General features: G+C 71.7%; 81 protein-coding genes and 8 pseudogenes. 49 read left to right on the forward strand and 40 right to left on the reverse strand.

Translation table 11 applies throughout. The annotated features are described in order from the left end of the window. Positions 1-92: 92 nt before the first annotated feature. Positions 93-1,193: an alpha/beta hydrolase gene (locus EFK10_RS26565; RefSeq protein WP_127358195.1), complete on the reverse strand. Its 1,101-nt coding sequence runs from the start codon at positions 1,191-1,193 to the stop codon at positions 93-95. Positions 1,194-1,351: 158 nt separating this feature from the next. Between EFK10_RS26565 and EFK10_RS26570 the strand changes: the two genes are divergently transcribed. Continuing rightward, positions 1,352-1,810: a hypothetical protein gene (locus EFK10_RS26570; RefSeq protein ID WP_127358196.1), complete on the forward strand. Its 459-nt coding sequence runs from the start codon at positions 1,352-1,354 to the stop codon at positions 1,808-1,810. A 30-nt stretch (positions 1,811-1,840) separates the two neighbouring features. Here EFK10_RS26570 and EFK10_RS26575 read toward each other — a convergent pair whose 3' ends face one another. Next, positions 1,841-2,434 carry a TetR/AcrR family transcriptional regulator gene (locus tag EFK10_RS26575; protein WP_407647145.1) on the reverse strand — a complete coding sequence of 198 codons (594 nt, stop codon included), beginning with the start codon at positions 2,432-2,434 and terminating at the stop codon, positions 1,841-1,843. A gap of 99 nt (positions 2,435-2,533) precedes the next feature. Here EFK10_RS26575 and EFK10_RS26580 point away from each other — a divergent pair, with 99 nt between their 5' ends. Both EFK10_RS26580 and EFK10_RS26590 read left to right on the forward strand, forming a co-directional pair. Further along, the gene (locus EFK10_RS26580; RefSeq protein WP_127358197.1) at positions 2,534-3,355 is read left to right on the forward strand and encodes an SDR family oxidoreductase; all 822 of its coding nucleotides are present in this window, start codon (positions 2,534-2,536) and stop codon (positions 3,353-3,355) included. Positions 3,356-3,684: 329 nt separating this feature from the next. Further along, complete coding sequence (locus EFK10_RS26590; RefSeq protein ID WP_240677471.1) at positions 3,685-4,899, forward strand: glycosyltransferase family 39 protein; 1,215 nt, start codon at positions 3,685-3,687, stop codon at positions 4,897-4,899. A gap of 43 nt (positions 4,900-4,942) precedes the next feature. Here the strand turns inward: EFK10_RS26590 and EFK10_RS26595 are convergent, their stop codons facing one another. Beyond that, a complete protein-coding gene (locus tag EFK10_RS26595) occupies positions 4,943-5,152 on the reverse strand; it encodes a hypothetical protein (protein WP_127358198.1) in 210 nt (69 codons plus the stop codon). Between the two features lie 146 nt (positions 5,153-5,298). Between EFK10_RS26595 and EFK10_RS47785 the strand changes: the two genes are divergently transcribed. After that, entirely contained in the window at positions 5,299-6,789 is a 1,491-nt protein-coding gene (locus EFK10_RS47785; RefSeq protein ID WP_240677472.1) for a hypothetical protein, read from the forward strand. Positions 6,790-7,017: 228 nt separating this feature from the next. Here EFK10_RS47785 and EFK10_RS26605 read toward each other — a convergent pair whose 3' ends face one another. The 3 genes from EFK10_RS26605 to EFK10_RS26615 all read right to left on the reverse strand — a co-directional run bounded on the left by EFK10_RS26605 (position 7,018) and on the right by EFK10_RS26615 (position 11,887). Further along, on the reverse strand, positions 7,018-9,123 hold the full coding sequence (locus tag EFK10_RS26605) for an acyltransferase family protein (protein WP_127358199.1): 2,106 nt from the start codon (positions 9,121-9,123) through the stop codon (positions 7,018-7,020). A gap of 135 nt (positions 9,124-9,258) precedes the next feature. Beyond that, a complete protein-coding gene (locus tag EFK10_RS26610; RefSeq protein ID WP_127358200.1) occupies positions 9,259-9,696 on the reverse strand; it encodes a DUF7919 family protein in 438 nt (145 codons plus the stop codon). 61 nt (positions 9,697-9,757) lie between these two features. Next, entirely contained in the window at positions 9,758-11,887 is a 2,130-nt protein-coding gene (locus tag EFK10_RS26615) for a phage holin family protein (protein WP_127358201.1), read from the reverse strand. Positions 11,888-12,006: 119 nt separating this feature from the next. On the opposite strand from EFK10_RS26615, the gene EFK10_RS26620 reads away from it, so the two are divergent. Both EFK10_RS26620 and EFK10_RS26625 read left to right on the forward strand, forming a co-directional pair. Then, positions 12,007-12,813, forward strand: coding sequence for an MBL fold metallo-hydrolase (locus tag EFK10_RS26620; protein WP_127358202.1), 807 nt, complete (start codon positions 12,007-12,009; stop codon positions 12,811-12,813). After that, on the forward strand, positions 12,810-13,448 hold the full coding sequence (locus tag EFK10_RS26625) for a DedA family protein (RefSeq protein WP_407647147.1): 639 nt from the start codon (positions 12,810-12,812) through the stop codon (positions 13,446-13,448). The genes EFK10_RS26620 and EFK10_RS26625 overlap by 4 nt, the downstream gene beginning before the upstream one ends. On the opposite strand, the gene EFK10_RS26630 is transcribed toward EFK10_RS26625, so the two are convergent. The 3 genes and pseudogenes from EFK10_RS26630 to EFK10_RS26640 all read right to left on the reverse strand — a co-directional run bounded on the left by EFK10_RS26630 (position 13,426) and on the right by EFK10_RS26640 (position 15,876). Further along, positions 13,426-14,550 (reverse strand): aminotransferase class I/II-fold pyridoxal phosphate-dependent enzyme, encoded by a 1,125-nt coding sequence (locus EFK10_RS26630; protein ID WP_240677473.1) that lies wholly within the window; start codon positions 14,548-14,550, stop codon positions 13,426-13,428. The two genes, EFK10_RS26625 and EFK10_RS26630, sit on opposite strands and share 23 nt — an antisense overlap. Positions 14,551-14,720: 170 nt before the next feature. Further along, positions 14,721-15,501 (reverse strand): annotated as a pseudogene (locus EFK10_RS26635) (SigB/SigF/SigG family RNA polymerase sigma factor). A gap of 141 nt (positions 15,502-15,642) precedes the next feature. Continuing rightward, the gene (locus EFK10_RS26640; RefSeq protein ID WP_127358204.1) at positions 15,643-15,876 is read right to left on the reverse strand and encodes a DUF6158 family protein; all 234 of its coding nucleotides are present in this window, start codon (positions 15,874-15,876) and stop codon (positions 15,643-15,645) included. Positions 15,877-16,015: 139 nt separating this feature from the next. Between EFK10_RS26640 and EFK10_RS26645 the strand changes: the two are divergent. The 3 genes and pseudogenes from EFK10_RS26645 to EFK10_RS26655 form a co-directional block, all read left to right on the forward strand. Further along, positions 16,016-16,288: pseudogene (locus EFK10_RS26645) on the forward strand (DUF2795 domain-containing protein); the annotation flags it as partial. Between the two features lie 72 nt (positions 16,289-16,360). Then, positions 16,361-16,756 (forward strand): CBS domain-containing protein, encoded by a 396-nt coding sequence (locus EFK10_RS26650; RefSeq protein ID WP_127358260.1) that lies wholly within the window; start codon positions 16,361-16,363, stop codon positions 16,754-16,756. Between the two features lie 88 nt (positions 16,757-16,844). Beyond that, entirely contained in the window at positions 16,845-18,329 is a 1,485-nt protein-coding gene (locus EFK10_RS26655) for a bifunctional phosphatase PAP2/diacylglycerol kinase family protein (protein ID WP_127358205.1), read from the forward strand. Between the two features lie 14 nt (positions 18,330-18,343). Here EFK10_RS26655 and EFK10_RS26660 read toward each other — a convergent pair whose 3' ends face one another. After that, the gene (locus EFK10_RS26660) at positions 18,344-18,754 is read right to left on the reverse strand and encodes an SseB family protein (protein WP_127358206.1); all 411 of its coding nucleotides are present in this window, start codon (positions 18,752-18,754) and stop codon (positions 18,344-18,346) included. 364 nt (positions 18,755-19,118) lie between these two features. Between EFK10_RS26660 and fes the strand changes: the two genes are divergently transcribed. Genes fes through EFK10_RS26675 form a run of 3 tightly spaced genes read left to right on the forward strand, consistent with a single transcriptional unit; the run spans position 19,119 to position 20,849 of the window. Then, positions 19,119-20,351 carry an enterochelin esterase gene (fes, locus tag EFK10_RS26665; protein ID WP_322973410.1) on the forward strand — a complete coding sequence of 411 codons (1,233 nt, stop codon included), beginning with the start codon at positions 19,119-19,121 and terminating at the stop codon, positions 20,349-20,351. Positions 20,352-20,361: 10 nt separating this feature from the next. Beyond that, positions 20,362-20,637, forward strand: coding sequence for a maleylpyruvate isomerase N-terminal domain-containing protein (locus EFK10_RS26670; RefSeq protein WP_407647148.1), 276 nt, complete (start codon positions 20,362-20,364; stop codon positions 20,635-20,637). Continuing rightward, positions 20,634-20,849, forward strand: a complete 216-nt coding sequence (locus EFK10_RS26675) for a hypothetical protein (RefSeq protein ID WP_127358208.1) — start codon at positions 20,634-20,636, stop codon at positions 20,847-20,849. The genes EFK10_RS26670 and EFK10_RS26675 overlap by 4 nt, the downstream gene beginning before the upstream one ends. A 10-nt stretch (positions 20,850-20,859) precedes the next feature. Here EFK10_RS26675 and EFK10_RS26680 read toward each other — a convergent pair whose 3' ends face one another. Next, a complete protein-coding gene (locus EFK10_RS26680) occupies positions 20,860-21,837 on the reverse strand; it encodes a pyridoxal-phosphate dependent enzyme (RefSeq protein ID WP_240677474.1) in 978 nt (325 codons plus the stop codon). Positions 21,838-21,984: 147 nt separating this feature from the next. On the opposite strand from EFK10_RS26680, the gene EFK10_RS26685 reads away from it, so the two are divergent. Further along, positions 21,985-23,214: an acyltransferase family protein gene (locus EFK10_RS26685; protein ID WP_127358210.1), complete on the forward strand. Its 1,230-nt coding sequence runs from the start codon at positions 21,985-21,987 to the stop codon at positions 23,212-23,214. On the opposite strand, the gene EFK10_RS26690 is transcribed toward EFK10_RS26685, so the two are convergent. From EFK10_RS26690 to EFK10_RS26715, 6 genes and pseudogenes are all read right to left on the reverse strand, one after another. Continuing rightward, on the reverse strand, positions 23,211-23,786 hold the full coding sequence (locus EFK10_RS26690) for a TetR/AcrR family transcriptional regulator (protein ID WP_127358211.1): 576 nt from the start codon (positions 23,784-23,786) through the stop codon (positions 23,211-23,213). The genes EFK10_RS26685 and EFK10_RS26690 overlap by 4 nt on opposite strands. 76 nt (positions 23,787-23,862) lie before the next feature. Further along, a pseudogene (locus EFK10_RS26695) lies at positions 23,863-24,427 on the reverse strand (ABC transporter ATP-binding protein); the annotation flags it as partial. Positions 24,428-24,443: 16 nt separating this feature from the next. Then, the gene (locus tag EFK10_RS52265; RefSeq protein WP_127358262.1) at positions 24,444-25,073 is read right to left on the reverse strand and encodes a 4'-phosphopantetheinyl transferase family protein; all 630 of its coding nucleotides are present in this window, start codon (positions 25,071-25,073) and stop codon (positions 24,444-24,446) included. A gap of 217 nt (positions 25,074-25,290) precedes the next feature. After that, a pseudogene (locus EFK10_RS26705) lies at positions 25,291-25,479 on the reverse strand (L,D-transpeptidase family protein); the annotation flags it as partial. Then, positions 25,443-25,916 carry an Ig-like domain-containing protein gene (locus EFK10_RS26710; RefSeq protein WP_127358212.1) on the reverse strand — a complete coding sequence of 158 codons (474 nt, stop codon included), beginning with the start codon at positions 25,914-25,916 and terminating at the stop codon, positions 25,443-25,445. The gene EFK10_RS26710 and the pseudogene EFK10_RS26705, both read right to left, overlap by 37 nt. Then, a complete protein-coding gene (locus EFK10_RS26715) occupies positions 25,913-27,325 on the reverse strand; it encodes a glycosyltransferase family 87 protein (RefSeq protein WP_240677476.1) in 1,413 nt (470 codons plus the stop codon). Before EFK10_RS26715 ends, EFK10_RS26710 begins: the two co-directional genes overlap by 4 nt. Positions 27,326-27,542: 217 nt before the next feature. On the opposite strand from EFK10_RS26715, the pseudogene EFK10_RS26720 reads away from it, so the two are divergent. After that, positions 27,543-27,761 (forward strand): annotated as a pseudogene (locus EFK10_RS26720) (GNAT family N-acetyltransferase); the annotation flags it as partial. Between the two features lie 52 nt (positions 27,762-27,813). Here the strand turns inward: EFK10_RS26720 and EFK10_RS26725 are convergent. From EFK10_RS26725 to EFK10_RS26735, 3 genes are read right to left on the reverse strand one after another with little or no spacing between them, the layout of a single operon-like run. Further along, the gene (locus EFK10_RS26725) at positions 27,814-28,467 is read right to left on the reverse strand and encodes a methyltransferase domain-containing protein (protein ID WP_127358215.1); all 654 of its coding nucleotides are present in this window, start codon (positions 28,465-28,467) and stop codon (positions 27,814-27,816) included. Beyond that, on the reverse strand, positions 28,464-29,084 hold the full coding sequence (locus EFK10_RS26730) for a TIGR04282 family arsenosugar biosynthesis glycosyltransferase (protein WP_127358263.1): 621 nt from the start codon (positions 29,082-29,084) through the stop codon (positions 28,464-28,466). The genes EFK10_RS26725 and EFK10_RS26730 overlap by 4 nt, the downstream gene beginning before the upstream one ends. Next, positions 29,081-29,743, reverse strand: a complete 663-nt coding sequence (locus tag EFK10_RS26735) for a glycosyltransferase family 2 protein (protein ID WP_164836154.1) — start codon at positions 29,741-29,743, stop codon at positions 29,081-29,083. Before EFK10_RS26735 ends, EFK10_RS26730 begins: the two co-directional genes overlap by 4 nt. Before the next feature lie 145 nt (positions 29,744-29,888). Here EFK10_RS26735 and EFK10_RS26740 point away from each other — a divergent pair, with 145 nt between their 5' ends. The 3 genes from EFK10_RS26740 to EFK10_RS26750 are packed head-to-tail and all read left to right on the forward strand — an operon-like array spanning position 29,889 to position 33,088. Beyond that, positions 29,889-30,659: a response regulator transcription factor gene (locus EFK10_RS26740; protein ID WP_127358217.1), complete on the forward strand. Its 771-nt coding sequence runs from the start codon at positions 29,889-29,891 to the stop codon at positions 30,657-30,659. Beyond that, entirely contained in the window at positions 30,652-31,761 is a 1,110-nt protein-coding gene (locus EFK10_RS26745) for a sensor histidine kinase (RefSeq protein WP_127358218.1), read from the forward strand. The genes EFK10_RS26740 and EFK10_RS26745 overlap by 8 nt, the downstream gene beginning before the upstream one ends. A gap of 43 nt (positions 31,762-31,804) precedes the next feature. Continuing rightward, positions 31,805-33,088 (forward strand): GNAT family N-acetyltransferase, encoded by a 1,284-nt coding sequence (locus EFK10_RS26750; protein WP_127358219.1) that lies wholly within the window; start codon positions 31,805-31,807, stop codon positions 33,086-33,088. A gap of 10 nt (positions 33,089-33,098) precedes the next feature. Here the strand turns inward: EFK10_RS26750 and EFK10_RS26755 are convergent, their stop codons facing one another. The 6 genes and pseudogenes from EFK10_RS26755 to EFK10_RS50900 all read right to left on the reverse strand — a co-directional run. Next, entirely contained in the window at positions 33,099-34,082 is a 984-nt protein-coding gene (locus tag EFK10_RS26755) for an NAD-dependent epimerase/dehydratase family protein (protein ID WP_127358220.1), read from the reverse strand. Positions 34,083-34,135: 53 nt separating this feature from the next. Continuing rightward, complete coding sequence (locus tag EFK10_RS26760) at positions 34,136-35,077, reverse strand: S66 peptidase family protein (protein WP_127358221.1); 942 nt, start codon at positions 35,075-35,077, stop codon at positions 34,136-34,138. Continuing rightward, positions 35,074-37,065, reverse strand: a complete 1,992-nt coding sequence (locus EFK10_RS26765) for a S9 family peptidase (RefSeq protein ID WP_127358222.1) — start codon at positions 37,063-37,065, stop codon at positions 35,074-35,076. The genes EFK10_RS26760 and EFK10_RS26765 overlap by 4 nt, the downstream gene beginning before the upstream one ends. Then, on the reverse strand, positions 37,062-38,384 hold the full coding sequence (locus tag EFK10_RS26770; protein WP_127358223.1) for a M20/M25/M40 family metallo-hydrolase: 1,323 nt from the start codon (positions 38,382-38,384) through the stop codon (positions 37,062-37,064). The genes EFK10_RS26765 and EFK10_RS26770 overlap by 4 nt, the downstream gene beginning before the upstream one ends. Then, entirely contained in the window at positions 38,377-39,210 is an 834-nt protein-coding gene (locus tag EFK10_RS26775) for a M55 family metallopeptidase (protein WP_127358224.1), read from the reverse strand. Before EFK10_RS26775 ends, EFK10_RS26770 begins: the two co-directional genes overlap by 8 nt. Before the next feature lie 174 nt (positions 39,211-39,384). Next, positions 39,385-39,666: pseudogene (locus EFK10_RS50900) on the reverse strand (PAS domain-containing protein); the annotation flags it as partial. 202 nt (positions 39,667-39,868) lie between these two features. Here EFK10_RS50900 and EFK10_RS26785 point away from each other — a divergent pair. Together EFK10_RS26785 and EFK10_RS26790 are read left to right on the forward strand one after the other, a co-directional pair. Beyond that, entirely contained in the window at positions 39,869-41,479 is a 1,611-nt protein-coding gene (locus EFK10_RS26785) for an MFS transporter (protein WP_240677478.1), read from the forward strand. Positions 41,480-41,533: 54 nt separating this feature from the next. Beyond that, positions 41,534-42,250 carry a Clp protease N-terminal domain-containing protein gene (locus EFK10_RS26790; protein ID WP_127358225.1) on the forward strand — a complete coding sequence of 239 codons (717 nt, stop codon included), beginning with the start codon at positions 41,534-41,536 and terminating at the stop codon, positions 42,248-42,250. Here EFK10_RS26790 and EFK10_RS26795 read toward each other — a convergent pair. From EFK10_RS26795 to EFK10_RS26805, 3 genes are all read right to left on the reverse strand, one after another. Next, the gene (locus EFK10_RS26795) at positions 42,168-42,866 is read right to left on the reverse strand and encodes a phosphotransferase family protein (RefSeq protein ID WP_322973411.1); all 699 of its coding nucleotides are present in this window, start codon (positions 42,864-42,866) and stop codon (positions 42,168-42,170) included. The two genes, EFK10_RS26790 and EFK10_RS26795, sit on opposite strands and share 83 nt — an antisense overlap. Positions 42,867-43,223: 357 nt before the next feature. Then, complete coding sequence (locus EFK10_RS26800; protein WP_127358265.1) at positions 43,224-45,572, reverse strand: MFS transporter; 2,349 nt, start codon at positions 45,570-45,572, stop codon at positions 43,224-43,226. Between the two features lie 131 nt (positions 45,573-45,703). Next, the gene (locus EFK10_RS26805) at positions 45,704-46,156 is read right to left on the reverse strand and encodes an SRPBCC family protein (RefSeq protein WP_127358226.1); all 453 of its coding nucleotides are present in this window, start codon (positions 46,154-46,156) and stop codon (positions 45,704-45,706) included. Positions 46,157-46,270: 114 nt separating this feature from the next. Here EFK10_RS26805 and EFK10_RS26810 point away from each other — a divergent pair, with 114 nt between their 5' ends. Continuing rightward, positions 46,271-47,311, forward strand: coding sequence for an Rv2578c family radical SAM protein (locus tag EFK10_RS26810; protein ID WP_127358227.1), 1,041 nt, complete (start codon positions 46,271-46,273; stop codon positions 47,309-47,311). Here EFK10_RS26810 and EFK10_RS26815 read toward each other — a convergent pair whose 3' ends face one another. Beyond that, positions 47,312-48,070: an ArsR/SmtB family transcription factor gene (locus EFK10_RS26815; RefSeq protein ID WP_127358228.1), complete on the reverse strand. Its 759-nt coding sequence runs from the start codon at positions 48,068-48,070 to the stop codon at positions 47,312-47,314. A 180-nt stretch (positions 48,071-48,250) separates the two neighbouring features. Between EFK10_RS26815 and EFK10_RS26820 the strand changes: the two genes are divergently transcribed. The 10 genes and pseudogenes from EFK10_RS26820 to EFK10_RS26865 all read left to right on the forward strand — a co-directional run bounded on the left by EFK10_RS26820 (position 48,251) and on the right by EFK10_RS26865 (position 55,933). Next, on the forward strand, positions 48,251-48,832 hold the full coding sequence (locus tag EFK10_RS26820; RefSeq protein WP_240677479.1) for a CGNR zinc finger domain-containing protein: 582 nt from the start codon (positions 48,251-48,253) through the stop codon (positions 48,830-48,832). Positions 48,833-48,841: 9 nt separating this feature from the next. Then, positions 48,842-49,378, forward strand: a complete 537-nt coding sequence (locus EFK10_RS26825) for a GNAT family N-acetyltransferase (protein ID WP_240677480.1) — start codon at positions 48,842-48,844, stop codon at positions 49,376-49,378. Positions 49,379-49,422: 44 nt separating this feature from the next. After that, positions 49,423-50,041: pseudogene (locus tag EFK10_RS26830) on the forward strand (transposase); the annotation flags it as partial. Between the two features lie 582 nt (positions 50,042-50,623). Beyond that, positions 50,624-50,962 (forward strand): NAD(P)-binding domain-containing protein, encoded by a 339-nt coding sequence (locus tag EFK10_RS26835; protein WP_240677481.1) that lies wholly within the window; start codon positions 50,624-50,626, stop codon positions 50,960-50,962. Positions 50,963-51,068: 106 nt separating this feature from the next. Beyond that, positions 51,069-51,215 carry a hypothetical protein gene (locus tag EFK10_RS52790; protein WP_206305598.1) on the forward strand — a complete coding sequence of 49 codons (147 nt, stop codon included), beginning with the start codon at positions 51,069-51,071 and terminating at the stop codon, positions 51,213-51,215. A 105-nt stretch (positions 51,216-51,320) separates the two neighbouring features. After that, positions 51,321-52,565, forward strand: coding sequence for an amino acid ABC transporter substrate-binding protein (locus EFK10_RS26845; protein WP_127358229.1), 1,245 nt, complete (start codon positions 51,321-51,323; stop codon positions 52,563-52,565). A gap of 5 nt (positions 52,566-52,570) precedes the next feature. Next, positions 52,571-53,449 carry a branched-chain amino acid ABC transporter permease gene (locus tag EFK10_RS26850; protein WP_127358230.1) on the forward strand — a complete coding sequence of 293 codons (879 nt, stop codon included), beginning with the start codon at positions 52,571-52,573 and terminating at the stop codon, positions 53,447-53,449. Further along, positions 53,446-54,477: a branched-chain amino acid ABC transporter permease gene (locus EFK10_RS26855; RefSeq protein WP_127358231.1), complete on the forward strand. Its 1,032-nt coding sequence runs from the start codon at positions 53,446-53,448 to the stop codon at positions 54,475-54,477. The genes EFK10_RS26850 and EFK10_RS26855 overlap by 4 nt, the downstream gene beginning before the upstream one ends. Beyond that, positions 54,474-55,208, forward strand: a complete 735-nt coding sequence (locus tag EFK10_RS26860) for an ABC transporter ATP-binding protein (RefSeq protein WP_127358232.1) — start codon at positions 54,474-54,476, stop codon at positions 55,206-55,208. Before EFK10_RS26855 ends, EFK10_RS26860 begins: the two co-directional genes overlap by 4 nt. Before the next feature lie 2 nt (positions 55,209-55,210). After that, entirely contained in the window at positions 55,211-55,933 is a 723-nt protein-coding gene (locus EFK10_RS26865) for an ABC transporter ATP-binding protein (RefSeq protein ID WP_127358233.1), read from the forward strand. Between the two features lie 491 nt (positions 55,934-56,424). Here EFK10_RS26865 and EFK10_RS26870 read toward each other — a convergent pair whose 3' ends face one another. Further along, positions 56,425-56,919, reverse strand: coding sequence for a HEAT repeat domain-containing protein (locus EFK10_RS26870; RefSeq protein ID WP_127358234.1), 495 nt, complete (start codon positions 56,917-56,919; stop codon positions 56,425-56,427). 318 nt (positions 56,920-57,237) lie between these two features. Here EFK10_RS26870 and EFK10_RS26875 point away from each other — a divergent pair, with 318 nt between their 5' ends. The 8 genes from EFK10_RS26875 (at position 57,238) to pssA (ending at position 67,380) form a co-directional block, all read left to right on the forward strand. After that, positions 57,238-59,040, forward strand: a complete 1,803-nt coding sequence (locus EFK10_RS26875) for a 3-hydroxyacyl-CoA dehydrogenase family protein (RefSeq protein WP_127358235.1) — start codon at positions 57,238-57,240, stop codon at positions 59,038-59,040. A gap of 205 nt (positions 59,041-59,245) precedes the next feature. Then, the gene (locus tag EFK10_RS26880; RefSeq protein ID WP_127358236.1) at positions 59,246-60,013 is read left to right on the forward strand and encodes a TetR/AcrR family transcriptional regulator; all 768 of its coding nucleotides are present in this window, start codon (positions 59,246-59,248) and stop codon (positions 60,011-60,013) included. 567 nt (positions 60,014-60,580) lie between these two features. Beyond that, on the forward strand, positions 60,581-61,918 hold the full coding sequence (gene ccrA / locus EFK10_RS26885; protein WP_127358237.1) for a crotonyl-CoA carboxylase/reductase: 1,338 nt from the start codon (positions 60,581-60,583) through the stop codon (positions 61,916-61,918). A gap of 18 nt (positions 61,919-61,936) precedes the next feature. Beyond that, on the forward strand, positions 61,937-63,970 hold the full coding sequence (locus tag EFK10_RS26890) for a protein meaA (protein ID WP_127358238.1): 2,034 nt from the start codon (positions 61,937-61,939) through the stop codon (positions 63,968-63,970). 5 nt (positions 63,971-63,975) lie between these two features. Continuing rightward, entirely contained in the window at positions 63,976-64,479 is a 504-nt protein-coding gene (locus EFK10_RS26895) for a MaoC family dehydratase (protein ID WP_127358239.1), read from the forward strand. Between the two features lie 15 nt (positions 64,480-64,494). Further along, on the forward strand, positions 64,495-65,715 hold the full coding sequence (locus EFK10_RS26900; RefSeq protein WP_127358240.1) for an acyl-CoA dehydrogenase family protein: 1,221 nt from the start codon (positions 64,495-64,497) through the stop codon (positions 65,713-65,715). 170 nt (positions 65,716-65,885) lie between these two features. Next, entirely contained in the window at positions 65,886-66,533 is a 648-nt protein-coding gene (locus tag EFK10_RS26905; protein WP_127358241.1) for a phosphatidylserine decarboxylase, read from the forward strand. Then, positions 66,520-67,380, forward strand: a complete 861-nt coding sequence (pssA, locus tag EFK10_RS26910; RefSeq protein ID WP_127358242.1) for a CDP-diacylglycerol--serine O-phosphatidyltransferase — start codon at positions 66,520-66,522, stop codon at positions 67,378-67,380. Before EFK10_RS26905 ends, pssA begins: the two co-directional genes overlap by 14 nt. Positions 67,381-67,668: 288 nt before the next feature. Here pssA and EFK10_RS26915 read toward each other — a convergent pair whose 3' ends face one another. Further along, a complete protein-coding gene (locus EFK10_RS26915; RefSeq protein ID WP_240677483.1) occupies positions 67,669-68,787 on the reverse strand; it encodes a glycerate kinase in 1,119 nt (372 codons plus the stop codon). 106 nt (positions 68,788-68,893) lie between these two features. Between EFK10_RS26915 and EFK10_RS26920 the strand changes: the two genes are divergently transcribed. From EFK10_RS26920 to EFK10_RS26950, 7 genes are read left to right on the forward strand one after another with little or no spacing between them, the layout of a single operon-like run. Continuing rightward, positions 68,894-69,250 carry a CU044_2847 family protein gene (locus EFK10_RS26920; RefSeq protein ID WP_127358243.1) on the forward strand — a complete coding sequence of 119 codons (357 nt, stop codon included), beginning with the start codon at positions 68,894-68,896 and terminating at the stop codon, positions 69,248-69,250. A 3-nt stretch (positions 69,251-69,253) separates the two neighbouring features. Continuing rightward, on the forward strand, positions 69,254-71,476 hold the full coding sequence (locus tag EFK10_RS26925; protein ID WP_127358244.1) for a VMAP-C domain-containing protein: 2,223 nt from the start codon (positions 69,254-69,256) through the stop codon (positions 71,474-71,476). Further along, entirely contained in the window at positions 71,473-72,441 is a 969-nt protein-coding gene (locus tag EFK10_RS26930; protein WP_127358245.1) for an AAA family ATPase, read from the forward strand. The genes EFK10_RS26925 and EFK10_RS26930 overlap by 4 nt, the downstream gene beginning before the upstream one ends. Before the next feature lie 5 nt (positions 72,442-72,446). Next, a complete protein-coding gene (locus tag EFK10_RS26935) occupies positions 72,447-75,884 on the forward strand; it encodes an SAV_2336 N-terminal domain-related protein (protein WP_127358246.1) in 3,438 nt (1,145 codons plus the stop codon). Beyond that, positions 75,881-76,930: an ADP-ribosylglycohydrolase family protein gene (locus tag EFK10_RS26940; RefSeq protein WP_127358247.1), complete on the forward strand. Its 1,050-nt coding sequence runs from the start codon at positions 75,881-75,883 to the stop codon at positions 76,928-76,930. Before EFK10_RS26935 ends, EFK10_RS26940 begins: the two co-directional genes overlap by 4 nt. Positions 76,931-76,941: 11 nt before the next feature. Beyond that, on the forward strand, positions 76,942-77,934 hold the full coding sequence (locus EFK10_RS26945; protein ID WP_127358248.1) for a ketopantoate reductase family protein: 993 nt from the start codon (positions 76,942-76,944) through the stop codon (positions 77,932-77,934). After that, positions 77,931-78,467, forward strand: coding sequence for an NUDIX domain-containing protein (locus EFK10_RS26950; RefSeq protein WP_127358249.1), 537 nt, complete (start codon positions 77,931-77,933; stop codon positions 78,465-78,467). The genes EFK10_RS26945 and EFK10_RS26950 overlap by 4 nt, the downstream gene beginning before the upstream one ends. Here EFK10_RS26950 and EFK10_RS26955 read toward each other — a convergent pair. From EFK10_RS26955 to EFK10_RS47795, 3 genes are all read right to left on the reverse strand, one after another. Beyond that, positions 78,448-78,645, reverse strand: a complete 198-nt coding sequence (locus EFK10_RS26955; RefSeq protein WP_127358250.1) for a hypothetical protein — start codon at positions 78,643-78,645, stop codon at positions 78,448-78,450. The genes EFK10_RS26950 and EFK10_RS26955 overlap by 20 nt on opposite strands. Before the next feature lie 16 nt (positions 78,646-78,661). Further along, complete coding sequence (locus tag EFK10_RS26960; protein WP_127358251.1) at positions 78,662-79,006, reverse strand: hypothetical protein; 345 nt, start codon at positions 79,004-79,006, stop codon at positions 78,662-78,664. Between the two features lie 112 nt (positions 79,007-79,118). Further along, positions 79,119-79,319: a hypothetical protein gene (locus tag EFK10_RS47795; protein ID WP_164836155.1), complete on the reverse strand. Its 201-nt coding sequence runs from the start codon at positions 79,317-79,319 to the stop codon at positions 79,119-79,121. Positions 79,320-79,559: 240 nt separating this feature from the next. On the opposite strand from EFK10_RS47795, the gene EFK10_RS26970 reads away from it, so the two are divergent. The 4 genes and pseudogenes from EFK10_RS26970 to EFK10_RS26985 form a co-directional block, all read left to right on the forward strand. Continuing rightward, positions 79,560-81,344 carry a gamma-glutamyltransferase family protein gene (locus EFK10_RS26970; RefSeq protein ID WP_127358252.1) on the forward strand — a complete coding sequence of 595 codons (1,785 nt, stop codon included), beginning with the start codon at positions 79,560-79,562 and terminating at the stop codon, positions 81,342-81,344. Positions 81,345-81,468: 124 nt separating this feature from the next. Continuing rightward, complete coding sequence (locus EFK10_RS26975) at positions 81,469-81,849, forward strand: STAS domain-containing protein (protein ID WP_127358253.1); 381 nt, start codon at positions 81,469-81,471, stop codon at positions 81,847-81,849. Between the two features lie 23 nt (positions 81,850-81,872). Next, positions 81,873-82,697, forward strand: a complete 825-nt coding sequence (locus EFK10_RS26980) for a nucleotidyltransferase domain-containing protein (protein WP_240677484.1) — start codon at positions 81,873-81,875, stop codon at positions 82,695-82,697. A 26-nt stretch (positions 82,698-82,723) separates the two neighbouring features. Next, positions 82,724-83,190, forward strand: a pseudogene (locus EFK10_RS26985) (Sir2 family NAD-dependent protein deacetylase); the annotation flags it as partial. Positions 83,191-83,320: 130 nt separating this feature from the next. Here EFK10_RS26985 and EFK10_RS26990 read toward each other — a convergent pair. The 5 genes from EFK10_RS26990 to EFK10_RS27005 form a co-directional block, all read right to left on the reverse strand. Beyond that, positions 83,321-84,304 (reverse strand): aldo/keto reductase, encoded by a 984-nt coding sequence (locus tag EFK10_RS26990; RefSeq protein WP_127358254.1) that lies wholly within the window; start codon positions 84,302-84,304, stop codon positions 83,321-83,323. A gap of 107 nt (positions 84,305-84,411) precedes the next feature. Further along, a complete protein-coding gene (locus tag EFK10_RS47800) occupies positions 84,412-84,564 on the reverse strand; it encodes a hypothetical protein (protein ID WP_164836156.1) in 153 nt (50 codons plus the stop codon). A 24-nt stretch (positions 84,565-84,588) separates the two neighbouring features. Beyond that, a complete protein-coding gene (locus tag EFK10_RS26995) occupies positions 84,589-86,013 on the reverse strand; it encodes a phytoene desaturase family protein (RefSeq protein WP_127358255.1) in 1,425 nt (474 codons plus the stop codon). Then, on the reverse strand, positions 86,010-86,840 hold the full coding sequence (locus EFK10_RS27000) for an inositol monophosphatase family protein (protein ID WP_127358256.1): 831 nt from the start codon (positions 86,838-86,840) through the stop codon (positions 86,010-86,012). Before EFK10_RS27000 ends, EFK10_RS26995 begins: the two co-directional genes overlap by 4 nt. Before the next feature lie 60 nt (positions 86,841-86,900). After that, positions 86,901-87,203: cytosine permease (locus EFK10_RS27005; RefSeq protein ID WP_206305599.1), on the reverse strand; the 303-nt coding region annotated here is incomplete at its 5' end.

An 87,203-nucleotide genomic window follows, 5' to 3' on the forward strand; every position in this document is an offset into this window, starting at 1 on the left:
GCGCGCTGGTCGTCGGTCATCGTCAAAGGCGGAGCGATTCGGTACACACCTCAGCATAACAAACTACTGACAGTCATTTGAGAGTCACTACACTAGGGGACCGCCGGCGGCATCTGCCCGGCGATCCACCGCAGCGCGGTGGGCAGCATCGCCCGCCAGACACGGGTGTTGTGGCCGCCGCGCGTCAGCGTGAGCAGCCGGCTCGCCTCCGGGTCGCGCAGCTCGCTGAGCAGCGCCCGCGCGGCGTAGACCGTGTTGCCGTCCTGTTCGCTGCCTGCCATGAGGAGGGCGATGCCGGGCTGGCGCTTGGCGTCCCGCAGTTCGAGGTACGGATTGTTGGCGCGGGCCAGCGCCGGGTGACGGGTCACCAGCTGGGCGACCGGGGCGTTGTAGCCCGAAAGGCTGACGGCGGCGTGCAGCGTGTGGGGGTGGTGGAGCACGAGGTTGACCGCGCAGTAGGCGCCGGCCGAGTAGCCCATCACGGCCCAGTGCGCGGCGTCGGGGGCGACCCGGAAGTTCTGCTTCACCGCCTCCGGCACATCCACGCCGAGCCACGTCGAGGTGCGGCTGCCGTGCGGAAGGTCCGCGCACCCGGGGTCGACGTTGCCGAGGACGTTCATCTTCGGGGCCACGAGGATCATCGGCCGGACCTGGTGGGCCCGGATGAGCGCCGTCAGCTCCCGCTGCACCCCCATCGCCCCGAACCATGCCCGTGGCGTCCCGGGATACCCCGGCAACAGCTCCACCACCGGGAACGCCGTCCGCCGGTACGCCGGTTCGTAGTATTGCGGCGGCAGCCACACATCGACCTCCCCGGTGATGTGCGAGCGCGGCCCCGTCACCGTGGTGCGCAACACCCCGTTCTGCAGGGGTGTGAACCGCACCCGCCGTACGTCGGCGGCCACCGCGCCGCCCGCCACCTGCGGGCCTCTCCGTCCTGTCGCGAGGTGGACCTGGCCGTTGCCGCCGCCGAGCAGGTCCGTCCACGAGTCGTACAGCCCGTAGGTGTTGTTCACCCACACCAGAACCGTGAGCACCGCGGTCGCCTGACAGGCCATCGCCATGACCGCCCTGGCCACCACCCGCACCGGCAGCGGCCCCGGCACCCGGTTCCAGCCCACCACCAGCCCGGCCAGCGCGGCCACGACCAACCCGATCGTCATCCAGAAGAACGCCGTCCCCGTAAGACTCATGACACGCCTCTCCGGCATCCTGGCGTCCCGCCCCGTCCCGTTGCGTGTGCGCGGACACCCTTCGATCCAAGAGATGATGATTCCGCCCCCGGGGTTTCAGACAGAACTCCCCTCACTCCTTCGGCGCGTTGTCAGTGGCCGGTGCGATGATCTGTCGCGTGGGTGTTCTCTACGGCTATTACGCCGCCGCCGATGACCGCGACGCCGTCAGAGCAGTCGTCCGGGCCGATGACCAGCCCGTCGGGACGGGCTTCGACCAGTTCGTGATCAAGGGCATCGACCCGGCAGTCGAGTTGCTGCCCGCCGAAGCACTGATCACCGGCCGGGACCATGACGAGGTCACCGCGGATCCGCGGCGTTGCGCGCTCATCGGGATGGTCGGCGACGGCGAAGTGGTGGCGGTGTCGCTCACCGACACCTTCCGGGACGAGTTGGCCGGCTTCGACAGGACCATGCTGAATGATGTCGCGGTCGGGTGGGCCCGTTCTCCCCAGGCCTTCTACGGGACGCCGGACCCGGATCCGTACATCCTGGCGGACTTCCTGACCGACCTGGCCGGTCTCGCAACCCGCGCCCGCACCGAAGGTCACCGGCTGTACTGCTGGATCTGCCCCTGACGGGCCAACTCGGTCCGGGGCCGGTGCGCGTCAGGTCAGGGTGTCGAGCCAGCGGGTGAGGCGGGCTCCCTCGCGGGTCATGATCTCCGGGTCGCGCAGGGCGTTGGAGAGCAGGGACATGCCCTGGTAGGCGCCGACGAGTGTCAGGGCGAGTCCTTCGGGGTCGGCCAGGCCCATCCGGCGGTACTGCTGTTCCACCCAGGCCAGCAGCCGGCGGATGACATGGCCAACCGCGGGGTCGAGGCCGCCGTCGGTTCGCTTGCCGAGTTCGACGGCGAGGGTGCCTGCGGGGCAGCCGTAGCGGGCCGCGGTGTCGCGCTGGCCGACCCACGCCTCCACGAGGCCCTTGAGGCGTTCGCGCGGGTCGGGGAGCTGGTCGAGCCGGTCAGTGAGGGCCTTCAGGTGGGTGGTGTGCTCGGAGAGGGCGGCCTCGACCAGCTCGTCCTTGGTCTTGAAGTAGTAGTACACGTTGCCCACCGGGACATCGGCGGCGCGGGCGATGTCGGCGATGGTCGTGCGCTCCACGCCCTGCTCGTACAGGACCTGGGCCGCGGCGGCCATCAGCCGCTCCCGCTTACCGGCGGCCCTTCCCGTACGGGCGGGGGAATCCGTTGAGTTAGTCACCCGACTAACTATAGACAACCGGCGACCAGTCCGTGCTAGCGTCTGATTCAGAGGAGTTAGTCAGCCAACTAACTCATTTCTCGGAGTGGGGAGATCGACATGATCGTGGTGACGGGTGCGACCGGGAACGTCGGGCGGGCGCTGGTGCGGATGCTCGCCGAGGCTCAGGTGCCGGCGACGGCCGTGGCCCGGCACATCACCGAGGCCGACGTGCCGCCAGGGGTGCGGGCGGTGGCCGCCGACCTGGCCGATCCGGGCGGTCTGCGGGGCGCTTTCGCGGCGGCGGAGGCGCTGTTCCTGCTGGTGGCGGGCGAGGACCCGAACGGCATCCTGGACGTGGCGAGGACCGCCGGGATCCGCAAGGTGGTGCTGCTGTCCTCGCAGGGCGCCGGGACCCGCCCGGAGGCGTACCGGCACCCGGGCCAGTTCGAGGCGGCCGTGCGGGGGTCCGGGCTGGGCTGGACGATCCTGCGGTCGGGCGGGATCGCCACCAACGCCTTCGCCTGGGCCGAGTCGATCCGCACGGGACGGGAGGCCGCAGCGCCGTTCGGCGACGTCGGCCTGCCCTTCATCGACCCCGATGATGTGGCCGCGGTCGCCGCCGCCGTCCTGCGCAAGGACGCTCACCTGGGCGCCACCTACACCCTGACCGGCCCCGCACCGACCACCCCGCGCGAGCGGGCCACGGCGATCGCGGCGGCGCTGGGCGAATCGGTGCGCTTCACCGAACAGTCCCGCGAGGAGGCCCACAAACTGATGGCGCAGTTCATGCCGCTGCCCGTGGTCGAGGGCACCCTCGCCATCCTGGGCGAACCGACCGAGGACGAACAGCAGGTCAGCCCCGACGTCGAACACGTCCTGGGCCGGGCGCCCGGCAGCTTCGCCGCCTGGGCGGAGCGCAACGTCGGGGCCTTCCGCTGAGCACGCCGGTCGAGGACTTCCTCGCCGAGCCGCACGTGGCCACCCTGACCACCTCGCGTCCCGACGGCTCGCCACACGTCGTCGTGGTGCGCTTCACCTGGGACGCCCAGGCGGGGCTGGCCCGTGCGGACAGGCTCGGCCTTCGCCTCCCGTAACTGCCGCCCGCGGGCCGGAGGCCAGGGCCATCCGGAAGCATGAACGGCGCGACCATACGCCCCCACCGGATGCGGCCCGCCCCGCCGTCGAATCCCACGACGTGAGGAACTTCCAGCTGGTGGAACCCCGTGCCCCACCATTCCCTCTTGTAAGGCGAACAGGAGGAATTCGGCATGGACGACAGCCCCCAGGGGGTCATCGGCACAGCCACGCGGCAGCTCGTGTCGCCGCCGCAGCCCGCCGCGCCGCCCCGGGTGTGGTGGTGGCGTGCCGAGCTGAGGCGGGCAGCGCCCGCGCTGGCGTTGTTCGCCGCCGTGCGGCTGACGGGGGTGGTCATGGTGGCCATCTGGTCGCTGCACCTCCACCGGCATCCGCGTAACGTGCTCGGCCTGGAATGGGACGGCGGGTGGTACTGGCACATCGCCCGGTACGGCTACGGCACGATCGTCCACACCCCGGGCAGCAGCCGCGTCTACAACGACCTGGCCTTCTTTCCTCTTTACCCGGGGCTGGTGCGCACCGTGAGCACGGTGCTGCCGATCGGCCCGGTCAACGCGGCGCTCGTCGTCTCGTGGGTCGCCGCCGCCTTGGCCGCCTGGGGTGTGTACGCGATCGGCGAGCTGCTGCACGGACGACGGGTCGGCATCGCGCTCGTGGCACTGTGGGCGCTGCTGCCGCACGCCGTCGTCCTGACGATGGCGTACACCGAGTCCCTGATGACGGCCTTCGCCGCCTGGGCGCTCTACGCCGCTCTGACCCACCGCTGGCTGACCGCCGGGACCCTGGCCGCGCTGGCCGGGCTGTGCCGCCCCAACGGCGTCGCGGCGGGGGCCGCCGTCTCCGCGGCCGCCGCCGCCTACCTCTGGCAGCGCCATCGCGTCGGCGAGCCCACCGTCCCGCGCGCCTGGGGGGCAGTTCTACTCGCCCCCGCCGGGTGGGTCGGCTATGTCGCCTGGGTGGGATTCAAGACGCACAGCCCCGCCGGCTACTTCCAGGTGCAGAGCCGATGGGGCTCGAAGTTCGACTTCGGCCACTACACCCTTTTCATGCTCAAGCACCTGATCACCGGCCACGACACCCTGGTCGTCTATCTGACCGCCGGAATCGCCATGGGCTCCGTCCTGCTGTTTCTCCTGGGCATCCTGGACCGGCAGCCGGTGGCGCTCATCGTGTACTCCGCGTTCCTCATCACGATGGCCCTCGGCGGCGCCCACTTCTTCACGAGCAGACCGCGGCTCCTGCTGCCCGCCTTCCCTCTCCTGCTCCCACTCGCCCTCGCCCTGGCCCGCGCCCGCCCGCGCACCGTCGCCGTCCTGCTCACCGGCCTGGCCGGGTTCTCCTTCTTCTACGGCACCTACCTGCTGACCGTTTCCCGGCACCCCCTGTGACGGCTTGTAGCTCCCTGCGCCCTGGATCCTGAAGCGGGTCCGGCTACCAGGCGTCCGGGCCGCCGCCGCGCCATTCGATGAGCTCGGGGTCGGTGAGGGTCGAGTCGTCGGCTTCGAGTCCGGCGCGGCGGAGGAACTCCACCAGGTCGGCGACGCCTCGCGCGGTACCGACACGCTCGCCCCGTACGGCCACCCGGCGGTGTCCGTTGAGCGCCGGATACACGATCACGGGCGGGGGCGCGTCGGGGTTCATGGGGCCAGCCTTGCGGGCCGTCGGCGATGCCGCAATGGCAGGGGTCCACCGGATGCCGCGCGCGAGTGGCCGGGGGTGGCGGGCGCTGCGAGCGTTTGGGGGGGTGCCGGGTCGCCGGCGCCGGTGCGCGGTGAGGAGGGGCCAGGGTGTCCGATCACCTATTCGACCGAACGAGGCCCGCCGCACCGCGCACCCGGGCGGCGGGCGAGCGGGTGCCGCGTGCCCTGCCCTGGCTCGCCGGGGTGAGCGTGGCCTACATCCTGGTCCAGCTCGCGCTGGTGGTGCCGGGGTCGGGGCTGGGCTGGGACGAGACGGTGTACACGAGCCAGGTCAGCGGTTCGGTCCCGGCGGCCTTCTTCAGCGCGCCGCGTGCCCGGGGCATCACGTTCCTGGCCGCGCCGGTGGCCGAGCTGACAGGATCGACGCTTGCCCTGCGCGTGTGGATGGCGCTGCTGTCCGGGGTGGGGCTGTTCGTCGCGCTGTGGGTGTGGCGGAAGCTGCTGCCGGTACGGGTGCTGGCGCTGGCCGGGGGGCTGTTCGTGGGGCTGTGGATCACCCTCTACTACGGGCCGCAGGTGATGCCCAATCTGTGGGACGCGTACGGCGTGCTGGTGGCCGTCGGCTGCTTCCTGCGGGCGGTGCGGGACCGGGCCGACCGAGCTGCCGTGGTGGGCCTGGCGGCGGGGGTCGCGGTGGCCGGGCTGATGCGGCCGCCGGACGCGGCGTGGCTGGCGATGCCGCTGGTGGGTGCCGCGCTGTTGGTCCGGGAGTGGCGGCGGCCCGCGCTGCTGGCCGTGGTGGCGGTGGGCTTGGTGCTGGGGTGCGGGGAGTGGGTCGTCGAGGCGTTCGTACGGTATGGGGGGCTGGCGGAGCGGCTGCGGCTGGGTAGCGACATCCAGGGCGGCATGGGCCGGCACTTCGCCGTGGACGATCAGATCCGGGCGCTGGACGGGCGGGCGCTGTGCCGCCCGTGCGACATTCCGTGGCGGCACCGGATCACGTCCGTATGGTTCTTCGCCCTGCCGGTGGTTGCGGTGGCCGGCGTGGTGGCGGCGCAGCGGGCCGGGCGCCGGGCCACGGCGCTGCTGCCGCTGGTGGTGGCGGCGTTCCTGGCGGTGCCGTACCTGTTCCTCATCGACTACGCGGCGCCGCGGTTCCTGCTGCCCGCGTACGCCCTGCTGGCGCTGCCGGTGGCGGACTGCCTGTGGTGGGTCGTCACCGGTCCCGGCGGCCGGCTGCGACTGGTGGCGGCGACGCTCGTCGCGGTCGCCCTGTGCGGGCACCTGGCCGTCCAGTTCCGCGTGCTGACGCACATCGTCCACAACAACCGGGTGCAGCGCGCCGCGAACGACTCCATCGCCGACCGCCTACGGGAGGCCGGGGTGCGGCCGCCCTGCATGATCACTGGTGACTCATCGGTCCTGATCGCCTTCTACGCCGGCTGCGCCTCCCGGGCGATGGGTGGCGCCGACGCCAGCATCACTCCGGCGGGCGTCCGGGCCGTGGCCGGTGACAAGCCGGTGGCCATCCTGCTGAGGGAGGGCCAGCAGCCTCCTGCCTTCGCCCGTCAGTGGCGGGTTGTGCAGCTGCGTGACGGCGTTTCGTTCCGGGGCTACCGCGCCTACGTCTCGACCTAGCCAGTGGCTCGTGGCGCAACCTGGACCGGCTCGCGACGTGCCCCCAGGCACCGCACCTCGCTGCGTTGTCGCATCACCCGAGTACACCCAGTACGAGAGCGATCTCCCCCAGCCTTCGGCCGGTGGGGGTCCCCCCGGCCGAAGGCTGGGGGACCCCCACCGCCTTGCGATGCACGGCACCAGACGCCGCTCGTTACCCGGCCAAGGTTGCGCGACGAGCCACTGGCCTCAGTGCGTCAGGTCCGTACCGAAGAGTGCGGACAGCCGCTGGCCGAGAACGGGAGCGATGGCTTCGGCATACGACTCGGCCATGTGGCTGTTGTCGCGATAGGCCACAGTGTTTCCCACCACCACAGGACAGTTGCCCGCAGGGCTGCACAGCCAGGGCACGGGGTCGATCACCGAAGCGTGGGCCAAGGTTGCCGCGTTCCTGGTCGCGGTCCTCCGGGACGCGTCCTGGATCGCCTTGGACGCCTGATTCGCACAGCTCTTGAGCTTCAGCGGATGCGCGGCCGCACAGTCGACCGCGTCCACCTTCGGCCACGGAGTGTCGAGGAGAGCGGCCACCCGGGTGCCGGAAGTCCCGAGCCTCTGGAAAGTGTTCCGGAATCCGTCCGTCCAGCCCTGAAGGGAATTCTTCATCGGCTGTGCGGGGGTGCCGGCCTCCGAGGACGAGACGATCACCAGGGCGGGGTGGAGCCCATTGATCTTGGCAATCGCCTTGTTACGCCAGGTGTCACAGGATGTGTACGGATTGCCGTTTCTAATGATGGTCACCGCGGCCGTTTTGCAGGATGCCTTTGTCAGCGATACGAGTTTCCAACCGCGCTCCAGCGCGAGCCGGTTCATCGCCGGAAACCACTGAGCCGCGTGGGAATCACCGAAGAGCACCACGGTCTTTTTCGAGGAGGTGTCTCCGTAGACACAGGGGGGCGTTTGTGTGCTCACGTAGTTCAGATGGCATCCGTCCTGATAGACCGCGGACTTTATGGCCTTGATCTTGTCGAGTGACGGCGTGAGGTTTCTCGGCAGGCGCGTTGGGGACGTTTTCAGGAGTTCCGTCAACCGCGCCTGCGGATCCGGCGCGGCGGTGAGGGTTGCTTTCAGCCCGGCCGCGGACCCGCCGGTGTTGACCGACGGGGGAAAGGCCGCCGCGACCAGGGCGATGGACGCGGCCCCTGCCGAGAGAGCGAGACCGAGCCACAGCGCCCGGCCGGGCCGGTCCAGCCGGTTGCGGAATGCCTTGTGGAAGCGCACCGGATTCTCGACCAGGCGGAGCGTCACCCACGCCAACGGCAGCGCGGCCGCGCTGAGCAGAAGGGCGAGCGGAAGGCTGTTGGGCATCTTCAAGGCCATCGGTCCAATGATCAGAAGTGGCCAGTGCCACAGGTACCAGCCGTACGACAACCCGCCGAGCCACACCGCCGGTCGCCTCGCCAGCAGCAGTCCCGCGCCCAGTGGAGCGGGTGCACAGCCGCCGGCCAGCACCAGCCCTGCGCCCACAACCGGCAGCACCGCGTCATACCCGGGGAAAGGCGTGTTCGGGCCGAAGACGAGCGCCGACAGCACGATGCAGAGTAGCCCGATCCACGTCATCGGCGCCGCGATCCTCGGTGACAGCCGCTCCAGCCGGGCCACGGACAGCGCCAGCAGCGAACCGACGCCGAGCTCCCAGATACGGGTCTGCGAGCCGAAGTATGCCCAGGGCGCCGAGGTCTGCGTCGTCGACACGCTCAGCCCGAACGACACCAGGCAGAGCACCACCAGCGGCGCCGCCAGAAACCCGCGCCGCCGCGCCACCTTCCAGCTGAGGAGAAGGAGCACCGGCCACACCAGATAGAACTGCTCCTCGACGGCCAGCGACCAGAAGTGCTGGAACGGTGAGGGCGGGCTCCCCTGTGCGAGATAGTCCGTGCCATTGATCGCCAGCCGGAAGTTCACGGCGTACAGCGCGCTGCTGAGCGCGTCGCCCGCGTACTCGGTGAAGCGAATCTTCGAAAGGAACAGCCAGGCGCCGCCAAGTGTGGTGACGATCACAAGTGTTGAGGCGGGCAGCAGGCGCAGGGCCCGGCGGGCGTAGAACTTCCGGATCGAGATGCCGTCTGAGGCGGATATCTCACGCAGCAACAGCGAGGTGATGAGAAAACCCGAGATCACGAAGAAGACGTCGACCCCGACATAACCACCGCTGAGCAGGCTCACCCCCGCGTGGGAGAAAACAACCAGCGAGACCGCCAGGGCGCGAAGCCCTTGAATGTCCAGCCGAAGCGTGTGTTGTGCGGCATTTCCTTCGCGCGGCGAGTTGCTGAGCCCGGCAGGCGCCGCGCTCAGCATCGACGGGCCCGAGCGCCAGTGGTTGAAGTCGTCACGGAATGGAAGACGGGCTGAATCAGTGAGGGTTCACCGTGCCATGGTGAGAGTTGGTTAAGGGCCGCCTACCGCTACGCCGCGCCGCCCGCCGCCCGCCGCTCAGAGCGAGTGCGCCACGACCCGGCCCGCCATGACGGCCTCGACGAAGGCGGCGGGCGGGGCGTAGCGGTGGGCGGTGACGTAGTGCACGACCAGGTCGGGGGCGATCAGCCAGGTGCCGGGGGCGGCTGAGCGGAGGCGCAACTCCCCGTGGCCGACCAGGATTTCCTCACCATGGCGGGAGACCTTGACCGGGTAGGGGCGGCCGCCGGTGCCGAAGAGCCGGCGGGGGCAGAGCAGGCAGCCGTGCCAGCTGCTGGTGACGGCGCTGCGGTGGTCGCGGGTGAGGGCGAAGAGGCGGTCGGCGAAGGCGCCGTCGGGGTCGGCGGTGGGGTGGTCGTGGGCGGGGTGGAGCCAGCCGACGCAGGAGGCGGAGATGCCGGGAGGAATGGTTTCGGTGAAGTAGCCGTACGGACTCAGGTCCTCGTAGTACGCCATCGCCGGCCTCCCCGCGCGCCCCGTTTGCGGCGCCCAGCGTCCACGCAGGCGCGGTGGCAGGTCAATAACCCATTCGGGCCTTGCTGCGGCCGGGCGTCCGCGCGTCATCCGTATGGACCGTACGGCTGCTGCCGTGGTCGCTGTGCCGCAGCCACCCCCGGAGCACCGCGTGCACCGCCTCGGCGCCCACCAGGCGCTCCTCGGGGCCCTCGAGTGCGTACGGGTGCATCAGGAAGGCGCGGCTCTGGTCGCCGCCGAGGCCGCCGTGTGAGCCGACCTGCTCCTCGAAGGCGTGGACGGCGCCAGTGGCCGGGTCGCACGCGGAGTTGACCATGATGTCGGCGGCGTGCGGGAAGTCGGCGGTGCGCCGCACCGCGGCGGCGGCGCCGGCGCCGGCGCCGAAGGGGGTTAGCGGGTCGGTGCCGGTGACGCGGCCGGTGTCGAGCTCGTGCTCGCCGCCGCCGGGGCCCAGGACGAGGGGGCCGCGCAGTTCGCTGCGTACGAGGACGAAGCCGACGCCCCGATGCTCCGCCAGGGTGCGCAGCAGGGCGGGATGGCGGCGGTCGATGTCCTCGCGGGTGGCCCGGCCGGGGATGTCAGGGAAGCTGATCAGGCCGAGGTTCCCGGAGGCCAGCACCACCGGGTCCGACACCGGTCCCGCGCACTCGGCCTCCTCCTCCGCCCGCCACTTGTGCTCCGGGCGCCGTAGCGCCGCCCGCGCCGCCGTACGGGCTTCGGCGCCGCTCGCCGTATGCCTCGCGCGGCGCGACACCGGCAGCCCGCAGCCCGCGCGGACCAGGTCCTTGAGGCGGAGGCCGTACGCGCCGGAGAAGGTCTCGCCGTGGCTCTGCCCGTGGTCGGACAGCAGCACGATGCGGTACGGGCGGGGGGCGTAGCGCGAGGCGTCGGCGATCAGGCGGATCATGCGGTCCAGGCGGGTCAGCACGCGCATCGCGTCGGCGCTGCGCGGCCCGGAGTGGTGCGCCACCTCGTCGTACGCGACCAGGTCGGCGTAGACGGCGTTGCGGCCGGCCAGCATGTCGCCGATCACGGCGGCCACGGCGACGTCCCGTTCGATGACGGTCGCGAAGGCGCGGGCGAGGGGGTAGAGCCCGCCGCGCTTCACGCGGGGACGGTCGCGGCGCACGAAGCGCGATGTCGTCGACTCGGCGATCTCGCGGGCCCCCTCGGCCAGGAAGGAGGCGGCGGTGCGGACGGCGTTGGCCGGGTCGGAGAAGTACGCGAAGTAGCCGGTGCGCGAGCGCGTCAGCCGGCCGCGCCCGGACACCGACATCACGAGCGCGAGCTGCTCCGCGCCGCCGCTGAACAGATTCCCCCGGCTCGCCCCGCCGCCGGCCAGCAGTCCCCGGTCCCCGGTGCGGGCCACGGCCCGGCGCTCCAGTTCGGCGGCGCTGGACGGACGGTTGCAGACGATCAGCTGCCCGGTTTCCTTCTCGTACCAGCGGAAGGCCGGCACGTCCTCGTTCGTCCCGTGCAGGATGCCGAGCTGGCTGGCGCCGGTCTGGCTGCTCCAGTCCGTACGCCACGGTACGAGGCGGTGGCTGGAGTCCAGCCACTCGGCGACCGTCTCCATGGCGGCCGGGCGGGCGCGGCCCTTGCAGTGCGTCGGGCGCACCGCCTCGCGCAGCACGTCGTGGCCGACCCCGTCGAGCTGGAGGAACACGATCCCGGGCGGTGGCGGCGGGCTGACGTCGGCCGCCACCCTGCGGCTCCCCCGGCGCCCGGCCAGTCGGGCCAGCCTGCGGCCGTACGCCTCGTCGTCGCGCATGGCGAGCGTGGTGCTGGTCGCCGACGAGGTCGCCGACATCGCGGCGGCGATGAGCACGGCTGTCACCGGGGTCACGTCGCCCCGCCACTCCGGCGCGATGCGCAGCGCGATCAGTAGCAGCGAACCGTTCAGGAAGAACACCAGGCCGCCGAGGACCAGGGCCGGCACCAGGAGCAGCGCCCGGACCAGCACCGGCCACACCAGCGCGCTCAGCAGTCCGAACGCGCCGGCGCCGACGGCCGCGGTGACCGCGATCCGCGTCGGGCTGTCGCCGCTCGCCGACTGGATCCTGAAGTCCGGCAGGATCCCCGCCAGCACGGCCATCGTCGCCGTCGCCACCGCCCACACGGCCAGTACGCGGCCGATCGTGCGGCCCACTGACCGCCACCGACGCAAGTTCATGCCTCCAGCCTGGCCTATTTTCCGCCGCGCCGTGGGCCGGGGGCTTCGCGCATGGTTTCGGGTGGCTGCGGGGGTAGGGGAGGAACACCCGGCAGCGGCCCCGGGGCATAGGCTCGGCGATGAAGCGAGGAGGCGGTGTGGTCAGCGAGGCGGCGGTCGGCGTCACCTGGTGGGGACATGCGACGGTGACCGTGAGGGACTCGGGGGTCCGGGTGCTGACCGATCCGCTGTTCGCGCCGCGGTTGGCGCACTTGCGGCGGCGCGGGGGGCCGGTGCCGCCGATGGCCGCCCTCGCGGCGGATGTGGTGGTCGTATCGCATCTGCACGCGGACCACCTGCACGTGGGCTCGCTGGCTCGGCTCGCGGACGGCACCCGCGTGCTCGTGCCGCGCGGCGCGCACGACGCGGTGCCGGCGCTGCGGCGACTGCGGCGGCTGGACGTGGTCGAGGTGGGCCCAGGCGACGAGGTGAAGGCGGGCCCGCTGACCGTACGGGCGGTGCCGGCGGCGCACGACGGGCGGCGGTTGCCGTTCGGGCCCCGGCGGAGCCCGGCGCTGGGATACGTGATCGAGGGTGAGGCCAGGACGTACTTCGCGGGGGACACCGGTCTGTTCGACGCGATGGCGGAGGCCGTCGGGCCGGTCGACGCGGCGCTGCTGCCGGTGGGCGGCTGGGGGCCGTTCCTGGGCTCCGGGCATCTGGACGCGGGGCGGGCGGCGCAGGCGCTGGCACAGCTGGGGGCGCGGGCGGCGGTGCCGATCCACTACGGGACGTACTGGCCGATCGGAATGGACGGCGTGCGGCCGCATGAATTCCATTCCCCGGGTGACGAGTTCGTACGGATCGCGGCCGGGCTCGCCCCGGAGGCTCACGTGCACAGGCTCGACCACGGCGAGAGCGTGGAGCTGGGAGGGGCCGCCCTGTGATCGCCTTTCTGGCGGAGCAGACCTCGACCTCCGCCGACTCCACCCAGCAGGTGGTCGGCTATCCGACGCTCTTCTTCCTGGTGGCCCTCGGCTCGCTGGTGCCCGTCGTGCCGACCGGTGCGCTGGTGAGCGGCGCGGCGGTGGTGGCGTTCCACCGCCAGGACGCGCCGGTCGCGCTTGCGCTGGTGTTCGGGACGGCGGCGCTGGCCGCGTTCATCGGCGACATGGCGCTGTACTGGCTCGGCCACCGGGGCGTGCACTCCAAGAACGGCTCGCGGTGGCTGAAACGGCTGCAGGACCGCGCCGAGCCGGGCCGACTCGAAGCCGCCCAGCACAAGCTGGAGGAGCACGGCGTCACGGTGCTGGTCCTGTCCCGGCTCGTGCCCGCCGGGCGGATCCCGGTGATGCTGGCCTGCCTGCTGTCCGAACTGCCGCCGCGCCGCTTCGCCCGCGGTGACATCCCGGCCTGCCTGGCCTGGGCCGCGGCCTACCAGCTGATCGGCGTCCTCGGCGGCTCGCTCTTCCCCGAGCCCTGGGAAGGCGTCGTCGTCGCGGTCGTCCTGACCCTCGCCGTCACCGCAGCCCCGCAGGCCTGGAAGTGGCTGGTCACCGTCACCCGTCCGACAACGCGCTGAGCGCCTCCCCCAACTCCCGCAGCGCCGCCGCGACATGCGGCACCGCCGACGGGTCTTCGGCGCGCAGGGCCGCCCGTCGCTGCTCCTCACCGGCGCCGCACAGCGGGCCGACGTCGATCCGTACCCGGGGCGCCGACTGGTCGTCACCGAACCGGTGGCCGCCGAGCACCGGCCGCCCGAGCCGCCGGGTCAGCCACTCCTCGACGCCGGCCGCGTCCCGCTCGGTGCGCAGCGACGCCAGGTCCGCGTACAGCTGGAAACCGCACTCCGGCGGCCGGCACAGCGCGCCCGACCCCGTCACCGCCTCGTGCGCGGCCGCGCCCAGCGCCGCGTGCAGCCGCTTCGCCGCGTCCGTGTACGCCCGTACGTCCTCCGGCTCGCCCAGCGCGTACGCGGCTGCCCACGCGACCGGTTCCGGCAGCGCGACGACGGCCGCCAACGCCTCCGTACGCAGTCGAGCGCCCTCGTCGGTCGAGGGGAAGCGGGCGATGGCGGTGGGCCAGGCCTGCGGCACGAGGGAGGCGCCGAGGTCGGTGAGCACGACGGTGCGGTCGGGGAGGATCTCGGCGGGGCTCAGCAGCACGACTCCGTGCCGGACGGTGTCGCTGTACGTCTCGTCGGAGACCAGCAGCAGCCCCGCCTCGGCGGCCGCCTCGCACACCTCGTGCAGCGGCTCGGGCGGCGTGACCGTGCCCGTCGGGTCGTCGGCGGCGGACAGCACGAGAGCCCGCGGGTCCGCGCCCTCCTCCCTGGCCCGCCGGACCGCCTCCAGCAGCGCGAACGGGTCCGGGGCCCCGCCGCCCTCCGCCGGGGTCTGCACGCGCAGCGTCCGGCGCCCCAGCATCCGGCCCGGCACGGTGTGCCATGCGGCGGCCGGCCGGGCCAGGACCACGGCGTCCCCGCCGATCGCGGTGAGCACCGCGAGCAGCAGCGCCTCCCCGCCGGCCGCGGCGGCGGTCTGCGAGGGGTCCGTGTGCAGGCCCCGGCGCTGCCAGTACGTCGCCGCTGCCGCGGTGATGTCCTCGGTACCGGCCGGCGCCGCCAGGTGCGGGGCCCAGTACGGCGGCGTCGGCAGGCCTGGGTCGGGCCATGCAGCCAGCATCCGCGCTCCTTCTTTTTTGAGGCGAGTTGCCGCCGCTGCGCTTGTGGGGGTCCCCCCGGCCGAAGGCTGGGGGAGTACCCCCATTTCGACAGCGGCCGCTCCGCTTTGGCTCACTCGCCCCGTGGGCACCGGTTCCGACCAGCCTTGCACCGGCGCGCGCCCGGGGCACTTCAGGCTTCGGACAGGGCCTGCGCGCGGAGGGCCGCACAGGTGCGACTGATGAGGCGGGAGACGTGCATCTGGGAGATGCCCATGATCTCGGCGATCTGGCTCTGCGTCATGTCGTCGAAGAACCGCAGGTAGAGGATCTGCTGCTCGCGCTCGGGGAGGACGCGCAGGCAGGGCGCAATGGAGACATGGTCGACGACCGTGTCGAGGCTGGGGTCGGCGTGGCCGAGGGTGTCGAGGAGGGCCTGGCCGGCGGCGCCGGGGAGTTCGGCGTCGAGGGACATGGTGGCGTAGCTGTCGAGGGCTTCCATGCCCGCGTTGACCTCGTCCTCGGTCATGCCGCTGCGTTCGGCGATCTCGGCGACGGTGGGGCAGGCTGCGTCCGCCGAGAGTGTGGGTGAGCTCCTGACGGGCGGCGCGGACACGGTTGCGCAGTTCCTTGACGCGCCGGGGCACGTGCATGGCCCACAGGTGGTCGCGGAAGTGCCGTTTGACCTCGCCGACGACCGTGGGGACGGCGAAGCTTTCGAAGGCGGTGCCGCGCTCGGGGTCGTAACGGCCGACGGCCTTGACCAGGCCGAGGGCGGCGACCTGACGGAGGTCCTCGGCGCTCTCGCCGCGGTTGCGGAAGCGGCCGGCGAGGCGTTCCGCCACGGGGATCCAGGCGGTGACGACCTCCTGCCGGAGGGCGTCCTTCTCGGGGCCGTCGGGGAGTCGGGCGATGCGCCGGAAGGCCTCCGCGGTGTCCGGTGCATCGTCGTGCGGATGTGGGCGTGTTGTCATCTCCGTCTGCGCCTCCTGCGGAATGGGGGCGTCCGGACAGGTTGGCGGGGGCGTCGGGGTCGCGCGGCTCGGGGGCCCTCTCGTCGACGGGGAAGATCCGCTGTGCGTTCATACGCTGCGGCTACTCGGAAGGGCGTCGCGCTAACTGCGCTCCCGGGCGCCCTCACGCGTTCTTCCCGCGAGCACGTCGCGGTGGGGGTGACGGCGGAGGTACTCGGCCTCCAGCGCGGTCATGCGCGTGGTGTGGGCCTCCAGGGCCGAGGGCGAGCCGTGGAGAAGGGTCTCGTGCCGGGTGCGGTGGACCGTTTCCAGCTCGTGCAGGAGTTGCCGTTCGTCCAGGTCAACGGGGTCGACGCCGCCGTCATTGGGGCTCATGGGCTGCGCATACCCCAGAGGGGCGGATTCATCCCCCGCCACCGGGTTAGGCGAAGGACGACCGAGAACCCGAAAGCTGAAGGGAGGAGTCATCGTGCAGCGAGGCAGTAACCGTCTCAGCGTCCACAAGGACGAGGAGATGAAGCACGAACTGGAGGGCCTGCTGCGCTCCGGACATCCCACCCGGACCGAGGAGTGGTACGACCCGGAGCCGGCGGCCGACGACGACCCGGGGGTGGCGGGCGGCCCGGAAGGGGCCCAGCTGAACATCGAGCTGGCGCGGCACCTGACCCGCAAGACCTTCCCGGCCAAGCGCAACACGCTGGAGCGGGTGCTGGAGGGCAACCACGCGCCGGATCCGGTGATCGATGCCGTGAGCCGGCTTCCTGACGGCGACCACAAGTACCGGAACGTCCAGGAGATCGTCACGGCCCTGGAAGCCGTTAGGAGGCGAAAGCCCGTGGCAGAGCTGGTGAAGGACGTCATGACAGCCGGGGTCGCCGCGGTGCGGCCGCAGGCGTCGTTGGTGGAGGTCGCGACGTTGATGCGTGACCAGGACATCGGCGATGTGCTGGTCGCCGAGGGCGACCGGGTGGTCGGGGTGGTCACCGACCGGGACATCGCGGTGCGGGCGGTCGCCGACGGGGTCGACCCGCACTCGGTGAGCGCGGCCTCCGTGGCCAGCGGCGATCCGGTGACGGTGACCCCCAGGGACACGGTGGGCGAAGCCGTCACGCTGATGCGGGAGCACGCGGTGCGCCGCCTGCCCGTCATCGAGGACGGCCGGCCGGTCGGCATCGTCAGCCTCGGCGATCTCGCGGAGGAGCGGGACCCGAACTCGGCGCTCGCAGACATCAGCCGGGCGCAGCCCGACAGGTGAGCCGAACGTGTGACGTGGGCGGGTGAGACCCGCCATGCGGCCCCGGTTCCGACACGTGAACGGGCCTCATGCGGGTACCCGCACCCGCATGAGGCAGAAATTCAGTAGCTGGGACCGGACGCTGTTCCATCAGGTCGCCACCCGGCAGTGGCCGGCCGCCGAGCGGGTGCTGCCGAGGCTGAGCCGCAGGGCCAACCACGGACTGCTGTGGTTCGGCGTCGCGGCCGGCATCGCGGCGGTGGGCGGCCGGCCGGGGCGGCGGGCGGCTCTGCGCGGGGTGGGGTCGCTGGCGCTGGCGTCGGCCACGGTGAACACCATCGGCAAGGGGGCCGTGCGCCGGTCCCGGCCGCTGCTGGACGCGGTGCCGGTGATGCGGCAGCTGCGCCACCAGCCGGTCACCACGTCGTTCCCGTCCGGGCACGCGGCGTCGGCGGCCGCCTTTGCCGTGGGCGTGGCGCTGGAGTCACGGCGGTGGGGGGCGGTGGTGGCGCCGGTGGCCTGGTCGGTGGCTTTTTCGCGGATCTATACGGGCGTCCACTACCCCAGTGACGTGGTGATCGGCACGGCGATCGGCGCGGGCGCGGCCCTGGCCGTACGCGGTGTCGTGCCGACCCGCCGGGATCTCGCGGTGCCTGCGCGGCCGCGCGCGGACGCGCCCGCGCTCCCCGAGGGGCGTGGGCTCTTTGTCGTCGTCAACGAGGCGTCCGGGCCGCCGGCACTGCTGGTCACGCCCACCGAACGGCTCAAGGGCGCCCTGCCGCAGGCACAGGTGACCGAGCGTACGGAGGACGACGACCTGGCCGAGCTGCTGGAGAAGGCGGCTCAACGGGCCGTCGAGCAGGGCGGGGCACTGGGCATCCACGGCGGTGACGGCAGCATCAACCTCGCGGCGACGATCGCGCTCCGGCACGGCGTACCGCTGGTGGCCTTCCCCGGCGGTACGTACAACCACTTCGCCCGGGACCTGGGCATCGAGACCGTGGACGACGCGGCTCGGGCGGTCGAGGAGGGCAGCGCGGCCGCCGTCGACATCGCCCGCTTCACCTCGCAGGACTCGGGGAACGCCGAGCCGGTGCCGTTCCTCAACACCTTCAGCATCGGCGCCTACCCAGAGCTGGTGCGCTACCGCGAACGCTGGGCCCGCCGCACCGGCAGCTGGCCCGCCGGGATCCTGGCGGCCCTGCACGTCCTGCGGACCTCGCAGCCGATCGACGTCGTCATCAACGGGCACCGTCGCCCGGTATGGCTGCTCTTCGCCGGGAACTGCGCCTACCGCGGCGTGGGCCTGGCCCCCGTCCGGCGCCAGAACCTCGCGGACGGCCTGCTCGACGTGCGGATCGTGGACGGTGGCCCCTTCGCCCGTACGCGGCTGATCGCCGCCGCCATGACCGGCGGCCTGGCGAACTCACCGGTCTACTCGGCCGCTCTGCTGCGGCGGCTTCGGGTCAGCGGAATGGCCGCGGGCGCGCACCTCGCCTATGACGGCGAGGTGGCGCCCGCACCCACCGAACTGGTCCTCGACAAGGTCAACGAGGCCCTGACCGTGTACCGACCGGCCACCGACGCGACCTGATCCGACCGGCCGGGCTACTGACTGGACAGGCCCGCCAGCGCCCGGACGCCCTCGCCACCGATGGTGAGGGTGTCCGGCGAGCCGGCGTCGATGGACAGCGTCAGCTCGTCCGAGGGCCAGCTGCTGCTGAGCACCGCGAGCGGCACGATGCGGTAGCTCTGCGTGGTGGGCAGCGCCTGGGTCAGCCGTACCTCGTCGGTGAAGACCGGGACCAGCTTCGTGCCGTCCTCCTGCTCGTAGACCGGCAGCTGGATGGCCTGCTCCTCCGGGCCGCCGCCCGAGGCATCGGGCTCGCCCGGCACGGGCAGCAGGACGTCGCTGACGGCGAGCGTGCTCAGCGCCGCGGCGTTGTCACCCCCCACGGCGATCTCGTGCAGCGCACGCTGCGCGGGCGGCAGGGCGCCATTGGGGTTGCTCTCTGTCATGGCCGGTTCCTCCCAGGTGCGTTTTTTACTACTTCGTACGGGGGTTGAAGGGGCCACTTACCCGAAGATGCGCCAGACATGCGTCCCGAGGAAATGAGGAAATAGGGATCGCGGAGGCCGGGGTGGGCGGAGCGTAGGGAAACCCCTCGCTTAGCGGCCGCCCCCACGGGTAGGCAGACGCAAGGGTGCCCTCCGCTTAACCTGCCTGACAGGTAAGGTGACCCTCATTTTAGATTCTCTTTGCCATGCTTGCCATGCCCAGGTCTCATCGCGGAGGGTTGGTTTGTCGATCATGCTGTCTGCCCCATGGGGCCCGCCGACCGAAGTGCCGGGCCACCCACCCCGCGCCCCGCGGCCGGCGCCTGTGGAACGCGTACGCAGCCCGAGAATCACCGCGCTCACCGAAGCCCCCGAGAAAGCACCGGACTTCTGGCGCGCGGTCGAGGCCGAGGGCACGCCGCTCGTCGAGCCCATCGCCGGGGACCCCGGGCATGCCGCCGTCACGTTCCTGTGGCGCGGCGCGGCGGCCACCACGCGCGCGGTGCTGGCGCTGCCCAACAAGCTTGCCGATCCTGCTGAGTTGACCGGCAACCTCATGTCCCGCGTACCGGGCACGGACGTCTGGCACTGGACCGTCCGCATGCGCACCGACTGGCGGGCGACGTACGCGCTATGCGTGGACGACGACCCGGCCGCCGAGGTCCCCCGGGGCCCCGCCTACCTGCGGTGGCTGCACACCCGGCCGCGCCGCGACCCGCTCAACCGGACGTCCTTCCCCCGCCGTTGGGGCGGCGAGCCGCTGTCGGTCGTTGAACTGCCGGACGCGCCGCGCTCGCCGGCCGCCCACTGGGAGAGACGGCCGGGCGGCCGCCGCGGCGAGGTCGCGGTCCACACCATGCGCAGCGCCAACCTGCGCAACTGGCGCCGGGTCTGGACCTACGCGCCCGCCGGCTACGCGGATCTGGCCGACCTGCCGGTCCTGGTCCTGCTCGACGGTGAGATGTGGGGGCCCGAGCTCGGTATCACGACCCTGCTCGACAACCTGATCGCCGACGGAGTGCTTCCGCCGCTGGTCGCCCTCATGCCGGACTCGCTCGACAGCGACACCCGCTGGGACGAACTCACTTGCGACGACTCCTTCGTGGACTACCTCACCCGCGAACTCCTCCCCTGGGCCGCCGGCCGCTGGCCCGTCACCGCCGACCCCTCCCGCACCGTCCTGGCCGGCCAGAGCCTCGGCGGCCTGATGTCCGCGTACGCGGCCCTGCGCTGCCCCGAGCGCTTCGGCAACGTCCTGGTCCAGTCCGGCTCCTTCTGGTGGCCCACCTGCCCGGCCGACCCGGCCCGCGGCGAGGAATGGCTGACCAACCGCCTCGAGGCCACCCGGCGGCGGCCCATCCGCTTCCGCCTCACGGCCGGGCTGCAGGAGTGGGTCGTGCTGCCGGCCAACCGGCGGCTGCGGGACGTGCTGGTGGCCAAGGGGTACGAGGTCGACTACCGCGAGATCAACGGCGGCCACGACTATGTCTGCTGGCGGGAGGAGTTAGCGAAGGGGCTGGTCGCGATGCTGGGCGGCGTTGTCGTAGGCGGGTGGTAGAAAAAACCGCATGATGCCGACGCCTGAGCCACTGCCCTCCTTTGCTGACCTTCTCACCCTGATCGACGACCGCTCCGCCGCCTTCCGCAAGGCCCTCGCCGGCGCGGACCCGGCCGCCAGGGTGCCGAGCTGCCCGGACTGGTCGCTGCGCGATCTCGTCGTCCACCTCGGCGAGGGGCACCGCTTCTGGGCCACCGTCGTAGCCGCCGGGCCTGCCGACACCCGCCGAGCGCCTGGCGCGATGTGGCAGCGCGCGCCGCCGCGCCCCTCGCCGAGGTCGAGGTGATCTGCTCGGACCCCGCCGAGCACCGCCGCCGTGCGGCGGCCCGCACCGTGGATATCGCCGGTCTCCCGCTGCCCGACTGGCAGTCGATCACTACCCGCGCTTACGAGTCGTGGGACCGCGACCGGATCGTCGTCGACACCGCCGGCCGGCGCGTCGAGGAGTGCCTCGGCGAGCTGCGCCGCGCCCTCGGGCCGCCCGTGGCCGGCTCGTAGGGCGGCGCTGTCAGCCGGTCGCCTCGGAGAGAATCTCCGTGAACCGGCTCAGGCCGACATTGCCGCCGGAGATGACCACGCCGATGCGGGCGGGGAGCGGGTCGAGGCGGCCGGAGAGGAGGGCGGCGAGGGCGGCGGCACCGCTGGGCTCGATGACGATCTTGAGCCGTTCAAAGGCGACCGTCATGGCGGCGCGGATGTCGTCGTCGCTGACCAGCACGATCTCGTCCACGAGGCGCTGGTTGACGGAGAAGGTGAGTTGACCGGGGGTGTCGGCCGCGAGGCCGTCCGCGATCGTTCTCGCGACCGGTACCGAGATCCGCGTATCCGCCGCCAGCGACTGCTTGGTGTCGTCGGCCTGCTCAGGCTCGACGCCGACGACGCGGATGTCCGGGGCGAGGGCTTTGGCCGCGGTGGAGCAGCCCGCCATCAGGCCGCCGCCGCCGATGGGAGCGAGGAGCGCGTCGAGCGGACCGGTCTCCTCGAGTAGTTCCAGGGCTACGGTGCCCTGCCCCGCCATCACGTGGGGGTGCTCGTAGGGCGGGATGAGGACCAGACCGCGGTCGGCGGCGATCTTGTTGCCGAGCGCGACCCGGTCGCCGTTGTAGCGGTCGTAGGTCAGGATCTCGGCGCCGTAGTCCCGGGTGGCCGCCAGCTTGCTGGCCGGGGTGTCCTCGGGCATGAGGATCACGGCGGTGGTGCCGGCGATCCGGGCGGCCAGCGCGACTGCCTGTGCGTGGTTGCCCGACGAGTAGGCCGCGACGCCTCGCCGGAGCTGGTCGGGGCTGAGCCGTGAGACGGCGTTGTAGGCGCCCCGGAACTTGAAGGCGCCGATGCGCTGGAAGTTCTCGGCCTTGAGGTAGACCTCGGCGCCCACGAGGTTGTTGATCGTGGTGGAGGTCAGGACCGGTGTCCGGTGGGCGACTCCGTGGATCCGCTTCTGCGCCGCCCGTATGTCGTCGATCGTCAGAATGCCTTCGGAGCCCAATGCTCGTCCCTCCACTACTCGGATCGCCTCATTTCCCCGGTAATCGCCGCGGCGGTGTGACGTTCCCCACCTACCTGGAATGAAACGTAACGGACTGGCAAGCCTCCCCCTCATGCAACAAATGGAAACCGCACGTCAGGTGGCGTCATGACGACGGCGACCGGGGTGACCCGGACGCCGCAGGCGCCGTCGAACACGGCCGAGGCCGGACCCGAGGCCGAGGCCGAGTCGTCAATTCCCGCCCCCGGCGCGGCCCCTGCCCGGGCCCCCGGACGGGGCACCGCTGCGGTGCCCTCGCTGCCGTCCTTGACTGGGTTGCGGTGGATGGCGGCGCTGCTGGTCTTCGGGCTGCATGTGCGTAACTTCGGCTACTTCGGTGGCACGGGCGCCCGCATCGCGACCTGGGGATTCGGGGCCGGCGCCACCGGGGTGTCGTTCTTCTTCATCCTGTCCGGCTTTGTCCTGATGTGGTCCGCCCGGCCGGGCGACCGGGTGCTGGGCTTCTGGCGGCGGCGTGTCGCCCGGATCTACCCGGTCCACCTGGTCACCGCCGCGATCGCGCTACTCATGGGATTCACCCTGGCCCACCAGCCGAAGCCCACCCTGCACCAGGGCCTGGCCAACGTGCTGCTGGCTCACTCCTGGTGGCGCCCCTGGTGGCAGACGCTCGACCCCGTCAGTTGGTCGCTGGCCTGCGAGGCCTTCTTCTACGCCGTCTTCCCGCTGCTCGCCTTCCTGCTGCGCCGCCTCGGCGCCCGGGGCTCGGCCGTGCTGGCCGCGGTGTCGGTGGTGGCGGTTCTGGTCCTGGCCTGGGCGGACGCGCACCACCTGATGAGCCAGCCGGTCACTTCCTTCCCTGCGGCGCGCCTCCCCGAGTTCGTCCTGGGTGCCGCCGTCGCCCGCCTGGTGCTCCTCGACCGTTGGCGTGGGCCCAGCCTGGAGGGCTCGCTCGCCCTGGCGATCATCGGCTACTTCCTGGTCCCCCAAGTCACTGCCGGGTACCCGACCAACGCCTGCACCCTCATCGGCTTCACCCTGCTCATCCCGGCGGCGGCCGTCGCCGACATCCGCGGGCTGCCCTCACTGTGGCGGCACCGGCGGCTCGTGCGGCTGGGCGAACTCTCCTTCGCCTTTTACATGATCCACCTGCTGGTGCTGCGCGCCGGGACCAATCTGCTGGGCAGGTCCCCGCACTTCGGCGTCCTGACCGGACTGGCCGCCACCGCCACCGCGTTCGCCGTGGCGCTGGGTCTGGCCTGGGCCCTGTACGAGGGCGTCGAATCCCCCGGCAGGCGTCTGCTGTTGCGCCGCCGCCGTTCCGCGAAACTTTCGACGCCGGCGGCGCAAGAAGACCCGGCTGCCGTACGGGTCGGCTAGGCCCTGTCCGGTGCGGCGAAGCGCAGGCCGTCGATGACCAGATCGAGCAGTCGCGCGGCCCGCGCCTCGCCCTCCTTGCCGGGGCTGACCCGCCACAGAAAGCCCAGCATCAGCAGCACGTCGTCCGGGTCGACGCACGGCCGGATGCTGCCGTCGTCCTCGCAGGCGCGCAGCAGCGTGGTGACGGCCCCGACGATCGGCCCGTACGTCTCACCCACCAGGCCGTCGTCGGTGAGGGCGTGCAGTACGTCCGACAGGCCGTGCTTGATCCGCCCGTAGTACGCGAGCCGGTCGAACCACAGCCGCAGGGCCTCCAGCGGAGGGTGCTCCGCGAGCAGTTCGGGCGCGTATGCCGCGAGCCGCTCCACCTCGTGGCGATAGACCGCCACGATGAGCGCCTCGCGGGTGGGGAAGTGCCGGTACAGCGTCCCCGGGCCGACGCCGGCCTTCTTGGCGATGGAGTTCAGCGACGCGTCGCCGGCGGCCGTGAGTGCCTCCCGGGCGACCTCGATGATGCGGGCGCGGTTCTGCCGCGCGTCCGCCCGCACGGGCTCGTGCCGCTGCTCGGCCATGCCGACTCTCCACCCTCTCGTCAGGGACCGCTCGCCAACCGGAGACCCCTCCGCTAGTCAAGTAGATCACACCGGCTCACCGGGCCTTGGCCGCCCGGATGTGACCGTACGCATGGGTGCGCAGCTCGGCGAAGCGCGGCAGGGAGCGGGTGACGATCTGGTCGCGGTCGTCCGGAAGGTCCACGCGGAGGTCCTCCTGTACGACGGTGGGCGCCGAGGAGAGGACGATGACGCACTGGGCGAGGTACACAGCCTCGTCGATGTCGTGGGTGACCAGGACCGTGGTGATGCCGAGAGCCGCCACCACAGGGCGAGGAGCAGGTCCTCCAGGTCGGCGCGGGTCTGGGCGTCGACGGCGGCGAACGGTTCGTCCATGAGCAGGACTTGGGGTTCGTACGCGATCGCGCGGGCGATGGCGACGCGCTGCTGCATGCCGCCGGAGAGCTGCCAGGGGTGGGCGGAACCGGCGTCGGCGAGGCCGACGGAGGCGAGGGCGGAGCTGACGAGCAGGTCGCGGCGCGCGGGCGGGACGCGCTTTTCGCAGAAGGGAGTTCGACGTTCTGGCGGACGGTCATCCAGGGGAAGAGGCTGCGGCCGTACTCCTGGCAGACGACGGCCATGCCGGGCGGCGGCCATGGGACCAGCGGCTCGCCGCGATCAAACGGCTGGCGGAAACCGCAGAGCGCGCGGAGCCGTAGCCACCGCCACCGCCGCCCTGTACCCCACCGGCACCGCGAGGTCGCCGATGCTCCACCCCGGCACCGGATACGGAACCGGCCCCGCCCCGACCCTGCTGCGGTGCGGATTGTCCCCGAGCCCCGCCCCCGTGCCCTTCAGATACGCCTCCTTGCGCGCCCAGCACCGCCCGAAGGCCCTGCCCCGCTCGCCCCTCGCCAAGGCGTCCAGCTCGGCCCGCTCATCGGGGTGCAGTATCACGTCGCCCAACTCCTCGACGATCTCCGGCCCCGGCTCCTCCTCCACATCCACGCCCACCGGCCGCCCCGCGAAGGCCAGCAACACCAGTCCCCCACTGTGCGACAGCGAGAAATGCAGCCCCTCCGCCCCCACCACCGCCGGCCGCCCATGCGGCCCCCCGCACACCGGGCACTCCTCGCGCCCGATCACCACATCCCCCGGGGCCTCCCCCAGATAGGCCCCCAACAGCCTCCGCAGCACCACATGCGCGGCCCCGTACACATCTCGGTCGCCGTCCCGCACGAACCCCTCGTACCGCGCCCTCTCCCCCGCGTCCAGCACCTCCAGCCCTCCGGCCGCCACATGCTCCATCGCATGCACCAGCCACACCTCCGGCGCTTCCCCCGCCACCCCCGGCCGAACAAGCCCCTCCGGCAACGGACCAGGGCCCAGGACTCTCACGCACGGGCTCCTTCAGCTGTCAGGCCGCCGACAAGTACGGCCCGATCCTGCCAGAATTCGGCGCCCAAGGGCGCTCTGTCCGGCACCTCATCCGCACAAAGATTCGAACGCGGCGCCGGCGCCCTCGTCAGTGCAGGGCGCTCCCGGCCTGCCAGTCGGCCCAGCTGACGTTCCAGTCACCGTAGCCGTTGTTGACGGGGACGGTGGCGGTGGAGTGGAGGACGGTGACGACGTCGCCGACGCCGACGTGGTTGTAGAACCACTTGGCGTCGGCGGTGCTCAGGCCGATGCAGCCGTGACTGCCGTTGATGTGGCCGAACTTGCCCTGGTTCCAGGGGGCGGCGTGGGCGTAGGTGCCGGAGGGGGTGAGTTGGACGTCCCATTTGACTTACCGCCGCTGGCGGTGCCGCTGGCGGTGACGGTGTAAGTGACGCCGGGTGCGAGGCGGTCGGCGGAGGTCCAGGTGGCCTTGTCGCCGGAGAGGGTGCCGCGCAGCTTGCCGGGGCCCGGGGCGGTGACCTCGACGGCGGTGAGGGTGCCGGAGGTGACGCGGACGGTGACCTTGCGGTTCACGGCGACGGCCCGGCCGCCGGAGGCGGGGCTGACGGTGATGGTGGCGGCGGCGGGCGACTTACTCGAGCCGCCCGATCCGCCGGAGCCGCCCGAGCCACTGCAGGCAGCGGTGAGGGTGAGGAGGAGGGCGGATATGACGGCTGTCGCGGCAAGGACGGTGGCACGGGGCTCACGCTTCATACGGGGAGGTCCTCCCTCGGCGATTCGCGCTTGTGTACGTACAGACGCGGGCCGCCGCCCTTCCGGCTCCAGGTTCGGCGAATGAGCGTCCCACCGAGTACGACTAGCCCGGCAGCGCCATACGAAACGCTCTGCTGGACACCGCCCACGTAAAGAGCCGCCCCGGCGGCCGGAATCGCAAGCCACTCCCAGCGGCCGTCGAGCGCGACGAGGGCGACCACGAGCAACGCGTACCAGGGGTAGGCCGGTGAAGTGAGCAGCAGCGCGGTGCCGGTGACCAGCAGTGCGCCGCGCCAGGGCCGGGCGCAGTCGCCGCGGCGCCAGACGTACAGCGCGGTGGCGGCGATCAGCAGGACAACGGCGGGGCCGGCCGTCCGGCCGGGCAGGAGGAGGCGGAGCAGCGCGAAGCGGCGTACGTCGCCCGACGCGTAGCCCTCCTCGTGCAGATAGCCGGGCAGGTAGCCGAGGACGCCGGCGCCGGAGGCCAGGACGTACGGCAGATACGCGAGCCCGACGGCGAGGGCGGCTCCCAGGACGACGCGGGCGGTCCTGCCGGGGCCCGGTCTGCCGGACAGCGCGCCGGGCAGGGCGAGTACGGGCAGCAGCTTGACGGCGATGGCGCCCCCGAGCCACACGCCGCGGCGGGCGCCGGGCCGGCCGGTGCCAAGGGCGAGGACGGTGAGCAGCACGCCGAGCGTGTCGATGTGCGCGTTGTTGACCGCGTCGAAGGGCACCGCCGGGCACCACGCCCACAGCGCGGCACCGCGCGGATCGCCACCGCGCCGCCGCAGTACGGCGAGCAGCGCGAGGGTGGTCCCAGTGGCCAGGAGGGCGCCGCCGATCTGCGCCGGCTTGTGGCGGGCTCCGGCGGGGCTCACCTCGTGGACGGCGAGGAACCAGCCCTCGGCGACGGGCGGGTAAATGGTGTGCACGGTGGGCCGGTTGATGAGGGTGCAGAGGCTGTCGCCGACCTGGTGCGACTGCCAGTCGTCGCAGACGGTGCCCTGGGGGAAGAGCCAGCCGTCGCGCAACGCCGCCAACTCGGGCGCGGCGGGCGGATAAGCGTACGGGGAGATCCCGGCGGCCTGCACGCGGCCGTCCCACGCGTAGCGGTACATGTCGTCGCTGGTCCGGGGCGGTGCCACCAGTGCCGCGACGGCGATCGCGGCGCCGCCCACCAGGACCAGGACGGTCGCCGCCCGGACCGGGACCTTGCGCACGGTCCAGGCCGCGGCCCCGAAGAGCGCCCAGGCGGCCGCGTACCAGAGCAGCGGGCGGCCGTGGTTGTCATCGGCACGCACGCCGCCGAGGCGGAGAGTGGCGGCGACGACGGCGGTGAGCGCGGCGAGGAGGGCGGCGGTGACGATGGCTCGGGCGACGGTTCTCGCCGCTGCGATACGGATTCCCACGCCGTCCACCGTCGCAGCCGGAGGCGGCCAGGGGGATCTTGCGGGGCCGTCCGTCCGCATTCCGTAAGGCGGCGGCGGTCCCTTTCCGGGCCTGGTCGGGGGTGTGATGGAGACATGCGATCCAACCTCCCCCGCCGCCTCCCCAGGCCTCCGCTTCCGGTCTTCAAGGGGCGGCCGCACGACCCGCGTACGGCTGAGGCTCTGGACAGACCCGGTAAGGCTCTGGACAGACCCGGCATTCCGGGGCCGGGGCATCGCGTCCGCTCTGGTCAGCGTCGCGATTGCGCATTGCGCGGAAGGCGGAGTCAGCACCGTCCGGCTGTCGGTGTGGAAGCGGCGGCAGGTGCCATTGCCCTGTAACGAGCGGCTTGGTTTCACTGTCACCGAGTCGTGGGACGAGCGGGATGAACTGGTGTGCATGGAGCGCGCCGCGTAAGTGCCTTGTCGGCGCGGGCCTTCTCCACGGCACTCGGGATCGCCGGACAGTTCTAGCGCCGCAGTTCCGCGAAGCGCCGCCCCTCGACGGCCCATTCGCCGGCCACCGCCCACCTCGTGCCGGCCGCCGCGACCCGCAGGGCCGTAAGGCCGAGGCGGGCCCAGGGGAAGTCGCGGCCGTGGTGGCCGAGGGCGTCCTCGACGCGGACGGTGAGGCGTTCGTCGACGTCGTACGGGGCGGCCTCGGCCAGCAGGGAGCCGCCGGGAGCGACGAGTTCGCGTACCCGGGTGAGCAGGGCGCGCGGGTCGCCGCCGATGCCGATGTTGCCGTCGACGAGCAGGGCTGTGGCCCACCGCCCTTCCGCCGGGAGCCGGTCGAAGACGGAGCGGCGCAGCACCGCGCCCCCGGCGCCGCGCGTGCGGGCGACGGCGGCGGGGCTGACGTCGACGCCGAGCGCGGGCAGCCCGTATGCCGCAAGGGCTGCGACCAGCCGCCCGGGACCGCAGCCGATGTCCAGCACGGGGCCCCGGCAGCGGCGCAGCAGTGCGGCGTCGGCGGCATCGGGCGCGGCGCACCAGCGCTCGACCTCCAGCGGGAGCAGCCAGCCGTCTGAGCGGCGCAGGAAGAGCGGGCCGCGGCCGGTGCGCAGGGCGAGGGCGTAGGGGTCGTCGACCCAGGGCTCGGGCTCGGCGGTAGTGGCGGTCACCGGACGGCCACCCCGAGGGCCCGCGCGAAGCGGGTGCCGGGGGCGAGCGCGGCGACCTCGGCAGCATCGGCGGCGGTGTCCACGTCACGCAGCGGCGCCAGGTCGCGCACCCGGAGCCCAGCGTCGGTCAGCCTGCGCCGCTGGACCGCGCCCGTCGTGGGCGTCGACATGGGCACGCCCCGCACCAGCTCCGGGTCGGGCTCCGCGAAGCCGAGCGCCCAGAAGCCGCCGTCGGCCGCCGGGCCGAAGTACGCGTCGCAGTGCCGCCAGGCGTCCGCCGCCAGCGCCGGGGCGAGGAGCGCCGGGGTGAGCTGCGGGGTGTCCATCCCGACCAGCAGGGCCGGCCCGTCGCACCCGGCGAAGGCTGCGGCGAGCCGTTCGTCCAGGCCGCCCGGCACCTGCGGTACGACGTCGAAGCCGGCCGGCAGCCACGGCCCCGGCGCCCCTTCCAGGACCAGGACCCGGCGCCGGGCCGGGGCGCGCAGGACGGCGTCGAGCGTGTCGGCGAGGGCGGCCTCGGCCAGCGCGGCGGCCTCTTCCGGGCTGTACGGCGGCGTGAGCCGGGTCTTGGCCCGGCCGGGCACCGGCTCCTTGGCGATGACGACGAGGGTGGTCATCGCACGCCGCACGCCGGTTCCGCCAGCACAGCCCGCATGTCCCGTACCGCGTGCCATGTCCCCCGCCATGTGCCGGTGACCTTGGAGCGTCCCGTACGCGGGTGGTAGGGCACGTCCGTCTCCCGTACCCGCCAGCCCGCGTCGGCGGCCCGGACCAGCATCTGCAGGGGGTAGCCGGAGCGGCGGTCGGCCAGGCCGAGGGCGAGCAGCGGTTCGCGGCGGGCGGCGCGCATGGGGCCGAGGTCGCGCAGCCGCAGTCCCGTACGGCGGCGGATGAGGCGGGTCAGCTCCAGATTGGCCAGGCGGGCGTGCGGCGGCCAGGCGCCCCGGCCGACGGGCCGCCGGCGGCCGAGTACGAGGTCGGCGGAGCCTTCCAGTACCGGGCCGGCGACGGAGGGCAGCAGCCCGGGGTCGAGCGAGGCGTCGCAGTCGCAGAAGCAGACCACATCGGCTGTCGCAGCGCTCAGCCCGGCGTGGCAGGCGGCGCCGAAGCCGCGCCGGGGCTCCCGCACCACGTAGGCGCCCAGGGATGCGGCGAGCTCGGCGGAGCCGTCCGTGGAGCCGTTGTCGACGACGATCGCGCGCCAGCCGGGCGGGATCCGGTCCAGCACCCAGGGCAGCGCGGCCGCCTCGTCGAGGCAGGGCAGCACGACATCCACAACACAAGGAGAGTCCGTCACGCCTCTGACAGTACGAACGGGAATCGGAACATTCAGGACCCCGGCTCCTTACGAAACAAGGACGTCCCCCGCCCGGCCCCCTTCCGGGGATCCGGCGACCCGCCGCCGGTGCGAGACTCAAAGCGTGACCACCGCCCCCCACGCCACCGCCCCGGAAGCCTCCCTCCGCCGGATCCTCGTCGTGGACGACGACCCGACCGTCGCCGAGGTCGTCGCCGGCTATCTCGCCCGTGCCGGCTTCGCCGTGGACCGGGCCTCCGACGGCCCCGCGGCAGTGGCGCGCGCGATGGCCGTACGGCCCGATCTGGTCGTCCTCGACCTGATGCTGCCGGGGCTGGACGGGCTGGAGGTGTGCCGCCGGATCCGGGAGGAGCAGGGCCAGGTGCCGGTGGTGATGCTGACGGCGCGGGGGGACGAGGACGACCGGATCCTGGGCCTGGAGGTCGGCGCGGACGACTACGTCACCAAGCCGTTCAGCCCCCGCGAGCTCGTCCTGCGCGTGGAGTCCGTGCTGCGCCGGGCGGGCGCGGCGACGGCTCCGGTCCCCGCCGGGCTGCCATGGCTGCGGGCGGGGTCGATCGCCCTCGACCCTGTGGCCCGGCGCGCCACCCGCGCCGGCAGCGAACTCGCCCTCACCATCCGCGAGTTCGACCTGCTCGCCTTCTTTCTGCGGCACCCGGGCCGAGTGGTCGGCCGCCAGGAACTGATGCACCGGGTGTGGGGCTGGGAGTTCGGCGACCTGTCCACCGTGACCGTCCATGTGCGGCGGCTGCGCGAGAAGGTCGAGGACGACCCGGCGCGGCCCCGGTTGATCAGCACCGTATGGGGCGTCGGCTACCGCTGCGACCTGCCCGCCGACGGGGCCGACCGGCAAGGGGAGGGCGGCGATGCATGACCTGCTCCTCATCGCGGCCTACGCGGCCCTCGGCGCGGCCGCGGCCGGTGTCCTCGGCTCGATCGCGCTGCGCCTGTTGCGGCACCGCTCGGTCGCCCTGTCACTCGCCGTCGTCGCGTCCGTCACGGTCGGCGCGATGCTTGCCGGGACGCTGTCGGTGGCGTGGGCGATGTTCCTGTCCTCGCACGACCTCGGCGTGGTCACGACGGTGTGCGCCATAGCTGCCGTCGTCTCCCTCGTCATAGCGCTGATCCTCGGCCGCAGTGTCGTCGCGGGCAGTCGCGCCCTGGCCGCCGCGACCCGCGCCTTCGGCAACGGCGACGGCTTCGCCCCGCCCGACGCGGCCCCCACCGCCGAACTCGCCGAGCTCGGCCGCGAACTGGCCGCCACCAGCGCCAGGCTCGCCGCCTCGCGGGAGCGCGAACGGGCCCTCGAAGCCTCCCGGCGCGAGCTGGTGGCCTGGATCTCGCACGATCTGCGCACGCCGCTCGCCGGTCTGCGCGCGATGGCCGAGGCCCTGGAGGACGGCGTCGCCGACGACCCCCCGCGCTACCACGCCCGGATCCTCGCGGAGGTGGAACGGCTCAGCGAGATGGTCGGCGACCTCTTCGAACTCTCCCGCATCCAGGCGGGTGTCCTCTCCCTCGCGCCGACCCGCATGTCCGCGTACGACCTCGTTGGCGACGCCATCGCCGGTGCGGACCCGCTGGCGCGGGAGCACGGCGTACGGCTGGTCGGCGACGGCGTCGAGGCCGTGCCGGTCGAGGTCGACGGCCGCGAAATGACCCGGGTTTTGGCAAATCTGCTCGTCAACGCCATCCACCGCACCCCGGCCGACGGCACCGTCGCCGTGGCCGCGCACCGCCTCGACAACTCGGTCGTCCTGTCCGTCACCGACGGCTGCGGCGGCATCCCCGCCGAAGACCTCCCCCGCGTCTTCGACACCGGCTGGCGCGGCACCGACGCCCGCACCCCGCCCGCCGGCGCCGGGCTGGGCCTCGCCATCGTGCGCGGCATCGTCGAAGCCCACGCCGGCCGCGCGGCGGTACGCAATGTTCCGGGCGGCTGCCGATTCGAGGTCGTCCTGCCCGCAGCAGGCTGAATCCGGGTGCGCCGGAGCCGGTGGGCGCCGTAGCGTGCACCGCATGGGTATCGAGCCGAGCGCTGAGCACGGGGACCGGCATCAGGACCTCATCGTCCGGGTGGTCCGTGAGGACGACATCGAAGAGTGGGGCCGGGCCGTACAGGCCGGCTTCCTGGCCCCGTTCCAGAAGGACGACATGGGCTGGCGGAGGCGGACCTTCGAGCCCGGCCGCTGGTTCGGCGCCTATGACGGGGCCCGCTGCGTCGGAACGTTCCGCGGTATCCCCTTCGCGCTCACGGTGCCGGGCGGCGCGACGCTCGCCGCCGACGGGATCGCCAGCGTGACGGTGACGGCAACGCACCGCAGGCGCGGCCTGCTGACCCGGATGATGGCGCTGGACCTGGCGACCGCGCACGCGCGCGGGGAGGCCGTGGCGATCCTGATGGCCGCCGAGTACGCCATCTACGGCCGCTACGGCTTCGGCCCGGCCGTCCGGAAGGCCGGGTACGAGATCGGGTTCTCCTCCTCCGGCGGTCTGCGTCCGGGCGTCGGCATCGGCGGCACGGGCCGTATCGAACTCGCGACGATGGAGGAGCTGCGCAAGATCGGGCCGGAGTTGCACGAGCGCCACCGCCTGACGCAGCCCGGCGCGATCAGCCGCCCCGCGTGGTGGTGGCAGTGGTACACCGGCGAGATCGCCAGGCCGGGGGCGTCGCCCTTCAAGGAACCGTTCGCCGCGCTGCACCGGGCGGCCGACGGAGAGGTGACCGGGCTGCTGGCCTACCGGGTCGAGAGCGGCTGGAGCGACGGCCGCCCGGACTGCACGCTCACCGTCGTCGACCACATGGCCACCGACCGCGAGGCCGCCGAGGCGCTGTGGCGGTACGCCTTCTCGGTGGACTGGGTGCGCAAGGTCGTCGTCGACAACATCGCGCCCGACGATCCGCTGCCGCTGCTGCTCAACAACCCCCGGGCGGCCCGGCCGACCGTCGAATCCATCGACTCCCTCTGGCTGCGCGTCCTCGATGTGCCGGCCGCCTTCGGCACTCGTACGTACCGGGTGCCCGGCCGCACCGTCCTGGAGGTCGCCGACCCGGCGGGCTATGCGGCCGGGCGCTGGGCCGTCGAGGCCGCCGCCGACGGCACCGGCAGGGCCACCCGCACCGAGGACCCGGCCGACCTGGCGATGGACGCCGGCGCCCTGGGCTCGCTCTACCTCGGAGGCGAGTCGGTCCCGCGCCTCACCGCCGCCGGGCTGGTCCGCGAACTGCGCCCCGACGCCGCCCTGGAGGCCGATCTGCTGCTGCGCAGCGCTGTCGCGCCGTGGTGCCCGGACGACTTCTAGGCCGGAGCGTTCACAGCTCGGCGATGCCGTTCTCGAAGCGGACTGCAGGTTTCCAGCCGAGCTCGTCCCGCAGCCGCTGCGAGGAGGCGGTGATGTGCCGGACGTCGCCGAGCCGGTACTCGCCGGTGACGACCGGCGCCGGCCCGCCGCAGGCCGCGGCGAGCGAACCCGCCAGCTCGCCCACGGTGCGCGGCTCGCCGCTGCCGACGTTGTACGCGCGCAGCTCTCCCGGCGCGGTCCCGTCGGCACCGAGCGCGGCGAGGTTCGCCGCGGCGACATCCCGTACGTGGACGAAGTCGCGCCGCTGGCCGCCGTCCTCGAAGACCCGGGGCGCCTCGCTCCTGGCCAGCGCGGAACGGAAGAGGGCGGCGACGCCTGCGTACGGCGTGTCGCGGGGCATGCCCGGGCCGTAGACATTGTGGTACCTCAACGAGACCGCCCTCCCCTGGACGGCCCGGGCCCAGGCGGCGACCAGGTGTTCCTGGGCGAGTTTGGTGGCGGCGTAGACATTGCGCGGGTCGGCCGGGGCGTCCTCGCCGACGAGGCCGGGGCTGAGCGGCTCCCCGCACAGCGTGCACGGCGGCTCGAACCGCCCGGCGTCAAGGTCGGCGACCCGCCGAGGCCCGGGGCGTACGGTGCCGTGCCACTCGCAGTCGTAGCGCCCCTCGCCGTAGATGACCATCGACCCGGCGAGCACCAGCCGCCGCACGCCGCTCGCGGCCATCGCGGCAAGCAGCACTGCCGTGCCGAGGTCGTTGCGGCTGACGTACTCGGGCGCGTCGGCGAAGTCCTTGCCGAGGCCGACCATCGCGGCCTGGTGGCAGACCGCGTCGACGCCGCGCAGCGCCTCGTCGACGGCCGCGCGGTCGCGTACGTCGGCGTGCGGCCCGGGGCCGTTGGCGTCGAGGACGCGGACGCCGTGGCCGGCTTCGGTCAGGGCGATGACGATGTGGGAGCCGATGAAACCGGCCCCTCCGGTGACGAGTACCAGCATGCGGCCGACCGTAGGTCACAAACCCGCCCCGGAGGCGGCGGCGGGGCGCGACGTCACAACTCCGTAAGAGCCGGCACCTCCAGCGTCAGCGTCCCGGTGTCGGCGTCCAGGACGGCCGGGATCCCGAGCGGCACGGTGAGGGAGCTGTCGCAGTGCCCGAAGCCCAGCTCCTCCACGACCGGGACGCCCAGCCCGCCGAGCCGGTCGAGCAGGACCGCTCGCACATCCTCCGGGGGCCCGCAGTCACGCCAGGAGCCGAGGGCTATACCGGCGACGCCGTCGAGCCGGCCGGAGCGCAGCAGCTGGGTGAGGAGCCGGTCGAGCTGGTAGGGCCGTTCGCCGACGTCCTCCAGGACGAGGATGCCGCCGCGCTGGCCGGCCCGGGCGTGCGGGGTGCCGATGTCGGCGGCGAGCATCGCCAGGCAGCCACCCACCGTGACCCCCCGCGCCCGGCCGGGCACCAGGGGTGCGGCGGTAGCCGAGGTGAGGGTCCGAGCCGTCTCCGGCTCGAAGAGGGTGCGGCGCAGATGCTCGCGGGTGGGCTCGTCCTTGGTGAAGGCGACCCCCGCCGCCACCGGCCCGTAGAGCGTGGCGAGGCCGAGGCGCCGGGCGAACGCCTCGTGAAGGACCGTCACATCGCTGAAGCCGATGAAGGCCTTCGGCCCTGCCGCTGCCAGGGCATCCCAGTCGAGCAGGTCGATCATGCGCTGCGCGCCGTAGCCGCCGCGAGCGCACATCACGGCGGCCACGGCCGGGTCGCACCAGGCGTCCTGGACGTCACGGGCGCGCGCCTCGTCCTCCCCGGCGAGGTACCCGAGGCCGGGGTGGTGGTCCAGGACGTGCGGGGCGACGACCGGGTCGAGGTCCCAGCCGCGCAGGATGTCGAGCCCCACGTCGAGCTGCTCGGGCACCACGGGCCCGCTGGGGGCGACCACGGCGACGCGGTCGCCCGGCGCGAGCCGGCGGGGACGGAGAAGCGGCGTGAGGGTGGTCATTTGCCGAGCTCCAGACGCGGTACGGCGGGCGGGTCGAAGCCGAAGGTCTGCCCGTACAGCGAGAGTTCGGCCTCCAGGGAGACGATCATGGTGTCCTCGCGCCGGAAGCCATGGCCCTCGCCCTCGAAGGTGAGGTAGGCGTGCGGGATGCCGCGGCCGGCCATCCGCTCCAGGAAGCGCTCGCACTGCACGGGCGGGCAGATCACGTCGTCCAGCCCCTGGAGGAGGAGGAAGGGCGCGCTGATCCTGTCGGTGCGGTTGATCGTGGAACGCTCGCGATACCGCTCGGGGACCTCTGCCAGCGGGCCGATGAGGGATTCGAGGTAGCGGGACTCGAAGTCGTGGGTCTCGCCGTTGGCCGCCCAGCCGTAGAGGTCGAGGATGGGGAATCTGATCGTGCCGCAGGCGTAGAGGTCCGTCGAGGCCAGCGAGGCGCCGCTGGTCCAGCCGCCCGCGCTCCCGCCCCGGATGGCGAGCCGGGCGCCGTCGGCGCTGCCCTCGTCCGCCAGAGCCCGGGCGACGGCGGCGCAGTCCTCGACCTCGACGACTCCCCACTGCCCGCGCAGCCGTTCGCGGTAGGCGCGGCCGTAGCCCGTCGAGCCGCCGTGGTTGACCTCGACGACGCCGATGCCACGCGAGGTGAAGTACGCGACCTCCAGATCGAGGACGAGCGGGACTCGGCTGGTCGGGCCGCCGTGCACCCACACCACATAGGGCGGCAGCTCCCCTTCGGGCGCGGCGAAGCCGGGGTTGCGCGGCGGGTACACGTGCGCGTGGATCTCCCGGCCGCCGGGGCCCGTGAAGACCCGCTCTGCGGGATCCGGGAGGTAGTCCGGGTCCACGGTGTCCTGGTGGGCGGCCCCGATGACGCGGGCGCGCCCGGTGGCGGTGTCGAGCTCGACGACCTCGTGGGAGGTACGCGGGCTCGCGGCGGTGCCGATGACCCTGGTGCCCGACGCGGTGAGCTGGGCGCCGGTCCACTCGGTCCACGGGCCCGCGGCGTCGGTGAGTTCGCCGGTGGCCGGGTCCAGCAGCCCCAGCCGTAGCGCGCCCCTGCCGTGCAGGACCGCGATCAGCCCGGTCTCCAGCGGCGTGAACCAGCGGGACCCCATCTGCCAGCCCGGTCCGGCGAACTCCTCCTCGCGCGGACACAGGTTGACCGCCTCCCCGGTCCCGGGGTCGAGGCGGTGCAGATTCCACCACCCGGTGCGGTCGGTGGCCGCCAGCAGGGAGCCGTCCACGGCCCATTCCGCCTGCGCAACGGACTCCTCGGGGCCGCCGATGAGCGTGCGGGCCCCCGTGAAGCGGCCGTCCTCCGCGACCTCGGCGATCTTCAGCTCGGTGCCGTCCCAGGGCATACGGGGATGGTCCCAGGCGATCCACACCGCCTGCCGCCCGTTCGGGGACAGCCGGGGCGCGGTGACGAACCGGTGTGCGTCGTCGGACAGTTCGCGCACCGCGTCCCGGTCCTCGGCGGCGGAGCCGTCCAGCGGCACGGCGGCTATCGCCCGGCGCACATCACCGGGCCCCTCCCCCGTGTACTCCTCCAGGACGCACCACACCTCGCCCCGGTCCAGGCGCACCTGGGGATCCGCCCAGCGCAGCCCGCCGCCCACCGACGACACCGGGGTGAGCGGCCTCGGCTCGGCGCCGGGCTGGTCGGGCTCGTACGCGTACAGCCGCTGATCGGGGAAGTGGGAGAACACCACCAGCGGGCCGCCGCCCGGTCCGGTCGTGGCCGCCCAGGCGCGGCCGCCGTACTCGATGACCCGGGTCCGGACGTTCCAGGGCGCGGGCAGCACCGACTCCGTGCTGCCGTCGGCCCGGCGCCGCACCAGCGCGCGACGGCCGTCCTCGGCGGGGCGCGGCTCGGTCCACCACACCTCGTCGCCGACCGTGCCGGGGTATTCGGCGCGGCCGTCGTGGGACGCGGCCGTCCGGGCATCGATCGGCGACTCCCAGGCGCCGTAGGACGCGACGCGGGTCATACGGCACCCCCGCCCATCAGGAAGCGGTCGAGCACCCGCACGCCGAAGTGCAGCGCCTCGACCGGCACCCGCTCGTCGACCCCGTGGTACATCCCCGCGTAGTCGAAGCCCTCCGGCAGCTTCAGCGGCGAGAAGCCGTAGCCGGTGATCCCGAGCCGCGAGAACTGCTTGGCGTCGGTGCCGCCGCCCATGCAGTACGGCACCACATGCCCGTCGGGGTCGAAGTGCCGCAGCGCCTCGCCCATCGCCGCGAAGGTGGGCGAGTCCAGGGGGGCCTGCAGCGGGATCTCCCGGTGCTGGAACTCCCAGTCCACGTCCGGCCCGGTGAGCCGGTCCAGGGTCTTGGCGAACTCCTCCTCGCCGCCCGGCAGCATCCGCCCGTCCACATACGCCATCGCGTGACCCGGGATGACGTTGATCTTGTAACCAGCCTGCAGCATCGTCGGGTTGGCGCTGTTGCGGACGGTCGGCTCGACCAGGGCCGCCGCCGGGCCGAGCTTGGCCAGCAGCGCGTCCACGTCGTCGAAGTCGGGCTCGAGGTCGTGCAGCGCGGCCAGTTCGGTCAGCGCCGCCCGCACGGTCGGGATGATCCGCACCGGCCATTCGTGCTCGCCGATCCGGGTGATCGCGGCCGCCAGCCGGCTCACCGCGTTCTCCCGGTTCACCTTCGAGCCGTGTCCCGCGCGGCCGTGGGCGGTCAGCTTCAGCCAGGCTGTGCCCCGCTCCCCGGCGGCGACGGGGTAGAGCCGCAGACCGCCGCCCGCATGGAAGGTGAAGCCACCCGATTCGCTGATGCCCTCCGTGCAGCCCTCGAAGAGGTCGGCGTGCTCGGAGGCCAGGAAGGCGGCTCCGTAGGCCGCGCTGTCCTCCTCGTCGGCGGTGAAGGCCAGCACGATGTCGCGCGGCGGCCGCCGGCCCTCGCGGACCCAGGACCGCACCGTGGCCAGCACCATCGCGTCCATGTTCTTCATGTCGATGGCGCCGCGCCCCCACACCACCCCGTCCCGCACCTCGCCCGAGAACGGGTGGACGGTCCAGTCGGCGGCCTCCGCCGGCACGACGTCGAGGTGTCCGTGGACCAGCATCCCCGGCGCTGCGGGGTCGGTGCCCTCGATGCGGGCCACGACATTGGCCCGGCCCGGCGCCGACTCCAGGATCCGCGCCTCGATACCGGCCTCGGCCAGCCACTCGGCGATATACTCGGCAGCCGCGCGTTCGTTGCCGTCCCCGCCGCCCCGGTTGGTCGTGTCGATCCTGATCAGCTCCGAGGTGAACCGCACCACCTCGTCCATCGCCTGCTGGTCAGCCTGGTCAGCCATACTGTTCCTCCACCGCCGCCGATACGACTGTCGTCACCGCTTTGAAGCACCGGATGCCCTCGTACATCGTCGGCGAGGTGTACGTCACCCGCCGCTCCCCGGAGCGCTCCACCCCGGGCACCACCGTGGCCGCCCCCGCGAGGTGGACTGCGTCGAATTCCAGCTCGACGCCGAAGGGTCCACCCTCGCGTGGCTCGTGCCGCACCGCGAGCGCGGCCGCCTCCTTCGCCGCCGCCCGGATGTCTGCCGCCGTCCTGGCCGGCGGCCGGCACACTGCCGCATACCGTGACACATAGTCCTTCACGGCGACGGTGCGGGCCTGCGGCGCATAGCCCCTGGCGTCGATGCCCGTCCGGTCGTCGCCGGTCACGAGCACCACCGGCACCCCGTACTCGGCGACGACCAGCGCGTTGAGATAGCCCTCGCTCGCCGCCTCGCCGTTGACCCACACGCCGGTGATGGAATTGGCCAGGTAGGTGTGCGCCAGCACCCCCTCCGTGCCCGCGCCGGTGTGGTAACCGACGAACGCTATGCCGTCCACGTCACCGTGTTGCACGCCTTCCACCATCGACAGGTCCTTGTGCCTGCCCGTGAGCATCTCGGCGCGCTCGTCGAGCCGCTCCAGGAGCAGATTGCGCATGCTCCAGTGCGCCTCATTGACCAGCACCTCGTCGGCGCCACCGTCGTAGAACCCGGCGATCGCCGCATTCACATCCGACGTGAACATGTGCCGGCAGCGCTGCCACTGCTCGCTGCCCGGCAGCACGTCGGCAGGCCAGGTCACGCCGGTGGCGCCCTCCATGTCGGCCGAGATCAGGATCTTCATGGGACGTCACGTTACGCGGTGCGCGCGGCTCGCTCCATGGCCCCTCCGCCCCTGTGGATAACTCCACTGGCGCAGACCTCTGGCGCCCCCGCGACACGGCCTCCCCGGCCGGACCCTGCCGGACCCCGGTCAGCCCCGGCGCCCCGCCACCAGCCAGTTCGTCGGCACCTGGATGCGCGAGCCGTCGGCCGCGTACTCCGTCGTGGTCAGCGGAAGTGCCCCCCGCTCCAGCACGTCGAGCCCGGCCGACCGGAAGTAGTCCGGAATCGCCTCCACCGGCAGCAGGTCGATGGCCGGCCTGCCCAGCGCCTCCTCCTTCGCGAGCCCGAACAGCCTGCGCGCGCCTGTGCTCCAGTGCGAGACCAGGCCCTCGCCGTCCACGACCACCACGGCGAGCGGGACCCTGCCGGAGAGGCCGGAGCGGTTGTCCCCGCCCGGCGGTACCCGACGTTCCATGGCGCGCTCCCGATGCGAAGGTCTGCGACTCCGCTACCACGCCACGGTACGGCTGCCGCGAGGCGGCGCGTAGGGCAATGGACGAATCCGGCGTACGCCCGCGCGCGGGCAACCACAGGAGCCCGTGTTAGCGTCCTTTTTCGCTGATCGGACTCCAGATCGAAAGGTGCGGGGTCGACACCCCACTTGGAGGAGATCCCCCGTGGCCGTCCTGGAGCCGTCCCTACGCTTCGCACCTCTGCGCCTGAATCTGCGGCACCCCGTGGCGGCGGCCACTCTCCTCGCAGGCGTCCTCCTCATCCTGTGGGCGCTCTTCCTGGCCAACGACGCCGGCGACCTCGCCGCCCAGTACGCCTGGACCGACTTCGCCCTCAAACACCCGGACTCGGCGTACAATTTGTCCTGGTATGGGGGTATGCATCCGGCTTCGTACAGCATCTTCTCCCCATACGTCATGGGCTTGCTCGGCGTCCGTACGACCGCCGTCCTCGCGGGCACCCTGTCGGCGACGATCGCGGCGCGGCTCGTCATGCGCTCCGGCATCGCCCGGCCGCTGCTCCCCGCGCTCTGGGCGGCCTTCTCCCTCTGGTGCGACGTGGCGTCGGGCCGCGTCACCTTCGCACTCGGCGTCCTGTTCGGGCTGCTGGCCGCCGAAATGGTGCTGGGTGGCACGCGCCATGTGGTGGGGGCCTCGGCGCTGGGCGCGCTCGCTGCCGCATGCAGCCCGGTCGCCGGGTTGTTCGTCGAGGTGCTGGCCGCCGCGCTCTTCCTCACCGGGCGCCGCAAGGTGTCGTACGTACTCGCTGCCGGGCCGCCGCTGGTCGTCGGCGCTACCTCGCTCCTCTTCCCCTTCGACGGAGTGCAGCCCTTCGCCTGGTACTTCGCGGCGCTGCCCTTTGGCACGGCGGTGCTCGTCGCCCTGCTGGTGCCGCGCGAGTGGCGCGTCATGCGAGCCGGTGCGGTGGTCTACGCGGTCGGCATAGCGCTCACCTTCGCCATACCGTCGCCCATAGGCAGCAACGTTGAACGTCTGGGTCTGCTCTTCGGCGGCGTGGTGCTGCTGTCCGCCGCGCTGGCCAGTCGCGTCGGGGGCCGCCGGACCGTCGCCCTGTACGCCGCGTTCGCCGGCGTCGCCATCTGGCAGATCGCCAAGCCGGTCGTCGACCTGGTCAGCACCGCCCCCGCCACTGACACCGTCAGCCACGCCGCCCCCCTGATCGCCGAACTCGGCAGGCTCGGCGCCAACACCGCCCGCGTCGAGGTCGTCCCGCTCCGCTCCCACTGGGAAGCTTCCGGCCTCTCCCCGTACGTCAACCTCGCCCGCGGCTGGAACCGCCAGGCCGACGTCGAGCGCAACCCCATCTTCTACAAGGGCACCCTCACTGCCGCCTCATACCGCAACTGGCTCCACCACTGGGGCGTCCACTACGTGGTCCTCCCCTCCGACGCACCCGACGGCGCCGGTGTCGCCGAGAGCAAACTCATCACCTCCGCCCGCCTCTCCTGGCTCCAGCCCGTCTGGCGCGACGCCAACTGGCAGGTCTACCGCGTCACCCACCCCCAGCCCCTGGCCTCCGCCCCCGCCACCGTCACCGACGCCGGCCCGGCCGCCCTCACCGTCAAGATCCCCTCCCCCGGCTCCTATCTCCTGCGCATCCCCTACTCCCCCTGGCTCGGCATCGAAGGCGCCACCGATTCGCTCCACGGCTGCCTCACCACGTCCGGCGACTGGACGCGGCTCTACGCTCCGTCGGCGGGGACGTACCACATAGGTGCGCGGTACGCGCTCACGCGGGGCACGCCCTGCGAGTAGCCAATTGTCAACTCGCGGTTGACAGTTGGGTGACTGTCAACCTAGCGTTGACACATGACGCAGCCCATACGGCTCGATGACCTCATCGACGCCATCAAGAAAGTCCACTCCGACGCCCTCGAGCAGCTTTCCGACGCCGTCATCGCCGCCGACCACCTCGGCGACGTCGCCGACCACCTGATCGGCCACTTCGTGGACCAGGCACGGCGTTCCGGCGCGTCCTGGACCGAGATCGGCCGGAGCATGGGCGTCACCCGCCAGGCCGCCCAGAAGCGTTTCGTCCCGAAGGACCCCGGCGAGCCCTCGGACCTCGACCCCAGCCAGGGCTTCAGCCGCTTCACCAAGCGGGCCCGAAACGTGGTCATGGCCGCACACGAGGAAGCCCGTACAGCAGCCAATCCCGAGGTCCGCCCCGAACACCTCGCCCTCGGCCTCCTCAGCGAGCCGGAGGCACTGGCCGCAGCGGCCATCGTCGCCCGGGGCGTCCCCCTGGAAACCGTCCGCCAGGCCGTCACCGCCGCGCTCCCCCCTGCGGCCGACGAGGTGCCCGGGCTCATCCCGTACGACCAGGGCGCACGCAAGGTCCTGGAACTCACCTTCCGCGAGGCCCTGCGCATGGGCCACAACTTCATCGGCACCGAGCACATCCTGCTCGCCCTCCTGGAGCTCGAGGACGGCACCGGCGTCCTCACCGGCCTCGGCATCGACAAGGCGACCGCCGAAGCCAACATCGCCGGCTCCCTGGCCGCCGGCCGTGAGCAGAAGCAGTGACCCGCTGGACGGTGCCGAACCACGCCTCCGCCAGCGAGTCCAGCGTGGGTTCCGGCGGCGCCGGCAGCACCCTGAAGTACCAGGGCAGATTGCTGTAGACATGCAGAAGGGTGTGCGCGAGCAGTTCGCGCGGAGAGAAGACGTGACCGTAGGCGGCCATGATCCGGCCGAGCAGGCGCGGGTCGCCGCGCGAGACGAAGACACCGACCGCGACGAAGTCGTACACGCGGTCGCCGATCATCGCGGGCTCGAAGTCGAAGAGTCCGGTCAGTGTCCATCGGCTCGGGTCGACGAGCAGGTGCTCGCGCATCACCTCGGTGTGCAGCAACACCCGCTCCGAGTCCTCGGCCAGCGGCTCGGACTCGAGAAACTCCGGTATCTGCTCGAGCCACACCTCGGGAAGGTCGCGCTCACGCTGCCGCTCCACCGTCGCCGCCCGCTGCCCGGCGAGGAAGGAGCCCCATGCCTTCGGGCCGAGCAAATCGCTCAACGGCTCGGTATCGAGGGCATGGAGCCCGGCGAGCAGCTCGCCGGTAGCGTCGGCCAACCGGTCCTGGTCCGCCCCCGACGCGCGCGGCCACGCCCCGGCCAGTCCCTCACCGGGGAGCCGCGACATCAGGACGTAGCGCCAGCCGTTCTCGTAATCGCCGGAGGCGTGGAGTTCGGGGTGGCAACGGGCAAGGCGCCCTGGATGAGCTCCAGAACCCGCGCTTCCGTGAGCCCGTCCCCGGCGCAGACCGTGGGATACAGCTTCGGCGCATGGCGGTCGCCGACGGCGTAGACCGGCACCGAGCCCTCGGGATAGCGGCGAAGGGCCTCGCCCCCGAGGCCCAGCCGGGCCGCCGGCCGCTCGGCGCCGGACGCACGTTCTCCTCGTGACCGAGACGGCGTCCCACTCGTCGTCCGTGTGCACGGCAGGCAGCATGTCCCGGAGCCCAAAGGTGCCTGCCCGCACGCACGATTGGTTTTTCCGTCAGTCCTCGTGCCCCAGCTGGAGATCCCGCTCCGTCCGCCCCCCGCCCACGATCTGAAGCACCGTCGCGACAGGCGGGTAGCCGGAGGCGATGACCGTGTACGCGCCGGCGGCGAGATCGACGAATCGGAAGACGCCGTCGGAGGAGGTCGTGACGGAGTCGACGACGTTCCCGGCGGCGTCGAGGAGCGTGACGCGGGCGTCCTCGACGGGACGGCCGCCGGGGGCACGGACGGTGCCGCGAAGGATGGCGCCGCCGGCGAGTTCGATGTCCTGGCGGGTCTCGCGGGCCGGCTGTACGGAGACTGGCAGCGCGGCGGGGCGGTAGGCGGGGGCGGTGGTGGCCAGGGTGTATTCGCCGGAGATGAGGTCGGTGAGGGTGTACGCGCCGTCGCGCCCCGTACGGGTGGTGGCGATGACGTCGCCGCGGACGTCGGTGAGGGTGACGATGGCGTCCCGGACCGGCGTCCCGTCGGAGGTGTGGACCGACCCGGCGAGGCGGCCGGCGCCGCCAAGGACGACGTCGAGTTCGACGGGGCGATCGCCGACGGTGACGGAGACGGCCTGCGGCTGGTGACCGCCGGCGGCGGCAATGAGGACGTACGAGCCGTTGCCGGGGGTGCTGAGGGCGTAGCGGCCGTCCTCGGCGGTGGCGCCGCGGCCGATCTGGCGGCCGGTGGAGTCGATGAGGGTGAGCGCGGCGCGGCCGACCGTGCTGCCGTCGGCGTGCTGGACGGTCCCGCAGACGGGGACGCCGGCTGCCGTGGACTCGGCCTTGCGGGCGCCGGGGACTTGGTGCTGGGTCTGGGTCACCAGGGGTTTCTCCTTGAGGAGGAAGGCGAGGAGGAAGCCGACGGCGAGCACCGGCACCAGGTAGAGGAAGATCCGCGGCATGGCGTCGGCGTAAGCCCGTACGTACGCGTCGCGCACCGCCGGCGGCAGTGCATGGACCAGTTGCGGGGTGATGGATTCCGGGTCCGGGAGGTCGGAGCCGCGTGGCAGCTCGACCGCCAGTCGGTCGCTGAGCCGGCCGGCGAAGAGGGTGCCGAAGATGGCCGCGCCGACGGAGCCGCCGATCTGGCGGAAGTAGTTGTTGGCGCTGGTGGCAGCGCCGAGGTCGGCGGGGCGTACCGAGTTCTGTACGGCGAGGATCAGAACGGGGAGGACGAGCCCGATCCCGAGGCCCAACACCGCCATGTACGCGCTGTACTCGACCCGGGAGGTGTCCACCTTCAGCAGCGACAGCAGCCACATGCCTACCGCCGAGACCGCCCCGCCGAGCAGCGGGTAGAGCTTGTAGCGGCCGGTACGGCTGATGAGCTGGCCGGAACCGACCGAGGCGACGACGACGCCGAGCATCATGGGCAGCATCAGCAGCCCGGACTCGGTCGCCGAGGCGCCGTCGACCATCTGCAGGAAGGTCGGCAGATAGCTGGCGGCGCCGAAGAGCGCCACGCCGATCACCGCGCCGACGAGGGCGGTGACGTTGAAGATGCCGTCACGGAAGAGCCGCAGCGGGATGACGGGCTCGACGGCGAACCGTTCCACCAGTACGAAAAGCAGCGCACTGGCCAGCGCGCCCGCCCCCAGGCCGATGATGACCTCCGAGCGCCAGGCGTACGCCGTGCCACCCCAACTGGTCAGCAGGACGAGGCAGGTTGACCCGGCGGCGAGCAGCAGTGCGCCGAGGACGTCGAGGCGGGGCCGGACGGCGGGCTTGGGGAGGCGGAGGACGAGCGCGATGACGACGAGGGTCAGGAGCCCGAAGGGGACGTTGATGTAGAAGCACCAGCGCCAGGAGGCGTGGTCAGTGAAGAAGCCGCCGATCAGCGGTCCCGCGACCGAGGCGAGGCCGAAGGAGGCGCCGATCAGGCCCATGTAGCGGCCGCGTTCGCGGGGCGGGACGATGTCGGCGATGATCGCCTGGACGCCGATCATGAGGCCGCCGCCGCCGATGCCCTGGACGGCGCGGAAGGCGATGAGCTCGTCCATCGACCGCGACCAGCCGGCCAGGGCGGAGCCGATGACGAAGACGACGATGGCGAACTCGAAGACGCTCTTGCGGCCGAAGAGATCGCCGAGCTTGCCGTAGACCGGGAGGCCGATGGTCGAGGCGAGGAGGTAGGCGGTGACGGCCCAGGACATCTTGTCGAGGCCGTGCAGCTCGCCGACGATCTTGGGGAGGGCGGTCGCCACGATCATCTGGTCGAGCGCGGCGAGCAGTAGCGTGAGCATCAGCCCGAGGAAGACCAGCCGGAGCCGGCGCGGGCTGAGACCGGAAGGGGGAGCATCCAGGGGCGACGGAGCAATATCCCCAGGGGTGTCCGCCGCGTCGTCCAACCGCTCCATCAGCGTGCTGCCGCCCACGTATCCGCTCCCCTCGTCGCGCCTGCCCTGCGAGCGACAACGATCTACAGGCGCGACGATGCTCCAAAGGGGCGCAGAACCACCCGTATCGGTGACCTACCCGTATCGGTGACCTACTTCGCCGCGCCCTCGACCTCGCCGGCGAGCCGCGCCAGTACGGCGTCGTAGATCCGGTTCAGCCCCTTGGGCGCGAAGGTGCGCTCGAAGAAGCCGCCGATTCCGCCGGCGCCTTTCCAGGTCGTCGTGGTGACGACCTTGGAGCGGCCCTCACCCGCCGGGGTGACGGTCCAGGTCGTCACCATGGACGAGTTCTGGTCGGTCTCGACGAGCTGCCCGGCCGTCGGCTCGGTCACGGCGAAGAGGATGTCCCGGATCCGCTTCTCGGTGGCCTGGAGCTTCCAGTGCACGAGGGTGCTATCGCCCTTGCCGCCCTCGCGGACCTCGTACTCGCTGAACTGCTCGGGGAGCAGCTTCTGCCGCGTACCCGAGTAGTCCGCGAGCGCCGCGAACACCTCCTCCGGTCCCGCTTCGATCTCGCGCTGCGTGGTGGCCTCTACCTGGCCCATCTGCCCGTCCTCCGTCAGTTGCGTAGTGCTCGGTGCTCCGGGCCCAAGCATCCCACTCGACGTGATTCGCTCAGGTGTTCTATTATCGTTTCCAGGGCAACGCAAGGAGGCACCATGCGCTGGGACAGCCTGAGCCGCGACGGAGCCGAGAACACGAACGTCACCACCCCCGCGCTCTTCGGCACCGATGTCGTGTCGCGTACGTTCGACACACCGGAATTCCGCGGGATCACCTTCCACGAGGTGCGGGCCCGCTCGATCGTCAACCGCGTGCCGGGAGCGTCCCGCATGCCGTTCGAATGGACGATCAACCCCTACCGTGGTTGTAGCCACGCCTGTGTGTACTGTTTCGCGCGCAAGACGCACAGCTACCTCGACCTCGACACCGGCCTGGACTTCGACTCCCAGATCATCGTCAAGGTCAACGCCCCCGACCTGCTGCGCCGCGAGCTCGCCGCGCCGCGCTGGAAGGGCGAGCACATCGCCATGGGCACCAATGTCGACTGCTACCAGCGCGCCGAGGGCCGGTACCGCCTCATGCCCGGCATTCTCACCGCGCTGCGCGATCGGGCCAACCCCTTCTCCATCCTCACCAAGGGCTCGCTCATCCTCCGCGACCTGGAGCTGCTCGAACAGGCGGCCCAGGTCACGGACGTCTCCACCGCCGTCTCCGTGGGCTTCACCGACCGCGAGCTGTGGCGCACCGTCGAACCGGGCACCCCCTCACCGCAGAAGCGCCTCGACGTATGCCGCACCCTCAACGAGCACGGCATCCCCTCCACCGTCCTGATGGCGCCCGTCCTCCCCTACCTCAGCGACTCCCCCGAGCAACTGCGCGCCACCGTCCGCGCCATCGCCGAGGCCGGCGCCACCTCCGTCACCCCGCTCGTCCTCCACCTGCGCCCCGGCGCCCGCGAGTGGTACATGGCGTGGCTGTCCGTCCACCACCCGCGCCTGATCCCGCGCTACAAGGCGCTGTACGCGGACGGGTCGTACGCACCCACCTGGTACCAGCGGCGCATCACGCGCCAGGTGCACGACCTCGCCACCGAATACGGCATCGGCCCGGCGCACCGCCCGGGGTCGATGCGCCGGGTCGAACCGGAACCGGTGCCGGAACCGGAAGCGGAGGCCACGCAGCTGACGCTGCTGTGATCACGTGTAGAGCAGCGACCCAGGCGTGGTGAGCAGCTCGCCCGTCTCCAGCCAGGTCTTCAGGCCGGAGAGAATCATCGGCCAGCCGCCGTACAGCTCGTCGTTCGCGCCCTCGCGCAGCTGGTCGTGGGTGACGGTCAGGCGGCAGGAGTCCGCGACGGGCTCGATCTCCCACGTCACCCTCGACGTGCCCTCGCTCTTCACCTCGTCGCTCCACAGCGCGACCATGCTCTGCACGAGCCTGCGCGGCGGGTCCACCTCCAGGATCTCCCCCGCGCCGAGCAGCCCCCCGGCGCCCGATGCAGCCATCTCGTACCGCGAGCCGGGCTTCCAGTCCGAGGTGATTCCGGCGCCGAAGTTGTACTTGGCCCTGATCTCGGGGTCGGTGATCGCTTCCCAGAGGCGCTCCGGTGTGGTGCGGATGTAAATCTCGAAGATCTTTTCCATGGGGCTCTCCAGTCGGCGCTTGAGGCCACTGAGGCCAGCGGCCCAGGGTTCCGCGTACTTGCTCACCCACCGGTCGTGGACGAGCCGGATGGGGACGGGGTTGAGGAAGTGGAGCTTCTCGCGGCCCTGCCGCCTGGTGACCACCAGGCCGGCCTCCTCCAACTGCTTGAGGTGCTTCATCACAGCGAAGCGTGTGATGTCGAAGCGCGCCTCCAGAGCGCTGAGCGTCTGCCCGTCCTCACGGAAGAGCGCGTCGAGAAGACTGCGCCGAGTCGGGTCGGCGAGAGCCTTGAATACCGCGTCTTCCTCCACGCCCCCAAAATAGGTGACCTTTTGGTCACATGTCAACGCCAGGTAAGTCGGCCACAGAGATGTCCCCCAGGACCGTACGGACCGCCCGGTCCTCCATCGCGTCCTCCCAACGATCGACAGGTAACGCCTCAGACGTTACACAGCCCAACTCCGTAACGGCAAGGGCGTTACGCTGGTCCCGTGGACGACGACACACGTGACGACCGCATGGCCTTCCGCTTCGACTGCGGCGCCACCTGGCTCAACCTGCTCGCGACCAGCGGCCGCACCTTCAGCACCCACCCCGTGGAGCGGCTCGCCACCCCCGAACGCCTCGCGGAGTGGTTCGACCGCTGCGAGCTCGCCCCCGCCCGGCCCCCCGGCCCCCACGACCTGGCCGAAGCCCGCCGACTCCGGGAAATCCTCCGCCCCCTGGCCCTCGCCACCGTCGACGGTGACCCCCCACCCCCCGGCCCCGCCGCCGACCTCGCCGCCCTCCTCGCCGCCCACCCCGACCCCGTACACCTCCTGACCCGCCACCGCCTCCTCCGCGAGCCCCCCACCACCCCCACCGCCGCCCTCGCCCGCATCGCCCGCCAAGCCGTCGACCACCTCACCGGCCCCGAGCGTCACGACCTGGCTGTGTGCGGCGAGCACGACTGCCGCGCCGTCTTCACCAATCCGACCGGCCGCCGACGCTGGTGCCCCTCGCCGGCATGCGCCAGCCGGGGACGGGTACGGGCACTGCGGGCCCGGCGGAAGGCGGAAACCGCTGCGGAATAGGGTGCGTTCATGGCGAGCGTGGGCGTGGGCGTGCGGTCGATGACCGAGGCGGATATTGATGCGGTGTCGGCGGTGCGGGTGCGGGGGTGGCAGGCCGCGTACGCGGGGATATTGCCGCAGGGGTATCTGGATGCGATGAGCGTGGAGGCGGACGCGGCGCGCAGGCGCGAGTTCTTCGCGAAGTCGTTGGGCCGGGTGGAGAACCTGGTGGCCGTCGACGCGGACGACGCGGTGGTGGGCTGGGCGGCGCACGGCCCGTACCGGGGGGAGGACGCGGCGTCGGGCGAGGGGGAGCTGTACGCGATATACGTACGCCCGGATCTCGTCGGCAGCGGCATCGGCCGGGCCCTTACGGACGCCGTGCTGGCCTCGGCCGAGGCGCGCGGCTTCTCCCGTGTCCGGCTGTGGGTGCTGGCGGACAACGCGCGAGCCCGGCGGTTCTACGAGAAGGCGGGCTTCGCCCCCGACGGCGTGGTCCAGGAGGAGAGCTACGACGGCACACTGCTGCCGGAGGTCCGCTACGCGCGGGGCCCGGCCGGCCGCTAGAGTCTGTTGTGAAAGTGGATCTTGATCGTGCGGCTGCGCGGCCTGGTCTGCTCACCCAGTTCCACCCCAGCCTCGAACGTGTCCTGGGCCCCCGGCTCGATCACCCGGCCGTGACACACCTGCTGGAACGCTTCGGCTCCCCGGCCGCTCTGCACAAGGCCGGACGCCGTCAACTGGTCAACCTCATACGCCCCAAAGCCCCGCGCATGGCCGAACGCCTGGTCAACGACATCTTCGACGCGCACGACGAACAGACCGTCGTCGTGCCCGCCACCGCCACTCTGGACCCGATCGTGCCGTCGCTGGCCCGCTCCCTGGCCGCGGTCCACGAACAACGCCGCGCGCTCGAAGCACAGATCAGCGAGCTGCTGGAGGCTCACCCTCTTTCCCAGGTCCTGACCTCGATGCCCGGAGTCGGCGTCAGGACCGCCGCCACCCTCCTGATCACCATCGGCGACGGCTCGGCCTTCCCAACCGCCGCCCGCCCTGGCCTCCTACACCGGCCCCGCCCCAGCGACCAAGTCCTCCGGATCCTCCATCCACGGCGAACACGCACCCAGGACCGGAAACACCCAAGCCCTCCTCCGCCTCGCCCGCCACCGCATCAGCGTCATCTTCGCCATGCTCCGCGACGGCACCTTCTACCAACCCCGCACCCCCAAGAAGCCACCGCATGACACAACCAGGGTTGACGAAGGACATAGAGGCACCCCCCAAGGGCACACCATTGCCCTCTCACAACCGGTCGAACGCGCCGTCACCTGGCTCGTCCACCACGACGACCGCAAACTCCGTTACCGCGGCACCATCGCCAACGACGCCTGGCTTCACGCCCGCGCCGCCGCCCTCAAACTCCGCCAGCTGATCAACCTTGGACTCACCCACACAGGTCGCACCTGGAGACTCACCCCGGCCAGCACATAGCCGCAAGGGCAAGATCTCCATGAGTCTTCTAGCCGCGCCGGATTCGTGTCACAACCGATCGCATACCTCGTGCTGCCGGGTGCCGTCCTCTCCCAGAAAATCCATGGCAACCGATTGACAATCGTTTTTGGGTAGCGGATCGTCATGGCAACGCAACCGATTGCATAGTCACGAAGGTGCGAGGGCCAGGCGACCACCTGCATTGACGGTACGGACACCCGGCACATCTACGCCGTGACAGGGGACGACGTCCGTTCAAGACCGCAATCGAATGCATAGAGCGCTGGAGGGACATCAGCCGACCGGGGCGGAACGAAGGGCGTGGCAAGAACGATGACGTATGTCGCGAAGGACAGGCCCCGTATCGGCCGGCTCGGTGCGGGCCGGATGAGCTTCCAACTGGCGGGCCGGTTGCTTGACGCGGGCCACGATGTGGCCGTGTACAACCGGACGCGCGCCAAGGCGGAGCCGCTGGCCGAGCGCGGGGCGGCCATTGTTGACCGACCCGATCAACTCGCGCACCAGGACGTGGTGTTCGTCATGGTGTCCGCCTCAGCGGATCTGGAGGTCGTCACGACTGGCCTCCGTCGGAGTACTCACTCACCCGTACCACGCCCCGGTCTTCTGGTGGACAGCTCCACGGTGTCCACGCAGATCTAGCCACTCTTGGGCTGCAGTTCGGGCACGGCCTGGGCCTCGGCCTGCACGAACGCCCGACATCGGCCTGCTCAACAGCCTGGAGAAACCGGGGGGGATCCACGAGGGCATGGTCTTCGCGCTGAAGACCTACTGCCCCGCCTCGGACGGCTTTTCGGCCGCCCGAATCGAGGAGGAGGTCGTCGTCACAGCGGACGGGCCCCGGGTACTCACCAAGTTCCCGGCGCAGGAACTGTTCGTGGCCAATGCCGAGTAGCACAGGCCGAAGAAACCGCACATCCGCAACACCGGCAGGCCCTCAGGGCCCTGCCTTCAGCACGGACATCCCATCGGCTCAACGAAGAGTCAGGAGACGCCGACTATGAAGTGGAACAAATACTCGAAGACAACATGGCAGGCCGCCGTCGCCGCATGCGCGCTGGCGCTCACTGCGAGCGGCTGCGCGTCCGGCAGTGACACAGCGGCTACGGGGCAGCGGAACGGTCCTCTGGTGATCGGGGCCTCCGTGTCCCTCACCGGCGACTTCGCCGACAGCGGCAAGGCCGTGCAGCGCGGTTACCAGCTGTGGGCCGACTCGGTCAACGCCAAGGGCGGGCTGCTCGGCCGCAAGGTGGAGTTCAAGATCGTGGACGACCTGTCCAGCCCCACCCAGGTCATTACGAACTACCAGAATCTGATCAACCAGGACCATGTAGACCTGGTCTTCGGGCCGTTCTCCAGCCTGTTGACCGTACCCGCCTCACAGGTCGCCAAGCGCTACGGCTACGCCTTCCTCGAACCGGCCGGAGGTGGTCCCCAGGTATTCGCCCAGCACCTGAACAACCTCTTCTTCGTCCAGCCCGCACCGTCCGTCCGCGCCGGTGACGTGTTCGCCAAGTGGGTGCTCTCGCTACCGGCCGACAAGCGGCCCCGGACCGCCGCCTACGCCGAGCTCGACGACCCGTTCGCCGGCCCGATCGCGGAGAGTATCCGTACCGCCTTCGAGGCCGCCGGCATCAAGACCGTCTACAAGCAGGTCTATCCGGCGGAGACCGCAGACCTGTCCCCCGTGATGTCCGGCATCGCCGCCGCCCACCCGGATGTGCTGGTTTCCGGAACGCAGAACAACGATGCGTACGCCCAGGTCAAGAGCCTCGTCCAGCTGAAGTTCAGCCCCAAGTTCGTCTTCATGTCGAACGGTGCCAATTCACCCCTTGAGTTCCCCGACAAGGTGGGGGCGGCCAACACCTCGGGCATCATGTCGTCCGGCGACTGGTACCCCAGCTCCACGGCCGCCGGCAGCGCCGAGTTCGCCGCGGCCTACGTGAAGAAGTACGGCGGCACCGCACAGCAGATCGACAACAGCTCCGCCGAGGCGTACGCCTGCGGCCAGCTGCTCGCGGACGTCGCGAAGAAAGCCGGAAAGATCGACAACGCCACGATCATCAAGTCGCTGCACTCCGGTTCGTGGCCGACGCTGCTCGGAGACCTGGGCTGGAATGCGGACGGCGCCCCGACCTCGTCGTTCTCGTTGGTGCAGTGGCAGGGCGGCAAGCTCCTGCCGGTCTACCCCGCCGCCGCGGCCCAGTCGGCTCCCGTGTACCCGAAGCCGAACTGGGGCGGGTGAGACACGTGCACGCTCTTATCCAAGGCGTCATCCTCGGCGTCCTCACCGCCGGCGTCTTCGCGCTGATGGCCTCGGGACAGACTCTGATCTTCGGCATCATGAAGGTCGTGAACCTGGCCCAGGGTGCCATGGTCATCCTCGGTGCCTACCTCTCCTACCAGCTATTCACCTCCTTCGGCCTGGACCCGTTCCTCGCCATCCCGGTCACTACGGTGATCATGTTCGCGCTCGGTGTCGCCGTCCAGTGGCTGTTCCTGCGGCCGCTGAAGAAGGACGACCGCTCGGAGCTCAGCCTGCTCATCACGTTCGCCGTCGCCCTGCTGATCGAGGGCGTCATGAGCATCACCTGGCACACCACCTACCGCAGCATCAACACCGGCTATGCCAACTCCAGCTGGAGCCTGTTCGGCTACCAGATCACCTTGGTGCGGCTGTGGGCGTTCCTGCTGTCGCTCGCTGCGCTCGGCCTGCTCTACCTGCTGCTGAACCACACCCGGTTCGGCCGTGCTGTGCGGGCCACCGTGCAAAACCCGGAGTCGGCGAAGCTGCTCGGGATCGAGGCCGACCGCGTCTCCGCCCTCGGCTTCGGGCTTGGCGCGGCAACCGCGGCTGCGGCCGGATCGGTGTACGGGCTGCTCTACCCGTTCAATTCCGGCAGCCACTACGACCTCATCTCCAAGCTGCTGTCCATCGTCATCCTGGGCGGACTGGGCAGCGTCGGCGGGGCGGTGCTCGGCGCGGTGATCGTGTCGACGTCCTCCGCGGTCGTCGCCGCCACCATCTCGCCCGCCTGGTCGGAGATGACCTTCTTCGTGATCCTCATCGCGATCCTGCTGGTGCGGCCGCAGGGCATCTTCGGTACGACAGTCAGGGGTGCATTGTGACCCGTCTCCGTGGCGCAGGCCCCATCGCCTTCTTCGCGGTCCTGGCCTCACTGCCGTCGTTCAACCTGGCCCACTGGACCATCAACCTGCTGATCTTCACGCTGATGTTCGCGGTGATGTCCAGCGCCTGGAACCTCGTCGGCGGGTTCGCCGGCTATCCGTCCCTCGGCCACGCCGCGTTCTTCGGCATCGGTGCCTACGCGGAAGCGCTCTGGTTCTCGCACCACCCGGTGAGCAGCGGCTACGAACCGTTCCTGCTGCTGCCCGCCATCGGCCTGCTTGCCGTCGTGATCGGTCTTCCCGTCGGTGCAGTGGCGATGCGAACCCGCACCGACGTGTTCGCCATCGTCACCATCACGTTGCTCTTCGTCGTCCAGGGCCTCGCCTTCAACCTTCACGGCATCACCGGCGGCTCCCAGGGGCTGGCCATTCCGCCCGCTCCCTTCCCTGCGGCCACCTACGACCGGCCGTTCTACTACGTGCTGGTCGGCCTGCTCGCCCTCGCCATGGCGGTCACCTTCGCCGCCATGCGCAGCAAGGTCGGGCTGAGCCTGGCGGCGCTGCGCGGGGACGAGGACAAGGCGCGCGGCATCGGCATCCGGGTGACCGGGGTCAAGCTGCTCGCGTTCGCGGTCAGCGTCGGCCTGACCGCCATGGTCGGCGCCGTGTGGGCGTACTACGAGGGCTTCATCTATCCGCAGTTCGCCGTCGATCCCCTCATCACCATCGCGATGGTCCTCATGACGTTCCTCGGTGGCCGCGCCACCCTGTGGGGCCCGGTCCTCGGTGCCTTCATCCTCGAATCCGCACAGCAGTACCTCGCCTACCAGCTCGGCGGCAGCCAGGTCTACCTCATCGCGTACGCCCTGGTTTTCCTGTTGATCATGCTGCTGCTGCCGCGCGGCATACTGCCGACCGTGCAGGACCAAATCCGGCGGCGGCGCCGGCGCCAAGCCCTCGACTCCGGTTCGCCCACCCTCACGCAGCCGGCGAATGCGGCTGCGACCGCAGGAGGTGGTCAAGCATGACGGCACTGCTCGAAGTCACCGATATGACCAAGGTGTTCGGCGGCGTCCGCGCCGTGGACGGCTGCTCGTTCACCGTCGAACCGCACACCGTGACCGCGCTGATCGGACCGAACGGCTCCGGCAAGACGACCCTGTTCAACATGGTCACCGGGTACCTGGGTCCGGACAGCGGGCGAGTGCGCTTCGCCGGCCAGGATGTCACCGGTGTGGACGCCGGCACCCTGTACCGCCGCGGCCTGTCCCGCACGTTCCAGCAGGCGCGGGTGATTCCCCAGCTCAGCGTGCTGGAGAATCTGGTCGCGGCGGGTGGGTACAGCTGGCGGCAGCTGCTCACCACGCGGCGGGTCGGTCGCGCCGACCGCGACCGGGCGGGACAGCTACTGGAGGAGTTCCGGCTCTCCCACGTGGCGGACCTACTCGCCTCCGAACTGTCCTACGGCCAGCGCAAATTGCTGGAGTTCGCCGCCGTCCTCATGAGCGATCCGACCCTGGTGCTGCTCGACGAGCCGACCGCCGGCGTCAACCCAGTCATGATCGACACGATGGAGCGGCACATCCGGGAGCGGCACGAGGCCGGAATCACCTTCCTCATCGTGGAGCACGACATGTCGTTCGTGATGCGGCTGTGCGATCCGGTGATCGTCCTTGACCAGGGCAAGCGGATCTTCAGTGGCGTTCCCTCCGAGGTGCAGGCCAACGCGCTCGTCCTCGACGCCTATCTTGGGAGCTGACCATGGCACCGATTCTCACTCTGGACTCCATCGTGGCTGGCTACGGCGCGGGCGACATCCTCAAGGGTGTCGACCTGCAGATCGGAGCCGGCACCGTAACCTGCCTCATCGGTCCCAACGGAGCCGGGAAGTCGACCGTCCTGAAGACCATCAGCGGGCTGCTGCGGCCGCGACAGGGATCCATCCGTTTCCACGAGCAGGAACTCAAAGGCCTCTCGTCGAAGGCGCGGCTGCGGCTCGGCATAGTCCATGTCCCCCAGGACCGCAGTCTGTTCCCCGCGATGAGCGTCTGGGACAACCTGCTCACCGGCGGCTACACCATCCGGGATCAGAAGCTGCTCAGGGAGCGGGTGGACCGGGCCGTCGAGGCCTTCCCGATCTGCGCCAAGCGGGCCCGGGAACACGCCGGGTCGCTGTCCGGCGGTGAGCAGAAGCAGGTCGAGCTGGCCCGCACCCTGGTCCTCGACCCCGCGCTGATCCTGCTCGACGAGCCGTCCATCGGCCTGGACCCGAAGTCCCGCCAGCAGGTCTTCGCCAGCATCAGGCAACTCGCCGCCACGGGCCGCACCGTGCTGCTGGTCGAGCAGAACGCCCGCTCGGGCCTGGCCGCTGCCGACTACGGCGCGGTTCTCGAGTCCGGAGTGGTCCGGCTCGTCGCCACCGGCGCCGACCTGCTCGACAACCCCGAGGTGGGCCGCCTGTACCTCGGGGCGGCGGCGCGCTGACTCAAGCCCCCTCGATCGGAGGAAGCATGGCACCATCCACCAGGGCCAAGGCATGCCGTTCAGGCGCCGCCGCGGTCTTACCGCCGACCGACGAGTCCATCAGCCTCGAGCTGTAATGCCTGCAGACCGAACTGCGGTACTTCGAGAAGCGGGCTACTTATGGGTGGATCACCCGGCTCGGTGTCTACCGTCTTACCGGAAACGCGCACAGGACGACGGCGCATGCCAGCTTGAAGTGGCGGGGACTGGAAACGGAGCATCAGCCACCGCACCAGTCTCCCGCCTGCCCCGCGGCGTCTGGTACGCGCGCTCGCTGCGTTGTCGGAGTCACCCGAGTAGCCCACTACGAGGGCGATCTCCCCCAGACGTCGTCCGGTGGGGGTCCCCCCGGCCGAAGGCTGGGGGACCCCCACCGCCTTGCGATCACATGCACCAGACGCCGCTGGGGCCCGCCCTCCGGGCGGCCGGCGCTCTTTGCCAGACAGTGCCTACTAGCCCAGCCTCGCCAGGGCGACCTCCGCCGCCTGCCGCAGCCGCGCGTCGCCGCACGCCGCACGGAGCAGGGGCTCGCCGCGCCGGTCGCCGAGGTCGCCCAGGCCCTCGACGCACGCCAGGGCGATCCGCCAGTACGGGGACTCGGGCTCCGCCAGCAGCCGCCGCAGCGTCTCCACCAGCGCGGGCACGGCCTCCGCCGCCCGCAGGGTGACGAGCAGCCGGATCGGCGGAGCCGCGTACGCGACGCGCAGCGGGTTCGTGGCCAGGGCGGCGGCGGCGCGGGCGGTGCGGGGGTCACCCAGGCGGGCGAGGGCGCGGGCGGCGATCTCGGCGAGGCCGGGGTCGCGGTAGTTGAGGAGCATGACCAGGGTCTCGAAGGCGCGGGGGTCGGCGGCCTCGGCCAGGGCCACGGCCGCGTCGAGCCGGGCGGCGACGGACTGCCCGGGCTCGGTGAGGATGGCCGCGAGTTCTTCTCGTAAGGCGGTGTCCACCGGCACACCCTACGCCGCACGGGTCCGGCACATGCTGCGCTCATCTGTCAGCGAGCCAAATCACATGGGCGGAGGACTGGCGCCTAAGTTACTCGTCAGTTAGCCTTGAATCAACGTACGCAGCGGCCTGGTGACGCAGCCGCCGCGTGCAGCGGTAACAGCACGAAGTCGGTTCGGCACCATCGCGGCGCGGCCCCGGGACAGGGCCCGCCACCCCCTTCACGTGTGGGCACGCATACCCGCGTACACGCCCCGCGGATCCACCCAACTCCACCTCGCACGCCCGCGCGTGTGACCCTCAGCATCTGGAGTCTCGCGATGGACCGTTCCCTTTCTCTCCCCCTTTCCTCCTCCGCCACCGTCGCCGTGGTCGGTCTCGGCACCATGGGCGCCGGAATCGCCGAGGTCATGGTCCGTGCGGGCCACGAGGTCGTCGGCATCGACATCAGCGACGCCGCCGCCCGCCAGGCCGTCGAAACCCTGGAGGCGTCCACCGCCCGCGCCGTGCAGCGCGAGCGGATCACCGAGCAGGAGCGCACCGCGGCCCTCGCCCGCTTCCGTACGTTCCACGATCTGCAGGCCGCGGCCGAGGCCGACCTGGTCATCGAGGTCGTCACCGAGCACTTCGACGTCAAGCGTGAGGTCTTCACCGCCCTCGACGGGATCGTGAAGCCGGGTGCCATCATCGCCACCGGCACCAACGCCCTGTCCGTCACCCAGCTCGCCTCGCACACCTCGCGCCCCGACCGCGTGCTGGGCCTGCACTTCTTCGCCCCCGCGCCGGCCATGAAGCTGGTCGAGGTGGTCTCCACCGTCCTGACCTCCCCCGAGACCACCGACACCGTCACCGAACTGGTCCGCGCCCTCGGCAAGGAGCCAGTGCCGGTCGGCGACCGCCCCGGCTTCATCGCCGACGGGCTGCTCTTCGGCTACCTCAACCAGGCCGCCGCGATGTACGAGGCCCGCTACGCGACCCGCGAGGACATCGACGCCGCCATGCGGCTCGGCTGCGGCCTGCCGATGGGACCGCTCGCGCTGCTCGACCTGATCGGCGTCGAGACCGCCCAGACCGTCCTGGAGGCGATGTACGAGGCCTCCCGCGACCGCCTGCACGCCCCCGCCCCGGTGCTCAAGCAGCTCGCGGCCGCCGGGCTGCTCGGCCGCAAGTCCGGCCGCGGCTTCTACACGTACGAGTCCCACGGCAGCGCCACCGTCGTCCCGGACGCCGAGACCCCGCAGGCCACCGGCACGGACACCCCCGGGCGCTCCGTCACCCGCGTCGGCGTCGCCGGCTCCGGCACGATGGCCACCGGCATCGCCGAGGTCTTCGCCAAGGCGGGCTACGAGGTCGTGCTCGCCGCCCGCACCCAGGACAAGGCCGACAAGGCCGCGGCCCAGCTCGCCAAGTCCCTCGACCGATCCGTGGCCAAGGGCCGGCTCACCCAGGAGCAGCGCGACGCGGCCGTCTCCCGGGTCACGGCGGCCGGCTCCCTCGAAGGCCTCGCGGACGTCGACCTGGCCGTCGAGGCGGTCGCCGAGGACCTGGCGGTCAAGCAGCAGCTCTTCGCGACCCTCGACAAGGTCTGCAAGCCGGGCGCGGTGCTGGCCACCACCACCTCCTCGCTGCCGGTCGTCGCCATCGCCAAGTCCACGTCCCGCCCGCAGGACGTGATCGGCATGCACTTCTTCAACCCGGCGCCCGCCATGAAGCTCGTCGAGGTGGTCCGTACGGTCCTCACCGCCGACGACGTCCACGCGACCGTCCGCGAGGTGTGCGGCAAGGTGCGCAAGCACGCCGTGGACTGCGGCGACCGGGCCGGCTTCATCGTCAACGCGCTGCTGTTCCCGTACCTGAACAACGCCGTGAAGATGGTCCAGGAGCATTACGCGACCGTCGAGGACATCGATGCTGCGATGAAGCTCGGCGGCGGCTACCCGATGGGCCCCTTCGAGCTGCTGGACGTCGTCGGCCTCGACGTCTCGCTGGCCATCGAGCAGGTGCTGCACAAGGAGTTCCGCGACCCGGGGCTGGCCCCGGCGCCGCTGCTGGAGCACCTGGTGTCAGCCGGCTGCCTGGGCCGCAAAACGGGGCGCGGCTTCCGCGAGTATGCGCGGCGCTGAGCCGTACGCGGGCGGGGCGGCCTCACGGCCGCCCCGGACTTCCCGCTCGAACGAGGAAACACGAACACGATGCAGTACGGTCCCCATGTGACTCCTCCCCAGGCACAGCCCGGGGCTTCTCACTCGGCCACTGACGTAGCCTCGTGGCGGACAAGCCCTGCCCGGTGCCTTGCGGCACGCCGCACACGCTAACAAGGAACGAAGGATGGCCCAGCCCGTCAAGCCCGCCCGTACGTCCTCCGCCACGGCCCAGCGCCACCGCGTCCGCCAGGACTTGGCGGCCGCCGCGATGCACCTGTTCGCGAGCCAGGGCTACGAGGCCACGACGGTCGACGAGATCGCGGCGGCGGCGGGAGTCGCCCGGCGTACGTTCTTCCGGCACTTCCGGTCCAAGGAAGAGGCGATCTTCCCCGACCACGACGACACGCTCGTACGGGTCGGCGAGGTGCTGGAGTCGGCGGAGCCGCACGAGCACCCCCTGGACACGGTGTGCCGTGGCATCACGGAGGTCCTGCGGATGTACGCGGAGGCCCCCGAGGTCTCCGTGGAGCGGTACCGGCTGACCCGGGAGATCCCCATCCTCCGCGAGCGCGAGATCGCCTCCGTCGCCCGCTACGAGCGGCTCTTCACGCGCTACCTGCTCGGGCACTTCGACGAGTCCGCCCACCGCGACGGCGACGACGACCCCCTCCTGGCCGAGGTCGCCGCCTCCGCCGTCGTCGCCGCCCACAACCACGTCCTCCGCCGCTGGCTCCGCGCCGGCGGCAAAGGCGACGTCGAAGCCCAGCTCGACCACGCCTTCGTCGTCATCAAGGACACCTTCGGCACCGGCATAGGCGGCGGTCGCGCCCTGCCTGCGGCGCCGCCCGCCACGGTCTCCACGACCGGCGAGGTCGTCATCGCGGTCGCCCGCACGAACGCCTCACCGGCGGAGGTCATGCGCACCATCGAGAAGGCCCTGAAGGGCGCGTAGCGGCCACACCAGCGGGTTGGGGGCAAGTCCGTCCCTCCCCCAGCTGGACGCTGGGAGGTGCCCCCAGGGCGGGACGGGTGGGCCCAACCCGCCCGCAGACGGCAACGGCGAGCACCCCGACGGCGCCGATCCGTGGGCCCGAGGCACCGTCGCCGAGTGCGGATCCGTGGCCGGATCGGGCCGGCCTCCCCCAAAGCTTCCTCCCCCAACCGGGGACTCCGGGGCACAGCCCCGGGGGGCACCCGGATTGCTCAGGTGTGACGAGGACGTGCCATCTGCGCAAAATATTTGGCACGCAGTGTCTTGCCGGGTGGCACCGCGTGCCATACCGTGAGTTCTGTCCGGGCGGACGGCGAGCAGAGACACGCCGCTCGCCGTCTGTCCCCAAAGGCCCGGACGCCTGCGTCACAGGCATTCACCCGCGCCACCGCGCGCTCTGGCTCGTCCCGTGCGACCGTCACGGATAGCAGCACCGCCGAACCGACGGCACCACCAGCACCGAGAACACCCCGACGTTCCCTCAAGCGTCCAAACGTCACTACGTCGCGCTTCGCCGGAGGCCCCACCGTGAAGGACATTCTTAACGCGATCCTCGCGTCCGACAGCACCGCCGCAGATTTCGCGGCCCTGCCGCTCCCCGAGTCGTACCGCGCCATCACCGTCCACAAGGACGAGGCGACGATGTTCGAAGGCCTGACCACCCGTGAGAAGGACCCGCGCAAGTCACTGCACCTCGACGACGTCCCCGTTCCCGAGCTCGGGCCGGGCGAGGCGCTCGTCGCGGTGATGGCCAGCTCGGTCAACTACAACAGCGTCTGGACGTCGATCTTCGAGCCGCTGTCGACCTTCGGTTTCCTGGAGCGGTACGGCAAGCTCAGCGAGCTGACCAAGCGGCACGACCTGCCGTACCACATCATCGGTTCCGACCTTTCGGGCGTCGTGCTGCGCACCGGCCCCGGCGTCAACGCCTGGCACCCCGGCGACGAGGTGGTCGCGCACTGTCTGTCCGTCGAGCTGGAGTCCTCCGACGGGCACAACGACACGATGCTCGACCCGGAGCAGCGGATCTGGGGCTTCGAGACCAACTTCGGCGGCCTGGCCGAGATCGCGCTGGTCAAGTCGAACCAGCTGATGCCCAAAGCGAAGCACCTCAGCTGGGAGGAGGCGGCGGCCCCCGGCCTCGTGAACTCCACCGCATACCGCCAGCTCGTCTCGCGCAACGGCGCCGACATGAAGCAGGGCGACAACGTCCTGATCTGGGGCGCGAGCGGCGGCCTGGGCTCGTACGCGACGCAGTTCGCGCTGGCCGGCGGGGCGAACCCGATCTGCGTCGTCTCGTCCCCCCAGAAGGCGGGCATCTGCCGGGCGATGGGCGCCGAGGCGATCATCGACCGCAATGCCGAGGACTACAAGTTCTGGAAGGACGAGCACACCCAGGACCCGCGCGAGTGGAAGCGCCTGGGCAAGCGGATCCGTGAGCTGACCGGCGGCGAGGACGTGGACATCGTCTTCGAGCACCCGGGCCGCGAGACCTTCGGCGCCAGCGTCTACGTCACCCGTAAGGGCGGCACCATCGTCACCTGCGCCTCGACCTCCGGCTACAACCACGAGTACGACAACCGCTACCTGTGGATGAGCCTGAAGAGGATCATCGGCTCGCACTTCGCGAACTACCGCGAGGCGTGGGAGGCCAACCGCCTGGTCGCCAAGGGCAAGATCCACCCGACCCTCTCCAGGACGTACACACTGGAGGAGACCGGCCAGGCCGCGTACGACGTGCACCGCAACCGGCACCAGGGCAAGGTCGGCGTCCTCACCCTCGCACCGCAGGAGGGCCTCGGCGTGCGCGACGAGGAGCTGCGCGCCAAGCACATCGACGCCATCAACCGCTTCCGGAACATCTGAACGGGTCGGACACCAGACATGACTGAGCGTCAGAAGGATCGTCCGTGGCTGATGCGGACGTACGCGGGGCACTCCTCCGCGGATGAGTCAAACGCCCTGTACCGGCGCAACCTCGCCAAGGGGCAGACCGGTCTGTCGGTCGCGTTCGACCTCCCGACGCAGACCGGATACGACCCCGACCACATCCTCGCCCGCGGCGAGGTCGGCCGGGTCGGGGTCCCGGTCTCCCATCTGGGCGACATGCGGCGGCTCTTCCAGGACATTCCCCTGGAGGAGATGAACACCTCGATGACCATCAACGCCACAGCCATGTGGCTGCTGGCGCTCTACCAGGTGGTGGCCGAGGAGCAAGGTCTCGACGAGGCAGCCATCGCCAAGCTGCAGGGCACCACCCAGAACGACATCGTCAAGGAGTACCTGTCGCGCGGGACGCACGTCTTCCCGCCGGTGCCCTCGCTCCGCCTGACGACCGACATGATCGCGTACACGGTCAGCCGCATCCCCAAGTGGAACCCGATCAACATCTGCAGCTACCACCTGCAGGAGGCCGGGGCCACGCCGGTCCAGGAGATCGCGTACGCGATGTCCACCGCGATCGCCGTCCTGGACGCCGTCCGCGACTCCGGCCAGGTGCCGCAGGAACGGATGGGGGAGGTGGTCGCCCGAATCTCCTTCTTCGTCAACGCGGGCGTGCGCTTCGTCGAGGAGATGTGCAAGATGCGGGCCTTCACCCGCATCTGGGAGTCCGTCACCCGCGACCGCTACGGGATCGAGAACCCGAAGCAGCGCCGCTTCCGCTACGGCGTCCAGGTCAACTCCCTCGGCCTGACCGAGGCCCAGCCGGAGAACAACGTCCAGCGCATCGTCCTGGAGATGCTGGCCGTCACCCTCTCCAAGGACGCCCGCGCCCGGGCCGTACAGCTCCCCGCCTGGAACGAGGCGCTGGGTCTGCCGCGCCCCTGGGACCAGCAGTGGAGCCTGCGGATCCAGCAGGTGCTGGCCCATGAGAGCGACCTGCTGGAGTACGCGGACATCTTCGACGGCTCGCATGTCATCGAGGCGAAGGTGAACGAGCTGGTCGAGCAGTCCCTTGCCGAGATCGAGCACATCGAGGAGATGGGCGGCGCGATGGCGGCCGTCGAGTCCGGCTACCTCAAGTCGCAGTTGGTCTCCTCGCACGCCGAGCGCCGGGCCCGTATCGAGTCCGGCGAAGAGAAGATCGTCGGCGTCAACTGCTACGAGGGCACCGAGCCGAGCCCGCTCACCGCCGACCTGGACGCGGCCATCATGACCGTCGACCCGGCCAACGAGGCACGGGTGGTGACCGCCCTTCACGAGTGGCGGGCGAACCGCGACGAGTCCCGGGCACGGAAGGCCGTCGAGGCCCTGAAGGCGGCGGCGGCCGGCACCGAGAACCTGATGGAGGCCACGGTGGAGTGCGCCCGCGCGGGCGTGACCACCGGCGAGTGGTCCTTCGCACTGCGCGACGTCTTCGGCGAGTTCCGCGCCCCCACCGGCGTGAGCAGCGCCCCCGTCGCGGTCACCGCCGAGGCCGGCACCCCGCTGGCCGAGGTCCGCCGCAAGGTCGCCGCGACCGCCGCCGACCTGGGCGTCGGCAAGCTGCGGCTGCTGGTCGGCAAGCCCGGCCTCGACGGGCATTCCAACGGCGCCGAGCAGATCGCCGTACGGGCCCGCGACGCGGGCTTCGAGGTGGTCTACCAGGGCATCCGGCTGACCCCCGAGCAGATCGTCTCTGCCGCCGTCGCCGAGGACGTCCACTGCGTCGGGTTGTCCATCCTGTCCGGCTCGCACGCCGAACTGGTCCCGGACGTCCTCACCCGGCTGCGCCGGGCCGGCGTCGACGACGTACCGGTCATCGCGGGTGGCATCATCCCGCCCGCGGACGCTGCCAAGCTGATCGAGTACGGGGTCGCCGCGGTCTTCACGCCGAAGGACTTCGGCATCACGGAGATCATCGGCCGGGTCGTCGACGAGATCCGCCGGGCCAAGAAGCTGGGCAGTACAAGCACGTTTGATTCAGCGGAGGCATAGAAGAGATGCAGTTCGGACGCACGTACGAAGAGTTCGAGGTCGGCGCGGTCTACAAGCACTGGCCCGGAAAGACGGTCACCGAGTACGACGACCATCTCTTCTGCCTTCTGACCATGAACCACCACCCGCTCCACATGGACGCGAACTACGCCGAGCAGACCACCGACTTCGGCAAGAACGTGGTCGTGGGCAACTACATCTACTCCCTGCTGCTGGGCATGTCCGTCCCGGACGTGTCGGGCAAGGCGATCGCCAACCTGGAGGTCGAGTCGCTGAAGCACGTGGCGCCGACCTTCCACGGCGACACCATCTACGGCGAGACCACCGTGCTCGACAAATGGCCGTCAAAGTCCAAGGACGACCGCGGCATCGTCTACGTGGAGACCAAGGGGTACAAGCAGGACGGCACCCTCGTGTGTGTGTTCCGCCGCAAGGTGATGGTCCCCACCGCCACGTACATCAAGGAGCGCGGCGGCGAGCAGCCCGGCCGCCCCGAACTCAACGCCTGAGGAGACTTCAGACCAATGAGCCGTCTTGCGCAGACCGACGGGCTGACGGATATCCAGCAGGAGATCATCTCCACCGTCCGCACCTTTGTCGACAAGGAGATCCTGCCGGTCGCGACCGAGCTGGAGCACAAGGACGAGTATCCGACCGAAATCGTTGAAGGTTTGAAGGAACTCGGCATCTTCGGCCTGATGATTCCGGAGGAGTACGGCGGCCTCGGTGAGTCCCTTCTCACATACGCCCTCACGGTCGAGGAGATCGCCCGTGGCTGGATGAGCGTGTCGGGCATCATCAACACCCACTTCATCGTCGCCTACATGCTCAAGCAGCACGGCACGCAGGAGCAGAAGGACTACTTCCTGCCCCGCATGGCGGCCGGCGAGGTGCGTGGCGCGTTCTCCATGTCGGAGCCGGGTCTGGGTTCTGACGTGTCGGCGATCCGTACGAAGGGCGTGCGCGACGGCGACGACTACGTCATCAACGGCCAGAAGATGTGGCTGACCAACGGCGGTACGTCCAACCTGGTCGCGGTGCTGTGCCGCACCGACGAGGGCCTGTCCCCCGAAGAGGCGGCCGCCAAGCCACACAAGTCGATGACAACCTTCCTCATCGAGAAGGAGCCGGGATTCGGCCCCAACCCGACAGTCCCGGGTCTGACCGTGCCCGGCAAGATCGACAAGATGGGCTACAAGGGCGTCGACACCACCGAACTGATCCTCGAGGACGTCAGAATTCCGTCAAACCGCGTCCTGGGCGGCCAGAGCGGCCGTGGCTTTTACCAAATGATGGACGGCGTCGAGGTTGGCCGGGTCAATGTGGCCGCCCGCGGCTGCGGCGTGGCGCGGCGCGCCTTCGAACTCGGCATCTCGTACGCCCAGCAGCGGCACACCTTCGGCAAGCCGATCATCGAGCACCAGGCCATCTCCTTCAAGCTCGCCGAGATGGCCACCAAGGTCGAGGCAGCCCACCAGATGATGGTCAACGCGGCCCGCAAAAAGGACTCCGGCCAGCGCAACGACCTGGAAGCGGGCATGGCGAAGTACCTCGCCTCGGAGTACTGCAAGGAAGTGGTGGAGGACGCGTTCCGCATCCACGGCGGCTACGGCTTCTCGAAGGAGTACGAGATCGAGCGCCTCTACCGGGAGGCTCCGATGCTGCTGATCGGCGAGGGGACGGCCGAGATCCAGAAAATGATCATCGGACGACGACTCCTTGAGGAGTACCGCATCCAGGGCTGAAAGTCCTGATAATGTCGATTTGCCCGAGATAATGGTCACACCCAGTCATCACTTCTCGGCCATCGACTCGGCTGCTGGCTTGCCCAGTTGCAGGTTTGAACCGATACCATTCCTGTAAAGCCGCCGTCCCCAGAACCGTCTTGCGGCACCCTCCGCTACGAAGGTCTTCCATGCCCCACAGCCATTCCTCTGCACAACGCGGCCGGGTCCGCCTCGCGCGCGGAGCGTCGCCGTGGCTCCTCCCGACCGTGGCCGCCGCAGCGGTCAGCCTCTCCCGCGCCCGCCGTTCCGGGCGCTGGGCGGCCGTGGCCGTACCCACCACCGCACTCGCTGCGGGCATGCTGTGGTTCTTCCGCGATCCCGAGCGGGAGATCGCCCAGGGCCGCGTCATCTCTCCGGCCGACGGCGTGGTGCAGAGCATCATGCCGTGGAAGGACGGGCGCACCCGCGTCGCGATCTTCATGAGCCCGCTGAACGTCCATGTGAACCGTGCCCCGCTGGCGGGCGAGGTCACCTCCGTGGAGCACATCCCCGGTGGGTTCGTTCCGGCGTTCAACAAGGAGAGCGAGAACAACGAGCGCGTCGTCTGGCACTTCGACACCGAGCTCGGCGACATCGAGATGGTGCAGATCGCGGGCGCGGTCGCGCGGCGCATCGTCCCGTACGTGCCTGCCGGCACCAAGGTCGAGCAGGGCGAGCGGATCGGCCTGATCCGCTTCGGCTCCCGGGTCGACATCTACCTCCCGGAGGGCGTCGAGTCCGCCGTCGAGGTCGGCCAGACCACTGTGGCTGGGGTGACTCGCATTGACCGTGATTGATCCTGACGCAGTTCAGGCACCTTGGGTCGCCAAGATCGACGACGACGGCATCGGCGACGTCGATGACATGCCGCTCTCCACGCGGCTGTCGATAGCGGACACCCTTACTCTCGGTAACGCGATCTGTGGCTTCATGGCGGTGTACTTCACCACCACGGGCGTCCTGGTTCCGCACCTCATGGGCAACGCCGACGGCGGCATGGCGCGGCACAGCGCCGCGACGGCTGTTCTGCTGATGCTCATGGCGTCCGTCTTCGACCTCTTCGACGGGCTCGTGGCACGTAAGCTCCGCAGCTCCGCGATGGGCGCCGAGCTGGACAATCTGTCCGACCTGATCAGCTTCGGCCTCGCCCCCGCGTACTTCGTGGTCGTCTGGGGCCTGATCACGGACGACGCTCACGGGCGCGTGTCGGCGGTCGCGGCGGTCGTGGTGCTGCTGGCGGTCGTCCTGCGGCTCGCCCGCTTCTCCTGCACGACGGTCCGGGACGGCTTCTTCCAGGGCATGCCCAGCCCCTTCGGGGCGATGACGGTGATCTCGGTGGTGCTGCTGGGGCTGCCGTTCATCCCGACGCTGCTGGCGATCGTCGGCGTCGCCTGGCTCATGGTCAGCCGCGTCGAGTACCCCAAGCCGCGCGGCCGCCTCGCCATCGTCACCCTGGCCTGGATCGTCCTCAGCATGGGCTGCCTCGTCTGCTGGGCCTTCGCCGTCCCCGGCGGCGACCTCCTCCTGCAGACCGGCGCCACGCTCCAGATCGTCGCCGCGGTCTTCATCCCCCTCTTCGCCACGACTCGGCGCGTCAACACGATGCGCGCCAACCGGCGCGAAGCGCGGGCGCAGCTGCCGTAGTTTCTGCCTGAAATGGGGTGGGCCCGAGCCATGTGGCTCGGGCCCACCCCATTTTTCACGGCGCTTTACCCGGGTTGTGGGAGTACGTTCCGCAAGGCGAGCGACGCGAGACGGGGGCACCTCCCAGACGGAGTCTGGGGGTGGGGGAGGCTGGCACAACCCGCCCACCGGCCTCAGGCCACCCCCCCGGACACCCACCGTCGTGGTGCGAGCCCGTTGCCGGGCGCGGGCGGGTTGGGCCAGCCCGTCCCGCCTCAGGCAGGCGGTCTACCCCCAACCCTGTGGGCGCTACAGGAAGTCGTGGGCGATCCGCGCCGCCAGACGCTCGAGCAGGGGGCCCGCGTCAGCCATGCAGCGTGCGGGGTCGGGTTCGAGGTCGGTGAGGGCGTAGGCGCGGCGGATGCCGGCGGAGCCGAGGGCGCCGGGGGTGAGGGCGAGGCGGCCGCAGACGGCGATGACTTCGAGGCCGCGGGCGCGGGCAGCGGTGGCGACGCCGGCGGGGGCCTTGCCGTGGAGGGTCTGCTGGTCGAGGGAGCCCTCGCCCGTGATGACCAGGTCGGCGCGGCCGAGGGCGTCGGCGAAGCCGAGCATGTCGAGCAGCACCTCCACGCCGGGCCGGAAGCCGGCCCGGAGCCCGACGAGCGCCCCGAAGCCGACGCCCCCCGCAGCACCCGCGCCCGGCGCCTCGGCCGCCGACTCGGCGCCCAGCACCTCCGCGTACCGCCCGAGGGCGGCGTCCAGGGTGGCGACGTCCTCCGGGGAGGCGCCCTTCTGGGGCCCGTAGACCGCGGCGGCGCCCTTGGGGCCGAGCAGCGGGTTGTCGACGTCGCTGGCGAGCACGACCTCGGTGTCGGCGAGCCGGGGGTCGAGCGTGGACAGGTCGGCCGTGGCCAGTGCGGCGAGAGCGCCGCCGCCGGGGCCGACCGGCTCGCCGTCCGCGTCCAGCAACCGCGCGCCGAGCGCGACGAGCATGCCGGCGCCGCCGTCGTTGGTGGCGCTGCCGCCGACACCCAGCACAATGCTCCGCGCGCCCGCGTCCAGCGCGGCCCGCATCAGCTCACCGGTGCCGTACGTGGTCGCCGTGAGCGGCGCGAAGGTCCCGGCCGGCAGATGGCGCAGCCCGGAGGCCTCGGCCATCTCGACCACAGCCGTCTCGTCGCGGAGCGCGTACGAGGCCGTGACAGGCTCGCCGAGCGGCCCGGTCACGGTGACCTCGCGCCGTTCGAAGCCGGCCGCGACCGCCGCGTCGACGGTGCCGTCACCGCCGTCGGCGACCGGCACGGACTCGACCGTCACGCCGGGTACGACAGCGCGCAGGCCCGCGGCGACCCGCTCGGCCACCTGCACAGCCGTGAGCGAGCCCTTGAACTTGTCCGCGGCGATCAGCACCCGCTGCGTCTGGGTCACCAGTTATCTCCTTGTATGCAAGGTCGCGCCGTTCGGACCCTATCCCGCGTGCCGCGATCTGCCCATTCCCCTGCCGCCGGGGTCCGGTGATCGGCACAATGGCCACGTGCCGGAGTTCATGGAGTTAACGCTGGATGACGGGGCCGCGATCCGCCTGGAAGTGGCACCCGTGGGAGAACCGCGAGCGGATCTGCCCGACGGGTTCGGCGAGGTCGAACCGGTGGCCCGAGGGCGGGCGTCGGAGCTGGCGGTGGAGACTCTGCGGGTCGCGCTGCGCCCGCTGGGGACGGTGCTTCAGGAGATCCACGACGCGGTGGCCACGACCGCCGACCCGCCGCACGAACTGACCGTCTCGTTCGGGGTCCAGATCGGCCAGGACCTCAAGCTCGGCGTCGTCGGCGCCAACGGCAACGCCAGCATGACTGTTTCCGCGACCTGGCAGATCCCGCCGCACAGCGGCTGACCCATGGGATGGTTCCGCAGTGCTCCCGGCGACGGCCCGGCGGACGTACGCGTACGCGCGGCGTTCGTGTCCGTGCTGCGCTCGCGCGACCGGCGTGCTGCCGGCGGTGGGGTGCTGCTGTCCCGCAGCCGGCTGCTCACCTGCGCGCATGTGGTCAACGACGCCCTCGGCAGGGAGCTGCTCAGCACCGACCACCCCACAGGGGCCGAGATAGCGGTCTCCTTTCCCGAGCAGGCGGTCCCGGTGCGCCGGCTCGCCCGACCGGTGCTGTGGATGCCGCCGCGCAGGGCCGACGGGAACGCGGGTCCGGTGCCGAGGGGCGCCCTGGAGTGGGCCGGTGACCTGGCTGTCCTGGAGCTGAGCGAGCCATCCCCGCCGGGCGCGGCCGCCCGGCCGTGGACGGACATGTACGAGGGCCAGACCGTGCGGGCCTGGCACGGCGGCGGGCAGCGGGCCACCTTCGTGGACGTGCTGGTCAAAGCCTGTGACAGCCGGATCGCATACGTCGACGGCGCGCTGACGGGGGCGGCCATCGGGCCGGGGTACAGCGGTGGCCCGCTGTGGTCGGCGGACCAGGAGGCGATGGTGGGCCTGGTGGCCGCGCACGTACGGCCATCGCCGGGGCCGTTCTCAGCACAACAGGTCGTGCGGCGCAGCTGGTGCATCCCCTGGCAGGCGGTGCGGGCCGAGCTGGAGCGGGCGGGCGTCAAGGGCCTCTGGGAGGCGGCCGGGGAGCATGGGGACGCAGAGCACGGCCCCGGTGTCGCGGATCCTCGGGCCCACCACTTCACCGAGCCGCTCGCCGCGCTGCTCGGCGACCCTGCAGTACGCACTGATCACGCCCGTCGGCTCGCCGAGCAGTGCGGCCTGGGCTGCCCCACCGACGGAAGCTGGCCCTCGATCGACGAACTGGCCACCGTCCTGGCAGTCCACCCCCGGGGCCTGGCGACCCTGGCCGAATCGCTGGCACCGCAGCTGACCTCCCCGGCCGGCAGGACCGCATTGGACGAGCTGGTGCTGCTCGGCGCGGCGTCGGGCGCCGCGCGGTTGCTTTCGTACGGCGAATACCGGCGGCTGGTCGACCGGCTGGCCCCGCTGGTCCGGGCCGACCCGGGGCTGCTGCCCAGAGCCGCCGCCGACGCCCTGAAGTACCACCATTTGCCGCCGCCCCTGCAGTCCGGCCGGGTGTCGGTGGAGACCCTCGACGAAGCGGTGTGCGCGCTGGAGCAGCTCAACGACAGCGCGCCTGTGCCGCTCGGCACGCCCCGGGTGCCCGCGCTGCTGCGGCTGGTCGAGTACGTGGCCGTCTGCGTCCCCGGCACCGACCGGGACGGGCTGCACGCCTGGAGCGGCCGGGTCGCCAAGCGGCTCGGCATCCACGATTCGGCCCTGTACGAGCGCCGGGCCGACGCGGTCGCCTGGGCCGGGGCGCGTCGGTCCACGGCGGCCCGGGCGGTGGTCTCGCTGAGTCGGTGGGGCGCCGACGCGGAGGACCGCTACGCGTGCGCCCTGTGGCGCGGCCGCCCGGACGGGAGCGCGGCCCGGGTCGCCGCTGGAGAGGACCGGCCCCGCACGCCGGCGGAGGTCGCGCAGGTCGTGCGGGACACCGTGCACGGGCTCAACCCTGACCAGGACGACGGCGTCCCTCTGGTCGAGGTCGTCGTGGACCGCGACGGGCTACAGATACCCGTGGACGAATGGAACGGCATGTTCCCGGACGAGATGATGCCGCGTCGGCTCGGCGAGGACTTCCACGTCGTCCTGCGCTGCCCGGAGCTGCGCCGCCGCTCGCGCAGCGGTGAGCAGGACCTGGTGCGCCGGTGGAACGCGCGGGGCGCGGGCGAGGCGCTCGTAGTGGACGAGCGGATCACAAAAGAGAAGCTCAGACAGCTCCTGATGAAGCATCTGCGCTGCTCCCGGGTGGTGCTGCACGGTGGCCGCGAGCAGCGGGCGGAGATGCTGACGTACTCGCTGGCGATGGGGGTGCCGGTGGTGCTGTGGGACCGCGAGGCGACCGGGCATCAGGACGCGGGCAGGCTCGCGGCGGTGGATCCGGATGGCCCTCTGGACGAACTGCCCGAACGTGTGCGTTGCTTCCGGTTGGACGCTTATGCCGACCCGGCGGACCTGCCCACCAGGCCGGCCTTGGTCTGGGAGGACGCGGACCGCCGGTTGCCGAGCGAGCTGTGGCTCGCCGATCCATCGGAACGGACGGAGGAGCGATGACAGAGGCGCCCGACACCGACTGGCGGTTGTTCCGCGGCGACGGCAGCACACGCGTGGTGGAGTTTCCGGAGGCGCCGCCCTGGCGGCGTTTCACCCCGGCGGGCAAGGGCGCTCCCCGGCCCAGCCCTTATCTCATCGGGCCGGTCGAGGCCGATGTGGTGACCGCCGCACTGCGCGTGCGTCGGCCGCTGCTGGTCACCGGGCATCCGGGCACCGGCAAGTCGTCGCTGGCCCGGGCCATCGCGCGGGAACTGTCGCTCGGGCGGGTGCTGAAGTGGCCGGTCAACAGCCGCTCGACGCTCAAGGAGGGGCTGTACCACTACGACGCCATCAACCGGTTGCGTGAGACGAACCTCCGCCGGGACCAGGACGGCCGTGGCGAGGCCGCCGACCCGGGCATCGGATCGTATGTGCGACTCGGTCCGCTGGGCACGGCGCTGGTGCCGGGCGGGCAGCCACGGGTGCTGCTGGTGGACGAGCTGGACAAGGGGGACGTCGATCTGCCGAACGACCTGCTGACGGTCTTCGAGGACGGCGAGTTCGAGATTCCTGAGCTGGCCCGGCTGCCTGAGGAACAGTCACAGGTGGAGGTGTTGACCGCGGATCCGGACGGCGCGCGGGTGCCGGTGGTGCGGGGCCGGCTGCGCTGCCGCGAGTTCCCGGTGGTGGTCATCACCAGCAACGGCGAACGGGACTTCCCGCCGGCCTTTCTGCGCAGGTGCGTACGGCTCGACCTGCCCGACCCGGACGAGCAGCGGCTCCGCAGCATCATCGCCGCCCACTTGGGCGAGGAGGCGCTGGCCGGGGTCGACGACCTGGTGGAGGCCTTTCTGGGTCGCCGCGCCCCGGGCGAGCTGGCCACCGACCAACTGCTCAACGCGGTATTTTTGCGGATCGGCGGGGTGAACCTGGACGCCGAGGGCCTCCTGGAAGCCGTGCTGCACCGGCTCGGCGGGACGGTGTAACGGAAGTGCCGGGGCGGCTGCTTCGGGTCCTGGAGGACAGCGGCGCCGAGCTGTCCGCCTGGGAGTTGCTGGACGCCCTGTGGCTGGCCCGTGACCTGCCATCCGGCGCCGCCGCACCGGTCGCCCGCGCGCTGGGCGGCGTCGCGCCCACCACCCCTGAGGACGCGCCGGGCCGACCGCCTCCGTCCGACGCTGCCCCCGTCCCGCCGGAGCCCGCGTCGAAGCCCGGCCGTCCGCTGAAGCCCGCACCGCGCCTGGCCCGCAGCGTACGCCGCCCGGGCGCGCTGCATGCCAGCGCCGACCGTCCGGATACCCGCCGACTGTCCCGCCCCGAAGCGGGCGAGGAGTCACCGGACCGGCCGGCGCTTCCGGTCAGAGCCCCCGAGGGCAAGGCCATGGGCACCGACGAGCTGCGTCTGGGGCGCGCGCTGCGTCCGCTGAAGCAACGTCACCCGGTGGGCCGCGACTGGGAGCTGGACGAGGACGCGACGGCGGCAGCGATGGCGGACACCGGACTGCCCGAGGTGGTCATGCGGCCGACCCGGGAACGCTGGCTCGACCTGGCGCTGGTGGTGGACGACGGTCTGTCGATGCTGCTGTGGCACCGGCTGGCGGCAGAGCTGCGCTCACTGACCGAACGGCTCGGCGCGTTCCGTAATCTGCGGGTGTACGGGCTGGACAGCCGCGGCCGTCAGGGTCCTGTCCTGCGCGGCAGGCCGTACGACCCGGGCTCCCCGGTGCTGTCGACGGCTGCCGTCTCCGACCCGTCCGGACACACCCTTGTGCTGGTCGTGAGCGACGGCGTGGGCGCTGCCTGGCGGGACGGCAGGATGCGCTCGGTCCTCGGACGGTGGGCGCACTGCGGGCCGACCGCCATCGTCCACGCGCTGCCGGCCCGCATGTGGCGCAGTTCGGGTATCCGGGCGGAGGCTTGGCGCGTGACAACGCGCCGCCGGGGCGCCGCGAACGACACCTGGCAGGTCACCGATCCCGTATTGCCGCCCGGCGTGGCCGACTACGACGGCATCCCGGTGCCGGTCCTGGAGCCGCATCCCCCGGCCATCGCCCGGTGGGCCGGACTGGTCGCCTCGCCCGGCGCCAGCGCGGTGCTGCCGCTGGCCTCCTGGGAAGCGCCGAGCAGCGCCCCGCCGCCGGACGGCCGGCCGACGGACCCGGTGCTGCGGTTCCGGGACACGGCATCCCCCCAGGCCTACCGGCTGGCGGCTCACCTGGCGGCGGTGGCCCCGGTGTCGGTCCCGGTGATGCGGCTGGTCCAGGCCGCGGTGCCGTGGCGGGCCGAGACGGCACATCTGGCCGAGGTTTTCCTCGGCGGACTGATGCGCCGGTCGGGCGTCGAGGACCGTTCCCTGGCGCCCGAGCACCAGCGCTTCGACTTCTCGGAGGGGGACCGGGAGATCCTCCTCGACGTCGCCCCGCCGAGTGAACTGGCCCGTACCAGCCGCGCGGTGGCGCAGAAGCTGGCGGTCCTCGCGGGCCGCTCGCCCGACTTTCCGGCCTGGCTGGCCCACCCGCGCGGCACCGACCTCCTGGCCGACCGGGGCCGGCCCTTCGCCTGGCTCGACAGCCGGCTCATGGCACACCTGGGCGCCCCGCCCGCCGAAGCCCCCGCCGGCTCGGACACGGCGGGCGGACCCGACGGGTCCGAGCCGCCCGACCTGGCGGTGCCCCCGTCCACCTGGCGTGGACTGCGCGGGGACGACCCGCGCTATGTCGGTCCCTACAAGCTCATCGCGCGCAGCGATGTACGCGGTACGGCGACCGCCTATCTGGGCCTCGACGGTCAGGGCAACGAGGCGATGGTGGAGGTCGCCGGGCCGCGCGGCCGCGGCAACGCCAGGCAGTTCGTGGAGACGGCGGTCAACGCCCTCAACCGGATGGGCGGCCGCTACGCGCCGCAACTGATCGGCGGCGGCCCGGACGACCGGCTGCCGTGGCTGTCCATGGAGCTGGTGACGACCGACGTGCAGATCCCGGCGCCCACCCTGCGGGCAGTCGGACAGACGTACGGCGCACTGGCACGGTCGGACTTCTTCCTGCGGCTGGCCTGGCACCTGTCCCAGGCGATCGGCGTCCTGGCGGAGCTGGGCATCGTGCACGGCGCGCTGACCCCCGATACGGTGCTGGTCACCGAGCACACCATCAGGCTCACCCACTGGATGACGGTGCGAATCGGGGGTGTGTCGCCGACCGGCGTGGAATCGACGCCCTTCGCGTCCGACTCCGTCTACCGCGCTCCCGAGGCGCTGTCCGGTGGCAGCCACCGCCCCGAGACGGACGTCTACTCACTGGCCGCGATCCTCATCGCCGCCAGCACGGGGCAGATGTCCCGCCGGCTGTTGCCCCAGACGCTCCAGCCCTCGCTCTCGGTCAGCGCCTTTCCGCAGGCAGTACGTACGGTGCTGGCTCGGTGCCTGGATCCCGACCCGGCCGCGCGGCCGTCCGCCGCCCAGGTCACCGCCGCCATCGAGTCCTGCCTGCCCGGCCCGCCGCCCGGGGAGGGCGAACCGACCCCGGCCGCCCGCACCAACGCCCCGGCCGGCCGACTCATCGCGCTGCGCCGTGATGCCCGCCGCCGGGCGCCGGACGACGAGTACGAACGACTGGTGCGCGCAATCCGCACCCCGGTGAACGGCCGCCGCCGGATCAGCGTGATCAGCCCGAGCAAGAACCTGGGGTCCACAACGATCACCGCCCTGCTGGGCGCCGTGCTGGCCGAGCAGCGCGGTGACCGGGTGCTTGCCATGGACCTGGACAGCCAGCCCTCGGGAGTGCGGGTCCCGTTGACGCGCCGCTTCTACCAGAACGCGCCCTACCAGCTGCGGGATCTGTCCAGCGTCCGTCCTCAGGTGACCGGATACGACTCGTTGCAGGGATTCCTTGCGGAGGACGCTTCCGGCCTGACCGTGGTGACCAATGGCGCCATGGCCAGGGCCGAACTCACCTCGCCCCGCCACACCCGCAAGTCCGACGCCTACCGGAAGCTTGTCGACTGGCTGACCCCCCACTACGGCGTCATGATCACCGACGAGGCCGACGAGTCCTGGGTCCTGAACCGGCAGGGCGACTACGCCAACGCCGACGGCCTGGTCATTGTGACTGCCGACCCCATCAGCCTGGGACACACCCTCACTCTGCTGGACGATCTGGCCCGCACCCGGCCCCGGCTGGCCCGTGAGGCCGTCGTGGTGGTCAACAAGAGCCGCGACACCCTCATCGAGTCCACGGCCCTGGTCGTGAACCGCATTTCGGAACGCTGCCGAGGGGTGGTGGTGGTGCCGCACGACGACCATCTGGCCTCGACCAGCGTCCTGCTGCTCGACTGGCTCGCGGACGAGACGTACGAGATGGGCCTGCGGCTCGCCGCGCTGGTCGCCGAGGGTTTCGCGACTCCGGCCCCCGGTTCCGGTAGACCGGAGGCATGACAGAGGGCCTGCAGGACAAGATCCTCGGCGGCTGGCTGGGCCGGATCGCCGGCAACATGCTCGGCAAGCCCGTCGAGCGCGGCGACCACTGGACGCGCGACCGGATCGACCGCTATCTGCGGCGTGCGGACGCGCTCCCGCTCACCCACTACATCCCGGCGCTGGACCCGCTGCCCGGCGAATTCGAGCTGCGCCCGGAGTGGCCCCAGTGCACGCGGGGCAACATCCACGGCAGTGCCCGTGACGACGACGTGGACTACGCGATCCTCGGCCTCGACCTGCTGGAGACGTACGGTTTCGGCTTCACCACGGAGCAGGTCGGCGAGTTGTGGCTGCTGCGGCTGCCCTACCTGCAGACCTTCACCGCCGAGCGCGCCGCGTACCGCAATCTGGCCAACGGCGTGAAGCCGCCGCTCACCGCCACCCTCGACAATCCCTACCAGGAGTGGATCGGCGCCCTCATCCGCGCCGACATCCACGGCTGGACCTCCCCCGGTGACCCCGCTCGTGCCGCCGCCCTCGCCCGGCGCGACGCCGTCCTCTCGCACACCGGCAACGGCGTCTACGGCGCCATGTGGGCGGCGGCGCTGGTCGCGGCCGCCTTCACCGCGCCGCACGCCCGGGCCGCTCTCGACGCAGCCGTGGAGCACATCCCGCCGGGCAGCCGGCTCGCCCGTACCGTCCGCCACACCGCCGCGCTGCACGAGGCGGGCGTGGGCTGGGCCGATGCCCTCGCCGAGCTCGACAAGGACCACGGCCGGCTCCACTGGATCCATACGGTCCCGAACGCCGCGCTGATCACGGCGGGGCTGTTGTACGGGGCCGGGGACTTCACGGCCACTATCGCCCTGACCGTGCGCGGCGGGCTGGACACCGACTCCTCGGGGGCGACGGCGGGGTCCGTGGCCGGTGTGCTGTGCGGGGCCGCCGCGATCCCGCCGCAGTGGAAGGACCCGCTCGAGGACCGCGTCCGCAGCGCGGTGTTCGGTTTCGACGGTGTGAAGATCACCGAGCTGGCCTCCCGCACACTGCGCCTGGTCTCGTAAGCTCAGTGCTTGTGCGATACATCATCATCGGCGCCGGTGCCGTGGGCGGTTCCATCGGCGGGCGGCTGTACGAGAGCGGGCACGAGGTCGTCCTGGTCGCGCGCGGCGCTCACCACGAGGCCCTGCGCGACCGGGGACTGACCCTCCGTACGCCGGACGGCGTGCTGACGCTGCGCGTGCCGGTCGTCGACCGCCCCGAGGCGCTGGAGCTACGCGAGGACGACGTCCTTGTCCTCTCCGTCAAGACCCAGGACACCGCCGCCGCCCTCGACGCGTGGGCGCCGTCGGCCGGCCATCTCCCGCTGGTCTGCGCCCAGAACGCCGTCGAGAACGAGCGCCTCGCCCTGCGCCGCTTCCGGCACGTCTACGGCATGTGCGTCTGGCTGCCCTCCACCTATCTCGAACCCGGCGAGATCACCGCCCCCGCCGGCCCCCTCACCGGAATGCTGCACCTCGGCCGCGCCCCGCACGGCACCGACGACACCGCCCCGCGTATCGCCGCCGACCTGGAGAAATCCCACTTCCTCGCGCCGGTCGTCCCCGACGTCATGCGGTGGAAGTACGCCAAGCTCCTCGCCAACCTCGGCAACGCCATACGCGCCCTCACCGGGCCGCCCGCCGGCGACGCGGACCTCGCCCTGCGCACCCGCGCGTTCGCCGAGGGGGTCGCGGTCCTCGACGCCGCCGGCATTCCGTACGCCAGCGAGGCCGAGCAGGCCGAAGAGCGCGGCGACCGCGTCGACATCCGACCGGTGGCCGGCAGCCCCTACCTCGGCGGCTCCACCTGGCAGAGCCTCGCCCGTGGCACCGGGTCCACCGAGGCGGACTACCTCAACGGAGAGATCGTGCTGCTCGGCCGCGAGCACGGCGTACCGACGCCGGTCAACGAGACCCTGCAGCGGCTGACGAACGCGGCGGCGCGCGAGCAAAGACCACCCGGCAGCGTGACGATCACCGAACTGACGGCGGCCGCCGAGGCGCTGGACGTAGGTTCAGGCAGGTGACCACCGTGACATACAGCGAGTACATCGCGAGCCTGCCCAAGATCCTGTCCGGCGCCCACGTGCTCTTCCGCGACGCGGACGGCCGGGTCCTCATCGCCGAGACGACGTACCGCGAGGACGGCAAGTGGACCCTGCCCGGCGGCACCGTGGAGTCCGACGCGGGTGAGACTCCCCGTCAGGGAGCGCGCCGCGAGACCCTGGAGGAGATCGGGCTCGACATCGAGCCCGGGCAACTGCTCGCGGTCGACTGGGTACGGGGGCCGGGCAGGCCTCCCCTGGTGTCGTACCTGTACGACGGCGGGGTGCTCGACGAGGCTCGCCAGTCCGCGATCCGGCTCCAGCCAGAGGAGTTGTCCGCCTGGCTCATGGTCACCCCGTCGGAAGCCGAGTCGTACCTCTCCCCCGGGCTCCACCGCCGCATCATCGCCGCCCTGAACGCGCTCGAAAGCGGCACCGGCACCGCCGAACTGGAGGACGGCCACCCGGCGGGACAGGCCCCGGCCCCTTCCGGCGTCACCCGGCCCGCCGGTTGAGCCGGATCCACCGGAAGCCGTAGCCGCCCAGGGGCAGCCCCCGCAGGTCGGACTCCGGTTCTCCGTACAGCCGGTCCCCGAAGACCTCGCCGAAGGGCGGCCCGCTACTTCGGGCTGTACGACGAGGGGGCGGGCCAGCGACCGGCGACATCGAGCTGCTGTACCAGTGCTCGGTCATGTCGCCGCCCGGCCGCTCAGGGCCGCGCGGTGAGTTCGCCGGAGGGCTGCTCGTCGCTGTACCCGCAGACCCAGGCCAGGGCGTCGTGGACGCCTCGCATGTAGTCGCGCGGGACCATCCTCGGGCTCTGGTCGGCGAGCTGCACGAGCGTGGCGTCGACCTCCGCGCTGAGCAGCTGCAGGTCCGGTGTGCCACCGGAGTCGGCGCCGGTGACCGGTGCGGCGTCGGCGCGACCCAGCGCCCACACGTAGCCGCTCAGGGCGCCACGGGAGAACTGTGTCTGCGTCTGCGGTGCCGCCGCGGCGGCCTCCAGCGTCTTGAACTCCCGCTCGACGTCGGCCCGCGCTCGGCTGCCGACCAAGTCGGTTGCTTTCTGATATGCAGTGGGATCCGTCATATCGTTACGCCTAGCCGTGCTGTCGCAGAAAACGCCTCGACGGGCCCGCAATTTCCGGCCGGTCACCCCGGAACGGTCACAGCTCCGCCGAACGGCTCCACCCGCGCCCCGCCCGAACCACCGCCAGCGCACCGAAGACCAGGGCGAAGGCGGCGAGCAGCGCGCAGGCCCGCAGCGTCTCGCCGGTCGCACCGTGCAGGGCGGCCCGGAGAGCGGACCGGCCGCCGCAGCCCGGCCAGCGTGCCGAAGAGCCGCAGATTCTCGCGGACGGAGGCACTGGGGTAGAGGGCCGGCTCCTGCGGGGCGACGCCCAAGGCGCCGCCGAGGGCCACGTGGCCCTCGTCGGGTCGTACGAGGCCGGTGACGACCTCGTACGAAGGTCGTCTTGCCGGCTCCGTTGTGCCCGACGCGAGAGGCGCGAGAGGCGCGTCGAGGATGGGTCGGGGAGTTCGAGGCCGATCTGGAGGACTTCCTGGGGTTGATCGAAGCGGTGGCCGACCGCGGGTAGCCTCGGGGCATGTTTACGACGCGCCCGACGCTGCAGGGGACCTTTGGCATGGTCTCGTCCACGCATTGGCTGGCTTCGCAGTCGGCGATGGCTGTGCTGGAGGGCGGCGGCAATGCGTATGACGCCGCTGTCGCCGCGGGATTCGTCCTGCATGTGGTGGAGCCGCACCTCAACGGCCCGGCGGGCGAGGTGCCGATCATCCTGGCGCCGGCGGGCGGCGAGGTGCGGGTGCTGTGCGGGCAGGGGCCGGCGCCGGGCGGGGCGAGCGTGGAGCACTACCGCTCGCTGGGGCTGGATCTCGTGCCGGGGACGGGGCCGCTGGCCGCTGCCGTGCCGGGGGCGTTCGACGCGTGGATGGTGCTGCTGCGCGACCACGGCACGAAGTCCCTCGCGGAAGTGCTCTCGTACGCCATCGGGTACGCCGAGCACGGACACCCGGCGGTGGAGGGGATCGGCGCGACGGTCGAGTCCGTACGCGAGCTGTTCGAGACGGAGTGGACGACCTCGGCCGCCGTGTATCTGCCGGCGCCACGGCCCGGGGAGATGTTCAGGAACCCGGCGCTGGCGGCCACCTGGCGCCGGCTGCTGCGGGAGACGGAGGGCGGTGACCGGGAGGCCGGGATCGAGGCCGCCCGGCGGATCTGGCGCGAAGGCTTCATCGGCGAGGCCATCGCCGCGTTCGCCGCACGCCCGGCGTTTGACACCTCCGGTGAGCGGCACGCCGCCACGCTCACCGGAGATGATCTGACTGCCTACGAAGCACAGTACGAGGCCCCGGTCGCGCACGACTGGAACGGCTGGACCGTCTGCAAGGCCGGCCCCTGGAGCCAGGGCCCGGTCCTGCTGCAGCAGCTGGCCCTGCTGCCGGACGAGCTGGAGTACGGCACCCCGGACTACGTCCACACCCTCATCGAGGGCACCAAGCTCGCCATGGCCGACCGCGAGGCCTGGTACGGCGACGCCCACGACGACATCCCGGTCACCGACCTGCTCTCCCCCGCGTACAACGTCGCCCGGCGCGCCCTCATCGAGCCCGGCAAGGCCTCGTACGAGCTACGCCCCGGCAGCCCCGGAGGCCGCACGCCCCGGCTGCCGCGCTACGCCCTTCACGACCCGGCCGCCGACGACGACTTCGACTCCATGGGCATCAGCGGCGGCGGCGAGCCGACGGTCGCCTCCAGCGGGCTCACCCGGGGCGACACCTGTCACCTCGATGTGGTCGACCGGTGGGGCAACATGGTCGCCGCCACGCCCAGCGGCGGCTGGCTGCAGTCCAACCCCGTGATCCCCGGCCTCGGCTTCCCGCTCGGCACCCGTCTCCAGATGGCCTGGCTCGAACCCGGCCTCCCGAACTCCCTCACTCCAGGCCGCCGCCCCCGCACCACCCTCACCCCGTCGCTCGCCCTGCGCGACGGCGTCCCCGTCCTCGCCTTCGGCACGCCGGGCGGCGACCAGCAGGACCAGTGGTCGCTGCACTTCTTCCTCGCCGCCGCCCTCCGCGCCCCCGTACGCGGCGGCCTGGACCTCCAGGGCGCCATCGACGCCCCCAACTGGCACACCGACTCCTTCCCCAGCTCCTTCCACCCCCGCACCATGCGCCCCGGCAGCATCACCGTCGAGTCCCGCATCGGCGACGCCGTCATCGAAGGCCTTCGCCAACGCGGCCACGACCTCACCCTCGGCCCCGCCTGGTCCGAGGGCCGGCTCTGCGCGGTCGCCCGGGACCCGGAGACCGGGCTGCTGTCGGCTGCCGCCAACCCGCGCGGTATGCAGGGCTACGCCGTCGGACGCTAGGGCAGCCGCGGAGACCTCACCGCCCGTGCTCGGCGTCGCCCGCAGGCGAGGTAGCATCGGCCCATCTGGCTGCGGGTTGAGTCTTCAAATATTGTCTTTTCGCGTAGGTAGTGAGGGAGAGGCCATGGATGCGCGACTGGTGGTTCTTCCGGTCATCCGGGAACAGGCGGAGCAGGGGGTACTCCGCCTGTCGGGCGAGTTCGACCTCGGGGGGTGCGACGTATTCACGTCGGCTGCCGAGGCCCTGCTGACCGCCGGTAAGCGTTGGCTCGTCCTCGACTGCGCGGATCTGAGTTTCTGCGACTCCTCCGGGATCAACGCACTCCTGCGCGTATGGCAGCGAACGCAGACGGTCGGCGGTGGGCTGGCAGTGGCGGCAGTGGGCGAACCGGTCCAGCGCGCGTTCGACGTGACGGGCCTCGATCAGGTTTTGCCCATGACCGCAGAGGTCGACGAGGCATTCGATCTGATCGCGTCGGCTCCCGCCGACGAGGAACCGGCGTAGCAGCCCCTTGTCGCGGCTGTCACATGCCCACCGAATCCGACGCCGCCGGCTCCGTCCCCGGCATGGCACAGCGCCTCGCCCAAGTCCCCGGCGTCGTGGGCGTGATGCTCGGCGGCAGCCGGGCGCGCGGCACGCATCGCCCCGACTCCGACTGGGACCTCGGCGTCTACTACCGGGGTGATCCCGACCTCGCCGCGCTCAGGGCGCTCGCCGCCGAGGCGACCGGCGGGCAGGTCGAGGTCGCAGGGCCGGGCGGCTGGGGGCCGTGGGTCAACGGCGGGGCGTGGCTGACGGTCAAGGGTGAGCAGGTCGACTGGATCCTGCGCGATCTGGACCGTGTCGAGCGCGTCTGGGCAGACTGCCGCGCCGGGCGCTACGAGGTGGGCATCCAGCCCGGCCATCCGCTCGGCTTCTGGTCGCCGGTGTACGCGGGCGAGGTGGCCCTCGGGCGCGTACTGGCCGACCCGAAGGGGGAGTTGACGGCTCTGCGGGAGCGGACGCGTGAGTATCCGGAGCCGCTGCGCACGGCCCTGACCGAGGCGTCCTGGGAGGCCGACTTCTTGGTGGTCAACGCCCGCAAGTCCGCAGCGGCCGGCGACGTCCTGCATGCCGCCCTGTGCCTGGCCCGCGCCATCGGCGTGCTCACGCAGTCCCTGCACGCCCACCACCGCACCTGGTGCCTCAACGAGAAGGGCGCCCTGGCGGCGGCCGCCGCCCTCCCCGACACCCCGGCGGACTTCCGTGCCCGCGCCGAGGCGGCCCTGTCCGGCCTCGGCGAGCCCGCGCAGGCCGTCGAGACGGCGGCCGGTCTGGTGGCGGACGTACGGGCCGTGCTCACGCCCGCGTAGCCGGCGGCGCCCAGTCCGGGGACCGGCTGGACGGCCTGCACCAGCCGGCGGGGCTGCCCAGGCCCAAGGTGCTGGAGCTGCACGGCACGGCCCGGCAGACGGTGTGCACGCGGTGCCATCGCCGCTCCGGGATGGACGAGGCGCTGGATCGGGTCCGGGCCGGCGAGGAGGATCCGCCCTGCCAGGACTGCGGGGGCATCCTGAAGTCGGCCACGGTGATGTTCGGGCAGCGGCTCGACCCGTGGTGCTGGCGGACGCGATGTCCATCGCCAAGGCGTCCCAGCTCTTCGTCGCGGTCGGTACGAGCCTGCGGGTGCAGCCCGCCGCCTCGCTGGCCGGGATCGCCGCCGAGCACGGGGCACGGCTGGTGATCGTCAACGCCGAGCCGACACCCTACGACGACCTCGCCGACGAGGTCGTACGCGAACCGATCGGCAGCGCCCTGCCCGCACTCCTGGACGGCATCGCCCAGGAGGCGGGAGCGGGCAGGTAAGCGCCGGGAGCGCGGCGGCGGCCGCGTTGGCGCGGGCCCGGGCAGAACCACCCTCTGCCGCCCTCGCACTGCTCCGCAGGCGTCGGGACGGCTGCGCCGGACTCCGTCCGACACAGCATCCCCACACCCACTACCAGCGGCCGTGCACCTGCACCCGGACGCGCCGGTCGTACAGATCCCGCACGGCGTCCAGCGTGGCCTGTGACAGCGCCGGAAGCGCGGCGGCGGCCGCGTTGGCGCGGGCCTGGTCGACGGAGCGGGCGCCGGGGATGACGGAGGTGACGCCGGGCTGCTGGATGATCCAGCGCAGCGCGGTCTGGGCGGCGGTGGCACCGTCGGGGGCGAGGGCGGTGAATTCGGCGGCGGCTTCGAGACCGGTCTCGTAGTCGACGCCGGAGAAGGTCTCGCCCTGGTCGAAGGCCTCGCCGTGGCGGTTGTAGCTGCGGTGGTCGTCCTTGGCGAAGACGGTGTCCTTGGTGTACTTGCCGGTCAGCAGCCCGGAGGCGAGCGGGACGCGGGCGATGATGCCGACGCCGGCCTTCTCGGCGGCGGGGAGGACGGCTTCCAGGGGCTTGAGCCGGAAGGGGTTGAGGATGATCTGGACGCTGGCCGTGCCGGGGCGGGCGATGGCCGCGAGGGCCTCCTCGCAGGTCTCGACGCTTACCGCGTACGCGGCGATGCGCTGCTCGTCGACGAGGGTGTCCAGGGCGTCGAAGACGGCGTCCGAGGAGTAGATGGGGGTCGGGGGGCAGTGCAGCTGGACCAGGTCCAGGGTGTCCACGCCGAGGTTGGCCCGGGAACGGTCGTTCCAGGCTCGGAAGTTCTCCAGGACGTAGTTCTCCGGGACCTGGTCCACCCGGCGGCCCATCTTCGTGGCGACGAAGACCCCGGCGTCCGGCCGCTCCCGGAGGTAGCGACCGATCAGCTGCTCGCTGCGCCCGTCCCCGTACACGTCCGCGGTGTCGAAGAAGGTCACGCCCTCCTCGACCGCCGCGTCGAGGACGGCGAGGGCGTCCTCCTCCCGTACGTCACCCCAGTCGGCGCCCAGCTGCCAGGTGCCGAGTCCTACGACGGAGACCTGGCGGCCCGTCCTGCCCAATACACGCTGTTCCATACACCGATCGTACGTTCAGTGGTTTCGGTGATGAGAGCGCGGTGCCTCGATCAGCCAGACGTAGTCGGGCGTGTGCGAGTGCGGCGGCTTCTCGCCGTTGATGACGGTCAGCAGCGGCGATAGCGCTCGGCGTCGCTGTCCGCGTCCGACTCGAGGCGCCGCAGCACCTCCGCCCGGCGGACGGGGTCATCGGGGCCCAGCAGCCGGTCGAGGAACAACCCCGCCCCACGAGCCCGCAGCCGCCAACGGACCGCAACCACCCACCCCGCAGGGGGTGGCGGGAGCTACCGCCGGCGGGCCAGGGAGCGCAGGACGGCTCGGGCGGCGTGGTGGCCGGACATGCCGTGGACGCCGGGGCCGGGTGGGGTGGCGGAGGAGCAGAGGAAGACGTCGGGGCGGGAGGTGGTGTAGGGGATGACGCGGAGCTTGGGGCGGAAGGCGGTTTGGAGGCCGGTGAAGGCGCCGCAGGCGGTGTCGCCGCCGACGTAGTTGGCGTTGCGGGCGGCGAGCTGCGGGGGGCCGCTGATCGCGCGGGCGAGGACGAGGTCGCGGAAGCCGGGGGCGAAGCGCTCGATCTGCCGCTCGACGGCATCCGTCGCGTCGCCGTGCCAGCCGTTGGGGACGTGGCCGTATGCCCAGAAGATGTGCTTGCCCTCGGGGGCGCGGCTGGGGTCGGCGACCGTGGGCTGCGTGGTGATCAGGAAGGGCGTCTGCGGCGGCAGGCCGGCGATGGCGCGGCCGAGGGCGTTGCCGATCTCCCCGAAGGTCGGGCCGATGTGGACCGTGCCGGCCCGGCGGACGTCGGGGGCGGTCCAGGGGACGGGGCCGTCGAGGGCGTAGTCGATCTTGAAGACGGAGGGCCCGTACCGGTAGCCCCGGTACGCGTCGCCGAGCCCGGCGATGCGCGCCAGCGCGGTCGGCGAGGTGTCGAAGACGTACGCCCGGGCGGGCGGCAGCTCGTCCAGCTTGCGCACCGTCACGCCGGTGTGGATGACGCCGCCGAGCTCCTTCAGGTAGGAGGCCAGAGCGTCCGAGATCGCCTGCGAGCCGCCGCGCGCGACCGGCCAGCCGCCCTCGTGGCCGGCGACGGCGAACATCAGCGCCATGGCGCCGGTGAGCGGCGAGTTGAGCGGCGCGATGGCGTGGCCCGCGAGGCCGGCGAGCAGACCGCGTGCCTTGAGGTCCTGGAAGCGGCGGGCGAGCAGGGACACGGGCAACAGCCCGGTGAGGCCGAAGCGGACGAAGCGGAGGGGGTCGCGGGGGAAGCCGAGCCATTGCGGGCGGAGGAAGTCGGCCGCGAGGGTGTCCCAGCGGCCGACGTACGGGGCGAGGAGCCGCCGGTACGCGCCCGCGTCGCGCGGCCCCAGGGATGCCGCCGTCTCGCCGACCGTACGGGCCAGGACCGCGGCGGTGCCGTCGTCGAAGGGGTGGGCCATCGGGAGTTCGGCGTGGACCCATTCCAGGCCGTGGGCGGCGAGCGGCATGGCGTTGAAGGCGGGCGAGCCGACGCCGAAGGGGTGTGCGGCCGAGCAGGGGTCGTGGCGGAAGCCGGGGAGGGTGAGCTCTTCGGTCCGGGCGCCGCCGCCGATGCCGTCGGCGGCCTCGTAGACCTCCACGGAGTGCCCGGCGCGGGCGAGTTCGGCCGCCGCCGTGAGGCCGTTCGGGCCCGACCCGACGACGATCGCGTCCAGTACGTGTGCCCGGGTCACCGCTCGCCCTCCCCCATCAACTCCACGACCCGGCGGGCCGTCTCCCCGTCCCGCGCGACCGCGAAGGGGAACTCGTTGCCCCCGGCGATCCGGAACGGCTCCCCCGCCGCCGTGAGGCTCGCCCCGCCGGCCTCCGTCACCAGCAGCACCCCGGCCGCGTGGTCCCAGGGCGCCTCCCAGGTGAACGCCACCGCGTCGAGCCCGCCCCGCGCGACCTCGAGGTAGTCCAGCCCGGCGCAGGTGCACTGCCGCGCGTGGACGTCGTCCGTCCCCAGCCCCTCGAACCGCCGCCGCTCCTGCTCGTCCAGGTAGGAGAACTGCGAGGTCGCCACCCGCAGCACCTCCCCCTCCCCCGGCTTGGCCGCCTCGGCCGTGCGCAGCGGCTGCCCGGCCAGCCAGGCGCCCCGGCCGGCCCGCGCGGTCGCCATCAGGCCCAGCTGCGGTACGTACGTCCACGAGGCGAGCACCTCGCCGCCCTGGGCGAGCGCGACCAGGGTCGCGAACTCCTCTTTCCCCGCTACGAAGTTGGCCGTTCCGTCCACCGGGTCGACTATCCAGACCGGCGCGTCGCCCGCGATCCGCCGCAGCAGTCCGGGGTCCGCGTGCGCCGCTTCCTCCCCGACGACCACAGAGCCCGGCAGCAGCGCCGGCAGCGTCTCCGTCAGCCGCGCCTCGGCCTCCCGGTCCGCGACGGTCACCAGGTCCCCCGGCCCGGTCTTGGTGCTGATGTCCGCGGCCGCCAGCTGTCGCCACCGCGGCACGACCTCCGCCGCGGCGACCGCTCGTACCGCTTCTTCCACGGCTCTGCAGAGTGCGTCATCGATCACTCGTACATAAGACCACGACTGCGCCGCGACCCTCACGGGATCGCGGCACGGTCATCGCGGTCAGGCGGCCGCCGGAGGCTGTGCGCGCGTCAGCGCGACGTACAGCACCAGCGACGACGCCAGCCCGACCGCCCATCCGTAGTCCGCGAGCGGCTTGAGGAAGGGGATCAGGCCGTCCGCCGGGAAGGGCCCCTGCTTGACGCCCTTGACGACGTTGGAGTACGAGCCGCCGATGGCCAGCACACCACCCACCACCAGGGAGACCACCGCCCGCCAGTTCCAGCCGCCGTCGTACCAGTAGCGGCCGCCGGCCTTGTAGAGGTCGGCGAGGTCGAGCTTGGTGCGGCGGACGATCCAGTAGTC

It is taken from the genome of Streptomyces soli (genome assembly GCF_003999195.1).
Lineage (GTDB): Bacteria > Actinomycetota > Actinomycetes > Streptomycetales > Streptomycetaceae > Actinacidiphila > Actinacidiphila soli.

Coding starts and splice junctions, on each gene's coding strand:
- EFK10_RS26565 (WP_127358195.1), bottom strand. CDS start 1,193: ATGAGTCTTACGGGGACGGCGTTCTTCTGGATGACGATCGGGTTGGTC.
- EFK10_RS26580 (WP_127358197.1), top strand. CDS start 2,534: ATGATCGTGGTGACGGGTGCGACCGGGAACGTCGGGCGGGCGCTGGTG.
- EFK10_RS26590 (WP_240677471.1), top strand. CDS start 3,685: ATGGACGACAGCCCCCAGGGGGTCATCGGCACAGCCACGCGGCAGCTC.
- EFK10_RS26595 (WP_127358198.1), bottom strand. CDS start 5,152: ATGAACCCCGACGCGCCCCCGCCCGTGATCGTGTATCCGGCGCTCAAC.
- EFK10_RS26605 (WP_127358199.1), bottom strand. CDS start 9,123: ATGCTGAGCGCGGCGCCTGCCGGGCTCAGCAACTCGCCGCGCGAAGGA.
- EFK10_RS26610 (WP_127358200.1), bottom strand. CDS start 9,696: ATGGCGTACTACGAGGACCTGAGTCCGTACGGCTACTTCACCGAAACC.
- EFK10_RS26615 (WP_127358201.1), bottom strand. CDS start 11,887: ATGAACTTGCGTCGGTGGCGGTCAGTGGGCCGCACGATCGGCCGCGTA.
- EFK10_RS26620 (WP_127358202.1), top strand. CDS start 12,007: ATGAAGCGAGGAGGCGGTGTGGTCAGCGAGGCGGCGGTCGGCGTCACC.
- EFK10_RS26630 (WP_240677473.1), bottom strand. CDS start 14,550: ATGCTGGCTGCATGGCCCGACCCAGGCCTGCCGACGCCGCCGTACTGG.
- EFK10_RS26640 (WP_127358204.1), bottom strand. CDS start 15,876: ATGAGCCCCAATGACGGCGGCGTCGACCCCGTTGACCTGGACGAACGG.
- EFK10_RS26650 (WP_127358260.1), top strand. CDS start 16,361: ATGACAGCCGGGGTCGCCGCGGTGCGGCCGCAGGCGTCGTTGGTGGAG.
- EFK10_RS26655 (WP_127358205.1), top strand. CDS start 16,845: ATGAGGCAGAAATTCAGTAGCTGGGACCGGACGCTGTTCCATCAGGTC.
- EFK10_RS26660 (WP_127358206.1), bottom strand. CDS start 18,754: ATGACAGAGAGCAACCCCAATGGCGCCCTGCCGCCCGCGCAGCGTGCG.
- EFK10_RS26670 (WP_407647148.1), top strand. CDS start 20,362: ATGATGCCGACGCCTGAGCCACTGCCCTCCTTTGCTGACCTTCTCACC.
- EFK10_RS26685 (WP_127358210.1), top strand. CDS start 21,985: ATGACGACGGCGACCGGGGTGACCCGGACGCCGCAGGCGCCGTCGAAC.
- EFK10_RS26690 (WP_127358211.1), bottom strand. CDS start 23,786: ATGGCCGAGCAGCGGCACGAGCCCGTGCGGGCGGACGCGCGGCAGAAC.
- EFK10_RS52265 (WP_127358262.1), bottom strand. CDS start 25,073: ATGGAGCATGTGGCGGCCGGAGGGCTGGAGGTGCTGGACGCGGGGGAG.
- EFK10_RS26710 (WP_127358212.1), bottom strand. CDS start 25,916: ATGAAGCGTGAGCCCCGTGCCACCGTCCTTGCCGCGACAGCCGTCATA.
- EFK10_RS26730 (WP_127358263.1), bottom strand. CDS start 29,084: ATGACCACCCTCGTCGTCATCGCCAAGGAGCCGGTGCCCGGCCGGGCC.
- EFK10_RS26745 (WP_127358218.1), top strand. CDS start 30,652: ATGCATGACCTGCTCCTCATCGCGGCCTACGCGGCCCTCGGCGCGGCC.
- EFK10_RS26750 (WP_127358219.1), top strand. CDS start 31,805: ATGGGTATCGAGCCGAGCGCTGAGCACGGGGACCGGCATCAGGACCTC.
- EFK10_RS26755 (WP_127358220.1), bottom strand. CDS start 34,082: ATGCTGGTACTCGTCACCGGAGGGGCCGGTTTCATCGGCTCCCACATC.
- EFK10_RS26760 (WP_127358221.1), bottom strand. CDS start 35,077: ATGACCACCCTCACGCCGCTTCTCCGTCCCCGCCGGCTCGCGCCGGGC.
- EFK10_RS26765 (WP_127358222.1), bottom strand. CDS start 37,065: ATGACCCGCGTCGCGTCCTACGGCGCCTGGGAGTCGCCGATCGATGCC.
- EFK10_RS26770 (WP_127358223.1), bottom strand. CDS start 38,384: ATGGCTGACCAGGCTGACCAGCAGGCGATGGACGAGGTGGTGCGGTTC.
- EFK10_RS26775 (WP_127358224.1), bottom strand. CDS start 39,210: ATGAAGATCCTGATCTCGGCCGACATGGAGGGCGCCACCGGCGTGACC.
- EFK10_RS26790 (WP_127358225.1), top strand. CDS start 41,534: ATGACGCAGCCCATACGGCTCGATGACCTCATCGACGCCATCAAGAAA.
- EFK10_RS26795 (WP_322973411.1), bottom strand. CDS start 42,866: ATGTCGCGGCTCCCCGGTGAGGGACTGGCCGGGGCGTGGCCGCGCGCG.
- EFK10_RS26800 (WP_127358265.1), bottom strand. CDS start 45,572: ATGGAGCGGTTGGACGACGCGGCGGACACCCCTGGGGATATTGCTCCG.
- EFK10_RS26805 (WP_127358226.1), bottom strand. CDS start 46,156: ATGGGCCAGGTAGAGGCCACCACGCAGCGCGAGATCGAAGCGGGACCG.
- EFK10_RS26810 (WP_127358227.1), top strand. CDS start 46,271: ATGCGCTGGGACAGCCTGAGCCGCGACGGAGCCGAGAACACGAACGTC.
- EFK10_RS26825 (WP_240677480.1), top strand. CDS start 48,842: ATGGCGAGCGTGGGCGTGGGCGTGCGGTCGATGACCGAGGCGGATATT.
- EFK10_RS52790 (WP_206305598.1), top strand. CDS start 51,069: ATGGTCTTCGCGCTGAAGACCTACTGCCCCGCCTCGGACGGCTTTTCG.
- EFK10_RS26845 (WP_127358229.1), top strand. CDS start 51,321: ATGAAGTGGAACAAATACTCGAAGACAACATGGCAGGCCGCCGTCGCC.
- EFK10_RS26860 (WP_127358232.1), top strand. CDS start 54,474: ATGACGGCACTGCTCGAAGTCACCGATATGACCAAGGTGTTCGGCGGC.
- EFK10_RS26865 (WP_127358233.1), top strand. CDS start 55,211: ATGGCACCGATTCTCACTCTGGACTCCATCGTGGCTGGCTACGGCGCG.
- EFK10_RS26875 (WP_127358235.1), top strand. CDS start 57,238: ATGGACCGTTCCCTTTCTCTCCCCCTTTCCTCCTCCGCCACCGTCGCC.
- EFK10_RS26880 (WP_127358236.1), top strand. CDS start 59,246: ATGGCCCAGCCCGTCAAGCCCGCCCGTACGTCCTCCGCCACGGCCCAG.
- EFK10_RS26890 (WP_127358238.1), top strand. CDS start 61,937: ATGACTGAGCGTCAGAAGGATCGTCCGTGGCTGATGCGGACGTACGCG.
- EFK10_RS26895 (WP_127358239.1), top strand. CDS start 63,976: ATGCAGTTCGGACGCACGTACGAAGAGTTCGAGGTCGGCGCGGTCTAC.
- EFK10_RS26900 (WP_127358240.1), top strand. CDS start 64,495: ATGAGCCGTCTTGCGCAGACCGACGGGCTGACGGATATCCAGCAGGAG.
- EFK10_RS26905 (WP_127358241.1), top strand. CDS start 65,886: ATGCCCCACAGCCATTCCTCTGCACAACGCGGCCGGGTCCGCCTCGCG.
- EFK10_RS26925 (WP_127358244.1), top strand. CDS start 69,254: ATGGGATGGTTCCGCAGTGCTCCCGGCGACGGCCCGGCGGACGTACGC.
- EFK10_RS26930 (WP_127358245.1), top strand. CDS start 71,473: ATGACAGAGGCGCCCGACACCGACTGGCGGTTGTTCCGCGGCGACGGC.
- EFK10_RS26940 (WP_127358247.1), top strand. CDS start 75,881: ATGACAGAGGGCCTGCAGGACAAGATCCTCGGCGGCTGGCTGGGCCGG.
- EFK10_RS26955 (WP_127358250.1), bottom strand. CDS start 78,645: ATGACCGAGCACTGGTACAGCAGCTCGATGTCGCCGGTCGCTGGCCCG.
- EFK10_RS26970 (WP_127358252.1), top strand. CDS start 79,560: ATGTTTACGACGCGCCCGACGCTGCAGGGGACCTTTGGCATGGTCTCG.
- EFK10_RS26975 (WP_127358253.1), top strand. CDS start 81,469: ATGGATGCGCGACTGGTGGTTCTTCCGGTCATCCGGGAACAGGCGGAG.
- EFK10_RS26980 (WP_240677484.1), top strand. CDS start 81,873: ATGCCCACCGAATCCGACGCCGCCGGCTCCGTCCCCGGCATGGCACAG.
- EFK10_RS26990 (WP_127358254.1), bottom strand. CDS start 84,304: ATGGAACAGCGTGTATTGGGCAGGACGGGCCGCCAGGTCTCCGTCGTA.